The organism is Flavobacterium sp., assembly GCF_031537875.1.
In the GTDB taxonomy this organism is placed as follows: domain Bacteria; phylum Bacteroidota; class Bacteroidia; order Flavobacteriales; family Flavobacteriaceae; genus Flavobacterium.
On record NZ_JAVKNB010000016.1, the window covers coordinates 1 to 115,343 of the forward strand.

The 115,343-nt window shown below is 34.3% G+C and carries 91 protein-coding genes and 2 other RNA genes (1 of these 93 running past the window's edge); 53 read left to right on the forward strand and 40 right to left on the reverse strand.

What is annotated here, in order from left to right; genetic code table 11:
• The 4 genes from RMR09_RS10185 to RMR09_RS10200 all read left to right on the forward strand — a co-directional run.
• Window positions 1-2,536, forward strand: a 2,536-nt coding sequence (locus RMR09_RS10185; RefSeq protein WP_310595694.1) for a hypothetical protein, incomplete at its 5' end; no start/stop codon positions are given.
• Between the two features lie 35 nt (window positions 2,537-2,571).
• Window positions 2,572-7,689: a hypothetical protein gene (locus RMR09_RS10190; RefSeq protein ID WP_310595695.1), complete on the forward strand. Its 5,118-nt coding sequence runs from the start codon at window positions 2,572-2,574 to the stop codon at window positions 7,687-7,689.
• A gap of 2 nt (window positions 7,690-7,691) precedes the next feature.
• On the forward strand, window positions 7,692-8,534 hold the full coding sequence (locus RMR09_RS10195; RefSeq protein WP_310595696.1) for a glycine-rich protein: 843 nt from the start codon (window positions 7,692-7,694) through the stop codon (window positions 8,532-8,534).
• Window positions 8,535-8,581: 47 nt separating this feature from the next.
• Complete coding sequence (locus RMR09_RS10200) at window positions 8,582-9,562, forward strand: hypothetical protein (protein WP_310595697.1); 981 nt, start codon at window positions 8,582-8,584, stop codon at window positions 9,560-9,562.
• Here RMR09_RS10200 and RMR09_RS10205 read toward each other — a convergent pair.
• Window positions 9,559-11,010, reverse strand: coding sequence for a redoxin domain-containing protein (locus RMR09_RS10205; protein WP_310595698.1), 1,452 nt, complete (start codon window positions 11,008-11,010; stop codon window positions 9,559-9,561). The genes RMR09_RS10200 and RMR09_RS10205 overlap by 4 nt on opposite strands.
• Window positions 11,011-11,141: 131 nt before the next feature.
• Here RMR09_RS10205 and RMR09_RS10210 point away from each other — a divergent pair, with 131 nt between their 5' ends.
• On the forward strand, window positions 11,142-11,771 hold the full coding sequence (locus RMR09_RS10210) for a M15 family metallopeptidase (protein ID WP_310595699.1): 630 nt from the start codon (window positions 11,142-11,144) through the stop codon (window positions 11,769-11,771).
• Between the two features lie 124 nt (window positions 11,772-11,895).
• Here the strand turns inward: RMR09_RS10210 and RMR09_RS10215 are convergent, their stop codons facing one another.
• The 7 genes from RMR09_RS10215 to tsaD are packed head-to-tail and all read right to left on the reverse strand — an operon-like array spanning window position 11,896 to window position 17,688.
• Window positions 11,896-12,462, reverse strand: a complete 567-nt coding sequence (locus RMR09_RS10215) for a hypothetical protein (protein ID WP_310595700.1) — start codon at window positions 12,460-12,462, stop codon at window positions 11,896-11,898.
• Between the two features lie 2 nt (window positions 12,463-12,464).
• Complete coding sequence (locus RMR09_RS10220; protein WP_310595701.1) at window positions 12,465-13,646, reverse strand: THUMP-like domain-containing protein; 1,182 nt, start codon at window positions 13,644-13,646, stop codon at window positions 12,465-12,467.
• Between the two features lie 2 nt (window positions 13,647-13,648).
• The gene (locus RMR09_RS10225) at window positions 13,649-14,740 is read right to left on the reverse strand and encodes an AI-2E family transporter (RefSeq protein ID WP_310595702.1); all 1,092 of its coding nucleotides are present in this window, start codon (window positions 14,738-14,740) and stop codon (window positions 13,649-13,651) included.
• 58 nt (window positions 14,741-14,798) lie between these two features.
• Window positions 14,799-15,305, reverse strand: a complete 507-nt coding sequence (locus RMR09_RS10230; RefSeq protein WP_310595703.1) for a TrmH family RNA methyltransferase — start codon at window positions 15,303-15,305, stop codon at window positions 14,799-14,801.
• Window positions 15,305-15,943: a DUF4159 domain-containing protein gene (locus RMR09_RS10235; RefSeq protein ID WP_310595704.1), complete on the reverse strand. Its 639-nt coding sequence runs from the start codon at window positions 15,941-15,943 to the stop codon at window positions 15,305-15,307. Before RMR09_RS10235 ends, RMR09_RS10230 begins: the two co-directional genes overlap by 1 nt.
• A gap of 10 nt (window positions 15,944-15,953) precedes the next feature.
• Window positions 15,954-16,661, reverse strand: a complete 708-nt coding sequence (locus RMR09_RS10240) for a 16S rRNA (uracil(1498)-N(3))-methyltransferase (RefSeq protein ID WP_310595705.1) — start codon at window positions 16,659-16,661, stop codon at window positions 15,954-15,956.
• Window positions 16,662-16,665: 4 nt separating this feature from the next.
• On the reverse strand, window positions 16,666-17,688 hold the full coding sequence (tsaD, locus tag RMR09_RS10245; protein ID WP_310595706.1) for a tRNA (adenosine(37)-N6)-threonylcarbamoyltransferase complex transferase subunit TsaD: 1,023 nt from the start codon (window positions 17,686-17,688) through the stop codon (window positions 16,666-16,668).
• A 253-nt stretch (window positions 17,689-17,941) separates the two neighbouring features.
• Here tsaD and RMR09_RS10250 point away from each other — a divergent pair, with 253 nt between their 5' ends.
• The 5 genes from RMR09_RS10250 (at window position 17,942) to RMR09_RS10270 (ending at window position 25,941) form a co-directional block, all read left to right on the forward strand.
• Window positions 17,942-22,312: a translocation/assembly module TamB domain-containing protein gene (locus RMR09_RS10250; protein ID WP_310595707.1), complete on the forward strand. Its 4,371-nt coding sequence runs from the start codon at window positions 17,942-17,944 to the stop codon at window positions 22,310-22,312.
• A 200-nt stretch (window positions 22,313-22,512) separates the two neighbouring features.
• Window positions 22,513-23,499, forward strand: a complete 987-nt coding sequence (gene pfkA, locus RMR09_RS10255; RefSeq protein WP_310595708.1) for a 6-phosphofructokinase — start codon at window positions 22,513-22,515, stop codon at window positions 23,497-23,499.
• Between the two features lie 53 nt (window positions 23,500-23,552).
• The gene (gene gap, locus RMR09_RS10260; protein ID WP_310595709.1) at window positions 23,553-24,557 is read left to right on the forward strand and encodes a type I glyceraldehyde-3-phosphate dehydrogenase; all 1,005 of its coding nucleotides are present in this window, start codon (window positions 23,553-23,555) and stop codon (window positions 24,555-24,557) included.
• Between the two features lie 150 nt (window positions 24,558-24,707).
• Complete coding sequence (locus RMR09_RS10265; protein WP_310595710.1) at window positions 24,708-25,559, forward strand: N-acetylglucosamine kinase; 852 nt, start codon at window positions 24,708-24,710, stop codon at window positions 25,557-25,559.
• A 7-nt stretch (window positions 25,560-25,566) separates the two neighbouring features.
• Window positions 25,567-25,941: a methylglyoxal synthase gene (locus RMR09_RS10270; RefSeq protein WP_310595711.1), complete on the forward strand. Its 375-nt coding sequence runs from the start codon at window positions 25,567-25,569 to the stop codon at window positions 25,939-25,941.
• On the opposite strand, the gene RMR09_RS10275 is transcribed toward RMR09_RS10270, so the two are convergent.
• Together RMR09_RS10275 and RMR09_RS10280 are read right to left on the reverse strand one after the other, a co-directional pair.
• Entirely contained in the window at window positions 25,922-26,302 is a 381-nt protein-coding gene (locus RMR09_RS10275) for a RidA family protein (RefSeq protein ID WP_310595712.1), read from the reverse strand. The two genes, RMR09_RS10270 and RMR09_RS10275, sit on opposite strands and share 20 nt — an antisense overlap.
• Before the next feature lie 83 nt (window positions 26,303-26,385).
• Window positions 26,386-29,127: a putative LPS assembly protein LptD gene (locus RMR09_RS10280; protein ID WP_310595713.1), complete on the reverse strand. Its 2,742-nt coding sequence runs from the start codon at window positions 29,125-29,127 to the stop codon at window positions 26,386-26,388.
• An 83-nt stretch (window positions 29,128-29,210) separates the two neighbouring features.
• On the opposite strand from RMR09_RS10280, the gene RMR09_RS10285 reads away from it, so the two are divergent.
• The 7 genes from RMR09_RS10285 (at window position 29,211) to bshA (ending at window position 38,343) form a co-directional block, all read left to right on the forward strand.
• A complete protein-coding gene (locus RMR09_RS10285; protein WP_310595714.1) occupies window positions 29,211-30,389 on the forward strand; it encodes an N-acetylmuramoyl-L-alanine amidase in 1,179 nt (392 codons plus the stop codon).
• 45 nt (window positions 30,390-30,434) lie between these two features.
• On the forward strand, window positions 30,435-31,427 hold the full coding sequence (locus RMR09_RS10290; RefSeq protein WP_310595715.1) for an MlaD family protein: 993 nt from the start codon (window positions 30,435-30,437) through the stop codon (window positions 31,425-31,427).
• A gap of 5 nt (window positions 31,428-31,432) precedes the next feature.
• Window positions 31,433-32,758, forward strand: a complete 1,326-nt coding sequence (locus RMR09_RS10295) for a (Fe-S)-binding protein (RefSeq protein ID WP_310595716.1) — start codon at window positions 31,433-31,435, stop codon at window positions 32,756-32,758.
• A gap of 48 nt (window positions 32,759-32,806) precedes the next feature.
• Entirely contained in the window at window positions 32,807-33,598 is a 792-nt protein-coding gene (locus RMR09_RS10300; RefSeq protein WP_310595717.1) for a (Fe-S)-binding protein, read from the forward strand.
• 34 nt (window positions 33,599-33,632) lie between these two features.
• On the forward strand, window positions 33,633-34,115 hold the full coding sequence (locus RMR09_RS10305) for an ABC transporter ATPase (RefSeq protein WP_310595718.1): 483 nt from the start codon (window positions 33,633-33,635) through the stop codon (window positions 34,113-34,115).
• A gap of 13 nt (window positions 34,116-34,128) precedes the next feature.
• Entirely contained in the window at window positions 34,129-37,140 is a 3,012-nt protein-coding gene (locus RMR09_RS10310; protein ID WP_310595719.1) for a glycoside hydrolase family 3 N-terminal domain-containing protein, read from the forward strand.
• A gap of 69 nt (window positions 37,141-37,209) precedes the next feature.
• Window positions 37,210-38,343, forward strand: coding sequence for an N-acetyl-alpha-D-glucosaminyl L-malate synthase BshA (gene bshA, locus RMR09_RS10315; RefSeq protein WP_310595720.1), 1,134 nt, complete (start codon window positions 37,210-37,212; stop codon window positions 38,341-38,343).
• A gap of 44 nt (window positions 38,344-38,387) precedes the next feature.
• On the opposite strand, the gene RMR09_RS10320 is transcribed toward bshA, so the two are convergent.
• Complete coding sequence (locus RMR09_RS10320) at window positions 38,388-38,861, reverse strand: hypothetical protein (protein WP_310595721.1); 474 nt, start codon at window positions 38,859-38,861, stop codon at window positions 38,388-38,390.
• Window positions 38,862-39,050: 189 nt separating this feature from the next.
• Between RMR09_RS10320 and aroC the strand changes: the two genes are divergently transcribed.
• Complete coding sequence (aroC, locus tag RMR09_RS10325; RefSeq protein ID WP_310595722.1) at window positions 39,051-40,115, forward strand: chorismate synthase; 1,065 nt, start codon at window positions 39,051-39,053, stop codon at window positions 40,113-40,115.
• Between the two features lie 98 nt (window positions 40,116-40,213).
• The gene (locus RMR09_RS10330) at window positions 40,214-41,479 is read left to right on the forward strand and encodes a cation:dicarboxylate symporter family transporter (protein WP_310595723.1); all 1,266 of its coding nucleotides are present in this window, start codon (window positions 40,214-40,216) and stop codon (window positions 41,477-41,479) included.
• Window positions 41,480-41,542: 63 nt separating this feature from the next.
• On the opposite strand, the gene RMR09_RS10335 is transcribed toward RMR09_RS10330, so the two are convergent.
• From RMR09_RS10335 to RMR09_RS10350, 4 genes are all read right to left on the reverse strand, one after another.
• The gene (locus RMR09_RS10335; protein ID WP_310595724.1) at window positions 41,543-41,722 is read right to left on the reverse strand and encodes a hypothetical protein; all 180 of its coding nucleotides are present in this window, start codon (window positions 41,720-41,722) and stop codon (window positions 41,543-41,545) included.
• Window positions 41,723-41,830: 108 nt separating this feature from the next.
• On the reverse strand, window positions 41,831-42,289 hold the full coding sequence (locus RMR09_RS10340; RefSeq protein WP_310595725.1) for an Hsp20/alpha crystallin family protein: 459 nt from the start codon (window positions 42,287-42,289) through the stop codon (window positions 41,831-41,833).
• 134 nt (window positions 42,290-42,423) lie between these two features.
• Window positions 42,424-43,674 (reverse strand): DEAD/DEAH box helicase, encoded by a 1,251-nt coding sequence (locus RMR09_RS10345; RefSeq protein WP_310595726.1) that lies wholly within the window; start codon window positions 43,672-43,674, stop codon window positions 42,424-42,426.
• Between the two features lie 71 nt (window positions 43,675-43,745).
• Window positions 43,746-44,810 carry a formimidoylglutamase gene (locus tag RMR09_RS10350; RefSeq protein WP_310595727.1) on the reverse strand — a complete coding sequence of 355 codons (1,065 nt, stop codon included), beginning with the start codon at window positions 44,808-44,810 and terminating at the stop codon, window positions 43,746-43,748.
• A gap of 104 nt (window positions 44,811-44,914) precedes the next feature.
• Here RMR09_RS10350 and RMR09_RS10355 point away from each other — a divergent pair, with 104 nt between their 5' ends.
• The gene (locus RMR09_RS10355) at window positions 44,915-45,790 is read left to right on the forward strand and encodes a hypothetical protein (protein ID WP_310595728.1); all 876 of its coding nucleotides are present in this window, start codon (window positions 44,915-44,917) and stop codon (window positions 45,788-45,790) included.
• Between the two features lie 60 nt (window positions 45,791-45,850).
• Here RMR09_RS10355 and RMR09_RS10360 read toward each other — a convergent pair whose 3' ends face one another.
• Window positions 45,851-46,900 (reverse strand): glutaminyl-peptide cyclotransferase, encoded by a 1,050-nt coding sequence (locus RMR09_RS10360; RefSeq protein WP_310595729.1) that lies wholly within the window; start codon window positions 46,898-46,900, stop codon window positions 45,851-45,853.
• Window positions 46,901-46,988: 88 nt separating this feature from the next.
• On the opposite strand from RMR09_RS10360, the gene ffs reads away from it, so the two are divergent.
• The 3 genes from ffs (at window position 46,989) to fsa (ending at window position 48,773) form a co-directional block, all read left to right on the forward strand.
• An RNA gene (gene ffs / locus RMR09_RS10365) (signal recognition particle sRNA small type) lies at window positions 46,989-47,086 on the forward strand.
• A gap of 104 nt (window positions 47,087-47,190) precedes the next feature.
• On the forward strand, window positions 47,191-47,994 hold the full coding sequence (locus tag RMR09_RS10370; RefSeq protein WP_310595730.1) for an SDR family oxidoreductase: 804 nt from the start codon (window positions 47,191-47,193) through the stop codon (window positions 47,992-47,994).
• Between the two features lie 122 nt (window positions 47,995-48,116).
• Complete coding sequence (gene fsa, locus RMR09_RS10375) at window positions 48,117-48,773, forward strand: fructose-6-phosphate aldolase (RefSeq protein WP_229324636.1); 657 nt, start codon at window positions 48,117-48,119, stop codon at window positions 48,771-48,773.
• A gap of 207 nt (window positions 48,774-48,980) precedes the next feature.
• Here fsa and RMR09_RS10380 read toward each other — a convergent pair whose 3' ends face one another.
• Together RMR09_RS10380 and RMR09_RS10385 are read right to left on the reverse strand one after the other, a co-directional pair.
• The gene (locus RMR09_RS10380; RefSeq protein ID WP_310595731.1) at window positions 48,981-49,427 is read right to left on the reverse strand and encodes a hypothetical protein; all 447 of its coding nucleotides are present in this window, start codon (window positions 49,425-49,427) and stop codon (window positions 48,981-48,983) included.
• 474 nt (window positions 49,428-49,901) lie between these two features.
• Window positions 49,902-51,563, reverse strand: coding sequence for an MFS transporter (locus RMR09_RS10385; protein ID WP_310595732.1), 1,662 nt, complete (start codon window positions 51,561-51,563; stop codon window positions 49,902-49,904).
• Between the two features lie 241 nt (window positions 51,564-51,804).
• Here RMR09_RS10385 and RMR09_RS10390 point away from each other — a divergent pair, with 241 nt between their 5' ends.
• The 7 genes from RMR09_RS10390 to RMR09_RS10420 all read left to right on the forward strand — a co-directional run bounded on the left by RMR09_RS10390 (window position 51,805) and on the right by RMR09_RS10420 (window position 57,926).
• On the forward strand, window positions 51,805-53,421 hold the full coding sequence (locus RMR09_RS10390; protein WP_310595733.1) for an ATP-binding cassette domain-containing protein: 1,617 nt from the start codon (window positions 51,805-51,807) through the stop codon (window positions 53,419-53,421).
• 126 nt (window positions 53,422-53,547) lie between these two features.
• Window positions 53,548-54,087: a bifunctional pyr operon transcriptional regulator/uracil phosphoribosyltransferase PyrR gene (pyrR, locus tag RMR09_RS10395; protein ID WP_310595734.1), complete on the forward strand. Its 540-nt coding sequence runs from the start codon at window positions 53,548-53,550 to the stop codon at window positions 54,085-54,087.
• Window positions 54,088-54,130: 43 nt separating this feature from the next.
• A complete protein-coding gene (locus tag RMR09_RS10400; protein ID WP_310595735.1) occupies window positions 54,131-55,057 on the forward strand; it encodes an aspartate carbamoyltransferase catalytic subunit in 927 nt (308 codons plus the stop codon).
• Between the two features lie 69 nt (window positions 55,058-55,126).
• Window positions 55,127-55,459 (forward strand): ribonuclease Z, encoded by a 333-nt coding sequence (locus RMR09_RS10405; protein ID WP_310595736.1) that lies wholly within the window; start codon window positions 55,127-55,129, stop codon window positions 55,457-55,459.
• Between the two features lie 229 nt (window positions 55,460-55,688).
• On the forward strand, window positions 55,689-56,594 hold the full coding sequence (locus RMR09_RS10410; RefSeq protein WP_310595737.1) for a ribonuclease Z: 906 nt from the start codon (window positions 55,689-55,691) through the stop codon (window positions 56,592-56,594).
• Window positions 56,595-56,618: 24 nt separating this feature from the next.
• Entirely contained in the window at window positions 56,619-57,263 is a 645-nt protein-coding gene (pdxH, locus tag RMR09_RS10415) for a pyridoxamine 5'-phosphate oxidase (protein ID WP_310595738.1), read from the forward strand.
• A 159-nt stretch (window positions 57,264-57,422) separates the two neighbouring features.
• Complete coding sequence (locus RMR09_RS10420) at window positions 57,423-57,926, forward strand: CAP domain-containing protein (protein WP_310595739.1); 504 nt, start codon at window positions 57,423-57,425, stop codon at window positions 57,924-57,926.
• Between the two features lie 56 nt (window positions 57,927-57,982).
• Here the strand turns inward: RMR09_RS10420 and RMR09_RS10425 are convergent, their stop codons facing one another.
• Genes RMR09_RS10425 through RMR09_RS10440 form a run of 4 tightly spaced genes read right to left on the reverse strand, consistent with a single transcriptional unit; the run spans window position 57,983 to window position 69,825 of the window.
• Window positions 57,983-59,902, reverse strand: coding sequence for an OmpA family protein (locus tag RMR09_RS10425; RefSeq protein ID WP_310595740.1), 1,920 nt, complete (start codon window positions 59,900-59,902; stop codon window positions 57,983-57,985).
• Window positions 59,903-59,932: 30 nt separating this feature from the next.
• Window positions 59,933-60,334, reverse strand: coding sequence for a flagellar motor protein MotB (locus RMR09_RS10430; RefSeq protein ID WP_310595741.1), 402 nt, complete (start codon window positions 60,332-60,334; stop codon window positions 59,933-59,935).
• A gap of 11 nt (window positions 60,335-60,345) precedes the next feature.
• Window positions 60,346-61,254 carry a type IX secretion system membrane protein PorP/SprF gene (locus RMR09_RS10435; protein ID WP_310595742.1) on the reverse strand — a complete coding sequence of 303 codons (909 nt, stop codon included), beginning with the start codon at window positions 61,252-61,254 and terminating at the stop codon, window positions 60,346-60,348.
• A 45-nt stretch (window positions 61,255-61,299) separates the two neighbouring features.
• Entirely contained in the window at window positions 61,300-69,825 is an 8,526-nt protein-coding gene (locus tag RMR09_RS10440; protein ID WP_310595743.1) for a gliding motility-associated C-terminal domain-containing protein, read from the reverse strand.
• 361 nt (window positions 69,826-70,186) lie between these two features.
• Between RMR09_RS10440 and RMR09_RS10445 the strand changes: the two genes are divergently transcribed.
• Genes RMR09_RS10445 through RMR09_RS10455 form a run of 3 tightly spaced genes read left to right on the forward strand, consistent with a single transcriptional unit; the run spans window position 70,187 to window position 73,720 of the window.
• Window positions 70,187-70,672, forward strand: coding sequence for a histidine phosphatase family protein (locus RMR09_RS10445; RefSeq protein ID WP_310595744.1), 486 nt, complete (start codon window positions 70,187-70,189; stop codon window positions 70,670-70,672).
• 5 nt (window positions 70,673-70,677) lie between these two features.
• Window positions 70,678-72,780 (forward strand): polyphosphate kinase 1, encoded by a 2,103-nt coding sequence (gene ppk1 / locus RMR09_RS10450; RefSeq protein WP_310595745.1) that lies wholly within the window; start codon window positions 70,678-70,680, stop codon window positions 72,778-72,780.
• A gap of 49 nt (window positions 72,781-72,829) precedes the next feature.
• Window positions 72,830-73,720, forward strand: coding sequence for an exopolyphosphatase (locus tag RMR09_RS10455; RefSeq protein ID WP_310595746.1), 891 nt, complete (start codon window positions 72,830-72,832; stop codon window positions 73,718-73,720).
• Between the two features lie 197 nt (window positions 73,721-73,917).
• Here RMR09_RS10455 and RMR09_RS10460 read toward each other — a convergent pair whose 3' ends face one another.
• Complete coding sequence (locus tag RMR09_RS10460; RefSeq protein WP_310595747.1) at window positions 73,918-74,649, reverse strand: DNA polymerase III subunit gamma/tau; 732 nt, start codon at window positions 74,647-74,649, stop codon at window positions 73,918-73,920.
• A complete protein-coding gene (dnaX, locus tag RMR09_RS10465) occupies window positions 74,586-75,671 on the reverse strand; it encodes a DNA polymerase III subunit gamma/tau (protein ID WP_310595748.1) in 1,086 nt (361 codons plus the stop codon). The genes RMR09_RS10460 and dnaX overlap by 64 nt, the downstream gene beginning before the upstream one ends.
• Before the next feature lie 176 nt (window positions 75,672-75,847).
• Here dnaX and rnpB point away from each other — a divergent pair.
• Window positions 75,848-76,164, forward strand: an RNA gene (gene rnpB / locus RMR09_RS10470) — RNase P RNA component class A.
• A 27-nt stretch (window positions 76,165-76,191) separates the two neighbouring features.
• Here rnpB and RMR09_RS10475 read toward each other — a convergent pair.
• Window positions 76,192-76,743: an RsmD family RNA methyltransferase gene (locus RMR09_RS10475; protein ID WP_310595749.1), complete on the reverse strand. Its 552-nt coding sequence runs from the start codon at window positions 76,741-76,743 to the stop codon at window positions 76,192-76,194.
• A complete protein-coding gene (locus tag RMR09_RS10480) occupies window positions 76,740-77,552 on the reverse strand; it encodes a DUF3822 family protein (RefSeq protein WP_310595750.1) in 813 nt (270 codons plus the stop codon). Before RMR09_RS10480 ends, RMR09_RS10475 begins: the two co-directional genes overlap by 4 nt.
• A gap of 174 nt (window positions 77,553-77,726) precedes the next feature.
• On the opposite strand from RMR09_RS10480, the gene RMR09_RS10485 reads away from it, so the two are divergent.
• The 3 genes from RMR09_RS10485 to kdsB all read left to right on the forward strand — a co-directional run bounded on the left by RMR09_RS10485 (window position 77,727) and on the right by kdsB (window position 80,858).
• Window positions 77,727-79,148, forward strand: a complete 1,422-nt coding sequence (locus tag RMR09_RS10485; protein WP_310595751.1) for an AAA family ATPase — start codon at window positions 77,727-77,729, stop codon at window positions 79,146-79,148.
• Between the two features lie 18 nt (window positions 79,149-79,166).
• Complete coding sequence (gene ygiD / locus RMR09_RS10490) at window positions 79,167-79,997, forward strand: 4,5-DOPA dioxygenase extradiol (RefSeq protein WP_310595913.1); 831 nt, start codon at window positions 79,167-79,169, stop codon at window positions 79,995-79,997.
• 135 nt (window positions 79,998-80,132) lie between these two features.
• Window positions 80,133-80,858, forward strand: coding sequence for a 3-deoxy-manno-octulosonate cytidylyltransferase (gene kdsB, locus RMR09_RS10495; protein WP_310595752.1), 726 nt, complete (start codon window positions 80,133-80,135; stop codon window positions 80,856-80,858).
• On the opposite strand, the gene RMR09_RS10500 is transcribed toward kdsB, so the two are convergent.
• Both RMR09_RS10500 and RMR09_RS10505 read right to left on the reverse strand, forming a co-directional pair.
• Entirely contained in the window at window positions 80,859-81,569 is a 711-nt protein-coding gene (locus tag RMR09_RS10500) for an ion channel (protein WP_310595753.1), read from the reverse strand.
• A gap of 42 nt (window positions 81,570-81,611) precedes the next feature.
• Window positions 81,612-82,274, reverse strand: coding sequence for a fused MFS/spermidine synthase (locus RMR09_RS10505; RefSeq protein WP_310595754.1), 663 nt, complete (start codon window positions 82,272-82,274; stop codon window positions 81,612-81,614).
• A gap of 61 nt (window positions 82,275-82,335) precedes the next feature.
• Between RMR09_RS10505 and RMR09_RS10510 the strand changes: the two genes are divergently transcribed.
• On the forward strand, window positions 82,336-82,887 hold the full coding sequence (locus RMR09_RS10510; RefSeq protein WP_310595755.1) for a 1-acyl-sn-glycerol-3-phosphate acyltransferase: 552 nt from the start codon (window positions 82,336-82,338) through the stop codon (window positions 82,885-82,887).
• Between the two features lie 5 nt (window positions 82,888-82,892).
• On the opposite strand, the gene RMR09_RS10515 is transcribed toward RMR09_RS10510, so the two are convergent.
• Window positions 82,893-83,333 (reverse strand): helix-turn-helix transcriptional regulator, encoded by a 441-nt coding sequence (locus RMR09_RS10515; protein WP_310595756.1) that lies wholly within the window; start codon window positions 83,331-83,333, stop codon window positions 82,893-82,895.
• A gap of 314 nt (window positions 83,334-83,647) precedes the next feature.
• On the opposite strand from RMR09_RS10515, the gene RMR09_RS10520 reads away from it, so the two are divergent.
• From RMR09_RS10520 to RMR09_RS10535, 4 genes are all read left to right on the forward strand, one after another.
• A complete protein-coding gene (locus RMR09_RS10520) occupies window positions 83,648-84,802 on the forward strand; it encodes a M14 family metallopeptidase (RefSeq protein ID WP_310595757.1) in 1,155 nt (384 codons plus the stop codon).
• Window positions 84,803-84,881: 79 nt separating this feature from the next.
• Window positions 84,882-85,361: an Lrp/AsnC family transcriptional regulator gene (locus tag RMR09_RS10525; protein WP_072943262.1), complete on the forward strand. Its 480-nt coding sequence runs from the start codon at window positions 84,882-84,884 to the stop codon at window positions 85,359-85,361.
• A gap of 96 nt (window positions 85,362-85,457) precedes the next feature.
• Complete coding sequence (locus tag RMR09_RS10530; RefSeq protein ID WP_310595758.1) at window positions 85,458-88,043, forward strand: phosphoenolpyruvate carboxylase; 2,586 nt, start codon at window positions 85,458-85,460, stop codon at window positions 88,041-88,043.
• A 9-nt stretch (window positions 88,044-88,052) separates the two neighbouring features.
• Complete coding sequence (locus tag RMR09_RS10535; protein WP_310595759.1) at window positions 88,053-88,568, forward strand: DinB family protein; 516 nt, start codon at window positions 88,053-88,055, stop codon at window positions 88,566-88,568.
• Between the two features lie 76 nt (window positions 88,569-88,644).
• Here RMR09_RS10535 and RMR09_RS10540 read toward each other — a convergent pair whose 3' ends face one another.
• The 4 genes from RMR09_RS10540 to aroB form a co-directional block, all read right to left on the reverse strand.
• Entirely contained in the window at window positions 88,645-89,043 is a 399-nt protein-coding gene (locus tag RMR09_RS10540; RefSeq protein WP_310595760.1) for a DNA primase, read from the reverse strand.
• A 13-nt stretch (window positions 89,044-89,056) separates the two neighbouring features.
• Complete coding sequence (locus RMR09_RS10545) at window positions 89,057-90,028, reverse strand: deoxyhypusine synthase family protein (RefSeq protein ID WP_310595761.1); 972 nt, start codon at window positions 90,026-90,028, stop codon at window positions 89,057-89,059.
• Between the two features lie 90 nt (window positions 90,029-90,118).
• Window positions 90,119-91,519, reverse strand: a complete 1,401-nt coding sequence (locus RMR09_RS10550; RefSeq protein ID WP_310595762.1) for an arginine decarboxylase — start codon at window positions 91,517-91,519, stop codon at window positions 90,119-90,121.
• Window positions 91,520-91,811: 292 nt separating this feature from the next.
• Window positions 91,812-92,879, reverse strand: a complete 1,068-nt coding sequence (gene aroB, locus RMR09_RS10555; RefSeq protein ID WP_310595763.1) for a 3-dehydroquinate synthase — start codon at window positions 92,877-92,879, stop codon at window positions 91,812-91,814.
• Between the two features lie 92 nt (window positions 92,880-92,971).
• On the opposite strand from aroB, the gene RMR09_RS10560 reads away from it, so the two are divergent.
• A complete protein-coding gene (locus RMR09_RS10560; protein WP_310595764.1) occupies window positions 92,972-94,144 on the forward strand; it encodes a proline dehydrogenase family protein in 1,173 nt (390 codons plus the stop codon).
• A 54-nt stretch (window positions 94,145-94,198) separates the two neighbouring features.
• Here RMR09_RS10560 and RMR09_RS10565 read toward each other — a convergent pair whose 3' ends face one another.
• Window positions 94,199-95,986 (reverse strand): ABC transporter transmembrane domain-containing protein, encoded by a 1,788-nt coding sequence (locus RMR09_RS10565; protein ID WP_310595765.1) that lies wholly within the window; start codon window positions 95,984-95,986, stop codon window positions 94,199-94,201.
• A gap of 140 nt (window positions 95,987-96,126) precedes the next feature.
• Here RMR09_RS10565 and RMR09_RS10570 point away from each other — a divergent pair, with 140 nt between their 5' ends.
• The 4 genes from RMR09_RS10570 (at window position 96,127) to RMR09_RS10585 (ending at window position 102,343) form a co-directional block, all read left to right on the forward strand.
• Window positions 96,127-96,516 (forward strand): hypothetical protein, encoded by a 390-nt coding sequence (locus RMR09_RS10570; RefSeq protein ID WP_310595766.1) that lies wholly within the window; start codon window positions 96,127-96,129, stop codon window positions 96,514-96,516.
• A gap of 129 nt (window positions 96,517-96,645) precedes the next feature.
• A complete protein-coding gene (locus tag RMR09_RS10575) occupies window positions 96,646-97,728 on the forward strand; it encodes an efflux RND transporter periplasmic adaptor subunit (RefSeq protein WP_310595767.1) in 1,083 nt (360 codons plus the stop codon).
• A 24-nt stretch (window positions 97,729-97,752) separates the two neighbouring features.
• Window positions 97,753-100,917 carry an efflux RND transporter permease subunit gene (locus tag RMR09_RS10580; RefSeq protein WP_310595768.1) on the forward strand — a complete coding sequence of 1,055 codons (3,165 nt, stop codon included), beginning with the start codon at window positions 97,753-97,755 and terminating at the stop codon, window positions 100,915-100,917.
• Complete coding sequence (locus tag RMR09_RS10585) at window positions 100,910-102,343, forward strand: TolC family protein (RefSeq protein ID WP_310595769.1); 1,434 nt, start codon at window positions 100,910-100,912, stop codon at window positions 102,341-102,343. Before RMR09_RS10580 ends, RMR09_RS10585 begins: the two co-directional genes overlap by 8 nt.
• A gap of 51 nt (window positions 102,344-102,394) precedes the next feature.
• Here RMR09_RS10585 and RMR09_RS10590 read toward each other — a convergent pair whose 3' ends face one another.
• The 6 genes from RMR09_RS10590 to RMR09_RS10615 form a co-directional block, all read right to left on the reverse strand.
• Window positions 102,395-103,237 (reverse strand): substrate-binding domain-containing protein, encoded by an 843-nt coding sequence (locus RMR09_RS10590; protein ID WP_310595770.1) that lies wholly within the window; start codon window positions 103,235-103,237, stop codon window positions 102,395-102,397.
• Between the two features lie 2 nt (window positions 103,238-103,239).
• Entirely contained in the window at window positions 103,240-104,106 is an 867-nt protein-coding gene (locus tag RMR09_RS10595; protein WP_310595771.1) for a nucleoside phosphorylase, read from the reverse strand.
• A 59-nt stretch (window positions 104,107-104,165) separates the two neighbouring features.
• A complete protein-coding gene (locus RMR09_RS10600; RefSeq protein ID WP_310595772.1) occupies window positions 104,166-104,498 on the reverse strand; it encodes a translation initiation factor in 333 nt (110 codons plus the stop codon).
• Window positions 104,499-104,652: 154 nt separating this feature from the next.
• On the reverse strand, window positions 104,653-105,057 hold the full coding sequence (locus tag RMR09_RS10605; RefSeq protein ID WP_310595773.1) for a GxxExxY protein: 405 nt from the start codon (window positions 105,055-105,057) through the stop codon (window positions 104,653-104,655).
• A 174-nt stretch (window positions 105,058-105,231) separates the two neighbouring features.
• Complete coding sequence (locus RMR09_RS10610; protein WP_310595774.1) at window positions 105,232-106,185, reverse strand: 2-oxoglutarate and iron-dependent oxygenase domain-containing protein; 954 nt, start codon at window positions 106,183-106,185, stop codon at window positions 105,232-105,234.
• 80 nt (window positions 106,186-106,265) lie between these two features.
• Entirely contained in the window at window positions 106,266-107,810 is a 1,545-nt protein-coding gene (locus RMR09_RS10615) for a hypothetical protein (protein ID WP_310595775.1), read from the reverse strand.
• A gap of 153 nt (window positions 107,811-107,963) precedes the next feature.
• Between RMR09_RS10615 and RMR09_RS10620 the strand changes: the two genes are divergently transcribed.
• The 6 genes in view from RMR09_RS10620 to ilvC are tightly spaced (at most 59 nt apart) and all read left to right on the forward strand, a layout consistent with a single transcriptional unit that may run on beyond the window.
• Window positions 107,964-109,127 (forward strand): 2-isopropylmalate synthase, encoded by a 1,164-nt coding sequence (locus RMR09_RS10620; RefSeq protein WP_310595776.1) that lies wholly within the window; start codon window positions 107,964-107,966, stop codon window positions 109,125-109,127.
• 18 nt (window positions 109,128-109,145) lie between these two features.
• Entirely contained in the window at window positions 109,146-110,261 is a 1,116-nt protein-coding gene (gene leuB / locus RMR09_RS10625) for a 3-isopropylmalate dehydrogenase (protein WP_310595777.1), read from the forward strand.
• A 59-nt stretch (window positions 110,262-110,320) separates the two neighbouring features.
• On the forward strand, window positions 110,321-111,994 hold the full coding sequence (gene ilvD / locus RMR09_RS10630; RefSeq protein WP_310595778.1) for a dihydroxy-acid dehydratase: 1,674 nt from the start codon (window positions 110,321-110,323) through the stop codon (window positions 111,992-111,994).
• Between the two features lie 43 nt (window positions 111,995-112,037).
• Window positions 112,038-113,723, forward strand: a complete 1,686-nt coding sequence (gene ilvB / locus RMR09_RS10635) for a biosynthetic-type acetolactate synthase large subunit (protein WP_310595779.1) — start codon at window positions 112,038-112,040, stop codon at window positions 113,721-113,723.
• Window positions 113,724-113,727: 4 nt separating this feature from the next.
• Window positions 113,728-114,252, forward strand: coding sequence for an acetolactate synthase small subunit (gene ilvN / locus RMR09_RS10640; RefSeq protein WP_310595780.1), 525 nt, complete (start codon window positions 113,728-113,730; stop codon window positions 114,250-114,252).
• Window positions 114,253-114,267: 15 nt separating this feature from the next.
• On the forward strand, window positions 114,268-115,343 hold the 5' portion of the coding sequence (ilvC, locus tag RMR09_RS10645; protein ID WP_310595781.1) for a ketol-acid reductoisomerase. It continues 397 nt past the right edge of the window; the window shows 1,076 of its 1,473 coding nt (coding positions 1-1,076); the start codon lies at window positions 114,268-114,270; its stop codon lies off the right edge, out of view.

The window sequence follows — 115,343 nt, forward strand, 5'->3', positions numbered from 1 at the left end:
AGGAGGAAATGGTAAAGTATTAGTAACTGATAATTCAGGAGTTGTAACTTGGATAGACACTACTGCTTTTGGGGCCGTAGCAGATCAAAACTCCATTGAAGGTTTAGGAACAGATACAAATAAATTCAAAGTAAAAGATTTGGGTATCATCACAGCTAAGTTAGCTGATAATGCTGTAACCACTATTAAAATAGCGGATGCGAATGTAACGACAGCTAAGATTGCCGATTCGAATGTTACTACATCTAAAATAGCTGATTTGAATGTTACCAATGCTAAACTAGCAGCTGATGCAGTTACTACAGCTAAGATATTAGACGGAACGATTATCGTAGATGATTTAGCGAACAACGCTGTTGAGACGGCCAAAATCAAAGATTTGAACGTCACTACAACTAAACTAGCCGATGCCGCTGTAACCACTACAAAGATTGCATCAGGAGGAAATGGTAAAGTATTAGTAACTGATAATTCAGGAGTTGTAGCTTGGATAGACACTACTGCTTTTGGGGCCGTAGCAGATCAAAACTCCATTGAAGGTTTAGGAACAGATACAAATAAATTCAAAGTAAAAGATTTAGGTATTATCACAGCTAAGTTAGCAGATGGTGCTGTGACCAATGCCAAAATTGGAGAAACTATATTGGTAGCAAAAGGAGGAACAGGTGCAACTACTTTAACAGGATATGTTAAAGGAAATGGAACGAATGCAATGACTGCAGTGACTACGATTCCCGTGGCAGATGTAACGGGAGCACAAACTACAGCCAATCTATCTTCAAATATGGTTACGAATACTGGTTCAACTGCAATGTATCCAAGTGTGGCGGCAGTAGAATCCTATGTTGCTACCAATGCTACTGTAGATGCTACTACATCAGTTAAAGGGAAAATAAAATTGGCTGGAGATTTAGCAGGTACAGCTGATTTACCAACTGTTCCAGGATTGGCCAATAAAGAAAATACAATTACAGCAGGAACCACTGCTCAATATTGGAGAGGAGACAAAACTTGGCAAACGTTAGATAAAGCAAAAGTAGGTTTAAGCGATGTAGATAATACCTCTGATGTCAATAAACCCATCTCAACCGCTACTCAAGCAGCGTTAGATGATAAAGCACCTAAAGCGTCTCCGGCATTGACAGGAACACCTACGGCACCTACTGCAACAGCTGGGGATAATACTTCTCAAATAGCCACTACAGAATTTGTAACTACCGCTGTGGCGGCTGCTACAATTGCTGATGCTACAGCCAGTACGAAAGGAAAAATTCAATTAGCAGGAGATATAACTGGAACTGCTGCTGCGCCAGTGGTTGCTGTGGGAGCTATTACCACTGCTAAAATATTAGACGGAACTATTGCTACTATAGATGTAGCAGATGCCGCAATTACTTCGGCTAAAATTGCTAACGGAACCATTGTAAATGCGGACTTAGCTGATAATTCAGTGACTAATACTAAATTAGCCGAAACGATTTTGGTACCCAAAGGAGGAACAGGAGCGACTACTTTAACAGGGTATGTTAAAGGTAATGGTACGAGTGCTATGACAGCTTCTGCTACAATACCAGTTGGAGATGTGGTTGACGCACAAACTACAACTAATTTATCTTCTAATATGGTTACTAATACTGGTTCAACCACAATGTATCCAAGTGTAGCTGCGGTCGAAACATTTGTAGCTAATAATGCAACAGTAGATGCCACTACATCAGTACTTGGTAAAATTCGATTAAATGGCGATTTAGCCGGAACAGGTTCAACTGCTAATGCTCCAATTATTACTGATGCAGCAATTAATACCAGTAAATTAGCTAATAATGCAGTTACGAGTGCAAAAATTACTGATGCTACTATTGTTACTGCAGATTTAGCAGATGGGGTAATTACCAATGCCAAACTTGCAGAAACGATTACTGTTGCTAATGGAGGAACAGGAACAACAACCTTATCAGGATATGTAAAAGGAAATGGAACAAGTGCTATGACTGCTGCAACGACTATACCAGTAGCAGATGTAACAGGCGCTCAGACGGTTGCAAATGTATCGTCTAGTATTACCACAGATACTGGTTCTAGTACTAAGTATCCTAGTGTAGCTGCTGTAGAGTCTTATGTGGCAAACAAAACTACCCCTGATGCAACCACCACCTCATTTGGAAAAATTCAGTTGGCAGGTGATTTGGGTGGAGTTGCAGGTTTACCATTAGTGTTGAAATTAAGAACGGTTCCTGTGAGCCCAACAGTGCCAACAACAGGGCAATTATTACAATTTGACGGAACCGCATGGACACCAATAACAATAGGTTCAGTTGTTCGAATGGAAACAGAGGAAATAACCCCAACAGCAGGACAAACAACTTTCAGTATGTCAAATACCCCTATAGGTAAAGTAGCCTTTTTTATAAATGGGGTACGTGTTCCTAAAGCGGCGATTGCAGTTTCTGGGACTACAATTACTTATACTCCATCTAATAATGGGGGGTATACCATTTTAAGTACGGATAGAATAGCTTTCGATTACATATATTAAAACTCTTTTTTATAGATAGCAAAACTCATTTTAATATGAAAAAAATTATATACACTACGGGATTGTTTTTAGTAGGTTTAGCAGCTCAAGCTCAAGAAACCGTTGTCACTAGATCGGGTAAAGAGACTACCGTTAACAAAGACGCATCAAGTACAGAAAAAGGAAGAATCAAATTGGCTGGTGACCTTGGCGGAACCGCTGATATTCCGGTAATTTCAGCAGGAGCAATTACCCCTTCCAAAGTGGCGCCAGGTGCTAATAATACCGTTTTTGTTACGGATAATACCGGAACAGTAGTTTGGATAAGTAAAACTGCTTTTGGTGCAGTGGCTGATATGATTACAATAGAAGGAGACGGTACAGCTTCAAGTCCTTTTAAGGTAAAAGATCTTAGCATTATTACGGCCAAATTAGCCAACAATTCAGTTACAAGCCCTAAGATTGAGGATGGAACTATTGTGACAGCAGATTTAGCAGATGGAAGTATTACCAATGCTAAACTTGGCGAAACGATATCAGTAACCAAAGGAGGTACAGGAGCCAATATGAGTAGTTCAATAGGATATGTGAAACAAGCGTCTTCTGGAGCTAATTTTACAACAGTAGCTTTAATTCCTGTTACAGAAGTTTCAGGAGCTGTACAAAAAGTAAATGGAAGCACTCCTGATACATACGGGAATGTTACAGTTGCTTTTGGGACAGTTTATACGGGTACTTTAGCAAATAGAAGTACAGTGGTTGCAACCCCTGATAATGGAGATATTTATGTAGTTTCTGGAGACGCCACTACTGCCAATAATGGGAATACCTATATTTACGATGGTACAACATGGCAAGAGGTTACAGTAAACCAATCCTCTTTAGATGCTCGTTATTTAAAATTGGCTGGGGGTACAATGGCAGGGAATATTGATGTTCCAACAGGTAAAAAGATAAGTATAGCAGACCAAGCAGTAAATGCTACTGATGCGGCTAACAAGGCGTATGTTGATGCACAAGTTACTTCTGCAACACCTGATGCCACATCGACTGTTAAAGGGAAAATAAAATTGGCTGGAGATTTAGCAGGTACAGCTGATTTACCAACTGTTCCAGGATTAGCCAATAAAGAAAATACAATTACAGCAGGAACCACTGCTCAATATTGGAGAGGAGACAAAACTTGGCAAACCTTAGATAAATCAGCAGTAGGGTTAGGTAATGTTGATAATACGTCAGATGCTAACAAACCCATATCTTCTCTTACACAAACGGCATTAGATTTGAAAGCGCCTTTGGCTTCTCCAATATTAACAGGAACACCTGCTGCACCTACAGCTACTGCAGGAACTAATACCACTCAAATTGCAACTACGGCATTTGTAACTACGGCTGTTACTGCCGCTTCAACCCTAGATGCTACTACATCGAGCAAGGGAAAAGTAAGATTAGCAGGTGATTTAGCAGGAACGGCTGATACACCAACAGTGCCAGGGCTAGCCAATAAAGAAAATACGATTACAACAGGGACAACAGCTCAATATTGGAGAGGTGACAAAACTTGGCAAACGTTAGATAAGACTGCTGTAGGTTTAGGAAACGTCGATAATACTTCGGATTTGAATAAACCAATATCTTCGGCTACACAAGCTGCATTGGATTTGAAAGCATCTTTGGCTTCCCCAATATTAACAGGAACACCAGCGGCACCTACAGCTGCTGCCGGAACTAATACTACTCAAATTGCAACTACGGCATTTGTAACATCAGCAATTTCTACAGCTGCAGTGGGGGATGCCACTACTTTAGTAAAAGGAAAAATACAGTTAGGAGGCGATTTAGGAGGTACAGGAACTACTGCTGCTGCACCAATTATTAAAGATGCAGTTATTAGTACAAACAAGTTAGCCGATGATGCAGTAACCAGTGCCAAAATTGTAAATGGAACTGTGGCTACTATAGATTTGGCGGATGCCAGTATTACTAATGCAAAATTAGGAGAAACTGTATCAGTAGCCAAAGGAGGAACAGGAACGACTTCTTTGACAGGATATGTTAAAGGTAATGGTACTTCTGCTTTTACATCAGTAACTTTAATTCCTGTTGCAGAAGTCAGCGGTGCAGTTGCTAAAGTAAATGGCAGTACACCAAATGCACTTGGCGAAGTAACCATTGCTTTTGGAACTGTTTTCACAGGAACTTTTGCCAATAGAGCTATTGTAGTTAGTAGTCCACATAACGGAGATATTTATGTGGTTTCGGGAGATTCGAATACAGCCAATAATGGGAACACCTATATCTTTGATGGAACTAACTGGCAAGAAGTTACAGCCAATCAAGCGTCATTAGATGCTCGTTATTTAAAATTAGCGGGTGGGACTATGACTGGAAATATTACAGTACCAACAGGTAAAAAAATAATTATAGCAGACCAAGCAGTAAATGCGACTGATGCGGCTAACAAAGCTTATGTAGATGCTCAAATTACCGCTGCTACACCAGATGCAAGTAGTACCGTTAAAGGGAAAATACAATTGGCAGGCGATTTAGGAGGAACTGCAGCAGCACCAACAGTTCCTGGTTTAGCTAATAAAGAAAATACCATCACAGCAGGTACCGCCGCTCAATATTGGCGTGGAGATAAAACTTGGCAAACCTTAGATAAATCAGCGGTAGGCTTAGGTAATATAGATAATACATCGGATGCCAATAAGCCTATATCTACAGCTACACTAACAGCTTTAAATTTAAAAGCCCCATTAGCATCACCTGCCTTAACAGGTACGCCTACAGCTCCTACAGCAGCTTCAGGTACTAATACTACCCAAGTTGCTACGACTGAGTTTGTAACTGCAGCAGTTGCAACAGCTACTCCTGATGCTACAACTACTGTTAAAGGTAAAATTAAGTTGGCGGGTGATTTAGGAGGTACAGCAGATTTACCAACTGTACCTGGTTTAGCTTCCAAACAAAATACACTAACATTAACTACTACTGGCTCAGGTGCTGCTACCTTAACAGGAGCAACTTTAAATATTCCTACACCAGCCGCTGGCTCTCCTTTTACCTTGCAAGGAACATCAACCGATGCAGGTACTGACAAAACCAGTGTGATAGATAGAACTGGAAGTATTGAAGTGAAAAGCGGCTATTTAAAAGCGATTGCAAATGGGAATACCTTTGTTTTAGATCCAACAGAAGCTTCAGGCCCTAGGCTAAAATTAGGACCAATTGCCACTCCAAATGGTTATTTTGAAATGGGTGCGTACAATTCGATGAATAATTTAGATACCAAAACAAGAGATTTTAACTTGATGAGTACTGCTAAAAACAATGCTTTTTTTCTAAAAAATGATACTGGATTTATTGGTATTGGAGTGGGGAATCCACTTTCGCTCTTTTCTAATGCAGCAAGTACTACTAATTTTGTTTCTTCCAATAATTCTACACAAAGTACTAACGGTATTTCTTGGCTGAATAGTGCCACAGGTTATACAGCCTCTTTATATAATTCGAATATAGGGGCAGGTGCAAATGGACTTCAAGTCAAAGTAGCCAATACATCTAATCAAACCATTGCCTTAGAAGTAGGACAAAACGCAACTTTAAGCGGAACTTCGACCCCCTTATTCAATGTATTAGGTAATGGAAATGTAGGTATTGGTACCAATGCTCCAAGTACTAAATTAGAAATTACATCTGGAACAGCTGGAACAGCAGGTTTAAAATTCACCAATTTAACTAATACTGCTTCTACCGTTGCAAGTACTAAATTTCTATCTGTAGATGCCACTGGTAACGTAATTTATGCTACAACGGGTTTGACTTTACCTTTAATTTCTGCAAATGGAACCAATTCGGCTACAACAGAGGTCAGAGATTATAATGTATGGGCCAATAGAGGGAATGGTTTTTACATGACAGATTTAGGAGGAGCTATTGGTAACGGGATTCCTAATAGTGGAGCTTGGTTTACCTTATCGCAAGTTGCGAATGGTTCCAATTATTTTGGGCAAACATCCTTGAACGATGGTGGATTTTGGTTTCGAGGAGGACCAACATCTACTATTGCTTCAAACACATGGTTACGTACTCTTTCTGTAAATGCTAATTCACGTTTTGCATCACAATGGGAAAATGCAACGACTAATAAGGTAACCTTGAATAATATAGATAATGGTCCTTTGGCTTTAGCAACGAATGATGTAGAAAGAATGCGAATTGCTGCAAATGGCAACGTAGGTATAGGAACTCAAAGCCCAACCACAAATTTAGATGTAGTAGGTGGAATTAGCTTACGAAATACAACTGGTGTAGCTGGGTCAAATTATGGAATAGAGATTAATACTAGTTCAAATTCTCCAAGGATTGATTGGGTTTATAATAGTGCTTACATAGGTCAATTTTCTAGTGATGCGAATGACTTTTTGTTAAAAAATTCCAAAGCAACCACAGGTGGATTTAGATTTTTAACCAGTCCAAGCGGTAATGGTGTGGAACGTTTAGCAATATTAAGTAATGGGAATGTTGGAATTGCCACTCCAACACCTCAAACTGTATTAGATATCTCTCCAAGTGCTGGTGCAAGTTCTATGACAATAGGAACTGCAGGAACGGTTAGTACAGAACAAGTCAATATCAATTTTGCTACTAAGTATGATCGTGCGGGAGGAATGGGTACTGCAAATAATAGAGGTTGGCAATTAGGAGCTAGAGGAAATGCTTGGGCTAGTCCACAAACCAATGTTTTTTATGCATCCTATTGGGATGGTACTACTTGGACGCAACCATTAACTCTTACTCCTGGTGGACTTGTGGGTATTGGGACTACAACACCTACTTCAAGATTCGAAGTCAATGGATCGGCTACCAATACTGCAGCATTTAACGCAGCAGCTACAACTACTATTAATTTTGCATCAAGTAATTTAGCTTATACTACTGCCAGTGCAGGGGCATTTACCTTAACTAATATGAAAGATGGAGGAACCTATACGCTAGCGGTTCAAGGCGCTACCTCTGGGACAGCGAGTTTCACTATAACAAATCCATCAGGAGCTACATTAACGCCTAAATTAGTAAATAACGGACCAACAACTGCAAATAAACACACGCTGTACACCTTTTTAGTAATTGGTACTAACGTGTATGTGTATATGGCAACAGGATTTTAGAAATGAAGAAAATAGTTTGTTTTTTAGTGCTATTTATGAGTACAACAGTTTTGGGTCAATTTGTGGGCACACCCTATATTGTTCCTATTGGACCTTCTTTTCAAAACACTATTATTTTTAGCTATACTGGCGTACAGCAATCGTGGACTGTACCAACAGGAGTAACTTCAATAGCAATAGAATTAGTAGGTGCTCAAGGTGGTGGAACAGGATCAGGTAAAGGTGGTAAAGTAACGGCGCAGCTAGCGGTAACCCCTGGAGCTACATTACAAGTAGTAGTAGGAGGACAACCATCAAGTGATATTGCTGTATATGGTGGTGGAGCTATTGGAGGTGTTAATACAGCAGCTACTTCAAGGAATGGATATGCTGGTGGAGGTTTAGCGGGTGTTTACTTAACCTCTGTCTCTCAAGCGAATGTACTTGCAATAGCAGGAGGAGGAGGAGGAAATGAAGGACTAAATACTCACCTAGGTGGAGATGCGGGTGCTCCTAATGGGACTAATGGAGGTCAAGGAAATTACAGTAGTAAACAAGAAGGAGGTCGAGGAGCCACCCAAAGCGCAGGAGGAGCAGCGGGGCAAGGATATGACCCACAAGTGATTGCTCCTCTTGCCGGTACTGCGCTTTCGGGAGGTCGAGGAGCAACCATTGGTACAGCTACATGGCAAGCAGGCGGCGGCGGGGGGGCAGGTTATTTTGGCGGCGGTGGAGGAGCCGGAGGCGGCGGTTCTGCGGGAGCCGGAGGCGGTGGTGCTTCTTTTGTGAGTGCTACTTATGGTACTAATATCGTTTATACTAGTGGTTTTAATACTGGTAATGGAAAAATTACGATATCCTATTAACCATGAAGCGTTTTGTCAATATTATAAAATACGGCTTTTTACTTCTTTTGACAGGGAGTATACATGCTCAATTTGTGGGGACACCCTATATTGTACCTATTGATAACGGGTTACTTTTAGATAAAGTTGGAATAAATCCCTCCTTTGCATTTAGTACACGAAAACTAAGAACAGCATATACAGGTCCTGCTATTCGTTTACGTCGATCAACTGACAATTCAGAAGTAGATGTTGCTTTTGATAGCGATGGAGTAGTTAGTGGTAATAGTATAGTTACATTAGTTGCTGTTGGTAGTAGTGGCGCTGTATTAGGACAAACCAGTACCTTGTCTATTTATAAAGGAGCTAATCCTTTATATGTTACTGTTTGGTATGATCAAGGAGCAAATGGCTATAATGGAATACAGACAACGACTGCCAGGCAACCTGTGTTTGCATTGACTTCAGCGGGTGCGACTAATCAATATGCAACTTTACAGTTTACAGGTACATCTAAACATAGTGTTGTTGTAGATAAGTCTATGAATACATTATTAACAAGTGGAATAAGAGGAAGTGTTTTAACTATAGCAAAAGTATCAAATGGTACTTCGACTAACAACTCCTTAGGACATTCAGATGCAAACGACAATAATATTCGTTGGTCAGCGCACATAAACTGGCCAGACGGTGCAAATCAAATGTACACTGATTTAGGATCTATGGAAGGGGTAAGAAGTTTTTTAAATGATGGAACAGTAGGGCTCAATAAATATAAGCAATATTCTATAGTTAGACTTATAAACAGTAAAATCGTTAGGGTAAGTGGAATTGATAAAAATAACACTTCACTTAGCTTAACATCAAGAACTTGGCAGGCAAATTCAACTTTTGGTGTAGGATTAACTACTGGTTCGCTTGATACCTCGTTTGGTCAAAATGGGTTTACAGGAAATATTCCTGAGTTTATATTATATAACATTGATCTTTCATCTTCTCAATTTCAATTGTTGGAAAACAATCAAATTTCTTTTTGGGGAGCTAATTAATTTTTCTTCTCTAATTGCTCTATAATTTTAGAGTAATTTTCGGGTCCTACTTTTTTAGCAATGATTTTTTTGTCTTGGTCTAGTAGGTAGATTACAGGGGTTTGTCTCACGTTGTAAAGCGTTTGGAAATCGACATCTTCTTTGGTATAATTTCCAGTCACTACAGGTGCAGGGTACACATTCGTCCAGTCGGATAGTTTTTCTTTTTCAATAAACTCTTTCCATTTTACCATTTCATTGGTATTATTGTTCACTGCAAAAACGACAACTCCTTTTTGTTTCCATTCGGTTTCATACAATTGATGCATTTTAGGAATCTCAGTAGCACAATGTCCACAAGTAGGATCCCAAAAGGCAATAACGGTATATTTGGCTTTGACATCATATAAGTCAATTCGCTTTTGATCTTGGTTCAGCATGAATAGATTACGCCCTTTGTCGCCCACTAAATTGTCTTTGATACTAGATACTTTGAATTTAAAAAATTCTTTTTGTTTGAGTTGTAACCAAGCGTACTCTTTGTTTTTAAAATAAGTATTGTAGATGTTGATAAACACGCGATCCATACCCATAATCTTAGGTTCTGAATACAAATCAACAAAGTGTAAACTCAAGTATTTAAAAACGTCTCCGTTGGGTTGGTCGGTTTGATTTAAGATTTGACTAATTTCTGAAGTAACCGCCTCGGGTGTTACAGGAACAAATGTGTTGAAATAGGTACTAATGCGATTTTCTAAAAAGGGATTGCGCAGCAAACGGTTGTCTTTAAAGTCAATTCCGTCAAAGAAATGTTTCTTTAAATACGCAATAGAATCGGTTTTGGTTGCTAGTTTTTCTTCGGTAGGTTTGTTTAAAAAATTATCAACGGGCTGACTCATTTTAAATAGCAAAGCCAACGTGTTGGACGGATTAGCTTGGATGTAACCGTTTTTATATACATTAATTTCGTTTTGAATTTTCTTCAGATCTTTGATCACTACCGCACTATCTTGTTTTGTTTTTTTATCGGCTAAATTTTTTTCTAAAGATTTGATTCCTTCCATTTTAGTTTTGAAAAAGGAATTGAACGTGTTGAAATCTTGATTTAAAACAGAATTGGTTACAGCCAATGTTTTATCAGATGGATTAGTAACTTGGATATTGAATTTTTGGTTAGTATCCATCATGAATTCCAACTCTATTTTTTTGTCAGTAGTGACAAGCATATAAAGTCCTTCCACGTATTTCTGGTCTTTTTTGAATACCAATTTTCCTTCAGCAGTTCCTTTGACAGAGTCCAATAAGGTTTGGTATTTACCATAGTGACTCGCTAAATAATACATTTTGTTGCTGTATTCAGGAGATTGAAATTCAATTTGGCTTTGAGGCACTATTTTTTTGGTTTGTGCTAATACAGAAAAACTTGTTATAAATACTAAGAAGCTATAAAAAATAGATTGAATGTTCATGAAATTAATTTTATTCAAAAATAAGAATTTCAATTGGTATACAATTTAACGAAATCAAATTTAATAGAAGTGTTACTAAAGAGTCAAAAAAAAGAAATACTTTTAACAGATAATTATAAGAAATTAATACGATGCGATTGGTTTTCCCTTTTTTACTACTGGTTTTCTTTTCAGCGACTAATTTGCTTCAAGCTCAGAATGCAACAGCGATTTCGGACACTACTTTTGTGAATTTAAAAGACTATAGCGCCAATTTTGTATATGACATGAAATACGCCACAACGGATAATTTCTTGAAAGCTAAGGTATATGATTGTGCGGAATGCTTTTTACGTTTGAAAACGGTGAAAGCATTGGTAAAAGCCAATACAAAATTCATTCAAAAAGGCTACCGAATCCAACTATTTGATTGTTACCGCCCTTTGGATATCCAAAAAAAAATGTGGCAAATTGTTTCCAATCCGGAATATGTAGCCGATCCCGCCAAAGGTTCTATTCATAATAGAGGTGGAGCGGTGGATATTACTTTAGTAGACAATAATAGTAAGGCATTAGATATGGGAACTCCGTTTGATTTTTTTGGTCCTGAAGCCAGTCATAATTACCAACTTCTTTCTGATGAGGTGAAGCAAAATAGAATATTCCTTAAACAAATCATGCAAGAAAACGGCTTTGTCTCCTTTGATTCGGAATGGTGGCATTATAATCTACAAAATGCGTCAAAAGAGAAAGTTTCCAATACTAAATGGAAATGCGAATGAAAGGAAATTATTTAACAGCAAAGGAGCTCAAAGAAGGTACTTAGTTGTGAATTAAACGATTTTCCACCACATCCCGAAGCGTCGGGAGTTTGAAGTAATTCAACTGAAAAGAATCCCTTTGGTTTTATTTCGCACAATCAATGTTTTGAACAAAATAAGTTTCAGGTTCGTAGACTTCGTTATTTAATTCTGATGTGAATTGTTTTTTCAGTACATAATCTTCAGTATCAGTCAAGTATTTAATACGCATCATCGATACAGGAGATTTTTTCAATTCTTCAAAACTATCTTTCATAAACATGAAAGTTCCTGGAGTAATTCGATTATCAAAGCCTTTGTCATCACGAAGCATACTTCCGCAATTTTCTTGGTCCATGTGAATCAACGTAACCACTTTTCCATTATTCAATTGTAAAAATAATTTGGAATTTTTATCGAAACAATTGGCTTTCATAAAACCTTTACTTTTTTGAATCAATTGAACGTTCAATAAAGGCATTCCATCGGCTACAGCCAAAGAAAAGAAAATATAGCTAGATGTTCCAGCAAAGTTTTTCTCAGCAATCATATATTCTTTGGTGGACTTATAAGTGCCAATTGAATCAGTTACATTGGTAGTGTATTCGCAAGGTTTTTGTGCAAATGATTGTAAACTGAATATAAATAGTGCAATAGCAAGTACGTGTTTCATGGTTATTTTATTTTGGTGCAAATTAAAACTATTTTATCATTATTCATATCGGTTGTGAAAAAACAATACAAATTACCACCCTCTTTAATTTTCCATTTTTTTCGAATAGCGTCTACGGTTTCTGGAAAGTTACGAGTCGTAATATTGCCTTTGGAATTTTCTAAATGAGTTTTGAGTTCTTTTTTAGCGTAAGGAAGACTTTGTTGAATTTCAAAAATACGACCTGGAAAGTCAATCAAATCGTTAGAAGTATAGAGATGGGAATGTTTATGTAGTTTTTCTAACGAATAAGTGGAAGCCACTTCATTGAAACCTCCAGATTTCATAACAGCACTATTAGGTTCGTAGATATAGCGTTTCGGGAGCGAATAATTTGCTTCATGAGCATCTACATTCAGTACAAATTCAAAAGTATCTGTTTTGTCTTTAGTAAGATTCGCCGTTTTGATAGTGATCTCACCTTGATAGTCTTTGTGTAATTCCCAAAGCAATTCTTTTACTTCGTTATCCAAAGCAACAATATGAATTGTTGTTACATTTTTCAGTTCAGATAATCCAGCTGCAATATCTAATAAGGGCGCTGTTTTTATTAAAATAGCATTTGATTTTTCAAAATAGAAATCCAAGTTTTCAGGAACATTAGGCAAACAATCCTTGAGCATAAAGACTTTGCCTTTGGCGTCGTTTCGGCGAGAAGGATCAATATACATCCAATCCCATTTTTGAGGTGATTTTTGTAAAATGGCTGCACTATCTCCTGGATGACAATCGATGTTGGTAATCCCTAATTGATCATAATTGTGTTTGACAATCTTTGATAAATCGGTATTGATTTCGCAATGCGTAACGCTTTTAAAATTTTTAGCAAAGTAAAAATCATCTACTCCAAAACCACCTGTTAAATCAATTAGACTATTTCCTTCGATAAGCCCCGATTTGTATTCGGCTGTTCTTTCTGAAGAAGTTTGCTCCACCGATATTTTAGAAGGATAAATGATATTAGTGGTGTTGTACCAAGTGGGTAATTTATCTTTTGCCTTTGTCTTTGCTTCAATTTGGTTCAAAATAGTAATCCATTCTACTTCATGAAACGGATTTTTTTGAAGTGCTAATTTGGCAACAGAGATCCCAATTTGATCTTGGATAAATTGCTGAATTTCAGGATTTAAAAAAGGTAAATCCAAGACTAAATGTTTTTAGTTAATAATTGAATCACAATGTTGTTAGGAAAAAATTCCTTTCCAACAACTTTCAGAATCGTGTATAATGGTACAGCGATTATCATTCCTAAAATCCCTGAAAGGAATCCTGCAATTAGTATGACTAAGAAAATTTCTAACGGATGTGAGCTGACACTCTTCGAAAAAATAATAGGTTGCGACACATTATTATCGATAAGTTGAACAATCCAAAAACCAATTAAAATAGAAATAGTAGTAGGTAAAGTTACAGTTTGAAAATCACTACCCAAATGACTAATCATAGTTAAAATAGCAGCTAGCACAGTAGCTATTAGTGGTCCGATATAAGGAATGATGTTTAATACCGCACATAAAAAAGCAATGATTATAGCATCTGGAATATTGAAAATAGATAAAACAATTAGATATAAAACAAATACGATACCGAGTTGTAGTAATAGTCCAATAAAATATCGAGATAACAAGTGATTGATTTTCTCTAATGAATTTAAAATTTGTGTTTCGTGACTGTCTGGAATTAATTTTTTTGCGCCAATTACAAATAGTTCGCGGTCTTTGAAAAAGAAAAAAGTTATGAAAAGAACAGAGGCTAAACCTATTCCGAAGCTACTGATTGTTCCTAGAATTGTATTCAATAAATTCGGGATAAAACTGAAATTTATTTTAGAACTAATATTAGCTTCTTTAATTATTCTGGATGCATCGATATGATGGCTTTCTAGAAAAGTAATTAATTGGTTGGTTAAGAAAGTGGCATTTTTTTCTATTGATTCGGTGTCTAGCAATGATAAATTTTGACTTTGTGAAAGCACCAAAGGAATAAAAAGAGCAATAAATCCAACAATAATAAGCACGAAAAAAAGTAGTGTAGTAACAGTAGCAAGAGTATGTTTAAACTTCAATCGTTTTTTTAAGAAGTCTAAAATAGGATTCCCAATTAATGTTAGAATCAAGGCTACAACTAGGTAAATAAGAACAGATTGAATTTGATACAACAAATAAAGGCCAATAGCTATCACGACCAAAGTTCCTATAGCTTTCAAGATTCCGTTAGCAATTGTTTTTGATGTAATCATTTCAATTAGTTTTTTATTGATGTTATAAAGATAGGGAATTTTAAAATCTAATTAGTTCTTATTCCTTTAGCCTGTTAGTAATTTCATACAAAGCAATACTAGCGGCTTGAACTACATTCATACTACTATTGGAACCATACATATTGATATGGGTAATTTGGTTTGCTGTTGCTAGAAGTGATTCGCTAACACCCGCGATTTCGCTTCCAATTAACAAGGCTATTTTATGATTTTTTAATACTTTAACTTCGTTAATAGGTTTACTTGTATTCGCTATTTCTAAAGCTATAATTTCGTAATTATTACTAGATAAATACTCTATAGCGGCAGTAGTCTCTTCAATAACAGTGTAGGGAACTTGCAGATGCGTACTCCGAGAAGTTTTATTGATTTTTCTTGGAGTTAAAGGAATATCTTTACCAATAAAAATAATTTTCTCAATACCAAAAGCTTCTCCAATTCGGAACAACGAACCAATGTTTTGTTGAAAATAAATATGATCACAAACCAAGGTTACTGGAAATGATTGTTTTTGAAAGTTGGTATTTTCGTGAGTAAGTTGCATTAATTATTAAAAATATAATAGATAATATTAGCTCCCATTTTCAATGCTTTTTGACGAACTTCTACAGGATCATTGTGAACTTCAGCATCTTCCCAACCATCTCCTAAGTCACACTCAAAAGTATAGAGTAAGACCAAGCGATTTTTTACAAAAATTCCAAAGGCTTGCGGACGTTTGTTGTCGTGTTCGTGGATTTTAGGTAAACCATTAGGAAAATTAAAAGGCTTTTGAAAAATAGCGTGATTGGCAGGGATTTCAACTAGTTCGTTAGATGGAAATAGTTTTTTAATGGTTTTTCTAATGTATTCATTCATGCCATAATTGTCATCAATATGTAAAAAACCTCCTGAGTTTAAATAGTTTCTAAGATTGGTTTCTTCTTCAGTATTGAAAATCACATTGCCGTGACCTGTCATATGAATGTAAGGATAGCTAAAAATATCGGGGCTATTGGGTTCTACAGTAGCTGGTTTTGATTTGATTTTGGTGTTAATACTGGAATTACAAAACCGAATTAAATTAGGCAAAGAGGTAGGATTAGCGTACCAATCGCCACCGCCATGGTATTTGACCAAAGCAATTTCTTGTGAAAAGCATTGAAATGATAGGAATAACAATAAGAAATGGATTTTTCTCATAGTCTATAATTTATTTCTCATTAAAAAACACCACGCTATGGCAAGCTACTACAGCTGCTGTTTCTGTTCGCAAACGTGTATTTCCTAAAGATACAGGAATGTATTTTTGTTCCAATGCCAAAGCAATTTCTTTCTCAGAAAAATCGCCTTCAGGACCAATTAATACAGTGATATTTGTATTGGGTCGTACAACAGATTTCAATGTTTTTTTATCCGTTTCTTCACAATGAGCGATGAGTTGCAGCCCCTCGTTTTGTTGTTTTATAAACTCTTTGAACGAAATCGCTGGATTCAGTTTGGGTAAATACAATTCGTTAGATTGCTTCATGGCCGAAAGAATAATTTTCTCAAAACGATCAGTGTTGATTACTTTTCGTTCAGAGCGATCACAAATTATAGGGGTAATTTCTTGAATACCAATTTCAGTTGCTTTTTCCAAAAACCATTCGTAACGATCGTTCATTTTGGTTGGAGCAACAGCTAAATGCAATTTAAAATTGGAAGGTGCTGATTTTTCAAAAGAAACCATTTGAACGGTGCATTTAGAATCCGATGCTAAGGTAATTTCAGTTTTAAATAAATATCCTAAACCATTCGTTACAAATAAAATATCGCCATCTTTCTTACGTAATACTTTAATGATGTGTTTACTCTCTTCTCTGTCAAAAGTAAAGCTTTCTGTAGTTTCGTTTATGGTAGAATTATAAAATAATTGCATAGTATTAGAATTGAATTCGTGCTTTAGAAACTACTGATGAAGTTTCAAAATGTTCGGATAAAAACTTTTGATAACCTACAATTCCAATCATTGCAGCATTATCGGTGGTGTATTCAAATTTAGGAATGAAAGTTTTCCATCCGTATTTTTTTTCGGCTTCTTTTAATGTGTTGCGTATGCCAGAATTAGCTGAAACGCCTCCGCCAATAGCGATTTGTTTGATTCCAGTTTCTTTTACTGCTAACTTCAATTTATCCATCAAAATTTCAATAATGGTGTGTTGAATAGAAGCGCAAATATCATTGGTGTTTTCGTCTATAAAATTCGGGTTTTCTAGTTTTTTCTTTTGGATAAAATACAAAATAGCCGTTTTCAATCCCGAAAAACTAAAATCCAATCCAGGAACTCTAGGTTTGGTAAACGGAAAGGCTTTTGGGTTTCCTAGTTGAGCATATTTGTCTACCAATGGTCCGCCGGGATAGGGTAGGCCAAGTATTTTAGCGCTTTTGTCAAAAGCTTCGCCAACGGCATCATCTGTCGTTTCTCCGATAATGGTCATGTCAAAAAAACCATCCACACGAACAATTTGTGTGTGACCACCGCTAATTGTCAAAGCCAGAAAAGGGAATTTGGGTTTTTCAAATCCTTCTTCGTCAATGAAATGGGCTAAAATATGCGCATGCATGTGGTTGACTGCAATCAAAGGAATTTGTAAGGCTAACGACATTGATTTTGCAAAAGAGCTTCCCACGAGCAAGGAACCCATCAATCCAGGGCCTTGAGTGAAAGCAATTGCCGAGAGCTGTTCTTTTTGTATATTTGCTTTTCGCAAAGCAGCGTCAATTACGGGAACTATATTTTGCTGATGTGCTCGTGAGGCTAATTCAGGAACTACACCGCCATATTGATTGTGAATGAGCTGATTAGCAACAACATTAGAGAGTACTTTATCGTTGTGTAAAACGGCAGCTGCGGTATCGTCGCAAGAACTTTCGATGGCAAGAATAAAAACCTCGGAATTTTGCATAAAAAAGCGCGAATTTTAAATTATATTTGGCATTCTGTTTCTATTTTACAGAGCAGCCAAAATTAAAGAATTTTATTTAAAGCGGCTCTCTTTGTGAAGCCAAATTAGAATTTCAAAGAATTAAATTATAAACCGTATCGAAAACGTCAAAAAAATAGTATCTCGTTCGTTAATTGGATTTGTACTCCTTTTACTGATTCTTGGCATTGCACTCAGTTTACCTGTCGTGCAAACAAAGATTGCGCAGCATTTTATGACTACAATTAATGAAGATTTTGGTACCAATATTTCGATAGATCAAGTCGCGATTTCTCCTTTTGGTGGAGTTAAATTTAAAAAGGTATTGATTCGGGATCATCACCAAGATACGTTGATTTATGCCGACAGAATTAAAACCACAATTTTAGATGGTAAAAAATTATTAGATGGAGATCTCATTTTTAGTGATTTACATTTGGATGGTCTAGTATTCAATCTAAAAACCTATAAAAAGGAAAAACTAACTAATATTGATGTTTTTATTAATGCTTTTGGAGAGGGAAAACCTTCTAAAAAACATTTTTTATTAACTGCGAAAGAAGCTCAAATTACCAAAGGTCGTTTTATTTTAACCGATGAAAACAGAGTTGTTCCTAAAGATGTTGATTTTGCCAAATTGAATATTCAGTTGTCAGACTTTAAATTGTATGGTCCAGATGTGAATACCAATATCCTCAAAATGTCTTTTTTGGATCATCGCGGCGTCTATATTAAAAAATTAAGCGGCGTATTTAGTTACACTAAAAAACAAATCAAGTTAACCAAGTTAGAAGCGGTTACCAAAGAAAAATCAGAAATAAAGGCGAATGTCGTCTTAAATTATACAATTGCAGATTTTGCAGATTTCAATAATAAAGTACAATTTGATGTTCAATTGGCATCATCCACTTTAGCTTCTAATGATATCCGTTGTTTTTATAATGAACTAGGGAAGAATCAGTTCTTTTACACTAAAGCCAATTTGCAGGGTACACTGAATAATTTAAAAGTAAGTCAACTGCATTTAGTAGATTCTAAGAAAAGCAAGATGGTTGGCGCAATTCGATTTAAGAATTTGTTTCCCAAAAAAGGACAACAATTTTACATGAAAGGAAAGTTTAGCACTCTTTTATCTAGCTATGATAATCTAGTGGCTCTGCTGCCTAATGTTTTAGGAAAAACCTTGCCTTCGAATTTGAAAAAATTAGGAACCTTTAATCTTGTGGGCAAGACGGAATTAACAAGAACATTTATTGATGCTGATTTTACGATGGCTACTGCTTTAGGGAAAGTGAAATCTAATTTTGTAATGCATTCCATTGATTTTATTGATAAGGCATCTTATGTTGGGAATGTAGTTTTAGATAATTTTGATTTAGGCACTTTTGTGGCAGAGAAGGACTTAGGTAAAATTAGTTTGAATTTGGATATTGATGGAATCGGTTTTACTGAGAAATATTTGAATACACAAATTAAGGGAGCCATCTCTCAATTAGATTATAATAATTATTCTTACCACAATCTAGAAGTGAATGGTAATTTCAAAATGCCTATTTATCAAGGAAAAGTTACCGTAAATGATCCTAATTTGAACTTGAATTTTGATGGACTTGTTGATTGGACAAAAAAAGACAGTCGATTCGATTTTCATATTGGGATTGTGAATGCTAATTTGTATCAGCTAAAACTAAGCAATGATGCTAAATCACTAGTAAAAGGAGATATTGCGGTTCAGGTTTCAGGAAATACCATTGATAATTTGCAAGGAAATGTATTTGTAAATCAAGCGACTTACGAAAATTCGAAGTCGACTTATTTCTTTAATGATTTCACTATTAATTCTAGTTTTGATACAAATAAAATAAGAACGATTACAGTCAATTCTCCTGATATTGTAGATGGGAAAATAGAAGGGAAATACAAATTCAACCAATTACAAAAATTAGTTGAGAATTCATTAGGAAGTTTATATACTAATTACAAGCCTAACAAAGTTGAAAAAGGGCAGTTTTTGAATTTTAATTTCGCCATTAACAACAAGATTGTAGAAGTACTTTTTCCTGAGGTTTCGATACAAACTAATACCATTGTAAAAGGGAATATTAATTCGGATAAGAATGAATTTAAGCTTAATTTCAATTCGCCTCAGATTATTGCCGCCAAGAATACCTTTGATAATGTAAGAATTAATGTGGATAATAAAAACCCATTGTATAATGCTTACATCGAATTAGATTCTATCAAATCAAAGTATTATAAAATTCGTGACTTTAGTTTGATTAATGTTACCATGAAAGATTCATTGTTTTTTCGAACAGAATTTAAGGGCGGAGCTAAAGGAGAAGATTATTTTAATTTGAACTTATACCACACCATTAATAAAGACAAAAATAATGTGGTTGGTATCAGTAAGTCCGAAGTCAAGTTCAAGGATTATTTGTGGTTTTTAAACGAAAATGACACACAGGATAATCGTATTGTATTTGATAAAGCGTTAAAAGAATTTGCTATTGAAGACATTGTCTTGTCACACGAAAATCAAAGAATTGAGTTGTCGGGACTGCTTAGAGGAAATTCGTATAAGGACCTGAAATTGAATTTCAAGGAGGTAAATCTGAATAAAATTACTCCAGAAAACGAACATTTTGTGTTCAATGGGAATATTAATGGAGAAGTAAATTTTAAGCAAAACAAAGCTATTTATCAGCCTACAGCTTCTTTAGTTATTGACCATCTGAATCTTAATAAGACCGATTTAGGAACCCTTGACTTTGATATTCAAGGAGATGAGAGTTTGTCTAAATTCACTATCAATTCATCAATTCAAAACGAAGATTTTGAATCGTTTAACGCGGGTGGAAATCTTGAGGTGAAAAATAATGAAACCTTATTGGATTTGCGAGTTAAATTTGATCAATTCAAGTTGGCTACCTTAGGTTCTTTAGGTGGTGAAGTATTATCTAATATTAGGGGATTTGCTTCTGGGAATGCTACGATTCAAGGAAATGTAAATAAACCAGAGATTAATGGCCGTTTGTATATTGATAAAGCGGGAATGGGTATTCCTTATTTAGGCGTTGATTATGAGTTGGCTGAGCGAACGATTGTCGACTTAACTGACGAGAAGTTTTTGTTTAGAAATAATTCATTAACCGATTCAAAATTTGGCACCAAAGGAATATTGAATGGGAGTATAGAACATAAGAATTTTTCTAATTGGAAATTGGATTTGGCTATTGCTTCAAAACGATTGTTAGCATTGAATTCAAAAGACAGCGAAGATGCAGCTTACTTTGGAACAGCCTTTATCAATGGAAGTGCAACCATTAAAGGGCCAACAAATAATTTAGAAATTAAGGTAGATGCAAAGTCAGAAAAAGGGACAGATGTGAAAATTCCTATTAACAATGCCGAAAGTGTTGGAGAGAATAGTTTTCTTCATTTTGTCACACCTAAAGAAAAGTTTAATCTAAAGAAAGGAATTGTAGAAAAACCGAGTAATTACAAAGGACTAGATTTAGAGTTTGATTTTGATATTACTCCAGATGCTGAAGTAGAGGTTATTTTAGATCGAAATTCAGGACACGGGATGAAGGGAAGAGGAAATGGTTCTCTTTTGTTTAAAATAAATACGTTAGGCAAATTCAATATGTGGGGAGATTTCCAAGCGTATGAAGGTACCTATAATTTTAAAACTACAGGAATTAATAAAAAATTCACCGTTAAAAAAGGGGGGTCAATTTCTTGGGAAGGGAATCCTTTGAAAGCCCAATTGAATTTAGAAGCGGTATATAAAACTACAGCAAATCCATCCTTGCTAATTGAGAATTCTTCATTTAACAAAAAAGTTCCTGTTGAAGTAGTGATAGGTATACGAGGTGATTTAATGAGTCCGGAGCCTGATTTTAATATTGATTTTCCAACGGTGAGTAATGTGTTAAAGTCAGAAATTCAAACAAAACTATACGATAAAGAAGTCCGTCAAACTCAGGCTTTGTATTTGCTTTCTTCAGGAAGTTTCTTGAGTACAGAAGGGATGAGTAAAGCAGATTTGTCAGGAAGCTTATTTGAGACAGCTACAGGATTATTAGGGAATGTGATTAAATCGAATGACGAAAAATTCAATATAGGAATAAATGTAGTAGGTGCTGATAAACGCTTAGGAAAAGAGACCGATGGTCGATTTGAAGCTTCTATTTCGTCCAAAATTAATGAACGAATTACGTTTAATGGAAAACTAGGAGTCCCTTTTGGCGGAATAAATCAAACGGCATTTATTGGCAATGTAGAATTACTTTGGCGATTGAACGAAGACGGTACACTGAATGGTCGAATTTTTAATAAAGAAAATGACATCAATTATATAGGTCAGGGAATAGGTTATACCCAAGGTTTAGGAATATCGTACGAAGTTGATTTTGATACTTTTAGAGAATTGGTAAACAAAATGTTTGCAAAACGACAAGTACAACAGGCAATTCCTTCGGAGTATCTAGATCAGGATTCGGACATAGCCCCTGATTTCATTCGGTTTTCCGGCTCTAAAAAATCCACCAAAGAAACGCCTAAAGTAAATCAAGAAGCACGTATTCCAGAAGAAGATTAAATACGGTTTTTTGAGTATAATTCATTAATTCTCAAATTATAACTAAATAATTATATTTTTTTAAAAAAAGTTTATTTTTATTGCTTTTTTGAAAACTTATTAACGAAAACGTTTGAATTTAAGACGTTTTTTTAATTTATTAAAAACATAGCTTTGAAACTAATTCGCGTTTATTAATTTTACGCCAAATACTATAAATAATGCCAAATAAAATAAGAAAAATAGGTGTTTTAACTTCTGGTGGTGATTCACCAGGAATGAATGCTGCAATACGCTCAGTAGTTAGAACTTGTGCATTTCATAATATTGGATGTATAGGGATTTACAGAGGATACCAAGGAATGATTGAAGGTGACTTCAAAGAAATGGGACCTCGTAGCGTTAATAATATTATTAATAAAGGAGGGACGATTTTAAAATCAGCTCGTTCTATGGAATTTAAAACTCCAGAAGGAAGAAAAAAAGCGTATGATAATTTGGTGAAAGCCGAAATTGATGCTTTTGTTGTTATTGGTGGTGACGGAAGTTTTACTGGGGCTTTATTGTTCAATTCTGAATATGATTTTCCTGTAATTGGAATTCCTGGTACTATTGATAATGATATTTTTGGAACTAGTCATACGTTAGGATACGATACTGCTTTGAATACAGTGGTAGAAGTAATTGATAAAATTCGTGATACAGCAAGTTCTCATAACCGATTATTCTTAGTTGAAGTAATGGGTCGTGATGCGGGACACATTGCATTAAATGCAGGTATTGGAGCAGGAGCAGAAGAAATTTTGATTCCCGAAGAAGATATGGGATTAGAACGATTGTTAGATTCACTTAAAAAGAGTAAAGCAACAGGAAAATCATCTAGTATAGTCGTGATTGCTGAGGGAGATAAAATTGGAAAAAGCGTTTTCGAATTAAAAGATTATGTTGAGTCTAATTTACCTGAGTATGATGTTAGAGTTTCTGTTCTTGGTCACATGCAAAGAGGAGGTTCTCCATCTTGTTTCGATAGAGTATTGGCGAGTAGACTTGGAGTAAAGGCTGTAGAATCTTTATTGGAAGGAAAATCAAATTTAATGGCAGGAATCAATCAAGATAAAATCACATTGACTCCTTTGGAACAAGCTATAAAAGGACATTCAGAAATTGATAGAGAATTAATCCGTGTTTCGGATATCGTATCGATTTAATAAATCAAAAATCACACTAAATAAACTAAATCTAAAATTAAAACTAAATTAAAATGTCAAAAGTAAAATTAGGAATAAACGGTTTCGGAAGAATTGGAAGAATTGTTTTTAGAGAATCTTTCAATAGAGACAATGTTGAGGTAGTAGCTATCAATGACTTATTAGATGTTGATCACTTAGCTTACTTATTAAAGTATGATTCCGTTCACGGTCGTTTCAATGGAACTGTAGAAGTAAAAGAAGGTAAATTATATGTAAACGGAAGACACATTCGTATCACTGCTGAAAGAAATCCAGCTGATTTGAAATGGAATGAAGTTGATGTTGATGTAGTTGCTGAATGTACTGGTTTCTTTACAACTGTTGAAACTGCTAGCGAGCATATTAAAGGTGGTGCTAAAAAAGTAATCATTTCTGCTCCTTCTGCTGATGCTCCAATGTTTGTTATGGGAGTAAATCATGAAACTGCAAAAGCTTCTGACTTAGTTGTTTCTAACGCTTCTTGTACTACTAACTGTTTAGCTCCAATGGCTAAAGTTATTCATGACAACTTCGAAATTGTTGAAGGTTTAATGACAACTGTTCACGCTACAACTTCAACTCAAATGACTAATGACGGTCCTTCTAGAAAAGATTTTAGAGGAGGTCGTTCTGCATTAGTGAATATGATTCCTTCTTCTACAGGTGCTGCTAAAGCGGTAGGAGTAGTAATTCCTTCATTAAACGGAAAATTAACTGGTATGTCAATGCGTGTTCCTACTGTTGACGTTTCTGCAGTAGATTTAACTGTAAAATTAGCTAAAGAAACTTCGTATGCTGAGATTATGGCTGTATTGAAAAAAGCATCTGAAACTACCATGAAAGGTATCTTAGGATATACAGAAGATGACGTAGTATCTAATGACTTCGTATCTGATTCAAGAACTTCTATTATTGATGCAAAAGCTGGAATTGGTTTGAATTCTACTTTCTTCAAAATTATTTCTTGGTACGATAACGAATATGGTTATTCAAGTAAATTAATTGATTTATCTGTTCATATTGCAGGTTTAAAATAATCTAAACCTTTTCAATAAAATCCCGTTATTGTTATTGTAACGGGATTTTATTTTTTTACTATTTTCATCTATTCAAAACGGTATAAAATGCTTAATTTTATAAACTTTTAAATAGATTTCCAAAACTCAAAAAACCAAAAAAACCAAAAGATGAAATTAATAGTTGATAGTGGTTCTACCAAAGCCGATTGGATTGCGATAGACGATAGTGGAAAAGTATTGTTCACAACGCAAACCTTAGGTTTGAATCCAGAAATTCTTGACGAAGAAGAAGTTGTTGATCGTTTGAATGATCGCTTTGATATTCTACAAAATAAAAATGAGGCAACTCACTTGTTCTTTTACGGAGCAGGTTGTGGTACTGAAAGAATGAAATTATTTCTTTCTCAGGTTTTTCAAGCGTATTTTCCTAATGCTATAGTTGTAGTAGAAGAAGATACTTATGCAGCGGTATATGCAACTACACCAAAAGGAGAAAGTGCTATAGTTAGTATTTTGGGTACAGGTTCAAACTGTAGTTATTTTGATGGAAAAGAATTGCATCAAAAAGTACAATCATTAGGTTATATCGTAATGGATGATTGTAGTGGAAATGTTTTTGGAAAAGAATTGATTAGAAAGTATTATTTCAATAAAATGCCTCAGCATTTAGCTGTCGAATTTGAAAAAGAATACGATATGACTCCAGATTATATCAAGAGTAAATTGTATAAAGAAGCGAATCCAAATGCATATTTAGCGACTTTTGCCAAATTTTTGATTCAGCACAAAGAAGATCCTTTCTGTAAAAAAATCATTTACAAAGGGATGAAATCGTTTGTTAAAAATTACATCAGACAATACGATAATTATCAAGAAGTACCTGTTCATTTTGTAGGATCTATTGCTTTCTATTTAAAAGAAGAACTAGAGGTTACTTTTGATAAATACCAAATTAAATTAGGTAATGTGTTACGAAGACCAATCGATGGATTGATTGCGTATCACGTTGCTAATAAATAAAAAATAAATGGAAATAGCTGTTATTGCACACGATGGGAAAAAAGCTGATTTAGTTCAGTTTTTGATAAAAAACAAAGCAATTTTACAGCGAGAAAACATCAATTTGATTGCAACAGGAACTACTGGAGGTCAAGCAGAACAAGCTGGATTTAGAGTAACAAGAATGTTGTCAGGTCCTCTAGGAGGTGATGCTCAAATTGCGGGTAGAGTAGCTGAAGGGAAAACACAAATGGTTTTCTTCTTTAAAGATCCTTTGTCTAGTCATCCGCATGAAGCTGATATTAATATGCTAATTCGCGTATGCGATGTACATAATGTGCCATTGGCAACTAACGAAGCAACGGCACAATTATTATTAAATGCTATAGCACTGCAATCATAGAGATTTCTACATTTACGTTTTTTGGCAAACAAGCCACTTGAACCGTTTCACGAGCTGGAGCGGTTTTTTCGTTAAAATAAGCTCCGTAAATGGAATTGATTGTTCCAAAATCATTCATGTTTGAAATGAATATTGTAGACTTTACTACATTTTCAAATGTCATCCCAGCAGCTTCTAAAACAGCCTTCATGTTTTCCATTACCTGTTTAGTTTCTATTTCTATAGTATCTAGAACTAATTCTCCAGTAGCCGGATTAATTGCTATTTGCCCTGAAGTGTATAAAGTATTACCTGATACTACGGCTTGATTGTAAGGGCCAATTGGTGCAGGTGCTTTTTCTGTAAAAATTATTTTTTTCATATGTTTAAATTTTATTTTTTAGTGGTAACATATAATGTTGCTTTTGTCTTTACTTGTACAAACTTGCCGTTAAGGGATTATATTTATCTACTTAATGTACTTCGTTTATCCCATTTAATATCACTTAATACCCCTGATTTGATTCCGATGAAGAACCCCCAATTGGCATACGTTCCAAAAGGAGACCAATTGAAATCCATTCTCCAACTTAATAAATCTCTTTCAAATCGGAGTTGTGTATACGTAACCCCTTTTTGTACAAAATCATAACCAGTAGAAACTCCTGTTTTCCATTTTTTACTTAAATCCGCATTGACTGAAATCATAAGTGAATTTCCAATGATTTTATTCTCACGATTGTTATTTCCATAAGTCAATGAATAAGCAAAAGTCATGTCCCAAGGTAGTTTTGATTGAAAGAATTCAGAAAGCGCATCGTCTCCTTTGCTCTTGTCTTCGTCTTCATCAAATAAACTCTTTTTAGTGTTACCTAAATTGGCTCTACCAAATAAGTCATCTTCACGACCTCCGTTTCGTTGCGTTTGGCTAGTATCTTCTTTCTTTTTACCTTTTTCTCTAGAAATAGAATAATTCAAAGTCATATTGGCACTTGTCATTCTGAACAAACTTCCACCGTTATCAATATTGTAAACATTAATTCTTTTTCCTGAATTGTCGATAGCATAAGGATCTAAAGTAGCCCCAAAATTGACATTCATTTTTTTGTCGAAGAACTGTGTTCCACCACTAACTCTCACAGGAGACCAAGCCAAATTTTTAACTCCATCAGCATTCAAATCATAGCTAGTAGAAAGATTTAAGTTGTTAAGCAGCATTACTTTTTTAGGGTCGGTTTTAGTACTGTCTTTATCCCTTACTTTAGCTTCAAATGTATTACTCAAATCAAATCCTAAAGTATTAGAATTAGCGCTTCCTGGTGCGCCATAAATTCCCGCTTCAAATCGAGAGTATTGTTTTAACATTGTACCACTTCCATCTGCTGCATAGGTATCGTAGTATTTTTCAAAGCTAGGAGTATAACCATAAGAGATAGAAGGTCGCATCACATGTCGAATGGCTTGGATCTTTTTATCGGAGCCAAAATTAAAAGTTCCATAGATAGTAGTTCCAACACTTGAAGAGAAAGAGTAAGTTCTATAAGCATCAAATCCTTTCACTTTGGTATCAACAACTTTTCCTTGATTGGAATCATAATTTCGATTGATGGTTTCGGTATACCAAACTTCTTTGTAATTCATAGAAGAAGAGGCACTGAAATATTTGAATAATTTGAAATTGGTACTTAGCGGAATGCTATGTTGAAAACCAATTTTAGCATCGTCAAACATTTTTTTCTTGAAAAATAGTGAGTCGGTAGTAGTAATACTGTTTTTACCACTTAAGTCGTATTGTAGATTTATATTTTTGAAAAAACCTTTTTTAACACCATTTTTCCCTACAAAAGGATAAATACGATCTACACTAAATTGTAAGGTAGGTAGCGTCATATCAATTCGTTCGGTTTGGGTATTTTGGGAATGGGTTGCTGTTAATGATAATCTAGATTGTGGCCCTAATCCATTAAAAGTTCTGCTGTAAGAAACAGAAGAACTCATGGTGTTATTTAAGTTGGAACCAATATTGATTTGATTGATGGATTGTTTGAAATATTTACTGCTTCCAAGATTAACAGAGGCAGAAAAACTAGAGTTGGGATTGGCTTTACTATCCCTTGAATGCGACCATTGAATGTTGAAAATTCGTTGTTTAGAATAGTCAGGATAACCACGTTCACTTGTGACTAAGTTTTCAAAACGAATATTCATATTGCCTCGAAAATTATATCTTTTGGCATAATTCGATTCAAAGCGCATTCCGTAACTACCATTGGTGTAGTAATCACCTAAAACAGTTAAGTCGTAATGATCACTAAGGGCAAAATAATATCCTCCATTTTGAAGTGCAAATCCGCGAGTATTGGAATCATTGTAACTTGGTAACAAAATCCCTGAAACACTTGTTTCTTTACTCATTGGGAAAAAAGCAAATGGTAAGGCAATTGGAGTAGGAACGTTAGCTATAACCAGATTGGTTACACCTGTCACCACTTTTTTTCCTGGAACAAATTTTATTTTGTTAGTTTGAAAATAATATTCGGGATTATCAACTTCTTTTGAAGTACTGAAACGGGCTCCTCTAAGAAAATAAACAGAGTCGTTTTCTTTTTTAGTTATTGCTGCTTTTACTTTAAATTCGCCTTGGTCTGTTCTCGAATTCCAAATAATGGCTTTCTTGGTTTTGAAATTAAATCGGATTGAATCAGGTTCAATAACATTAGCTCCTTGTTTGAAATTGGGGAATTGAGTGTATTTTCCTGTAGAGTCTTTTATTCTTCCAGCATACACTTCATTTTTTTCATAATCTAAAAGTATAACTCCGGATTTTAGTTCGACATCCTGATAGTATAGTTCTGCTTTATCGTATAAAGTAATGTGTTTTTTCTTTTGATCTATTTTAGTATAGTTATTTGCTTTATAACGTACTTTACCTTCAAGAAACGCTTTTTTAGGCTTGATACTGTCTTTTTTTATAGTATCTGATTTGCTTTCTTCTATTTTTTCTTTGCTCGAATTAAGGTTGTTTTTTCCTTTTTTTACTTCGGTTTTAGATGGAATAGAAGGGGTTTTCTTAGTAATATCTTGAGAGTACAATTTGCTAGACCCAATTGTTAGGAAAATTGATAATAAAACGATATTAAATAAGTTTGTACGCAAAGGTTTAAATGCTATTTTTGTAAAAATATGGTTTGTTTTTTGATGTGCCAAACTTACATATTATTTTTCGGCAAAAATAGTCAAATAAATAATTTATAACCGTAGAGTTTTAATTAAAATTAACATACAGATTTATGTCTTTTACCAATAAAATTAAAGTTTTCTTTTCTTTTTTTCTGTTAGTTTCATCGCTAACTTCTTTTAGTCAAAATTCACGTTTTAAAGTAACCTTAGACGCAGGTCACGGAGATCATGATTACGGAGCGGTCTATAGTGGGCGTATTGAAAAAAATATTGCATTAGCTGTTGTTTTAAAAGTGGGTAAACTATTAGAAAAAACGAATAAAATAGATGTGATTTATACTCGAAAAACAGATGCTTTTATTGATTTGATTGAACGAGCGAATATTGCCAATAGAGCCAAATCAGACATATTTGTATCGATACACTGTAATGCAAATCCGAATTTAGCAGCAGATGGAACAGAGACCTATGTAATGGGTTTGAATAAATTAGCATCAAATTTAGCTGTAGCCAAGAGCGAAAACAAAGTTATTGTTTATGAAAAAGATTATAAACAAAAATACCAAGGATTTGATCCTAATTCACCAGAATCATTGCTAGGAATGACATTGATGCAGGAAGAATTTTTAGACAACAGTATTTCTTTGGCAAGTAAAGTGGAGGAGCAATTTGGAACATTAGGTAAAAAACTTCGCCATGGTGGGGTTAAACAAGCTCCTTTTATGGTTTTACACAAAGCCTATATGCCAAGAGTATTGATAGAAATGGGATTTGTTTCTAATCCTGTTGAAGGAGAAAAATTAAATTCAGAAGAAGGGCAACAAGAAATAGCACAAGCCATAGCAAACGCTATCATTGGATATAGGAATGAATATTTTGGGGATGGTATAATAGCAATTGAACCTTTAAAACCATCCAAAAAAATAATAATAGAAAAATCAACTAAAGATACTACTGAACCACTTAAAGTTAAAACTGTTGTTCCAGCTCCAGAAATTAAAAAAGTGGAGCCTAAAAAAGAAACTACCTCTTTGGGGTTGATTTACAAAGTTCAAATAGGAGTTAGTGTGAAGAAAGTAGCTTTAGAAGCCAAAAACTTTAAAGGGTTAAGTCCTATAACAATGGATACTAACAATAAATCATACATTTATATGTATGGTGAAACTTCTGATTATGAAGAGGCTAAAAAACTATTGCAAGAATCTAAGAGTAAAGGCTATTCTTCATCATTCCTAATTGCCTTCAAAAATGGTGAAAAAATAAGTATTCAAGAAGCATTGAAATTATAGCTTTAGTCCATTATTTTATATTAATTTTGCACAAAAATTTACATTTTGAAAATATCAAGAGAAATTAAAACCGCTGTATTAGTTATAGCATCTATTTTGTTGTTCATTTGGGGATATAGCTTTTTAAAAAGTAAAGATCTTTTTTCTTCTTATAAAACATTTTATGTTGAATATGATAATGTAGAAGGGCTTACTCAATCAGCTCCAGTAACTTTAAATGGTTTGTCTATCGGAAAAGTGAGTTCAATTACTATTAATCCAGTTACAGGTAAATTGTTAGTAGAATTACAAATTACAACTGATTTCCCAATATCTAGCACGAGTGCAGCCACTCTATATGAACCAGGTTTGATAGGAGGAAGGCAAATTGCAATCGAACCCGACTTTAGTAATAAAACATTGGCATTAGATCGTCAAAATTTAAAGGGGAATGTGAAATTAAGTTTGACCTCTTCAATTCAGGAGAAATTGGTTCCACTTCAAGAGAAATTTGATAAAGTAATGGTTGAAGTTGATCAATTATTATTAGGAGTTAACAATATATTGGATAAAAAATCGCAAGAGAATTTAAAGAATAGTTTATCTGAGTTGAGTCAAACAATGGTTGAACTTCATGCTACTTCAGCAAGTGCTAGTTCAATTTTAAATGATAATAAAGCCGATTTGAAAGGGGTCATTACCAACTTCAAGAAAGTTTCAACCGATTTTGCTAAAATTTCAGATTCAATTAATAAAGCAGATTTAGGTAAAACAGTTAAAAGTTTGAATAAAACATTGGCCAAAGTGGATGGACTGATGACTGACTTGCAATCAGGAAAAGGATCAGCAGGGAAGTTGTTAAAAGATGAAACATTATACAACAACTTAAAAGTCACTACAAAAGAAATGGAATTGTTGTTGCAAGATGTACGATTGTATCCTACTCGTTATATTAATGTTTCTGTTTTTGGAAAGAAAAACAAACCGTATGTAGCTCCTGTTCAAGATTCAGTTTATGTAGGACCTGCAAAAGTCTCTACTTCTAAAGTTAAAAATTAGCATTTATGAGCTACTTGGATAACATATTATTTGCAATTATTCTCTTTTTGGGATTCGGTTATTTTTATTCTAACGTTAAAAAGATAATCAGAAACATCAATTTAGGTACAGATGTTAATCGTAAAGACAATGCCAAAGCACGCTGGTCGAATATGGCTATGATTGCTTTGGGTCAATCTAAAATGGTTAAACGTCCTATTGCTGGAGCTTTGCATATTATTGTCTATGTTGGATTCATTATCATCAATATTGAATTACTAGAGATTATTATTGATGGTTTATTTGGTACACATCGTATATTTTCATCATTAGGCGTAGCTTATGATGTTTTAATCGCATCTTTTGAAATTCTAGCTATTCTTGTTTTAGTAGCTGTTTTCGTTTTTTGGACTAGAAGAAACATAATCAAACTAAAACGTTTTACAAGTCCTGATTTGAATGGTACTCCTAAAAAAGACGCCAATTATATCTTGTATTTTGAGGTAGTTTTGATGACTTTGTTTTTATTGATGAATGCTTCTGATTTGCATTTGCAAAATATTCCTGGAGGTTATTCTCATTTCATTAAAGCAGGATCGTTTCCAATTAGTCAATTTATTGAGCCACTATTTAATGGAATGTCTAATGAATTGGTAATGTTGCTTTCTGAGCTATTTTGGTGGTTGCATATAGTAGGTATTTTGGTGTTTATGAATTACCTCTATTTTTCCAAACATTTGCACATTATATTAGCATTTCCCAATACGTATTTTGCCAACTTAAATCCTGAAGGACAGTTTGATAATTTAGCTTCGGTTACCAATGAAGTCAAACTAATGATGGATCCTAATGCCGATCCGTTTGCAGCTGCTCCTGAAACCACTGTTCCATCTAAATTTGGAGCAAGTGACGTGCAAGATTTGAATTGGGTTCAGTTACTAAATGCCTATACTTGTACCGAATGTGGTCGTTGTACTTCTTCTTGTCCTGCCAATCAAACAGGAAAGAAACTATCTCCTCGTAAAATTATGATGGATACTAGAGATCGATTGGAAGAAGTAGGTAAAAATATAGACACTAATAAAGGTGTTTTTGTTCCAGATAATAAGACTTTATTAAACGATTATATTACTCCCGAAGAACTTTGGGCTTGTACTTCTTGCAACGCTTGCGTAGAAGAATGTCCTGTAAATATTAATCCGTTGTCTATTATTATGGACATGAGACGTTATCTTGTGATGGAACAAAGTGCTGCACCAATGCCTTTGAATGCTATGATGACCAATATTGAAAATAATGGAGCGCCTTGGCAATATAGTCAGCAGGATCGATTGAACTGGAAAAATGAATAAATGGATTGTTCTTTTAAGAAGAGTATCTTACACTATAAAATCTAAACCATGTCAGAAAATTTAGTTGTGCCAACAATGGCCGAAATGCTAGCCCAAGGAAAACAACCTGAAGTTTTATTTTGGGTAGGTTGCGCAGGGAGTTTTGATGATAGAGCTAAGAAAATCACAAAAGCGTTGGTACGAATTCTAAATCGTGCCAATGTATCTTTTGCTGTTTTAGGTACAGAAGAAAGTTGTACAGGAGATCCAGCTAAAAGAGCGGGGAATGAGTTTTTGTTCCAAATGCAAGCCATGATGAATATTGAAGTGCTTAATGCGTATGAAGCAAAGAAAATTGTTACTGCTTGTCCGCATTGTTTCAATACTTTGAAAAACGAATACCCTGAATTGGGTGGTCAATATGAAGTAGTTCATCACACCGAATTTTTGAAATCGTTATTAGACGAAGGTCGATTAACCATTGAAGGAGGGCAATTTAAAGGTAAAAAAATTACGTTCCACGATCCTTGTTATTTAGGTCGTGCCAATAAAATTTATGAAGCGCCAAGAGACCTAATTCAGAAATTAGATGTAGAATTAGTTGAAATGAAACGCTCTAAAGCCAACGGATTATGTTGTGGAGCGGGTGGAGCACAGATGTTTAAGGATGCTGAAGCAGGTTCTAAAGAAATCAATATCGAAAGAACGGAAGATGCTTTAGAAACACAACCGGATATTATTGCAGCGGGATGTCCGTTTTGCAATACGATGTTGACGGATGGAATAAAAAATAAAGAAAAAGAAAGCGATGTAAAAGTATTAGATATCGCTGAACTTATTGCGAATGCTCAAGACTTGTAAACCATTTTACAATTAACCTTATACCATAAAAAACATGTACGTTCCTTTTGAAAGTTTACCTGAAGAATCACGAATCTGGATTTACCAATCCAATAGAAAATTTTCTGATGAAGAAATGATGGAAATAGAAACGGCATTAAAAGCTTTTCTAGAAAACTGGGCAGCACACGGAACTAGTTTGGAATCTTCGTATCAATTGAAATACAATCGTTTTATTATTTTGGCGGTTAATCAAGAAGTGCAAAATGCAACAGGTTGTTCTATCGATGCTTCGGTTGAATTTATTCAAAGTTTAGAAAGAAAATACAGTGTTGACTTGTTAGACAAAATGAATGTGACCTTTAAATTAGGGGAGCATATTGCCCATAAACCTTTGATTGATTTTAAAAAAATGGTCAAAGACAAAGCCGTTACAGAAAACACCATAGTTTTCAATAATTTGATTAATACGATTCAAGAATATAATGAATCATGGGAAGTAGCTGCTGCTGATAGTTGGCACAGCCGTTTTTTCTAAAAAGAAATAGTTAATGAAAACTTTTGTGTTAAGGATTGTACTTTGTTTGTCATTGTTGTTTTTGGTAGCCAATTGTGGGATTATCAAAAGCAAGTTCTTAACTCATCCCAATAATGTTACGCTTCAAAAACCAGAAATTTCAGATTTTGAAGAAGTGTATATCCCCCAACATAAATCAGAGCGAAAAAACTTCTTTAAAGATTCAGATACCGAAACTCGCTGGGTAGATAGTATTTATAATCAAATGACTCTCGAAGAAAAAGTAGGCCAATTATTCATGGTAGCTGCTTATTCAAATAAAGATACTACCCATACGAATGCTATTGAAAAGTTAATTCGAAACCAAAAAATCGGAGGGGTTATCTTTTTTCAAGGAGGACCTTTGCGTCAAGCAAATTTAACCAATCGGTATCAATCTAAATCCAAAATACCTTTATTTGTAGGCATAGACGCGGAATGGGGATTGAGCATGCGATTAGATTCTACCTATCGTTATCCTTGGAATATGACCTTGGGTGCTATCAAAGATTTAAAATTGATTGAGCGAGTTGGGGAAATGATGGGTAAGGAAAGCAAGCGAGTAGGGGTTCATTTTAACTTTGCACCGGTATTAGATATCAATACTAATCCTAAAAATCCTATTATTGGCAACCGTTCTTTTGGCGAAAACAAAGTCAATGTTACCGAAAAAGCGATTGCTTTAATGACAGGAGTTCAAAATCAAGGAGTTTTTTCAACGGGTAAACATTTTCCAGGACATGGCGATACTGCTATAGATTCACATTTAGGATTGCCAACTGTAACTTCTTCTAAAGAACATTTAGATGTAGTCGAATTGTATCCGTACAAACGAATGTTTGATGAAGGTCTAGTATCGGTAATGGTGGGGCATTTAGATGTTCCTAGTTTGGAATTCCGCCAAAATTATCCTTCGTCTATTTCGTACAACATTGTTACTAATTTGCTTCAAAAAGAATTGGAATTTGATGGGTTGATTTTTACTGATGCTTTGAATATGAAAGGAATTAGTAAGTACAGAAAATCCGGAGAATTGGAGTTAGACGCTCTATTAGCTGGAAATGACATTTTGCTTTTTCCAGAGAATGTGCCTTTGGCCGTAACAACAATTTCAAAAGCGTATCAAGATAATTTGTTGTCAGAAGAGCGCTTATCGCTGTCGGTCAAAAAGATTTTGAAATACAAATTTAAAGCAGGTTTAAATCGCTACCGACCAATCGCGATTCCAAACCTAATCAGCGATATCAATCCACCAGAAAATGAAGCGTTACAATACCAGTTGTACGAAAATGCAACCACAGTTCCAAAGAACGGAGGAGATATATTGCCTATCAAAGATTTAGCTAATAGTAAAATTGCGTATGTGAAATTAGGAGATGACATAAACACCTCTTTTCTTTCGACCTTAAAAAAATACACTGAGGTTACTGAGGTTACAGCTCCTACAATTGATAGTTTGAATGTAAAATTAAAAGAGTTCACTACGGTAATTGTAGGGTATCATAAAGCAGATAAACCTTGGAAAAATAATGATTTTACTTCAACTGAATTGATTTGGCTTCAAGAAATTGCACGAAACAACAAAGTGATTTTGGATGTTTTTGCTAAGCCGTATTCATTGTTGCCATTATCAAATTATAGCGAAATAGAAGGCTTGATTCTATCGTATCAAAATAATGATATTGCACAACAAGTAGGAGCAGAATTGATTTTTGGAGCAATTGAAGCCAAGGGAAAATTACCAGTTTCTATAAACGATAATTTCAAAGTAAACGATGGTCTTTCAACAGAAAAACTAAATCGGTTAGGATTTACAGCGCCAGAGAATGTGGGGATGAGTTCTGATAAATTAACTAAAATTGATGCTTTAGCACAAAAAGCAATTACGGGTAAAATGGCTCCTGGAGTTCAAGTTTTAGTTGCTCGTAAAGGAAAAGTTATTTACCAAAAAGCATTTGGTAATTACACCTATGATTCGGATGTAAAAGTAACTAATGAGACTGTATTTGATGCGGCTTCAGTAAGTAAAATTGTAGGAACATTGCCTAATGTGATGCAACAATACGACCAACAAAAAGTGAACTTAGAAACTACTTTAGGATCGATGTTGCCCATTTTTGCTATTTCAGACAAAAAAGACATTCGTTTTAAAGAATTGTTATCTCATTATGCTGGATTAGTTTCTTGGATTCCATTTTACAAAGCAACTTTAGATTCAAAAGAAAAACCTTTAGCTAAATATTACAGAAAAGTGCCTGATGCTCAATTTTCAAAACAGGTTGCAGATAGTTTATTTATTCGTAATGATTATCATGATACAATTATGAAGTTGATTGTAGATAGTAAGTTGTCGACGAAAAAAGAATACAAATACAGTGATTTTACATTCATTATTCTAGGTAATTATTTAGAAAGAGTTACTGGGAAATCATTAGATGTGTTGGCTACTGAACAATTTTTCAAGCCATTAGGAGCGAACAATACCTTTTATAATCCTTTGCAAAAAATTGATAAAAATCGAATTGTACCGACTGAAATCGATTCGTATTTCCGTCATCAAAAAATTCAAGGATATGTCCACGATATGGCTGCAGCTATGGAAGGTGGAGTTGCAGGACATGCTGGTGTTTTCTCTAACGCAATGGATATTGCTAAAATTATGCAGATGTATTTGCAAAAAGGAAATTATGGCAACCACCAATACTTTTCGACCAAGACTTTTGATGATTTTAACACCTGTTACTTTTGTTCAGAAGGCAACCGAAGAGGGTTAGGTTTTGATAAACCACAACTAGAAGGCGATGGCCCTACTTGTGGATGTGTATCGATGTCTAGCTTTGGTCATACAGGCTTTACGGGAATTATGGCTTGGGCTGATCCAGTTTCAGAGATTGTCTATGTCTTTATGTCGAATAGAACCTACCCTACAAATCCTGTAAATGTGTTATCAAAAGAACATATTCGAGAAGATATCCAAAAAGTCATTTCAGAGGCTATTATAAAATAGTTCATTTATTTACTTCTTCGTAGTATTAACAGCTTATTTTCTGTAAATTCGTATTCTTAAATTATATCAATGAGAATAGCAATAGTTTGTTATCCCACGTTTGGTGGAAGTGGAGTTGTCGCTACTGAATTAGGTCTTGAATTGGCGCGTCGTGGTCATGAAATTCATTTTATAACCTACAGCCAACCGGTTCGTTTAGCACTTTTAAATCCCAATGTCCATTATCACGAAGTAAACGTTCCTGAATATCCATTATTTCATTACCAACCCTACGAATTAGCTTTGTCAAGCAAATTAGTTGATATGGTAAAATTGTATAAGATAGAAGTTTTACACGTACATTATGCTATTCCGCATGCCTATGCAGGTTATATGGCCAAGCAGATGCTGAAAGACGAAGGAATTGATATTCCTATGGTAACTACTTTACATGGTACTGATATTACTTTGGTAGGGAATCATCCATTTTACAAACCAGCTGTAACCTTTAGTATCAATAAATCTGATTTTGTGACTTCAGTTTCCCAAAGTTTGAAAGACGATACTCTCAAATTATTCAATATTAAAAATGAAATTCAAGTGATTCCTAATTTTATTGAATTGGATCAAATTGAAAAAGAAGAAAAAACACCTTGTCAGCGTTCTGTTATGGCAAACGAGAATGAGCGAATAATTACTCATATCAGTAATTTTAGAAAAGTTAAACGAATTCCAGATATTATTAAAATATTTTATGCTATTCAGAAAGAGATTCCTGCTAAATTAATGATGGTAGGTGATGGTCCAGAAAAAGAAAAAGCAGAGTATTTATGTCAAGAATTAGGTATTTTAGACAAAGTAATTTTCTTTGGGAACAGTAACGAAATTGATAAAATTTTATGCCAAACGGATTTGTTCTTATTGCCTTCAAAAACGGAAAGTTTTGGGTTAGTTGCACTAGAAGCTATGGCCTGTGGAGTTCCGGTAATTTCAAGTAACGCAGGAGGATTGCCAGAAGTAAATAGTGATGGTTTTTCGGGTTATTTAAGCGAAGTAGGAGACATTAAAGGAATGGCTAAAAATGCCTTGAAAATACTTAAAAATGACGATGTGTTAGCTGAGTTTAAGCAAAATGCTTTGGCTACAGCCCAAAAATTTGATATTAAAAAGATTTTACCGCTGTACGAAGATTTATACCGTAGAGCAATTGCTAAATATTCTTAAATAAAAAAATGCCACTTACAAAAGTGGCATTTTAAATTTATTTCCTAGAACTTGTATTTAATTCCTAATGCAATATCAGATCCATAATTATTGTCAAAATAACCATGTCCTCCAAATTCAGGTCGGTAATCTAAAGAAAGTAAAATAGGAGCTTCCTTGAAATTGTATTCAATCCCTACATCACCTGCTATATAAGCAAAACTACCATTACTACCTGAAGCACTCCAACTTCCTAAGCCAGCACCAGCACCAGCATACCAATTGAAGTTGTTGTCAATTTCCCAAACCCATTGGTAAATTCCCGTTAATTTGAAGGCACTCACATCATGATTGTTTCGCCACCCTAAATCAGCTTCCAAACGATTGTTATCTGATAGTCCTTTTTGATATGAAATTTCAGCACCAAAACCATTGTTGTCTCCTAAACGCAGTCCTAATGCATTTTTTGAAATTTCTTGAGCTTTTGCAGTAAACCCTAATCCCATTAGCATTACCGCTGATACAATTAATTTTTTCATAGTAATTTATTTTTATGTAATTTAATCAAAAAACGCACCAAAAATGAATAAATTGTGTGATTTGTTTATTTAAAAGTATTGTTTTTTAGTTACTGAAAAGAAAATTAATTAGTTACCTCAAGAAAAACTTTAAACCTTAAATTTTTAAACTTTAAACTAAAATGGTACTTTTGTTCAAAACTAATTATAATGGCAGGAAATAGCTACGGCACACTATTTAGAATTACCACTTTTGGAGAATCACATGGAGAAGCATTAGGCGGAATTATTGATGGATGTCCTCCTGGTGTAAGCATAGATTTAGAAGCGATTCAATTTGAAATGTCTAGAAGAAAACCGGGACAATCCGCTATTGTGACGCAACGAAAAGAACCAGACGATGTTCAGTTTTTGTCAGGTATTTTTGAAGGTAAAACAACGGGTACACCTATTGGTTTTATTATTCCCAATACCAATCAAAAATCAGACGATTATTCGCATATTAAAGATAATTACAGACCAAGTCACGCCGACTATGTATACGATCAAAAATATGGCTTTAGAGATTATCGTGGTGGAGGTAGAAGTTCAGCGCGTGAAACAGCAAGTAGAGTAGTAGCGGGAGCTATTGCAAAACAAATGTTGCCAGCAATTAAAATTAATGCCTACGTATCTTCTGTAGGACATATTCACTTAGATAAAAAGTACCAAGATTTAGATTTTTCTAAAATTGAAAGTAATCCAGTTCGTTGCCCAGACGAAAAATCGGCAGCTCTAATGGAAGAATACATTCGTGAAATTCGCAAGCAAGGAGATACCGTTGGAGGTGTGGTTACTTGCGTAATTCAAAATGTACCTGTGGGATTAGGCGAACCCGTTTTTGATAAATTACATGCTGAATTAGGAAAAGCAATGCTATCTATCAATGCAGTTAAGGGATTTGAATTTGGTAGTGGTTTTTGTGGCGCCGAGATGAAAGGAAGCGACCACAATGATTTGTATTTTGCAGATGGAACAACCAAAACCAATCTTTCTGGTGGAATTCAAGGTGGAATTAGCAACGGAATGGATATTTATTTCCGAGTAGCATTCAAACCAGTTGCTACGATCATGCAAAAACAAGAGGCATTAGACAATAAAGGAAATATTGTTGAAATGACAGGCAAAGGACGTCATGATCCTTGTGTGGTTCCTCGTGCAGTTCCTATCGTAGAAGCAATGGCAGCTATTGTTTTAGCTGATTTTCATTTGATAAATAAAACATACACTAAATAATCAGGAGCTATTTCCTGCTGTACGCTATATCTGTTCCGGCGAACCCCGCCGCAACAGGATGTCGCTGCCATCAGGGCTAACCATAAACCTACTATAAAATGGAAAAGAATACCAATAAACCTTCTTTTTTTTCAGGTCTAACAGGACAAATTCTTACGGCTATGATTTTAGGAGCCGTTTTAGGAATTGTCATTCATACTAATTGTACTGATGAAATTGCGCAATCATTTAGTTCTAAGATAAAAATGTTAGCCACCGTCTTTATTCGTTTAGTACAAATGATTATTTCTCCATTAGTCTTTACAACATTAGTTGTGGGGATTGCTAAATTAGGAGATATTAAAGCTGTAGGTAGAATTGGAGGAAAAGCGTTAGGTTGGTTTTTTACAGCATCTTTCATTTCGCTATTATTAGGAATGTTTTTTGTTAATATTTTAGAACCAGGAGTTGGGTTGAACTTATCTAATATTGATTTGACAACGGCTTCAGAGGTTACGGCTAAAACACAAACCTTATCTTTTGAAAATTTCATTGAGCATATTGTTCCCAAAAGTGTTTTTGAGGCTATGGCAACTAATGAGATTTTACAAATTGTTATTTTTTCTATTTTCTTTGGCTTAGCCGCCGCAGCTATTGGCGAGACAGTAAAACCTGTAATCAATGCTTTAGATAAAACATCGCATATCGTTTTAAAAATGGTAAATTATGTGATGAAATTTGCTCCAATAGGTGTTTTTGGGGCTATTGCAGGAGTTTTTGCAGTAAGAGATTTTCAAGAGTTGGCTATTACCTATTTTAAATTCTTCGGTTCTTTTTTAATTGGAATTTCATCACTATGGACTGTTTTGATTGTAGTGGGTTATATTTTCTTGAAGTCAAGAATGTCAACTTTATTAAAAAGAATTGTGAGTCCGTTGATTGTTGCTTTTGGTACAACAAGCAGTGAAGCTGTTTTTCCAAAATTAACAGAAGAATTAGAGCGTTTTGGGGTAAAAGATAAAATAGTTTCGTTTATGCTGCCTTTAGGATATTCGTTTAATCTAGACGGTAGTATGATGTACATGACTTTTGCCAGTATATTCATTGCGCAAGCTTACGGAGTTCATTTAGATTTAGGAACACAAATGACAATGCTTTTAGTTTTGATGCTTACAAGTAAAGGAATTGCAGGAGTACCAAGAGCAAGTTTAGTTGTTGTTGCAGCTACTTGTGGAATGTTTAAAATTCCTGTTGAAGGTATTGCTTTGATTTTACCAATCGATCATTTTTGTGATATGTTTCGAACAGCAACCAATGTTTTAGGAAATGCGCTTGCAACTTCTGTAGTAGGGCAATGGGAATCTGAATCTGAAGTTACTGAATAATTTGTATAGCTTTATAAAATAAAAACAGAAGTAAAAAACTTCTGTTTTTTTACACCTTCATTTTTAGATAAACAAAGGGTCATTTTCTTGTAAATACAGTTGGGATAGCAAAGCATATGTTTCTTTCATAGGGTCACTATTATGCTTAGTAGTAGTTTTTAAAACCGATGATTTTTTAGAGTTCTTTTGTTTATCAGCATTCATCAATTTTGCTTTTTTTAAAAGGTATCGAGTAGTGTTCATAATCGTTTTTGTTAAGTTTTATTAAAGTGAATCGTTACGTCTAAGGGGTTCAAAGACGCAACGATTCTAATACAAATAAAAACTAGTAGTATTTTTACTTGCACTATTTTATTGAATTGCAATAGTTTTGGCAGTTTTCTTTTTACTACCTTCTTTTTTTGCAATTTCAACATGAAGAATACCGTCTTTATAATTGGCCTGAATTTTATTTTCGTCAATAGAATCTGGTAAAGCAAAGGATCTGAAAAACGACTGGTAATTAAATTCTTTTCGAATGTAATTGTCTTTTTTTCTAGTTTCTTCTTTTTCTTCTTCTTTTTCAGAAGAGATAAGAAGGGTGTTGTTATCGATTTCTACTTTGAAATCTTCTTTTTTCATTCCAGGAGCCGCTAGTTCGACTTGCAATTTAGTATCTGTTTCTTTTAAGTTTACAGAGGGTAAATTACTACCAATGGATGAAAAATTTCTGTCTGTCCAATCGAAAATATCTCTTGAAAATAAATCATCGATTAGATTGGTTGTTGGGATTAGCGGCAACAAACTGTTTCTTTTTACTAAAGTTTCCATACTATTAAAATTTAATTGTTTGTGATTAAGAGTAACAAACTTAATTAAGTAATTAATTCATGGAATTATATTTAACATATAAAACGTTGTAAATTAGTTTATTATCGACAAAGTGTAAACAAAAAACGTTGGTATTAATACCAACGTTTTTTGTTTTGTTTTGATGCGCTTGATTTTCTTGATTTATGAGCGCCACCACTTCGATTAGAATTTTTTGGTTGCTCAGCAATTGCATCTGGACTTCCAGCGTGCCAAGGGTAGGGATGATCTGAAATGGTTTTTACATCCACCTTAATCAACTTTTGAATGTCTTTCCAATACGGATGTTCGTCTTTACTACAAAATGAAATAGCAATTCCGCCATTACCTGCACGACCTGTTCGACCAATTCGGTGGACGTATGTTTCTGGAATATTAGGTAAGTCAAAATTGATAACAAATGGTAATTGATCGATATCAATACCTCGAGCTGCAATATCGGTCGCTACAAGTACACCAACTTCTTTATTTTTGAATGCTTCTAAAACACGTTGTCTTGCATTTTGTGATTTGTCTCCATGAATTGCTTCAGCTGCAATATTGTTTTTACGCAATGCTTTCACCACATTATCAGCCCCGTGTTTCGTTCTTGAAAAAACTAATACATCCGATAAATTTTCATTTTTGATCAAATGGTATAGTAAATTTCTTTTTTCCGTTTTTTCAACAAAATAGATGCGTTGCTCTACTTTTTCAGCAGTAGAAGAAACGGGAGATACTTCCACTTTAGCAGGGTCTTTTAAAAACATTTCGGCTAATTCTCTAATCGCTATTGGCATAGTGGCTGAGAATAATAAAGTTTGTCTGTTTTTAGGCGTAAGCTTAACAATTTTCTTGACATCATTGATGAATCCCATATCCAACATTTGATCGGCTTCGTCAAGGACTAAGGTATGTAAGTGGTCTAAATCAATAAACCCTTGTTTATGTAAATCTAATAAACGACCAGGTGTAGCAATGACTACATCAACTCCTTTTTTCAAGGTATCTACTTGTGGAATTTGAGAAACGCCACCAAAAAGAGTGATTTGAGTTAGGTTAGTATATTTAGCATAAGTGTCAAAATTTTGCCCAATTTGAACGGCTAACTCACGTGTTGGAGTAACAATCAATGCTCTAATTTGCTTGGCTTTTTTAGAAGAACCTACAATTCGGTGTAGTTGATGAATTATTGGGATGGCAAATGCTGCCGTTTTTCCGGTTCCTGTTTGTGCACATCCAATTACATCTCTTCCTGCTAAAACTAATGGAATGGATTGTTCTTGAATAGGGGTGGGTTGCGTATAGCCTTCTTCATAGACGGCTTTTTGGATACTTTTTGAAAGTGATAAATCTTCGAATAACATATTTTTGATATTAAATATGCTGTAATAGTACAGCAATACTTGGCAAAGATAGTGTTATTATTTTTGATGTATTATTTTAGCTCAACTTGGGATTGCTGATTTTCATTTTGATTATTCGATTTTATGAAATCGGTGATAAGGTGTCCAATGATTTTTCCAATCAAATGATCGTTCTTTTCTTCACCTAAATCCGGCGCGCCTTCGCAAAGATGTAAGTAGGTCGCATTTTGGAATTTTCCAAAGAAAGAAACAAAACGTCGTAGTTCTTCTACTGAAAAACCGGTAAGCGTCATGGTACTACTAGCAATATTTGGAATTGCTCCAAGATCAATTTCAACGCCAAACGATTCCTGATTGATAAAGTCTAAAGCTTGAATCATTTCTTGCTCAAATTCTTTTTCTTTTCTAATATTGATGCTATCATATGTCACATAGCGTACACGATCTTCAATCTTTTTGAGTGTACTTAATACACTTTTAGAAGTGTAGTTTTCGTGTAAGCCAAAAATGAAATATTTTTTCAAAAATCCTTCTTCGTAGGCATACGAAAAGGCGTTGCCGCTGTGACGACCTTCTAAAATTCTAAAATCAGAATGAGCATCAAAATTGATTGCATTGATTGGTTTTCCCTTGGCAAGAGCCGTTCCTTTTATATTTCCGTAGGCATTATTATGTCCACCTCCAATGATAATTGGAAATTTCCCCAACTTAACAATATTGAAAATGATATGAGAGACTTCTTTGTCAATTTGTTCAACTAATTGACTTAATTTAGAACGATCATCAATATCGTTAAAATCTAAATGTGCTACTTCTGCCATTTCATTGGTAACATCAAGTTGGCCTAAAATTACGATTTGACTTCCTTTGCAAAACTGATTGTGTTGAATGTTAGCAATACTTTTAACAGCGCTATTCCAAGCAGATGCAGCTCCGGGTCTTCCGTAATTGGCTCTAATACCAATATCTTCTGGTATACCCAATAAGACATATTTAGCTTCGCAGGTTGCAAGAAATTTTAGCGGGTCAATTCCTTTCGGTACAGTGATCATTTTTTCGCCAAATTTTATTTCCCCATTTCTATGGTTCGTAATTTTGCCAAGATCGGTTAGTGTAAAAGGAATTAGTTTATCCATGATAAAAAATATTTTTGACCAAAAATACTATAATTGTCTTAAAATTCGTTGTGTCCTATGGATATATTATTATTTTTGTAAAAACTATTAAACTATAAATTAAAATGGAAAATCAAAAAAGCAATTCAAATTTGAAAGCAGTTGTAGTTGTATTACTATTATTGCTTTTGGGAAGTTTAGGTTATATTTTTAAAATGTCTACCGATGCTGAAATTGTAAGAACAGAATTGAAAACTACATTGACTGAGAAAGAATCAGTAATGAAAGATTTGCAAGAATTAAAAGCAACTTATGATGCGGCTATTGCAGAAAACACAACCATGTCTGAAGAGTTGATTAAAGAAAGAGATAAAGTAGTGGCATTAATGGAAGATTTGAAAAAATCTAACGGAGATGTTTCTAAATTCAAAACGCAATTGACTACACTGCAAAGCAATATGAAAGTTTTGATTGCTGAGAATGACAACTTGAAAAAACAAAATGTTACTTTGACTACACAACGTGATAGTACTAGAGTTGTTTTAGTAGAATCTAAAAAAGCGAATGAAGTTTTGACTACACAAAACACAGACTTAGCTAAAACAGTAGAAAAAGGGTCGGTTTTGACAGTTTTAAATACAAAAGGAGCTGCTTTTAAAGTAAGAAGTTCAGGAAGACAAATTGAAACTGAAAAAGCGAGTAGAGCAGATGTTCTTAAAGTTAGTTTTACAATTGCAGAAAATAAAATTGCTAAATCAGGGGACAAATTATACTATGTTCAAGTTATTGATGCTAATAATAATGTTCTAGGAGATAAAAAAACCGAATCTTTTGGAGTTAAATCATTGACATATAGTTTTACAACTAATGTGAAATATGAAAACAAAACAATTGATATTTCTCAAGACTTGCCAGGAAAAGATTTTGCTAAAGGAACTTATACTGTTAATGTTTTTGACAAAGCTGAATTAGTTTCTAAAACTAGTTTTTCTTTGAGATAATAAAAAATGTTTTTACATAAAAAAAGGGAGCAATTTGCTCCCTTTTTTTATTGATTTTATTTATTCTGAAACCTTGATTTCGAATAGTTTATCCCAATTTTTTCCAGTAACGAATATCGTTTTAGTTTTAGGGTTATAAGCAATTCCGTTAAGAACTTCAGCCGTTGGGTTTTTGATGAATTTCCGTAAGCCTGACATATCCAAAACTCCTTTCACAGATCCGTTTGTAGGGTTTACAACTGCAATTGCATCTTTTTGCCAAACATTAGAATAAATTTGACCATTAATCCATTCTAATTCATTGATTGATTTTATTTTAGCATTTCCAGAATATACATTGATGTAATCAATCATTTCTAAAGTAGCAGGATCCATTTTCCAAATTTTCTCAGTTCCATCTGTTTGATAGATATATTTCCCGTCATTGGTCATTCCCCAGCCTTCAATATCTTTCTTATAGGTAAAAGTTTTTTCTAATTTTAAAGTAGTAGCATTGTAAACAAAACCCGTTTTTTCTTGCCAAGTTAGTTGGTATAATTTGTTGTTAACGAAGGTGATACCTTCACCAAAGTACTTTGCATCAAGATTAGTTTGTTTGTAGACTTTTCCTGTTTTATAATCGTATTTTCTAAAATAGGAATTTCCTTTTTGACCAGTGCTTTCAAAGAGAGTATCATTATGAAATTCTAAACCTTCGGTGAATGAGGCAGTATCATGTGCAAATGTATTCACAACAGTATACTTTAATAATTTAGGCTCTACATTGGAAACCAATTCTACTCGGTCAGTAGCTTCGGTATTTTCTCCTTCATAATATATGATAGCCTTAAGATTTTGATACCCTAATTTTTGATTTTTAAGTTCAAAAGAAATTTTCCCTAATCCCTTAGCGCTACTAATTTTAGCATCGTTGACAAAATAAACGACACTATCGACTTCTTTTGAATTTGGATTTAATAGATTCAATTCAATTGATTCTTGGGGTTGGTATTGTTCTTTAAAATGAGCGGTGTCAAAAGTAAATAGGCTGTTATTTTCTTTTTTTGCTCCGCCACAATTGGATAAAATTGTGCCTAATAAAATGATAAATAAGAAGTTATATTTTTTCATGGTTTAAAATTTGAATCCTCGAATATACAACCTTATTTTATTAGTAGCAATGCACTTGTAAAAATATAAAAAGGTTGTATATTTGCATCGGCAAGTCCTACACGACCAGCTCCTGCAGACTCCCCCAGGATGGGAACATAGCAAGGGTAAGCGGTTGAGCGGTGCGATGTAGGTCGCTTGCCATTTTTTATGAATCTTCCATTAGGAAGATTTTTTTGTTTAGGGCTATTCCTAATTTCTTTTTTGAGTATTTTTATAGCTCAAAGCAATTAAAAATAATAAATCGTAGTATGAGTAAAGTAGTTTTAATAACTGGAGGTTCTTCGGGAATAGGAAAATCTATTGGAGAGTTTTTATCTCGAAAAGGATTTACTGTGTATGGCACTAGCCGAAATCCTGACTCAATTTCAAATTCGGTTTTCCCATTAGTTGCTTTAGATGTTCGAGATGCTAATTCAATTCAAACGGCAGTTTCTCAAATTATTTTAGAAGCAGGACGATTGGATATAGTTATTAATAATGCAGGTGTTGGAATTACAGGCCCTTTAGAGGAAATCCCAATGCAAGAGATTAAGAATAATTTTGAGACTAATTTTTTTGGTCCTATCGAAGTGATGAAAGCAGTTTTACCTCAAATGCGTTCTCAACAATCAGGATTAATTATTAATATTACTTCTATTGCAGGCTATATGGGATTGCCCTATCGAAGTGTGTATTCGGCCTCTAAAGGAGCTTTGGAATTAATTACCGAATCGTTACGAATGGAAGTGAAGCCTTTTGGGATTCAAATTACGAATGTAGCTCCAGGTGATTTTACTACAAATATTGCGGCAGGTCGTTTTCATGCTCCTGTGATTCAAGGTTCGGCTTACGAAAAGGTGTATGGGACTGTTTTAAAAACAATGGATGAGCATGTTGATAGTGGTAGTAATCCGAATGAAATGGCGGAAGCAGTCTATCAAATTATTCAAAATCCAAATCCCAAAATTCATTATAAAGTCGGCGTATTTATGCAAAAGTTTTCGATTGTTTTAAAAAGAATACTCCCAGATAAAGTATATGAAAAAATGTTGATGAATCATTATAAGTTGTAATTTTGCACTGCATTTGCGTGAGGGATTGAAGTGAAAATCCTTTTTTAAAGAAAAAGATTGTAACGTAAAGCCCGACCCTTTGGGTCACGCCCAATTAATTGAACAAAATAAAATAAATAAACATGAAATTTTTTATTGACACAGCTAATTTAGCTCAGATTAAAGAAGCCCAAGCTTTAGGTGTTTTGGATGGAGTAACTACGAATCCTTCATTAATGGCCAAAGAAGGCATCACAGGAAAAAACAACATCTTAAAACATTATGTTGACATTTGTAACTTAGTGGATGGTGATGTAAGTGCCGAAGTGAATGCTTTGGACTTTGAAGGCATGGTGAAAGAAGGTGAGGAGCTAGCGGACTTACATGAGCAAATTGTGGTAAAATTACCAATGACCAAAGAAGGTGTAATGGCGGCTAAATACTTTTCGGACAAAGGGATTAGAACGAATGTTACTTTAGTATTTTCTGCAGGACAAGCGTTGTTAGCAGCTAAAGCTGGAGCTACTTATGTTTCACCGTTTATTGGTCGTTTGGACGATGTTTCTACAGATGGTTTAGCGCTTATTGAAGAAATCCGTTTGATTTATGATAACTACGGATTTGAAACTCAAATATTAGCAGCTTCTGTACGTCACACTATGCATATTATGAATTGTGCTAAAATTGGTGCTGATGTTATGACTGGACCGCTTTCAGCCATTTACGGATTGTTGAAACATCCTTTAACTGATATTGGATTAGCACAGTTTGTGGCTGATTTCGAAAAAGGAAATAAGTAAAAACCAAAAATTGGTTTAAATTAAAAAATCCCATCATTGATGGGATTTTTTTGGTTTTGGAGTTTAACGTTCCGCGGCTTCAAGAAGTGGTGATGAACCAAGACCAAGCCTTTATAAAAAAGGCTAAATTTTTAATTAAAATCTTTTTTTATTTCAAATAAATCACGTGCCACGCCATTTCTTGAAACCGCTGTTAGCATTAGTAGTTCATTCCGTATTTAACTTTTGTAATGCTACATTTGCGGACGATTCTTCAAAATCACCATAAATTGGCCACTTTATTTCTAAATTATAAAATGGATCGAACGGTAATGGTCCGTCATAAACTAAATTTGGATCAATATTACCTATGATTTTTAAGTTCATTTTATTTCTTCGATTGTAAACACCTATTGTTAATTCTTGTGTTGAGAATTCGGGTATATTTTTTAGATTATAATTTACTGTTTTATAAAATGGTTTTAAATATTTCAAATCAATGTCTTCAAATTTAATTTCTTTTTCTGATAATAATGGAGTTATAGCAATATGACATTGAGCAAGAAATTCAGAAGTTTTTTCTCGTTCTGATAAAACAACAGCAATTCCAAAATAGCCATTTGAAAGATTAGTTAAAATAACATTTCCTCTACAAAATATCTTTTGTTTGCTCATTTTTTTTTTGACTATTACTGCGAACTCTTTTATATGCTCAGTTTTTTGCTCTTTTGTTGAGCATAGCTAACCTAATTTCCATAGCTATGCTTAACTATAGTTGCGTATTTTTTTAATTTTAAACTACCAATAGAGGTTGTTAAACAAACAGTTGTCGACGTTTGCATTAAATTTATGTAATCTGTAATGTAAAACTATTTAAGGCGATTCCAGCTACAGAGACTTTCAAATGTAGTAATTCTTTTTAATTTGAAAATTATTTATTTTTAAAATGTAACGATGAATCAATTAAAAATGTAACAATGTAATGAGAGTGAGGCTAATCGTATAGTCCTTTATATTCCTTATATGGTTTGTTAATTTACGAAGTACGATATTAGATTTACGATCCTGAAGCTTCGGGATGATTCAAAAAAAAACCTCCAAATTGCGATTGCTCTTTGGAGGTAGTTGGTTTTGGTTAGTTGCGTATTTTTAGTGTCCACCACCCACTTCGATATCGTGTCCGATACCTTGTTTTTCTAAAATTCCAATCACTTTCCATCCAAAGAATGCGATGTATCCAAAGCATACAACTGGAACGATATAAGAAGGATGGATTCCGATTATATCAGAAAGTTTTCCTTGAAGCGGCGGAATAATTCCTCCACCTAAAATCATCATTACTAAGAAAGCAGATCCTTGAGAAGTATATTTGCCTAAACCAGCTATTCCTAAAGAGAAGATGCAAGGCCACATAATGCTTAAGAATAAACCGCCACTCATAAAAGCAAAAATTGCAATTGGTCCTGTTGTTGCTAAGCCGATTAACATGGCAATCATTCCCATTAAACCAAAAATCATTAAAGTTCTTGATGGTTGATCTTTTCCTAAGAAGAAACCAACAATTTGGAATACGATTACAAAAGCATAAGCATACAATGGAGTAATGTCTTGACCTGAAATGGCATTAGCAGTTAATACTATTCCAAAAGCTACATAAGGAACTACAATAAGCAATATTTTTCTCATTTGAGAAGATGGATTAAAAACCGAAATAGCTCCAGCCCAACGTCCAATCATTAAACTTCCCCAATACATAGACATAAAAGGAGCTAATGCAGGACCTGTAATAGCTCCAAAATCTTCTGTTTTCAATAATTCACCTAAGTTACTTCCAATAGTTACCTCTACACCTACATAAGTGAATAAGGCTAACATACCTAAAACTAATTGTGGGTATTTCATAGCTCCCCAACCTTCCGCATTTTTTTGAGCAGTAGCATTAGCAAATAATAGCCCAATAACCACAACCAATAAAGTAGAAAGAGATAGTCCTAATCCTAAATAATCTTTTTCTTTGTTTTCAATAAAACGAGAAATGAATTCAGGGTCTTCATAGCGCGAGAATATGTAAGCAAAAATGGCAATTAAAATAGCAGTAATAATCACTAAGGTTTTCAATGCTTTGTTAGCAGTTTCAAAAGTATCATCACTTTTTCCAGAAGGTAATTTTTTTGAGAAAAAGAATAATGCACCTGCTAATAAAAATAATGCTCCTACTGCAATGTATAAAGTAATCATTGAGTCTAATGAGTCTGGTTTTTGAGCAAATTCTTCAATACTTACACCAGAAATTACTCCAAAAAGAGCAAAAGAAACCACAATTGGTCCGATTGTAGTTCCTAAAGAGTTGATTCCTCCTGCAAGGTTCAATCGGCTTGCTGCTGTATGAGGTTCTCCCAATGATGCAGCAAAAGGTTGCGCTGAAGTTTGTTGTAAAGAAAAACCTAAAGCAACGATAAATAAAGCTCCCAAGATGAATAAATAACTTCCTTGCATAACAGCCAATATCATTAAAGCTGCACCAAAAGTACTAATCAATAGTCCGTTGATAATTCCTTTTTTAAATCCCCAACCGTTTAGAATATCTCTTTTGGCAGCGCTACTAAAAATAAATAAAAGTAAAGCTCCTATATAATAGGCTCCGTAAAATGCGAAGTCAATTAGCTGACTTTGAAATTGATCTAATCCAAATTTTGCTTTACAAAAGGGAATAAAAACACCATTAGATGCTCCAATAAATCCCCAGAAGAAAAAGACCGTAATTAAGGTCGATAGCGCCGAGTTATTCGACTTCGTTTGTTCTGAATTCATATTTTTTTTGGTTTTTAGGTTATAAAAATTAATTGCTGTAAGAGTGTAAAAGTATTTGTTACATAAATTAAAAAAAAATAAATCGGAACAAATATTGTTAAAATTATAGAATAAATAGTTTTTTGTCGGAATCGTTGATTTTCTTCTAATACATAATCGTATAAAAATTGATTTTAGCTCGCAGAATTTAAATAGAATACTATTTAGATTTTTGCTACTTTTGCAAAAAAATAATAGACACATGTTATCAGTTAATAATCTATCAGTTCAGTTTGGCAAGCGAATTTTGTTTGACGAAGTAAATACCACCTTTACTCAAGGTAATATTTATGGAGTTATTGGAGCCAACGGTGCTGGAAAATCTACCTTTTTAAAAATCATTTCAGGCGAAATGGATCCTACTTCAGGGCACATTCATTTAGAGCCAGGAAAACGTATGTCGGTTTTGAACCAAAACCACAATATGTTTGACGAATACACTGTTTTGGAGACTGTAATGATGGGAAACAAAGTATTGTATGCTGTCAAAAAGGAGATGGACGAATTGTATTTAGATTATAATGATTCCAATGCCGATAGAATAGGAGAGTTGCAAGTGCAATTTGAAGAAATGAATGGTTGGAATGCAGATTCTGATGCAGCGTCTATGTTATCCAATCTAGGAATTACTGAAGACAATCATTACACCATGATGGGCGACTTGGAAGGAAAAATCAAAGTGCGTGTACTTTTGGCACAAGCTCTTTTTGGAAATCCTGACGTACTAATTATGGATGAGCCTACCAATGATTTGGATTTTGAAACCATTGCTTGGCTAGAAAATTTCTTAGCTAATTATGAAAATACGGTAATTGTAGTATCTCACGACCGTCACTTTTTAGACGCGGTATGTACTCATATCTCAGATATTGATTTTGGAAAAATCAATCATTACTCTGGGAATTATACGTTTTGGTACGAATCAAGTCAATTAGCCGCTAAACAACGTGCTCAACAAAATAAAAAGGCTGAGGAAAAGAAACAAGAATTGGAAGAATTTATTCGTCGTTTCTCTGCGAATGTGGCCAAATCAAAACAAGCGACTTCTCGTAAAAAAATGATTTCAAAATTGAATATCTCTGAAATCAAGCCATCAAGCCGCCGTTATCCCGCAATTATTTTTGACCAAGATCGTGAAGCAGGTGATCAAATTTTAAATGTAGAAAATTTAAGTGCTTCTATAGATGGAGAAATCTTGTTTAAAGGTGTAGACTTGAATATGGCAAAAGGGGATAAAATTGTTCTTTTCTCAAAAGACTCTCGTGCTACAACTGCTTTTTACGAAATATTGAATGGCAATCAAAAAGCTGATTCAGGAACTTTTGATTGGGGAATTACGACCAATCAAGCGTATTTGCCAGCTGAAAATCATTCCTATTTTGAGAACGATTTGACTTTGGTAGACTGGTTGCGTCAATGGGCTAAAACAGAAGAAGAAAGAGATGAAGTGTATATTAGAGGTTTCTTAGGGAAAATGATTTTTTCTGGAGAAGAAGCATTAAAAACAAGCCGTGTTTTGTCAGGAGGAGAAAAAGTACGTTGTATGTTGTCTCGAATGATGATGGAGCGCGCGAATATCTTAATGTTAGATGAGCCGACTAATCACTTGGATTTGGAATCGATTACAGCTTTTAATAATTCATTGAAAAACTTTAAAGGATCTGTGATTTTTACTACTCATGATCACGAGTTTGCACAAACAGTGGGTAATAGAGTAGTGGAATTAACTCCAAATGGTGCGATTGATCGTTACATGACTTTTGACGATTATTTGGATGATGAAAAAGTTCAAGAATTGAGAACCAAAATGTATTCTTAATTTTAAATAAATTAAAAAGCCTTGAATTTTCAAGGCTTTTTTTTGAGTTCTAATTTTCTGTAATTTTTAATTATCAATCATAAAACAGAATTTGTATATTTGCCCAACCAAACATTACACTTAATCATGAGTCAAAAAGTATTACTTACTGCAAAAGAAGTTACTATCATACTACATCGTTTGGCTTGTCAATTAATTGAAAAACATCTAGATTTTTCGGATACAATACTTGTTGGAATTCAGCCTAGAGGCGTTTTCTTGGCAGAACGTTTGAAAGAAATTTTAGAAAAAGAATACCAAACTCCTTCAATTACTTTGGGATATTTAGATATTACTTTTTTTAGAGATGATTTTAGAAGAACAGAAAAACCTTTAGAGGCAAATAAAACCAACATCGATTTTATTGTAGAAAATAAAAAAGTCATTTTCATTGATGATGTGTTGTTTACTGGGCGAAGTATTCGTTCCGCTTTGACAGCTATCCAATCATTTGGAAGACCTTCTGAGATCGAATTATTAGTATTAATTGACAGACGTTTTAGTCGTAATTTACCGATTCAGCCTGATTATAGAGGTAGACAGGTAGACGCAATTAACAATGAAAAAGTAAAAGTGTGTTGGGAAGAAAATGATGGTGAAGACGGAGTTTATTTAATTACGAATTAAATAAGTAAAGTCAATCATTAAAAAATATAATAGTAAAGAAAAAATGAAAGAATTAAGCGTAAATCATTTATTAGGAATAAAATACATTAACAAAAATGATATTGACTTAATTTTTGAAACCGCTGATCATTTTAAGGAAGTTATCAATAGACCTATTAAGAAAGTTCCTTCTTTACGAGACATTACCATTGCCAATATCTTTTTTGAAAATAGTACCCGTACCAAACTTTCTTTTGAATTAGCTCAAAAACGCTTGTCAGCCGATGTAATTAGTTTTTCGGCAGCACAATCTTCTGTTAAGAAAGGGGAGACGCTAATTGATACCGTTAACAATATCCTTTCTATGAAAGTAGATATGGTAGTGATGCGTCATGCTAATCCAGGTGCGGCCTACTTTTTATCTAAAAATGTAAAAGCGAGTATTGTCAATGCGGGAGATGGCGCACACGAACATCCTACGCAAGCTTTATTAGATAGTTATTCCATTCGAGAAAAACTCGGAGATGTTGCGGGTAAAAAAGTAGTAATTGTGGGTGATATTTTACACTCTCGTGTTGCCTTATCTAATATCTATGCTTTGCAAATGCAAGGAGCTGAAGTAAAGGTTTGTGGGCCTAAAACATTGATTCCAAAACACATTGAATCACTTGGAGTAACAGTTGAACCAAATTTGCGTAAAGCGCTTGAATGGTGTGATGTAGCTAATATGTTACGTGTTCAAAATGAACGTATGGATGTGAACTATTTTCCTTCTACTCGTGAATATGCTCAACAATATGGAGTAGATAAAAATCTTTTGGATTCACTCCATAAAGAGATTGTGATTATGCATCCAGGACCAATTAATCGTGGAGTAGAAATCACGAGCGATGTAGCCGACTCGCAGCAATCAGTTATTTTGGACCAAGTAGAAAATGGAGTAGCGATTCGAATGGCTGTTATTTATCTTTTGGCTTCAAAAATCAAATAATTCAAGACTAATTGTGTAAATTAGTTCGTTCTAAATAATCTGTGCTATACAGATGTTAAAATCCATTTTATGAAAGTTGATCAAAAAGGACATACTATCACTATAAAAGATACTCAAGGAGACTTTAGCTCATTTTTAGATAAAGTATCACAATCGAATGCTTCTTTTGAATCTCATAATTTAATTATTGATTTGTCTCATAATAAATCGGTTACAAATACCGACTTAAAATTGTTGTTGCCGTTATCTAAGCAACACAAAAAAGCGAAGAAATCATTTGTTGTAGTAGCAGAAGGAATTGATTTTAACGCTGTTCCTGCTCAATTAATGGTAGTTCCTTCAGTATTAGAAGCACACGATATTATTGAGATGGAAGAAATTGAACGTGATTTAGGATTTTAATGGTATGAAGATCAACATCAAAACACTTATTTATCTCTATACAATTGCGTTGTTTTTGCTTACGTTTCTTTTAGCCAGAGATAGTATTCACGGACTTAAAACGGGAAATTTCGATTTTATAAGTCTAATTATTTACGCTATTTGCGTAGGCTTTTTTGCATTTAAAATTAATAAGTTGGGTAAAATATCCAATTCAAAAAACGATTAGTTTCGAATTAGATAGTAAACAATGAAGCTAACCATTTTAGGCTGCTATGCCGCTACACCACGTACTATTACTAATCCTACGTCTCAGTTACTTGAGATTAAAAACAGAATGTTTTTGATTGATTGTGGAGAAGGAACTCAAGTACAGCTTCGAAAAAACAAGATTAAGTTTTCTAAAATCAATCAAGTATTTATTTCTCATTTGCACGGAGATCATTTTTTTGGTTTAATTGGTTTGATTTCAACATTTAGTTTGTTAGGAAGAACTACTGATTTACATATTTATGGTCCAAAAGGAATCAAAGAGATTGTTATTTTACAACTGAGGTTGTCTAATTCGTGGACCAATTATGGTTTGTTTTTTCATGAATTAGAATCGAATGAAAGTGTGGTAGTTTTTGAAGATGATAAAGTTTTGGTTACAACCATACCCTTGAAACATCGCGTTTATACTAATGGTTTTTTATTTCAAGAAAAAGTGGGGGAACGCAAGTTGAATATGGATGCTGTGCTGAATTATGAAATTGAAAGTTGTTATTACCAAAAGATTAAAAACGGTAAAGACATCACTCTAGAAGATGGCAGAGTAATTCCAAATGCAGAATTAACGTTTGATCCTATTCAGCCTAAAAGTTATGCCTTCTGTTCAGATACCGTTTATCACGAAGCAATACTTCCAATTATTGAAAATGTAGATGTATTGTACCACGAATCCACTTTTTTGGAATCGGAACAAAGTTTAGCAGAAAGAACTTTGCATTCAACAGCAAAAGAAGCCGCACGAATTGCTTTGAAAGCTAATGCAAAACAATTAATTTTAGGGCATTATTCAACGCGATACGATAGTATTAATTTGTTTAAAGACGAAGCTCAAGCCGTATTTTCAGAAGTTCTTTTAGCAGAAGATGGCGCTACTTTTGAATTGTAATACACTACCCAAAAACAAAAAGTCATGAAAGATTTAAGTAATTACAGAAAATCCTACGAGAAGAGTGAATTGTTAGAGACTTCTATTCCAGAAGACCCAATCAATTTATTTAATAGATGGTTTCACGAAGTTGAAGATTTTGGAGGGAATGAGGAGGTCAATGCGATGACGGTGTCCACTATAGGATTAGATGGATTCCCAAAATCAAGAGTTGTTTTGCTAAAGAAGTTCAACGAAGAAGGGTTCATATTTTATACGAATTATAATTCAGAGAAAGGAAAAGCGATACTGACGAATCCTAATGTTTGTCTTTCCTTTTTTTGGTCAAGTATGGAACGTCAAGTGATTATTAAAGGGATAGCTCAAAAAACTTCTGAAATTATTTCGGACAATTATTTTGCATCAAGACCTGATGGGAGTAAGTTAGGAGCTATTGTTTCTAATCAGTCAGAAGTGGTTCCGTCTAGAGAATATTTAGAAGAAAATCTAAAACAATTAGAGGCTAATTACGAAGGAATGGTTATTCCACGACCGGAACATTGGGGTGGATTTTTAATTACTCCTTTGGAAGTAGAGTTCTGGCAAGGTCGTCCTAATCGTCTTCATGATAGGATACGCTATACTTCGCAGTCGGATTTTTCTTGGAAAATAGACCGACTTTCTCCTTAATGTAAGAATTTATTTGTAAATAATTGAAAATGAAGTATTTAAACTGTATTTGTTTGACTTTTGTCGATTGATGTTGTATCTTTGCAATGCGAATTAATACTATTTAAAAATTATTAAAGCAGTTTGCCCCACAATCTACTTTAAGCTTGCCCTACTTTTATGAAATTATTTTTATCTCGTGTAGCAGTACTCGTTTCTGTACTTTACACTTTGAATTCTTGTACAGCAGATGCCTCTGCACCTGCGACACCAACTACCGTTTCTCAAACTACTGTCCCTTATCCGTACACTACTTTTGAAAATGAAACCCTGACCTTAATCAATAACTACAGACTGAGTATTGGTTTGAATGCTTTAGCTAAGTCCGATTATATTTCATACAAAGCCGAAGAACATAACAATTATATGATTGCTAATAACGTGGTGAATCATAATGATTTTGTTGCACGATCTGAGGATATCATGAAAACTTTAGGGGCTAAATATGTGACTGAAAACGTAGCCTATAATTACAATACTCCTCAAGCAGTTTTAGATGCTTGGTTGGCCAGTGAAGGACATAAGGCTAATTTAGAAGGGAATTATACTCACTTTGGACTCTCGGTTAGAGAAAATCCAACCACTGGAAAAAAATACTATACCAATATTTTTGCTAAAATTTAAAATACTGTCCTATTACTATTGAACAGGCGAATTTCATTAGAAATTCGCCTGTTTTTTTATAAAGCAGTAATGATGAATTCACTACGTCTATTGAGTTGGTGTTCTTCTTCAGTACAATATACTCCATCGGAGCAGTGGTTTACCAATTGATTTTCTCCATACCCTTTTGCTGTTAAACGATTGGGGTGTATACCATTTTTAATCAACCACTGAATAGTACTTTTGGCTCTATTATTAGATAAAACTTCATTGTATTTGAATGTGCCTCTACTATCAGTATGGGAACGAATATCCAATTTCATTCCAGGATTATCGGTTAGCACAATTAATATTTTTTCTAAATCAATAGCAGCTTCTACTCGGATATTGTATTTGTCAAAATCAAAATAGATATTTTTTATGCCAAAACATTTTCCTAAATCATCACCAATAGTCACTTTACATTTTGTTTTTTCTAATGCAATTGGTAAATAGGTCTTCCCTTCTAAACTTGAAATACTAATTTTTTGTTCTTTGGTATTGTATTCGCTTTTTTCGGCTCTGACTTGGAAGTCTTTACCACAATCTACTTTTAAAGAGTAGTTTCCGTTACCATCGGAAATCGTGGTATTCAGTAACTCAAACAGATTGTTGTACAAACTTATTTTAACATTTGGCAACAGTTCTTTTGTAATTTCGTCAGTAATTTCGCCATACAATTCTTGGTCACAGGTCAATCTTTTGGTTTCTAAAAATTGATAGATATCATCGGATCCTTGTCCACCAGTTCTATTCGAACTAAAATAACCTCTTCGGGTTTTCGAATCTATACAATAAGCAAAATCATCTTTGGCTGAATTGACATTTTCTCCCACATTTTGAATATCCGAATAGGTTCCGTTAGAGTTGATTTTGGTTACAAATACATCAAAACCTCCCAATCCAGGATGACCATCTGAAGCAAAATACATTTCGTTTTCATCGGATATAAAAGGGAAACTTTCTCTACCCACTGTATTAATTGTATCCCCTAAGTTTATTGGTGTTCCAAAACTACCATCTGTGTTAATTTGGACTTTATAAATATCTGATTCGCCAAAAGAATCTGGTCGGTTTGAAGCAAAATATAGTGTTTTTTCATCAAGGCTTAACGCTGGATGTGCAGTGCTAAATTGGTCACTATTAAATGGTAATTCAGTAACATTAGTCCATAGATTATCTACAGAATTCGCTCGGTATATTTTTAAAAGAGTCGTCTTATCTTGACTTTTACCTTTTTTACCTTTTAAAAAATTATTACGGGTAAAATACATTGTTTTTCCATCTTTGGTAAAAATTGGAGTAGCTTCATGAAATCTTGATTTCACAGCATCGTCAAAAGGTTCAGGCTTGCTTAGTGTTCCCTCTTCGCTAACTTGTGAGGTGTATAAATTGGTAAAGAATTGGTTATTCCAGGAGTGAGTTCGGTGAGTTAGCCCACCTGTATCTCGGGCTGTAGTAAACACAATTTTATTTCCATATTTTGCAGTTCCATAATCTGAATACGGAGAATTAATCCCTGCATTTTCAATTTGATACCGACCAGAATTGGCTTTAATTTGGTCAAGATAATTCATTGATTTGCTTGTGATTCCAATTTTTTGATGGAATAGCTGAAGCATTTCATCTGCTTTTTTGTTTTCGCCAATCGATTTTAGAGATTGTGAATAACGAAAATAATATTCGGGTTCTAAATCGGTATGCATTGCAAATAATTCGCCATACCATTTTGCTGCTGATTCTAGTTCGCCATTGAAATAATAGGAATTACCTATTTTTTGATACATATCAGCAGATTTGTATCCTTTTTGAGCAACTTTTTCATAGGCTTTGATGGCATCAATATAAGCTAGATTATTGTATTTAGTATCAGCAGATTTTAGTTTGCTTTTTTGTGAAAAGCCATTGAGTGAAAATAGACTCAAAATAGCGATATAAAGGGTAAAATACTTTTTCATGATCGTTTATTTTAGACGTATTTAAAAGAATTAGGTTCTCTTTTTAGATTTTTTAACTGTAGCTACTTCCCATTTTGGATTTAATTGTAGCAGTATTTCATGGGCTAATTTATTGTTACCAATACATTGCAAACAATCCGCATACTGGTAATAATATTCAGGTTCTAATTGGGTCTTCATGGCAAATAATTCACCATACCATTTGGCTGCTTTTTCAAAGTTGGAATTGAAATAATATGAGTCGCCTAGTTTTTTAAATAAGTCCACCGATTTATAGCCCTTTGCTGCAACTCGTTCATAAGTATTAGTAACATCAACATAGGCATATTTTTCATTGACTTTGTCAGTAATGAATATAGTTGCTTTTTGGCTAAAGCCTTTTAAATAAGCTAAATTTAGGATTGCGAAGTAAAGTAGTGTACGTTTTTTCATAGTGATAGTTTTTAAAAGAATCTTGGTGTAGTCATTCTATTATTGTTTTTAAATAATTCATAGCGAAGGAAAATTTCATGTGAGCCTGAATTGTATTTGTCTAAATGTGTAGTTTCTAAATCATAACCATACCCAATATGTAGACCTTCAGAAATTTGAAACCCTACCATGCCGCTCATTGCAGCACTCCATCTGTAGGCAATACCGACAGTGAGTTTTTCCATAAACATAAAATTTCCAGAAATATCAGCTTGTAACGGAGCGCCTTGAACTATTTTTAGTAATCCTGCGGGTTTAAATTGGATATCACTTGTAATGTCAAATACATATCCACCTATGAGGTAGTAATTTATTTTTTCTTTAAAAATGGCTACTTCGTTATCATTATAACGATCGGTTTCAATGAAATTTGGCACAGAAAATCCCACATAGGCTTTGTCTGAATGTAAATAAATACCAGCACCAATATTGGGTGTAAATTTGTTATTAAAGTCATGTAAACTAGGATCGTTATCTACAGGATTCAATTTGTTTACATCCAAACTAAATAAATTAGCCGTGGCTTTCATTCCAAATGACAGTTTGAACGTCTCCGAAGTAGGAATAGAATAAGAAATATCGGCAGAGATTGTATTCTCTTGTGTTGGCCCAATTTTATCATTCACAATTGACAATCCTAAACCTAAATTACTTTCATTGAAAGGAGTATTCATAGAAATGGTAGTGGTTACAGGAGCTCCATCAAGACCTACCCATTGTGTACGATGCAAAGCCAATATACTTAATGCTCCTCTAGAGCCTGCATAAGCAGGATTGATGTTGATTGTATTGTACATGTACTGTGTAAATTGGGCATCTTGTTGAGCAAAATTGAACATCGATGTCAATACTAAGGCGAAAGAAAATAATTTAGTTTTCATAATTGCTATTTATTGTATCATTCAATAGAATGTGTTATTTGATTTTTATTTAGTTAGGAATAGATACCCTTCTTTTTTATTGGTTTGAATGACATTGTTGTTATCAAAAGAAGTATACGTCAATATATAGAAATAGGTTCCAGCAGGTAAACCTGAAGATTGACTTACTGTTGAACGTCCGTCTGAAATACCATCAAAGGCATTGGTGGTATTGTTATAACCTTTAGTTGAATATACTAATACTCCCCAACGATTGTATATCTCTACAGTATTGTCTGGATAACAGTTGGTGTCGTTGATATTATCTATTACAAATTTTTCATTGATTCCATCTCCGTTTGGAGAGAAAGCATTGTGAATAACGATGGTTCCACAAGGTAATACAATACCGCCGCAACCTGTTGTTACAGATATTGTGATTCGAATAGTTCTAGGACAATTAGTATCGTTTATCATATATTCAAATAGATAATCGCCAACGCTAAGACTAGCTGCATTAAAGGTATTGCCAACTAATTTTCCGGTATTTGAGACATCCGTCCAAGTTCCGTTAGTAGGAGTTCCAACAGGAAATAAAGAAGTTAAATCAATACTTGTAGTTTCACCATCATTACAAATAGTTCCCGAAAGGGATGTTAGGCTATTCGTAATAGTTACATTAATGGTTTGAACAAATTCTGATGCATTTCCACAGCTATCTGAAACAATCCATTTTCTATTGATTACATACGAATCAGCAGTTAAATTACTAATTGTTTCTGAAAAAGAAGCGGGTAAAACTGTTGAACAGGCGTCTACAAAAACTAATTCTGGTTTGGCAGGAATTGCATCGCAGTTACCAGTAATAGTAGTACTAAATTCAGTTGTAGTGGTAGGTCCTGTTGTATCTTCAATAGTAATTGTTTGAGATGCGGTAGAACTATTGCCACAAGTATCTGTAGCTGTCCAAGTTCTCGTAATAGAATACGATCCAGCGCAATTTCCTTCTGTTTTTACATCGTTAAAAGTTAAACTAAAATCTGACCCACATTCATCGGTTGCGGTGGCAAATGCAAATACGGGTGTGTTAGGACAACTTATTGTTGTCGGTTCAGGTAAACTTGAAAATACAGGACCAGCAGTATCTTGGACAGTAATTGTTTGGGATGCTGTAGTACTATTTCCACAGCTATCTGCAGCGGTCCAAGTTCTCGTAATGGAATACGAACCTGCACAATTTCCTTCAGTTTTTACATCTTTGAAAGTTAAACTGAAATTTAAACCACATTCGTCAGTAGCTGTTGCTTGAGCAAAAATGGGTGTATTTGGACAACTTATCGTTGAAGGTTCAGGTAATTGGGCAATTGTAGGAGCTGTGGTATCAACCACATTGATAGTTTGTGATACGGTTGAAATATTATTACATGCATCTCTAAAAGTCCAAGTACGTTTTATTGTGTATGTAGCATCACAATCTCCTAATTCAATAGTATTAATGCCTTCTACAGTTATGTTACCAGAGCAATTATCATTTGCTGTAAGCGAAATCATTTCAGGAATTTCGGCAGCACATCCAACGGTTATACTTGCTGGACTATCAGGTACTGTAGGAGGTGTATTATCTTGAACACTAAATGTTCCTGATGTAGAAGTTGAATTTCCACATGCATCGGTTGCAGTGAACACAACAGTTACGGCAGCAGAACAATCATTTGCAATTGAGTTAAAGTTATTGGTCCAAATGATTTCAGAACAATTATCAGAAGCAATTGCCCCACCATTAGTGGCTAACCAATTAGTAATAGCATTTTGATTACCCTGACCATCGCATTCTACAACTATATCAGTTGCTTTAGTTATCATTTTTGGACTTTCTGAATCTTGTATAGTAATGACTTGAGTAAAAGTTTCAGAATTATTTCCGCAGTCGTCAGTTACAGTCCATGTATTGGTGTAGGTTCCAGAATTGGCACAAGTAGATGAAGCTACAAATTCGCCTGCTGTTTTTTTGATATTGTTTAGAGTTGTATCACAATTATCAGAAGCAATTGGAAATGAGTTTTGAGCATTCGCTAAAGCTTGTGCATCATTGCATTCGATAGTTGTATTCAAACTTCCAACTTGAGTAATCCAAATAGGAGCTATTGTGTCTTGAACTATAATTTCCTGCACAAAATCAGCACTTGTGTTTCCACAACCATCAGTGAAGTTCCACGTTCTCACTCTCGAATACCCATTGGTACAATCAGTTGTGGGAGTAGTAATATCACTCACAAGATGCATCGTTGGCGTAGCCGAACAATTATCGGTTGCTGTTGGGATTTCTGCTAAAGCGGATTCTATTCCACTAGCATTATTACATTGCAGTGTATGATTCAAAGTTCCCGAAGTTGTAGTCACAACAGGCGCAATGTTATCAATTACGGTAATGGTTTGTACATAATCAGCACTTGTATTGCCACAATCATCGGTAAAATTCCAGGTTCTTACTCTCGAATAGCCATTAGCACAATCGGTAGTAGGAGTAGTAACATCGCTTACAAGATGGATTGTTGGTGTAGCCGAACAATTATCAGTTGCTGTTGGCACTTCCATCAAAGCATCTGCAATTCCACTAGCATTATTACATTGCAGTGTATGATTCAAAGTTCCCGAAGTTGTAGTCACAACAGGCGCAATATCATCAATTATGGTAATGGTTTGAACAAAATTGGCACTTGTATTACCACAACCATCGGTAAAATTCCAGATTCTCACTCTCGAATACCCATTAGCACAATTAGTTGTGGGAGTAGTAACATCACTTACAAGGTGGATTGTAGGCGTAGCCGAACAATTATCAGTTGCTGTTGGCACTTCCATTAAAGCGGAAGCAATTCCACTAGCATTATCACATTGCAGTGTATGATTCAAAGTTCCAGATATTGTTGACACAACAGGCGCAATGTTATCAATTACGGTAATGGTTTGTACATAATTGGCACTTGTATTGCCACAACTATCAGTGAAGTTCCACGTTCTCACTCTCGAATAGCCATTGGCACAATCGGTAGTTGGAGTAGTAACATCACTCACAAGATGCATTGTTGGCGTAGCCGAACAATTGTCGGTTGCTGTTGGGATTTCTGCTAAAGCGGATTCTATTCCGCTAGTGTTATTACATTGCAGTGTATGATTCAAAGTTCCCGAAGTTGTAGTTACAACAGGCGCAACGTCATCAATTACGGTAATAGTTTGCACAAAATTAGCACTTGTATTTCCACAATCATCGGTGAAATTCCACGTTCTCGCTCTTGAATATCCATTGGCACAATCGGTAGTTGGAGTAGTGACATCACTCACAAGGTGCATTGTTGGCGTAGCCGAACAATTATCAGTTGCTGTTGGCACTTCCATTAAAGCGGAAGCAATTCCACTAGCATTATTACATTGAAGTGTATGATTCAAAGTTCCTGATGTTGTACTTACAATAGGAGCTACATCATCAATCACGGTAATGGTTTGCACAAAATTGGCACTAGTATTTCCACAACCATCATTGAAGTTCCAGGTTCTTACTCTCGAATATCCATTAGCACAATCGGTAGTAGGAGTAGTAACATCACTCACAAGGTGCATTGTTGGTGTAGTCGAACAATTATCGGTTGCTGTTGGAATTTCCATTAAAGCAGAAGCAATTCCACTAGCATTATCACATTGCAGTGTATGATTCAAAGTTCCCGAAGTTGTTGTCACAACAGGCGCAATGTCATCAATTACGGTAATGGTTTGAACAAAATCAGCACTTGTATTGCCGCAACCATCAGTGAAGTTCCACGTTCTCACTCTCGAATAGCCATTGGCACAATCAGTTGTGGGAATGGTAACATCACTCACAAGATGCATTGTTGTTGTAGCCGAACAATTATCGGTTGCTGTTGGCACTTCCATCAAAGCGGATTCTATTCCGCTAGCGTCGTCGCATTGTAATGTATGATTCAAAGTTCCCGAAGTTGTAGTCACAACAGGCGCAATATTATCAATTACGGTAATGGTTTGTACATAATTGGCACTTGTATTGCCACAACTATCAGTTACTGTCCACGTATTGGTATAGGTTCCAGTAGTAGCACAAGTAGATGAAGCTACAAATTCGCCTGCTACTTTTACAATATTACTTAGGTTTTTGTCGCAATTATCTGAAGCAATAGGAAATAAGTTTTGAGCATTCCCCAAGGCTTTTTCATCGCTACATTCAATAGAGGTATTCAAGCTTCCAACTTCAGTAATCCAAGTAGGCGCTGTTGTGTCAACTATTTTAATAATTTGATTGAATGTAACTGTATTTGAACATGCATCACTAACGGACCATTTTCTAACAATTACGGTATTGCTTCCACATAAGTTGGTACTAGGAGTTAAGCAAATACTTTTAAATTCAATTCGTCCTTCTTCAGTTCCGTCTTTTCTGGCAAAAACGAACCAGTTACCATTTAAATCCCCAGTGAATTCTTCAAAACTAGATATTAATGAACTCAAACCTGTAATAGTATTAGTTGTAGATAGCACTCCATTTGGGGTAAAATTTTGAATACTATTGGTTACAATTGGATTGCTATTGTCCCATTTTGGATAGTTGGAACTATTAGGATAAAAAACGGGTAAATAAAGTTCTTTTTCACTTGAGGTTAGGTTGTCACAATCCCCACCTTTACAATAAGGGGCTACTAAAACAATCCCTTGTCCATTTGGAGCTACTAAAACAAATTCAGCTCGACCTTTTCCTTGATTGGTTTCAAAAGCTAATGCTACTTTTTTAATGTTATTAGCCGTGATTGAATCAAAACCAGAAACGGTGAAAGGAAAATAATTTCCATTTCCCGAATTTACAGAAGCGGAATTGAAATTGCCAAAGCAATCCGAATCTTCATAAGAGGTAATAGGATTAGGATCACAATTGTCTTTAATATTTGTTACGACTCCTGTTGATGTAGTACTAATATCAGCATAGCAATTTGAATCGCTAGTAAGAGTGATATCAACTGGGGCAATAAATGTAGGTGCTGTAGTATCTTTTACAGTTATTATTTGTGTGTGAGAGTTTTGGTTTCCACAACTATCTGTCGCGGTCCAAGTTCTATTTATTGTATAAGATCCAGGACAAGACCCAGGTAATTCTGATTCTGAGAATACTACTATTGCTTCACTACAATTATCTATTGCTGTTAAAGTTACAGGTATAGGAATTGTGTTGCATTCTACGGTAGTATTATTTGGAACGGTCTCTACAAATGTTGGAGCTATTGTATCTTGAACTATAATTTCCTGCACAAAATTAGCACTTGTGTTTCCACAACCATCAGTGAAGTTCCACGTTCTCACTCTCGAATATCCATTAGCACAATCAGTTGTGGGAGTAGTAACATCACTCACAAGGTGCATTGTTGGTGTAGCCGAACAATTATCAGTTGCTGTTGGTACTTCCATCAAAGCAGAAGCAATCCCACTTGTATTATTACATTGCAGTGTATGATTCAAAGTTCCAGATATTGTTGACACAATAGGAGCAACATCATCAATTACGGTAATGGTTTGCACAAAATTGGTACTTGTATTGCCACAACCATCGGTAAAATTCCAAGTTCTTACTCTCGAATAGCCATTAGCACAATCGGTAGTGGGAGTGGTAACATCACTAACAAGATGCATTGTTGGCGTAGCCGAACAATTATCATTTGCTGTTGGCACTTCCATTAAAGCGGATTCTATTCCACTAGCATTATTACATTGCAGTGTATGATTTAAAGCACCGCTAATTGTAGTTACAACAGGCGCAACATCATCAATTACGGTAATGGTTTGCACAAAATTAGCACTTGTGTTGCCACAACCATCAGTGAAGTTCCACGTTCTCACTCTCGAATACCCATTGGCACAATCGGTAGTAGGAGTAGTAACATCGCTTACAAGATGAATCGTTGGCGTAGCCGAACAATTATCAGTTGCTGTTGGTACTTCCATTAAAGCAGAAGCAATTCCACTAGCATTATTACATTGTAATGTATGGTTCAAAGTTCCAGATATTGTTGACACAACAGGCGCAATGTCGTCAATCACGTTAATGGTTTGCATAAAATTGGCACTTGTATTTCCACAATCATCGGTGAAATTCCAAGTTCTCACTCTTGAATAGCCATTAGCACAATCGGTAGTAGGAGTGGTAACATCACTCACAAGATGCATTGTTGGCGTAGCCGAACAATTATCATTTGCTGTTGGCACTTCCATTAAAGCGGATTCTATTCCACTAGCATTATTACATTGTAATGTATGGTTCAAAGTTCCAGAGATTGTTGACACAACAGGCACAACGTCATCAATTACGGTAATGGTTTGAACAAAATTGTCACTTGTATTACCACAACCATCAGTGAAGTTCCATGTTCTCACTCTTGAATATCCATTAGCACAATCAGTTGTAGGAGTAGTAACATCGCTTACAAGATGGATTGTTGGTGTAGCCGAACAATTATCAGTTGCTGTTGGCACTTCCATCAAAGCGGATTCTATTCCACTAGCATTATTACATTGCAGTGTATGATTCAAACTTCCCGAAGTTGTAGTTACAACAGGCGCAACATCATCAATTACGGTAATGGTTTGCACAAAATTGGCACTCGTATTGCCACAACCATCAGTGAAGTTCCATGTTCTTACTCTCGAATAGCCATTAGCACAATTGGCATCGGGTGTTGTTACGTCACTCACTAAATGCATGGTTGGAGTAGTTGAACAATTGTCGGTTGCTGTTGGCACTTCCATTAAAGCAGAAGCAATTCCACTAGCGTTATTACATTGTAATGTATGATTCAAAGTTCCCGAAGTTGTTGTCACAACAGGCGCAACGTCATCAATCACGGTAATAGTTTGTACAAAATTGGCACTTGTATTACCACAATCATCAGTGAAGTTCCAAGTTCTTACTCTTGAATATCCATTAGCACAATCGGTAGTAGGAGTAGTAACATCACTCACAAGATGGATTGTTGGTGTAGCCGAACAATTGTCGGTTGCTGTTGGCACTTCCTCTAAAGCAGCTGTAATTCCACTAGTATTATTACATTGCAGTGTATGATTCAAAGTACCTGATGTTGTTGTTATTATAGGTGAAGTAGTATTATTTACAGCAACGGTTTTTGTACATTCTGAAGTACATCCATTAGTATCAGTAGTATTTAAGGTTAAAGTAAATGATGCATTACAATTCTGTCCAGCAGTAACACTTACAGTCTGAGAAGTAGTGCTGCCACTTAGGGTTCCATTGCCGGAAATACTCCATGAATAGCTGGAGCTAACAGGAGCAGCATAATTATTAGCTATTGTAGAAGGACATAATGGTCCATTAGATCCTGTAATTGAACAACTTGGAGATGGAGTTGTAGTAATAGTAACATCGTCATAAACAATACAGTGAGTCCCAATACCATTAGAAGGATGGGTTTCTACAGTAAGTCGGAGTGTAGCAGAACTTCCATTGATTGTTACATAAGAATCCAGAGTGGTTGGACTGGCAATTGTAACACTTCCACTTAGTACAGACCAGGTTGTAGAGACAACTGCATAATTTGAACTTGGCACTGCAACCCCTTGTAGTTTGTAATTTCCTCCTGAACAAATGGTATCATCATCGCCAGCGTCTGCACTTCCTAAAGTAAGATTGGTAACGGCCAGTGGCTCAAAAAAATCTTTAATTGATGCTGATGGAGCTGTTGAGGTTTTTGATTTTACAAAAATTGTTTTTATTTTGAGATTGGCACACGGATCAATAGCTCCTAATACTTCGGTTAAGTTAACCACTGATTCTATAAAAGTATTTTGAGGATAACTATTGGTTCCAAAAGCAGAATAAGGAACTGGAACAGTAGTCGAATTTCCTGCCGCATAAACCGAATTAAGTGGAAGAGATGAAAAATAGGTTTTATACTGCCAAGTTCCACTAACATTTTCCCAATGCTGAATATCAAAATTAGCTGCGCCATTTTCGAAATAGACAGTTAATAAAAAATCACCTTGTGTTCTTCCTCCTGTTACGCTAGAACCTGTTGAAGCAAAACCTGTAGCTGTTTTAGTTAATTCATCTTGAAGAAATTCAAAATCGATATACGCATTACCACTATTACTCAAACGGTCAGCCGCAAAAACAAACCACACATTGCCATTAGCATCCGTAGTAAAATGGATTAAAGCATTGTTCATGTCGGTTTTATTATTTGCCGTTCCCAATGTCCAAGACATACTGTTAGGATTATCGCTTACTTTGTCACCTCCACCAAAAATATTGTCGGTTGAACTATTGTATTCATCATACAAATGGTAAGTGGTTTTTATGTTTAAAGGAGTTCCTGAATTGGCCAAAACAAAGCCTCCTGATCCAGTACCAAATACCCAATCTCCAATAGCTGAATTAGATGAAAGTGTACCATTAATATTAAATCCTCCGCTTGGAGAACTAACAGGAGCTATTCCTGGTCCAATTTGAGCAGAAAGTACTAGTGAACAATGGAAAAATACGAAGACAAAAAGTCTTCCCAAACGAGTAAATGTTGGTTTCATATTGATTTTATTTTTAAATCGTTAGAAAGAAATAATTGGACTATTGTAGAATTGATTTCTTTAAAATTAGTTACCTATTATATATAGTTAAATATTTAACTATTTGATATAGTGATATTTATATCTAAGTTACTTTGTGAGAATATAAAAAACAGTGCAGTCCTTATAAAAGACTAAAAAACTCGTTAAACAGTTCGTTTTGATTATTTTGGTGATTGTTTTCTTTCTTTTTAGGTAGCAAAAAAGATGTTGAATAATAAAAAGCATTAAAATCAATATTCGTTTGTATTTCTTTTGTAAATTGTATTTTATAAGAGCAAATCATTTTCTAAAGCATCAACCCCTAATCCCCCCATACGATATGAAAAATTTGATTTTAATTAGACACGCAAAATCGAGTTGGGAAACTCCAATTCAAGATATTGACAGACCCTTACTTCAAAGAGGAATTATGGATGCTCATTTAGTTTCTTCCTCCATTTTAAAGTACATTCCAAAGACATTTTTACTCTGGAGTAGTGTGGCTAAACGAGCTGCAGATACGGCTTTGATTTTTGCTCAGAACATTTCTTTTCCAATTGAAAATATTGTTTATAAAGACGATTTGTACACTTTTGATGAGAATCAATTAGAGAAAGTAATTAAATCGTGTGATAATCTTTATGAAAGTGTTATTCTTTTCGGACATAATGAGGCTATTACAAATTTTGTTAATAAATTTGGAGATAGTTTTATTCCTAATGTTCCTACTTCAGGATTTGTTTCAATACAATTTGGAGTTAATCATTGGGATAAAATAGATAAGGGTAGGACCCAAAAAATTGTTTTTCCAAAAGATTTAAAATAAATAAAGTGCCGCATCATAAATATATAGACAGAGAGAAAAGTTGGTTAGCATTTAATGCCAGAGTACTTCAAGAAGCAGGAGATGAAACAGTACCACTTTTAGACAGAATGCGTTTTTTAGGGATTTTCTCTAATAATTTAGATGAGTTTTTTAGAGTTCGTTTTGCGGCTATTCGAAGGTTGACTTTAACTGGAATTTCTGGAGAAAAGTATTTTAATGGCATTCCAGCCCAACAATTGCTAAATGATATTACCGATATTGTAATCGATCAACAAGCAGAAAGTTTAGACATCCTAAATGATATTGAGGCTAGGCTGGAAAAAGAAAACATTTTTACCATTGATGAAAATGATGTGACTGAAGAGCAAGAAAATTTTCTAAAAGAATTTTTTGTTCAAAAGGTGAGCCCAGAATTAGTCACGATTATTTTGAATGACCTCGATCATTTTCCTGTTTTAAAAGACACTGCGGGCTATTTAGCAGTAAAGTTGGTGACAAAAAATCAAACTCAAGATAATGATGTTGAGGATACAGATGAAAATTCAGAAATAAGATATGCAGTAATTGAGCTTCCAAAAACAATTAACCGATTTGTTGTTTTACCTCCCGAAGGTGAAAAGCAATTCGTGATTATGCTGGACGATGTGATTCGTCTGAATTTGAATAAAATTTTTGATATTTTTGATTACGAAAGTGTTTCGGCTCACATGATAAAAATTACTAGAGATGCCCAATTGGATATTGATAGCGATATGAGTAAGAGTATGCTAGAGAAAATATCTGCGGGTGTCAAAGACCGAAGAATAGGAGAGCCAGTTCGATTTATTTATGATCAAACAATTGAAAAAGATACGCTTAATTTCTTTTTGACCAATATGAAAATTGATGCTACGGATAGTATTATTCCGGGGGGGAAATATCATAACAGAAGAGATTATATGGATTTTCCAAACCTAGGTCGATTTGATTTGTTGTATAAAAATAATCCGCCTTTACCAATTCCAGGCTTGAGTTTGGATGAAAATATCATGAAGAAAATTGCGGTAAAAGATTATTTGGTCAATGCTCCATACCAATCGTATTCCTATGTAATTAAGTTCTTGCGAGAGGCTGCCTTGGATCCAAAAGTTACCACAATTAAAATCACGTTGTACCGATTAGCCAAGAATTCCCAAATTATCAGTTCGTTAATTAATGCTGCTAAAAATGGTAAAAAAGTAACAGTTCAAATTGAATTGCAAGCTCGTTTTGATGAAGCAAGTAACATCTCGTATGCTGAGCAAATGCAAACCGAAGGAATTGAACTGATTTTTGGAATTAAAGGACTGAAAGTACATAGTAAAATTTGTGTTATTGAACGATTAGAGGGTAAGAAAATCAAACGTTATGGAATTATATCTACAGGGAACTTCAATGAGGCAACAGCCAAAGTATATACTGATGTAACACTTTTTACGGCACATCAAAAAATCCTGAAAGACGTATCTAAAATCTTTGATTTCTTCGATACTAATTATAGAGTACATCGTTACAAACACTTAATCGTTTCTCCTCATTATACTAGAGGTCGTTTTCATAAATTGATAGATAGAGAGATTTCGCATGCATTAGCAGGAAGAAAAACCTATATGAAATTGAAAATGAATAGCCTTTCAGATACTGAAATGATTGATAAATTGTATGAAGCAAGCAAAGCGGGAGTTAAAATACAATTAGAAGTTAGAGGAATTTGCTCTTTAATTCCAGGTGTTCCAGGAATGAGTGAGAATATAGAAGCCATTAGTATTGTAGACAATTATTTAGAACATTCTCGAATTTATATTTTTGGGAATGCAAGACAAACCGAAGTGTATATCTCATCGGCTGATATTATGACAAGAAACTTAGATGGTAGAGTCGAGGTTACTTGCCCAATTTTAGACGAAGAAATCAAGCAAGAGTTAATTGATAATTTCGATTTAGGTTGGAAAGGAAATGTAAAGGCGAGATTTCATTCAGAAAAATTAGACAATAAATACAGACAAAGAGGGAATAATCCTGTTTTTAGAGCGCAGTTAGAAACGTATAATTACTATAAGAACAAAGTAGATCAAGAAGAAATAGTCTAATTACAGATTAAACTCCTAAAAATTTATTTACCCACAGAATTAATTTTTGATGTTAAAAATAAAAAAATACGCCGCTATCGATATTGGATCTAATGCCATGCGATTGCTTATTGCAAATATTGTTGAACAAGACGGCAAAGAAACTCAATTTAGTAAAAGCTCTTTAGTTCGTGTACCAATTCGTTTGGGTCAAGACGCCTTTACTGTTGGCGCCATCTCAGAAGAAAACATTGACAGAATGTGCGATGCCATGAAAGCATTCAGTCTATTAATGAAAGTTCATAAAGTAGAGCAATACAAAGCTTTTGCTACTTCAGCCATGCGTGAAGCGTACAATGGGAAAGAAGTGGTTGAAATTATTAAGAAAAAAGCGGGTGTTAAAATAGAAATTATTGATGGTAAACAAGAGGCGGTTATTATTGCGTCGACAGATTTACACCATTTATTAAAAACGGATCAAACGTATCTTTTTGTTGATGTGGGTGGTGGAAGTACTGAATTCACTTTGTTTTCTAATGGAAAAATGATTGCTTCCCGATCTTTCAAAGCGGGAACAGTTCGTTTGTTGAATGATATGGTTCACGAGGTGGTTTGGGAAGAAATTGAAAAATGGATTCGCACCAATACTGAAGAATACGATGAAGTCACATTAATTGGATCTGGAGGAAATATCAATAAGTTGTTCAAGATGTCTGGAAAACTTCAAGAAAAGCCGTTGTCTTATATTTATATAAATTCTCAATATGCATTTTTGAATTCGTTAACTTATGAACAACGTATTTCTGAATTAGGATTGAATTCGGATCGTGCCGACGTAATTCTTCCTGCAACTAGAATTTACTTGAATGCAATGAAATGGAGTGGAGCGAGAAATATTTATGTTCCAAAGATTGGTTTAGCAGATGGAATTGTTAAAGCGATGTACTACGGTAAAATTTAAAAAAATAGTAAGTAATACCCGTTGAGTGTAATTAGTTTTTGATGATAATTTTTACGTCAGTTCGAGTAATTTTCGACAGAAAATTGTATCGAGAACAAGTGAAATTTCATTAAAAACGATTCTCGATACATTTTTTGTTTCATTTCATTACACAAAAAACACTCGAATAGACGTTTTTAATAATAATATGCAAAGAATTAAGTAATATCCAATCCGAATGTTGTTTTTAATAGTTCAATATTCGGATTGATTTGATGCAAACGATTGTAACGATCTTGATCATTAAAACTGCGTTTGCTTTCAAAACTTTCATTGACAATGACTTCAATCGTAATGTCATGATTGTGCAAATGACCTTTTAAATAGCCTAATAATCCTAATTTTTCGCTTTCAAAATCTAATTTAGAACCCTCATTGGGTAATTCAATGGTAATATGTGTACCATTCAAAACAGGGTCGTTAATTAACAATAACGATTCCATAATTTTGTACCCTTTATCTCCCAAACGCTGTGCATACTTATTCCACTGCAATAACATTTCAGTCTCTGTAAAAGGCTCTGTTGGTAAATGAAGAATATCTTTTACAATAGTTTTAGAATTTTCCTCTAATGCTTTTTTCGCACGAATACTTGATAAAGACAGCGCAGAAACTTTAGGCTCTGATTCGTTTGGAATCATTGGTTTAGGAATTTCAAGAACAGTCTCAGTCACTGGTTTAGAGACTTCGACGATTTCTAAAGGAAGTTCTTCTTTAATTTCTGGCGAGGGAATAGTAATAGTTTCTTCTGCTACTTTCAGAGTTTCGGTACTTTTAACTACCTCAACTATTGAATAGCCTGAATTTTTAAAATAAGTAGGAGGAATTATAAATTGTTCAACTTTTTTTTTTCTCCATCGAAAGTGATGGAGGCCAATTGCATTAAGCAAAGTTCAACAAGCAGTCGTTGATTTTGACTGACTTTGTATTTCAAATCACAATCATTGGCAATTTCAATTCCTTTCAACAAGAAATTCGCATCACATTTTTGTGCTTGGATTCTGTATAATTGTTGTGCTTGTTCTCCCACTTCTAATAAAGATAAAGTAGCAGGGTTTTTAGAAACCAATACATCTCTGAAGTGCGAAGCCAATCCAGAAACAAAATGATGGGCATCAAATCCTTTGGCTAATATTTCATTAAAAGCCACTAATAATTCTGGAATTTTGTTTTCCAAAATTAATTCAGTCACATTGATATACGTTTCGTAATCTAAAACATTCAAATTTTCTGTAACAGCCTGACGAGTCAAATTAGTACCACAAAAAGAAACTACTCGGTCAAAAATAGACAAAGCATCACGCATAGCACCGTCTGCTTTTTGAGCAATGATATGTAAAGCGTCATCTTCAAACTGAACACCTTGACTAGTGGCTACATCTGCTAAATGCTCTTTAGCATCTTTAACGGTAATTCTTTTAAAATCAAATATTTGGCAACGAGACAAAATGGTAGGTATGATTTTGTGTTTTTCGGTGGTAGCCAAAATGAAAATAGCATGTTTAGGCGGTTCTTCTAACGTTTTCAAGAAAGCATTAAAAGCAGCTGAAGACAGCATGTGTACCTCATCAATGATATATACTTTATATTGTCCTGTTTGTGGTGGTATACGTACTTGGTCTATCAAGTTTCGGATATCATCTACCGAGTTGTTAGAAGCAGCATCCAATTCAAAAACATTGAAAGCAAAATCTTCGTTCGGGTCGTCATAACCAGGTTGATTGATTTTTCGTGCCAAAATTCTAGCACAAGTAGTTTTACCCACTCCACGAGGCCCTGTGAATAAAAGGGCAGAAGCTAAGTGGTTATTTTCAATGGCGTTTAGCAAAGTATTCGTAATGGCTTTCTGCCCCACAACATCTTTAAATGTTTGCGGACGGTATTTTCTAGCCGATACTATAAATTGTTCCATTGAAAACGTATTAGGAAGCAAATATAGGATTTGAAATTTCAAAAAGCAATAGCTCTAGCTTCAAAAGAGGAGGACTTATCCCCAATTTACTAACAAAATGAAGCCGCGGTTTTTAATATTAATTAGTGGACTTCTAAATCAATTATGAATTACCATAAATTATGTCGTAAATTTGCACCGCAGACCGCCTTATCGCCGTCCTGATTTATTAGGAGGGAGGAAAGTCCGGACACCACAGAGAAGCATAGCGGGTAACGCCCGTCTCCCGATAGCTATCGGGAAGGACAAGTGCAACAGAAAGTATGTACAGGTAATGCTGTAGTGAAACCAGGTAAACTCTATGCGGTGAAATATCAAGTATATCAGCATTTAAGGGCTTCTCGTCCGTTGTTGAAGGGTAGATAGCTTGAGTCTTACAGTAATGTAAGATCTAGATAAATGATAAGGCTCCGTTTATCGGAGACAGAATCCGGCTTATAGGTCTGCTTTTTTTTATAATTTGTAAAGAAAACTATTCTTCTTACTCTTCAGAAGTAGCCATCTCAAAAAAACTAAAAAATGAACCTCCGTAACTTTTCTGAAAAGAAAAATTCGGCAAATGTTCCATTTTAGTATACTTAGAATGTTCAATGATCAACATACCTTCTTCTTCAAGAAGTTCTCTTTCAAAAACTAAAGTAGCAACCTTTTCGAAGGTTTTTTGGTCTAGACCATAAGGCGGGTCAGCAAAAATGATATCATAAGTCGTTTTATTCTTTTCTAAGAAAGCAAAAACATCACTTTTAGTTGCTGCAATATTGAAATCATATTCGGCTGCAATTTGTTTGATGAATTTTACACAGCCAAAATCGCCATCCACAGAAGTAATAGGTGAACTCCCTCTGGAAGCAAATTCAAAGCTGATATTTCCTGTCCCCGAGAATAAGTCCAACACTTTCAATCCCTCAAAACTAAAATGATTATTCAAGACATTGAACAAAGCTTCTTTACTCATGTCGGTGGTTGGGCGTACAGGAAGGTTTTTGGGAGGGAATATGCGTCGGCCTTTGTATTTACCTGAAATAATTCTCATGAATTAAAAAGTATAAAATGGGTTCTGTTATCCGCTTCTGAAAAATTATTTTTGGCTTGTAAATCGCTTACATCCAATAACGATACATTGCGAATGTATTTGTAGGCTAATTGGTAATACTCACTTTCAGCATCAATTTTTCCAATCAATTCTAAAGGGAACTCTTCTGGATTTAAACCCAGTTGTTCTGCTGTAAACAAAATGTAATACAAGAAATCTTCGGGAGTGGTGTAGTCAAAAGAGTTGAATAATAATAATTTTTGGTTTTGGACTACAATAATTTCAAAATGTCCGGAATTAATATGAACGAATACTTTTTTCTCTGGATTGTTTTTAGAGCCAATTAATAATTTGGATACTAAAATAGTATTGGCATGTTTGTAATCGAAAGTACCAAATTGATCAATAAAAAAATTATTGATGTTCACATACGGAATGTAAACAGTGTTCATCTGGCAATTGGCAATTTCGTCAAAAGCAAAAAAATCAGTTTCAAAAACTTTGGTATTGTATTGTAAATAGCTTCCTAAAAAGTTTTCATCAAACAAAGGTTCTGGTACAAACGTAGAAAGATTGTTGTTGTGAATGACCAAAATTTCATCATACGAATCCTTTAATTCAGGGAAATCACTAAATGCATCTGCAAACAAATCTTCGGTTTTAGTAGCTTTATGAAACGTATCAAAACGAACTTCGTTAAAAGAAGTAATCGTGTTGTTGAGTGTGTCGAAACAACAAAAAGAAAGACCGTTCAAGGCAACCTGAATGGATAGTTTTTTATATTTCTTTTCGGTGATGTTTGTGTTCATAGCATTTAGTTCAACAATGCAAACATACGAATAACAATAGCAAAAATCAAGTTCAATGACAATGGCATAAATGAATCTCAAAACTTCTGTTCAAAAAGGAATTACAATTTGAAATTGAATTTTGAACTTGCCATTGTAACTGCAATTGCGTACTTTGCAGTCAAATTAATCCTAATGAATTCCTCTCTGTTTTACAGTCTTTTAAAGAAAAAATTTCCGTTTGAACCGACTTACAAGCAGGATATTTTTTTTCAAAAGATTGCTATTTTCTTGACCGAAACGGAAAACAACACCATTTTTGTTTTAAAAGGATATGCAGGTTCGGGGAAAACAACCGTTATTTCTACCATTGTCAATAATCTGATTGAGATTAATAAAAAATATGTTTTGCTTGCGCCAACAGGTCGTGCGGCTAAGGTAATTGCCAATTATTCGAATAAGCCTGCTTTTACCATTCATAAAAAAATCTATTTTCCAAAGAAATCTTCTGGAGGTGGTGTGTCTTTTACGTTACAACCAAACAAGCATAAGAATACTATTTTTATTGTTGATGAGGCTTCGATGATTTCTGATGCTAATTCGGATTCAAAATTATACGAAAATGGCTCGTTGTTAGATGATTTGATTTCGTATGTGTATTCGGGAACCAATTGTAAAATGATTCTTTTGGGAGATACAGCTCAGCTACCACCAGTGAATTTAGATATCAGTCCCGCTTTAGACACCCATACTTTGGCAGTGCATTATGACAAAGAAATAGAATCTATTGAATTAGACGAGGTGATGCGTCAGGAGGAAAGTTCGGGTATTTTATTCAATGCAACAGAACTTAGGGAGTTGTTGAAAGATTCGTTTATAAACGAATTTCAATTTGATGTGAGAAAATTTAAAGATATTGTCCGATTAGTTGATGGTTACGATATCCAAGATGCCATTCATTCGGCATATAGTAATTATAGTATTGAAGATACCGCTTTTATTGTTCGTTCTAATAAACGTGCGAATCAGTATAATGAACAAATTCGAACCCGAATTTTAGATCGTGAAAGCGAATTGTCAACGGGAGATTTTTTGATGGTAGTAAAGAACAATTACTTTTGGCTAAAAGATTCTGACGAAGCGGGATTTATTGCCAATGGTGATATTATTGAAATATTAGAAATATTTGCTATTCAAGAGTTGTACAGCTTCAAGTTTGCGAAAGTAAAAATCCGGATGGTGGATTATCCCAATCAAAAACCATTGGAAACTGTTTTGTTATTGGATACTATAAAAAGCGAATCTCCTTCATTAACGTATGAAGAATCCAATCGTTTGTACCAAGAAGTGATGAAAGATTATGAAGGGGAAACCAAATTCAAGCAATTCCAGAAAGTAAAAAACAATGATTATTTTAATGCCTTGCAAGTGAAATTCTCGTATGCAATAACTTGTCACAAATCGCAAGGAGGGCAGTGGAATACCGTTTTTATCGAGCAACCCTATTTGCCTGACGGAATCAACAGTGACTACATTCGTTGGTTATATACAGCTATGACGCGAGCAAAAAATAAATTATATTTGATTGGTTTTAAAGACGAAAGTTTTGTGGACTAAATTTAAACAGTAATTATGATGAATAATTTAAACGATTTACATGCTATTTCAGGGAGTTTCCCTACAACAGATAAAATGCCTGTTTTATTTTTGGGACATGGAAGCCCAATGAATGCTATTGAAGAAAATCAGTTTGTAACAGGTTTTAGAGATCTTGCAAGAACACTACCGCAGCCTAATGCTATATTGTGTATTTCAGCCCATTGGTACACCAAAGGAACTAAAGTTACGGCTATGGAAATGCCTAAAACGATTCACGATTTTGGAGGTTTTCCACCCGAATTGTTTGCAGTTCAATATCCTGCCAAAGGTAGTCCAGAATTAGCTTTGGAAACTAAAGAACTATTACAGCCTGTAGCAGTTGAACTAGACGATACTTGGGGATTAGATCACGGAGCTTGGAGTGTTATTAAACATTTATATCCTGAGGCTAATGTTCCTGTTATTCAGTTGAGTATTGATTATTCAAAACCGCCAGAGTATCATTTTGAGTTGGCTAAACAATTAAGTGATTTGCGTTACAAAGGCATTTTAATTGTGGGTAGCGGGAATATTGTCCATAACCTGAGATTAGTTGATTACCCGAATTTTGATAAAGATAATTACGGCTATGATTGGGCTATCGAAGCTAGAGAAATAGTGAACAATTATCTATTAGATGGTAATTTCAAACCTTTGTTTGATTACGAAAGGCAAAGTAAAGCCTTGCAATTAGCCATTCCAACGCCAGAACATTTTTTACCGTTACTTTATACATTGGGATTAAAAGAAAAGAAGGAAGAACTTAGTTTATTCAATGATAAATTAGTAGCGGGTTCTTTGAGTATGACTTCGGTGAAGATTATGTAGATAGGTTTTTAGTAAAATGGTATATTTGGAGAATGATTAATAAAAAATAATAATCAGTTTTTTAAAATTAGTAACAAAATAGTTGCAATAATAAAACCTTTGTGACTTACTGCCTTTGGGGCAATTTATATACAAATGAAAATAATAGCTGTCATCCCTGCACGTTACGCTTCCACGCGATTCCCTGCTAAATTAATGCAAGATTTAGGAGGAAAAACAGTCATTTTAAGAACCTACGAAGCGGCACTTTCTACGAAGTTGTTTGATGATGTTTTTGTGGTCACGGATTCGGATATTATTTTTGAAGAGATTGTTTCTAATGGTGGCAAAGCTATTAAAAGTATCAAAGAACACGAGTCAGGTAGTGATCGGATTGCTGAAGCCGTTCAGAATTTAGATGTAGATATTGTGGTCAATGTGCAAGGTGATGAGCCTTTTATTGATATCGATCCTTTGGAAAAAGTAATCGAAGTATTTAAAAATGATTCGGCTAGACAAGTCGATTTAGCTTCTGTAATGCGCGAAATCAAAGACGAAGCCGAAATTAATAATCCCAATAACGTAAAAGTAGTGGTAGCGCAAAACGGATTTGCCTTGTATTTTTCCCGTTCGGTAATTCCGTATCCAAGAGAGAAAAATGTAGGAGTACGCTATTTTCAACACATTGGAATTTATGCTTTTAGAAAACAGGCTTTACTTGATTTTTATAGTTTACCAATGCAATCGTTGGAAGCTTCCGAAAAACTCGAACAATTGCGTTATTTGGAATTTGGCAAACGCATTAAAATGGTAGAAACTACTCATGTAGGTATCGGAATTGATACTCCTGAAGATCTAGAAAAAGCCAGAAAAATGCTTTAATTAATCCTGATTTTCGTGATCAAAATAGCCTTTAGTTTTTACTTTGGTTGAAAAAAAGTTCAGGAAAAGAATAATAAAAAACAAGAATAGTAAGGCCTGTGTACTTACTAAAAACTTTCCTATTGTAGCTATAGGATGAAAATCGCCATACCCAATTGATGACGAAGTAATAATACTAAAATATACTGCGTCAAACCAATTTAGAAAAGGTTTGTTTAGATAATTTCCACACGAATAAAAAACGGCATAAGCAAAGACAATTTCTAAATAATTGAAGAATAGTAATAGCATCGACCTTCTGTAGGAGCGCGGTCTTGAAAAGAGATCAGAGGCAAAAATTAGGGTAGGAATGTAAAATATAGTTTCTAAAAACACATACGTCATTAGTACAATGACCCATTGGTACTGTTGCCATTGGTTTACTAAAATAAGAATCGGAAAAGTAACTTTGAGTAAAATGTAAAAATCAGTCGCTAAGTCTTGGTATTCAATTCCCTTTTTCCTAGAAAAATATTTAATATAAATTCCAGGAAATAGTAATTGAGAAGAAGATAGTAACAAACGAAAAATCTTTTCTAATCCGTTATCGTCTTGATGATCGTTATTCCAAATGGATTTTATGTTTTGAATTCGCTTTTCAATAGGATCGAATTCAGCTTGCTTTCCATTGGATGATTTGCCTAAAAATAGTTTTCGGATTGTTTTTCTCATTTGTGATAGAATAAGTACCTACAAGTTAGTAAAAAAATAGCATTATATCTTTTCAATTACAATTAATTCATTGTGAATTTCAACCCTAGGAATTGTTTTTATTTTGAAATTGGGTTGGTAAAATTCAGTACAATATTTCTTATTTCTCTGATTGTCTTTTTCACTTAATACCATTGTATTAAATAGAATACAGCCTTTTTCTTGAAGTAACGCACAAAGTCTTTGCGTAAAGAAGTTTTCGAATAAAAAACTAGGCATTTTTGTGTCTTGAAAAATATCAACGATAATTAAATCGTATTTATCATTGGCTTGTAAAACAAATTCAAAAGCATCGGTATTTAATAAGCTAAGATTCGGAATTTGATTCAATTGAAAGTAAGAATTGGCTATTTTAATAATTTCAGGATCAATTTCAACCCCTATAATTTTACCTTTAAATTGAATTTCGTCATTTAAAGTTTTGATTACACTTCCGCCAGCAACACCTAAAACCAATATGGTATTCATTTTTCTAATTTGGCGAAAGCCAATGGTTTTTAATCCGAGACGTAAAATGCGTTGTAAACTTCCGTACGAGTAGTTGGTGTTTTCAGAATCTAGTACTAATTCGCCATTTGCCCAAGTGATTTCAATTGATTTACTCCAATTGGATTTGGTCTTAAATACCGTTATAGGCAGGAGATAACTCAATAGTTTGCGAATCATAGTGTGGGGTTTGTTCAAAAATAAGATTTTAATTGTTTTATTTGTAAAAAATTAAAAGAGAATGAAAAGACAATTCTATAAGTGGCTATTTTTCAAAATCATGGGTTGGAAAATTGTCGGCACCATTAATCCCGAAATAAAGAAATGTGTAATGATGGTAATGCCTCATACAAGCGCACACGATTTTTACTTAGGTATTTTTACACGAGGAATTATGGGTTTAGAAATGAATTTTGTTGCCAAGAAAGAATTGTTTCGTTTTCCTTTTGGATATTATTTTCGTTATATGGGAGGAGCGCCTTTGGACCGATCAGGAGGTTTGAACAAAGTAGATTCTATAGCCGCAATATTTGATACAAAAGAAACTTTCCGTTTAGCAATAGCTCCTGAGGGAACACGTAAATATGTAGCTGAACTTAAAACAGGCTTTTATTACATTGCTTTGAAAGCGAATGTACCCGTTATTCCTGTAGCTTTTGATTTCGGTAAAAAAGAAGTTCGTTTTGGAGAACCATTACTTCCAACAGGAAACTTAGAGGAGGATATAACAATTCTTAAACATCATTTTGTTGGTGTTTTTGGTAAAATTCCGGATTGTGGTTACAAAGTGTAAATGCCTTACTGCGGCGTAAATTCTTTAAAAGAACCGTCTTTATAGAAGAAAACGATTTTTTCTATTTCGCTTGAAATAGATTCTGGCTTCTTTTCTACTTTTTTAATTTCTACAGGAGTAGTCTTTTTTGTTTCTTGAACTTCAGAGAACAAATTGGAACTAATTGCATTATCATTCAAAGGAGTAGGAGGAGTCTCAATTTGTTGTTCGGTGTTGATTGTTTTCGGGAAACTTCCTTTTCCATTTAGTATCCAATACAAATCTACTTCTGGGAAAACCTCTAAAATTTTAAGAATAAAATCTAAACTAGGTTTGTTTCGTCCCGACAAAAGATGAGACAAACTAGAACGCTGTACACCAATTTTATCCGCAAAAGAAGATGCATTCAAATTGTAATAATCTAATAGAGTTTCAAGTCTTTTTACAAAATCATCGATGTTTACCATTGTGTAAAATATTAAAATAATAAATTGTTTACAAATGTAATTAAATTAATTACACCTCAATGTTAAATAGTTCTAAATCGGTTTAAATGCGTATGTTTTAATTGAAATTTTAGTAGAATTAAAATATTTTAAATATATGATTTTTAACACTTTAATTAAAAAACATGAAATTGTTTACAAATTACAATTAGTAATATATTCAGGATAAGCTAAACACTACGATATCTGTTTACATTGTTGAAATTTTATAATCATAATTAGTTTACATTTGTAAATATAAAGATGTTTACTTTTGTAAAATCAAATTAAAAGCTATGAATTTAGAAGAATTATTTGTTCAGAATAAAGAACAAACTATCCAAGGTAGGTACCTAACATTAGATCATATTGACCCTGTTTTAAACCGTTTAAATACCAACAATCAATTACAAGTAATTGGGAAATCGGTTTTAAATAAACCTATATATGAATATCAAATCGGTCAAGGAGCCACTCGAATTTTTCTTTGGTCACAAATGCATGGAAATGAAAGTACCACAACAAAAGGAGTGTTTGATTTTTTAAATCTATTGCATAGTGGTTCTGATTTGGCAAAACAATTTTTGAGCAACTATACTTTTTGTTGGATTCCGATGTTAAATCCAGATGGAGCTACTCTTTATACTCGTGCTAATGCTAATGAAGTTGATTTGAACCGTGATTCTCAAGACTTAACCCAGCCTGAAAGCAAGGTGTTGAGAGCTACTTTTGAACGATTCAAGCCAGATTATTGTTTTAACCTACACGATCAGCGAACTATTTTTGGCGTTGCCAATACGGGTAAACCAGCAACTATGTCATTCTTGGCGCCTTCTTATAACGAAGAAAGAGAAATTAATGAGTCACGATTAAAAGCAATTAATGTGATTTCGGGCATCAATCAGGTTTTACAGCAATTTATTCCCGGACAAGTTGGACGTTTTGATGATTCATTCAATATTAATTGTATTGGAGATACATTTCAATATTTAGGTGTACCTACTATTTTATTTGAAGCGGGTCATTATCCAAATGATTATGAAAGAGAGCAAACTCGAAAATATGTATTTATTTCTTTGGTTGCTGCTTTCAATCTAATTAGCGAAAACGATATAGTTAGCAATAGAATCGAAGAATATTTGAATATTTCACAAAATAATCCAGTTTTTTGTGATTTTTTGTATAAAAATGTCAAAATAAATTATGATGGTAAGGAAAAAATCATCAATTTTGCCTCACAATACAAAGAAGAATTGATTGACGGTGCAATTTGCTTTAATGCTTACATTAATCAAATTGAAGATTTAGAAAATCGTTTTGGTCATTTCGTATATGATGCTCAAGGAGCTTCTTATTCAGATGATTATGATAGTATTCCTAGATTAGATCAGAAAGCCAATTTTTATTTAAATAAAAACATAGAATTTGTTAACGGATTGATAAAAAAATAATTTTATTACTCATTGTTTGATTTTTATGTATATTTTTATACTTTGTTTTAGATAATTAATAATATTAATTGAAAAAATTATGAGTAAGTTTCGTTTAGATGAAGTAGATCACCAGATTTTAGATATGTTGATTGACAACACTAGAGTTCCTTTTACGGATATTGCAAAAAAATTATTAATATCTGCTGGTACAGTCCATGTTAGGGTTAAAAAGATGGAAGATGCTGGAATTATTATGGGTTCTTCTCTTGTGCTAGATTATGATAAGTTAGGATACTCTTTCATTGCTTATGTAGGTGTATTTCTTAATAATACTTCTCAAACTAAATTTGTTTTAGAGAGAATTAACGAGATTCCTTTTGTAACGGTTGCTTCTGTAACTACAGGGAAGTTCAATATTTTTTGTAAAATTAGAGCAAAGGATACTAAGCATGCAAAAGATGTTATTTTTATGATTGATGACATTGACGGAGTGTACAGAACAGAAACAATGATTTCATTAGAAGAAAGCATCAACGACAAAAAGCGTTTGATGCATACGATCTTCAAAAACATGTAATACTTGTTGCTATATATTATATATAACCTCAAGTTTACGCTTGGGGTTTTTTTATGCCAAATTGATTAATAACTACTACAACCAACTTATAAAATTATGTATACGCTTCCCAAAATAGAACGTTTTAATCAGGATGTTCTTTCTAAGTATCACATTTATAATAGTGTGTTTATAACCTTACCATTTGATTCTATAGATAATACGGGGGTTTTACTTCCTTTGTTTACAGAAGTTTGTGAAACGGGTTTTAAAAAACAAGAAACTCCCGGAGAGATTGTAGAGTTTTTTGCTAAAAAATATTTGCACACAGATTCGGAATCAGATAAAATAGATTTAATGTTTCGTTTTATTCAATACATTGAAAGACAAATTGTACTTTTTGATGCTATTGAAGATGCTGCTTTCCCTGCTGTGAATAATATGGAAGGAAGAGGTTCGCTTCGTGATATTAAAGAAAAAGCGGATGATAAAAACAGTCAAGAAGAATTGATAGAGTTCTTAGAAAACTTTAATGTTCGAACGGTATTGACGGCGCACCCAACACAGTTTTATCCAGGAGCTGTATTAGGAATTATCAATGATTTAACGGATGCTATTCGTAAAAACAATCTATTAGGTATTAAACAATTGTTAGCCCAATTAGGAAAAACGCCTTTTATACAAAATGAAAAACCCAATCCGTATGACGAAGCGGTGAGTTTGATCTGGTATCTTGAAAATGTTTTTTACGAAACAGCAGGAGAGATGGTTCATTATTTAGAGAAAAATTTATTTAACGGGAATTCAATCAATAATCCTTTAATTAAATTAGGATTCTGGCCAGGAGGTGATCGTGATGGAAATCCTTTTGTAACAACTGATATTACTCTAAAAGTAGCAGATCGTTTGCGTACGTCTATTTTGAAATGTTATTATATCGAAATGAGAAACTTAAAACGTAAGTTAACATTTCCCGGTGTTGATACGTTAGTTTCGGAATTAGAACAAAAATTATATCGCTCTGTTTTTTATTCAAAAGGCGAAATTTTTATTACCCTTGAGGAATTTAGAACTCAATTGAAAAAAATCAGATCGATTATTGTAGAACAACATCAGTCGTTGTATGTTGATCAATTAGACGCTTTGTTAATTAAGGTAAATCTTTTTGGATTTCATTTTGCGACTTTAGACATTCGTCAAAACAGTAAAATCCATGATGCGGTTTTTAAAGATGTAGTTAGCTATTATCAAAAATCTGATTCGAAAGTTTTTCCTGCGAATTATTTTGAACTTTCTGAGCAGGAAAAAATGGAAGTTTTATCAAATGTATCAGGTGATCTAGATCCAGCTGCTTTTGATAACGAAATGACTAATTCTACTTTAGGGTCTATTCAAGCGATAAAAACGATTCAACATAATAATGGTGAATTTGGTTCTAATCGTTATATTATTAGTAATAATGAAAGTGCGCTAAATGTAATGGAAACTTTTGCTCTTTTTAAATTGAGTAATTGGAATGCTCCTTCGGTTGATATTATTCCGTTATTTGAATCGGTTGATGATTTGCAAAATGCGCATGAAATTATGGAGAAGTTGTATACTAATCCAGCCTATGCAAAACATCTAGAATCAAGAAATAATAAACAAACCATCATGTTAGGTTTCTCTGACGGAACTAAAGATGGAGGTTATTTGATGGCAAACTGGAGTATTTATAAAGCAAAAGAGTCATTGACCGAAATTTCCAGAAAGTATGGAATAAAGGCTATTTTCTTTGACGGTAGAGGTGGTCCTCCTGCTCGTGGTGGTGGTAAAACACATAAATTTTACGCTTCTTTAGGGCCTAAAATTGAGAATAACGAAATTCAAGTTACTGTACAAGGTCAAACGATTAGTTCTAATTTTGGTACTTTAGATTCGTGTCGTCATAATTTAGAGAATCTGTTAAGTGCAGGTGTGACAAATCAAGTATTTGCCAAAGGAAGAAATGAATTGACAATTGATGAAAAAGCCATTTTAGATCAATTAGCTGAATTAGGGTATGAAAAGTATTTGAACTTTAAAAACCACCCAAAATTTATTCCGTATTTAGAGCAAATGAGTACGCTGAAATACTATGCTAAAACAAATATCGGTAGCCGACCTTCTAAAAGAAGTAAGTCTGAAAATTTAGATTTTGCTGATTTGAGAGCTATTCCATTTGTAGGTTCTTGGAGTCAATTAAAACAAAACGTGCCAGGATTCTTTGGGGTTGGAACTGCTTTGAAACATTTTGAAGATACGAATCAATGGGATAAAGTTCAAAATTTATATGATGGTTCTTTGTTCTTTAAAACCTTATTAGAAAACAGTATGATGTCATTGGCTAAATCGTTTTTCCCATTGACAGCTTATATGAGTAAAGATCCAGAGTTTGGTGAGTTTTGGCAAATCATATACAATGAATTTTTGGAAACTAAACGTTTGTTGTTGAAAATTGCAGGGCATCAAGAATTGATGGAAAACTATCCTGACGGTAAAGCTTCGATTGACATTAGAGAGCGTATTGTGTTGCCTTTGTTGACAATACAACAATATGGATTGACAAGGATTAATGAGTTATTGAAACAAAAAAATCCAGACGAAAAGTTAATTAAGGTATATGAAAAAATTGTAACCCGTTCACTTTTTGGTAATACCAATGCGAGTAGAAACTCAGCTTAATTAGTATTTATGAAAACAAGTCAGTTATCCGATAATGAGTATTCAACTTTTAATGCTACTTATATTAAGGCGGCAGGCGAAGTAGATTTGATTGAAGAATTGGAAATTTGTTTGCATGACTTTATTCGTTTTGTACAAAACATTCCGATGGATAAGTTTGATTATCGTTATGCCGAAGGCAAATGGACAATCAAAGAAATTCTTCAACACATTATTGATACAGAACGAATTTTTGCGTATCGTGCATTGCGAATTTCAAGAAATGACACCACACCTTTGCCAGGTTTTGACGAAACTATTTTCGCAAATAATACTGAAGGGAATAAAAGAAGTCTTCAAGATTTATTAACCGAATTATCAGCGGTTAGACATTCTAATTTGTTGCTTTTTAAAAGTTTTTCTGAAGATCAATTGAAAAGAGTAGGTGTAGCTTCTGAACATTCAATTTCTGTTAGAGCTATTGGTTTCATGATTATTGGACACCAAAAACAACATCAAAAAGTTTTTGAAGAACGCTATTTGTAAGAATAACAGTTTATATAAATTAAAAAAGGCTATCTATTTTCATAGGTAGCCTTTTGTTTTTTTTTCGAATTAATAATTATTCTTCGTCCTCATCTTCTTCGTCAGCGATGTCATCAAAATTATCATCATCGTCGTCTCCATCTTCACCATCAGTGTCTGGTTTATCTAGATTTTCGTCTTCTGTATCATCGTCATTTTCATCTTCGTCTAGTTCAAGTCCTTTGATTGGTTCAACGACTACATCGATGATTTCATCATCTTCATCGTAGTTTTCAATTCTGTCAGAAAGTTTAGTACTCACTTTTACTAAATAAATAGTGTCTTCAGTTCTAACTTCTACTGCTTCAACTAATTCATTCTTAGCGTTTCTAAAACGGATAATGTCTGAATCATCATAACCATCAGGAAATTTTTCTACTAATAAGTTTAAAATTTCGTTTGTAAGTTTTGCGTAATCAACAATTACTCTTTTCATAAAGTTGTGTATTCTATAAGTCTAATAAATAAGCAAAAATTAAAGGTGCTACAATGGTAGCATCAGATTCAATAATGAACTTTGGAGTGTTGATGTCCAATTTACCCCAAGTTATTTTTTCATTCGGAACAGCTCCAGAGTACGAACCGTAACTGGTTGTAGAATCTGAAATCTGACAGAAATAGCTCCAGAATGGAATGTTGTGCATTTCCATATCTTGGTACAACATAGGTACCACACAAATTGGGAAATCTCCTGCAATACCACCACCAATTTGGAAGAATCCAATTCCGTTAGCGCTATTTTTTGGATACCAGTCTGCTAGAAAAGTCATGTATTCAATACCTGACTTCATAGTGGAGGCTTTTAAATCTCCTTTGATTACATAGGAAGCAAAAATATTACCCATAGTGCTGTCTTCCCAACCTGGAACAATAATAGGTAAGTTTTTTTCTGCTGCCGCATACATCCAACTATCTTTTAAGTCAATTTCGTAATATTCTTCAAGAACACCTGAAAGTAACATTTTGTACATAAATTCATGTGGAAAATAACGTTCTCCTTTATCATCAGCGTCTTTCCAAATTTTATAAATGTGTTTTTGCAAACGACGGAAAGCTTCATGCTCTGGAATACAAGTATCTGTTACACGATTCAATCCTCTTTCTAACAAATCCCATTCGTCTTGAGGAGTTAAATCACGATAGTTAGGTACTCTTTCATAGTGAGAGTGCGCAACTAAATTCATGATATCTTCTTCAAGGTTAGCTCCTGTACAAGAAATAATTTGCACTTTGTCTTGACGAATAATTTCTGCGAAAATCTTTCCGATTTCAGCGGTACTCATGGCTCCAGCCATACTCACCATCATTTTGGCTCCATTAGCTAATTGCTGTTCGTAAGCCTTTGCGGCGTCAACTAAAGATGCAGAATTAAAATGCAAGTAGTGCTTTTCGATAAACTGACTGATTGGTCCTTTGCTCATTTTTTAAAATTTAATATTTAAAAATGGAATGTCATAGTTGATGGTACAATCAAATATAACAAATTTTTAAATGCTCTATTGTGTGTATAATTATTTTTTATTGTAACCTAATATTTTTAAAACGTCATCTGAAGTTTGTTGTTCTGAATAGACTTCAGTTGCTAAGATGCCATTCTCATCTCGATCAATTAAGATATGTTTGGGTTGTGGAATCAAACAGTGATGTAATCCACCATAACCACCAATGGTTTCCTGGTATGCACCGGTATTGAAAAAACCAATATATAACGGTTTTTCTTTATTGTACTTTGGTAAATAGATGGCATTCATGTTTTGCTCTGAATTGTAATAATCATCGCTGTCACAAGTCAATCCACCCAATAAAACCCTTTCGTAAGTATCATTCCATCTATTGACAGCCAACATGATAAAACGTTTGTTAATTGCCCAAGTGTCTGGTAGAGTAGTAATGAATGAAGAATCAATCATATTCCATTTCTCTCTATCGTTCTGTTGTTTTTGATACAAGATCTGATAAATTGCTCCACCGCTTTCACCTACAGTAAAAGATCCAAATTCAGTAAAAATATTAGGAACCGCTACTTCGGCTTCGTCACAAGCTATTTTAATTTGATTGATAATTTCGTCAATCATGTATTGGTAATCGTATTCAAATGTCAATGAATTTTTGATAGGGAAACCACCACCAATATTCAAACCGTCAAGCGAAGGACATTCTTTTTTCAACGCTACATATACTTTGATACATTTTACTAATTCGTTCCAATAGTAAGCGTTGTCATTGATTCCTGTATTGATAAAAAAGTGCAACATTTTAAGTTCCAATTTTTTATTCTCCTTAATTTCCTTTTTATAGAAAGGAACGATGTTTTTATAACCAATACCCAAACGCGAAGTGTAAAACTCAAATTTAGGTTCTTCCTCTGCGGCAATACGAATACCTATTTTAAATTTTCCTTTTATCTGAGCTTGAAGTAAATCTAATTCTTCGTAGTTGTCAATTATAGGAATAGTATTCTTATGACCTGTATTAATTAAACGAGCAATATTTTCAACATATAAATCTCTTTTAAAACCATTACAGATTACATAAGTACTTTTATTGATTTTCCCATTCTCCAAAAGATTCTCTACAATATTAATATCAAATGCCGATGACGTTTCGATATGAATATTGTTTTTGAAAGCCTCGTTCATAATATATTCAAAATGAGAACTTTTGGTACAATAGCAATAATAGTATTTTGCCTCGTACTTGTTCTTCTCCATTGATTTACGAAACCAAGCTTTGGCTTTGTTAATGTTATTGGAAATTTGAGGAAGGTATGTGAATTTTAAAGGCGTTCCGTATTGTTCCACCAATTTCATCAAATCAATATTGTGAAACTGAAGATTGTCTTTATTTAAAGTAAACTCTTCTTGTGGGAAGTAATACGTTTGATTGATTAAGTCGAAATATTTTGTATTCATTTAGTTGTCAGAATTTTAGATTAAATATAGTTTAAATAATAATTAAACTAAAATTCAAACTCGAATATTAGCATACACAATTTGAAGTTTTTCATTTTCAGCTTTTAGAAACTGAAAAATATCAAAACTAAAACTTCCTTTGAATGCACTAAAACGTTTCCACATCCTTAAAAAGGAGCTCTCGCTTAAGCGGTTATTCAGTGTAAAGTAAATTGTGTTTTGATTCGTTTTCATCGAGGCAAATGTAAAAAAATATATATACGAAATGCAATCCTTTTAATTAAAAATAAGATTATGAATTATAGTCTTGAAATGCGCTAAGAATCAATTCATTTTCAACCAATTGGTTGATTTTTATAGCCCCAATTCCTTCAATTAATGCAAATTGAATGGTACCAAATTCATTTTTCTTATCGTGAATTAACAAATCAAGTATCGGTTGGATGTCATTTTCCTCAAAAGTGATATTATCATAGATCGTTTTAATCACTGATTTTATTTGAATGTACTCAGCTTCTGAGATTAAATTTTTATGTAATGATATATAGCTTTCAAGAATCATCCCGATAGCAATTGCTTCGCCATGCAGCAAAGTTGTTTTGTTGTCGTTTTCTAAAAAGTAACTTTCAATAGCATGACCTAAAGTATGTCCAAAATTCAAAGCCTTACGAATGTTTTTCTCAGTAGGATCTTGCATTACAATTTCATTCTTAATAGCAACTGAGCGATGGATTAATTGGTCTAAATCAGAAAAATCAATAGTACTTATATCTAAAAATTGCTCCCAATAATGTTTGTCAAAAATCAATCCGTGTTTTAACATTTCAGCTAAACCAGAACGCATTTCGTTTTGAGGAACTGTTTCAAGATATTGGGTGTCAATTAAAACCATTAATGGGACGTTGATAACTCCGATTTGGTTTTTTAAGTTTCCTAAATCCACTCCTGTTTTTCCTCCAACTGAAGCATCTACCATGGATAATAGAGTAGTAGGGATATGAATAAAATCAACCCCTCTTTTAAATGTGGAAGCGACAAAACCACCTAAGTCGGTTACAACACCACCTCCTAAATTGATGACTAAACTTTTTCTGTCGGCACCTAGTTCAGTTAAGACTTTCCAAATTTCGATACACGTATCAATATTTTTATTGATTTCCCCTGCTTCAAATTCGATGATTTCAATAGTCAAATCCGTTTCTAAATACGGCAAAAATTTATGCAAACAATAGTCGTTTGTATTGCTATCAGTAATAATAAACAGATTAGAATACTTTGTTTCTTTCAAATGTAAGTTTAAGGCTTCATAGCCTTTTTCATTGAAATGAACAGGATAATTGTTGGCTTGAATTGTTTGCATTGTCTTGATTTAATTGAGAACGCAAAATAAGGGATTTTTTGATTAATAGTATTGAAAACTCTCTCTATATTTGTAAAAAAATATAACAATTAATGGAAAATATTTTCAATAATACACAAATTGCATTTGCATTAAAAAGCGATACAGAGTTAGATAGAGCCTATTTTTTGTTTAAAATGATTGACAATGAACCACTTGTTCGCATTGGAACGGCGGTAACTAATTTTGCAATCAAAGCGCATTTACCAGTTGAAGGTTTGATTAGAGCAACGGTTTTCGATCATTTTTGTGGCGGTGTAAATGAGAACGATTGTCTTTCTGTAGTGGATAAAATGTATACCAAAGGCGTTTCTTCAGTCTTGGATTATTCAGTGGAAGGTAAAGAAGAGGAATCGCAATTTGATGCTGCATTAGCAATGACTTTAAAGACGATTGAATTTGCCAAAGAACGTCAAGCCATTCCTTTTGCGGTTTTCAAACCAACAGGTTTAGGAAGATTGGATTTATATGAAAAAGTGGGTTCGAAAGCAATCTTGACAACTTCAGAACAAGCAGAGTGGGACAGAGTAGTAGATCGATTTGATTTGGTTTGTAAAACGGCTCACTATAAAGATGTTGCTTTATTGATTGATGCAGAAGAAAGTTGGATGCAAGATGCTGCAGATGATTTGGTCGCTCAAATGATGCAGAAATACAATAAAGAAAAAGCAATTGTTTTCAATACATTACAAATGTACCGTTGGGATCGTTTGGACTATTTGAAACAATTACATGAAAGAGCTAAACAAGAAGGATTTTATATCGGAATGAAATTGGTGCGTGGCGCGTATATGGAAAAAGAAAATGCGAGAGCAGAAGAAAAAGGATATCCTACACCAATTTGTCCTTCCAAAGAAGCTACAGATGTAAACTATGACGCAGCTGTTTTGTATATGTTAGACCATATTGATTCGATGGCTATTTTTGCGGGTACTCACAATGAATTGAGTTCGTATACTTTGATGAATTTAATGCAGGAAAGAGGAATAAAAAATAATGACGAACGCATTTGGTTTGGGCAATTGTACGGAATGAGTGATAATATCAGTTATAATTTGGCAGCCAATAGGTATAATGTAGCTAAATATTTGCCTTTTGGACCAGTGAAAGACGTAATGCCCTATTTAATTCGTCGTGCCGAAGAAAATACGTCGGTTGCAGGACAAACCAGTCGAGAATTATCAATGATAAAAGCAGAACGGACTCGTAGAAAAAGTTTGCAATAATACATAAAAACGCCATTCGAAAGAATGGCGTTTTTTATATAGAAATTACATGAGTTAGGAATTGCTAAACTGTAAATTACTCAAGTTTTTATAAATACCTTTTTCTAAGGCTATTAATTCTTGATGGGTTCCTTGCTCTGCTATTATTCCTTGGTCTAAAACTAAAATTTGATCAGCAGAACGAATTGTAGACAAACGGTGTGCAATAATTATACTTGTTCTTCCTTCCATTAAGATTTCGAGTGCTTCTTGTACTAGTTTTTCGCTTTCACTATCCAATGACGAAGTAGCTTCGTCTAAAATTAAAATACTTGGATTTTTCAACAATGCCCTTGCAATAGCGATACGCTGTCTTTGACCTCCGGATAATTTCACCCCACGTTCACCCACTAAAGTATCTAATTTTTCAGGAAAGCTTTCTATGAAATTATAGGCATTGGCTTGTTTGGCTGCAGCCAAAATTTCTTCTTCAGAAGCATTAGGCTTTCCATAAGCAATGTTTTCACGAATGGTTCCTCCAAAAAGAATGACATCCTGAGGCACAATACTCATATTGCCACGAAGTTGCTCTAAATCGTAGTCGTAAATGTTTTTATTGTCAATTTCAATGCTTCCCTCTGCAATTGAATAAAATCGTAATAGGAGTGAAGCAATAGTTGATTTTCCAGCACCACTTGGTCCTACTATGGCAATCTTTTGTCCAAATTGAGCAGTAAAACTGACATCCTTTAATACCTTCATTTCTTTTCTTGAAGGGTATTGAAAAGCAACGTTTTTGAAACTTACATTTCCACTAATTTTTTCTATTGTTTCATGAGTAGATGTTCCTTCAATTTTTTCAGGAGTTTCATCTAATAATTCAAAAACACGTTCAGTAGCTCCAATTGCTTTTTGAATTTGCGCATACAATTCGGCAACACCTCCAAAAGAAGCCCCTACAAACGTAGAATATAAAACAAAAGAGATTAATTGACCTACGCTCATTTCTCCAGCGATACTCAATTGTACACCGTACCAAACTACCGCGACAATAGCACCAAAAAGGCAAAAGATAATGAAAGAAGCAAAGTATCCACGGTATTTCCCTCCTTTGATAGCAATTTGAATCACTTCTTTTATCTGGGTTTTATATCGGGCAATTTCGTACCATTCATTGGCAAAAGCCTTAACAATGCTAATTCCTTGCATCGTTTCTTCTACAATCACTTGGCTTTCGGCCACTTTATCTTGTACACGTTTAGAATAGCCTCTGATGAATCGTCCAAAGATTACAGCGGCAACAGCAACCAAAGGAACTACAGAAAGCATTAACAGTGTGAGTTTGAAACTTTCGGTTGCCAATAAAGCAATACCTCCAATAATAAGGATGAATTGTCTTAAAAATTCGGCAATAGTAGAGGTTAATGTATCTTGTATTTGTGTGATATCAGAACTGATGCGACTGTTTAACTCACCCACACGCTTTTGAGAAAAGAACGACATAGGAAGTTTAACCAAATTACTGTATAATGCTAGACGAAGATTAGCCAACGTATTTTCAGTAAAGTTGACAAACAAAGACAATCTAAAAAATGAAAAAATAGATTGCATGAATAGAATTCCTACTAAACTGAGAGCAATGAAATTAGCTTGCGCATTGTCTTTGTTTTTGACACAATCTACTAACAATCCCATCAATTTAGGAAACGCTAAGGCAGTTCCACCAGTTAATAGCAAGAATACTAAGCCAACATAAAATTTCCAGCGGTGCTTTCCTGAATATTGAAATATGAGTGTTGCTTTTTGAAGGGCGCTTAGGGTAATTTTTGATTTTGGTAAATCGTTTTCTTTGAATCGTGCCATGTTATTTTAATAAGTTTCAAATGTACTACTATCCCTCTTTACTACAAAAAAAACTATTTACTTAATTAGGAAGTTTCTTAATGTTATAAAAAACACAAAAATAGAATTAGCATACTTTTTTTACTTATTTTTGGATCCCAATGAGAGTAGTAGTATTTTTCATATCGTTTTGTTTTTTTCTGCTTGGCTATAGTCAAGGTTTTTCTGTTAATCTGAAAAATTTGCACTCAGCTGAAACAAATTCTTTTGTTTTACAAGAAAATAATCACGAATACTTTAGAAATTTAGAACAAAAAGTTACTGTTGTTACTGATTGTGCTGATCTTGAATTAGAAGAAGACTATCATAATAATGATGAAAGTGGTGCGACTAATCAAAAAAATTTTCTACTCAAAAGCAACGTTTTAGATAATTGGTATTTGGATTTTTCATATCCATTATTGTTAAATTGTACTACAATTCATTTTGACACTTCCTTTTGTTTAGCCTCATCACCTATATACATTAAAAACAGAGTTTTAAGAATCTGATTTCCTCAAAACTAGATTCCTAAATTTGATTAGTTTACAAAAGCATTATCTCTTATAAATGTTGTAAACCTAATTTTTAGGCGTTCTTTATTTCCGATTTTCAATACATTTAATTTATTATTTATTACCATGAAGAGAATACTATTATTCGCTGGCTTTGTAGCCCTATTATGCAACTTAAGTTGTAATCAAAAAAAAGAAACTAAAGAAGAGGAAGGTAAATATGCCGTTACCAATCCTGTACGAATCGATACTTCATTCACAAAAGAGTATGTTTCTCAGATACGTTCTGTTCGAAATATCGAGATTAGAGCTCAAGAAAAAGGTTTTTTGCAAAATATCTATGTCGATGAAGGTCAGTTTGTACAAGCGGGTCAGTTGTTGTTTCGAATTATGCCTAAAATGTACGAGGCTGAATTACTAAAAGCACAATCAGAGGCAAAAGCAGCAGAAATCGAATTGCAAAATGCAATAACATTAGCCGACAAAAATATTGTGTCTAAAAATGAACAAGCAATGGCTCAGGCTAAATTAGACCAAGCTAGAGCTGAAGTGGCATTGGCAAAATTACATTTGTCTTTCACTGATATTAAAGCGCCATTTTCAGGGACAATTGACAGAATTCCTAAAAAATTAGGAAGTCTAATTGAAGAAGGAGAGTTAATGACAAGCCTTTCAGATAATAGTAAAATGTATGCTTATTTTAATGTTTCTGAGCCAGAATATTTAGAATATCAATCTAATAAAAGTGGACGTGGTAGCAATACAATTAGTTTACGTTTAGCAAATAGTCAAAACTATAAATACAAAGGTAAGGTTGAAGTGATTGAAAGTGAATTTGATAGTGAAACAGGTAATATTGCTTTTAGAGCTAGTTTCCCCAATTCAGATAAACTCTTGAAAAATGGAGAAACAGGTAAAGTGTTAATGACTGTGCCAGTTAAAAATGCTTTAATTATTCCTCAAAAAGCGACTTACGAAATTCAAGACAAGAAATATGTGTTTGTAGTAGATAAAAATAATGTTGTAAAATCAAGGGAAATTAAAATTACAGGAGAATTACCAGATGTATATGTAGTTCAAAGTGGTATTGATGAGACAGACAAAATTTTACTAGAAGGTGTTCAGAAAGTAAATGATGATGATAAGATTAATTATGTGTATCAAAAACCATTGTATGTGCTTTCTCATTTGAGATTGAAAGCAGAGTAATTTAATCCTTAAAATCATAAATCAATGTTTAATAAATTTATACAAAGGCCGGTATTATCAATAGTAATATCCCTTGTTATTATATTTTTGGGAGTATTAGCAATGACTGGCTTACCGGTAACACAATTCCCATCCATATCACCTCCAAAAGTTAATATTACTGCTGCCTATCCTGGAGCTAATGGTGAATTAATGATTAAAGCGGTTGTTATTCCGATTGAAAGAGCCATTAATGGAGTTCCTGGTATGAAATACATCACTTCTGATGCAGGAAATGATGGTGAAGCTTCCATACAAGTGATATTCAATTTAGGAACCGATCCTAATCAAGCAGCGATTAACATTCAAAATAGGGTAGCCTCTGTAATTAATAAACTACCACCATTGGTGGTTAGAGAGGGTTTGAAGATAACCCGTGAAGAGCCTAACATGCTTTTATATGTTAATTTATTTAGTAAAGATAAAAGCGCTGATCAAAAATTCTTATACAACTATGCCGATATCAATATTCTTTCGGATTTAAAACGTGTTAATGGAGTTGGATTTGCAGATATCCTAGGAAACCGTGATTATGCCATGCGTATCTGGTTGAAACCAGATAGAATGTTGGCCTATAAGATATCGGCTGATGAAATTATGGAATCATTGAGTAATCAGAGCTTAGAAGCCTCACCAGGAAAAACAGGTGAGAGTTCTGGTAAAAGATCTCAAGCCTTTGAATATGTTTTAAAATACAAAGGAAGATATACTACCAAAGAAGGATATGGTAATATCGTAGTTAGAGCAAATCCTAATGGAGAATTACTTCGACTAAAAGATGTAGCTGATGTTGAGTTTGGAAGTTCTATGTATGATATTTATTCGAGTTTAGATGGAAAACCATCAGCAGCAATCTCTATTAAACAATCCTATGGTAGTAATGCTAGTCAAGTTATCAAAGATGTTAAATCAAAATTAGATGAATTAAAAAAATCGTTCCCTAAAGGGATGGATTATGAAATAAGTTATGATGTTTCTAAATTTTTGGATGCTTCTATCGAAAAAGTAATTCATACACTAGTAGAAGCTTTTATTTTAGTAGGGTTAGTGGTTTTCTTATTCCTTGGCGATTGGCGTTCAACACTTATTCCTGCCATTGCCGTTCCCGTATCTTTAATAGGTACATTTGCTTTTATGCAATTATTTGGTATCACCATTAACTTAATTACATTATTTGCATTGGTATTAGCCATTGGTGTGGTTGTAGATGATGCCATTGTGGTTATTGAAGCGGTGCATGCTAAGATGGAAGAAGAACATCTTTCTGCTAGAAAAGCTACTAAAAAAGCAATGTCCGAAATCGGAGGAGCCATTATAGCAATTACCTTCTTAATGGCTGCAGTATTTATTCCGGTAGCATTTATGTCTGGTCCTGTTGGTATTTTTTACCGTCAATTCTCAATAACAATGGCTACAGCCATTATCCTATCAGGAATTGTAGCATTGACTTTGACACCAGCATTGTGTGCTATAATGTTAAAAAATAACCATGGAGTTGCCCGACCAAAAAATTTAGTGAACCGATTTTTAGATGCCTTCAATCATCGATTCAATAATTTAACGGATACCTATCAAAAAATACTAGCGCTATTTATTAATAGACGAACCATATCAATAGGGATTCTATTGGTTTTTTGTACAGGAATATTTTTTATTAATAATAGTTTACCATCAGGATTTATTCCTGGGGAAGACCAAGGTATGTTCTATGCTATTATTCAAACCCCTCCAGGGTCTTCATTAGAGAGAACTAATGAGGTAGCCGAGAAATTGCAAAAAGTTGCTGAAAAAATAGATGGAGTACAATCTGTTTCTGCACTTGCGGGATATGAAATCTTAACCGAAGGGACAGGAGCCAACACAGGAACTTGTTTAATTAATTTAAAAGATTGGCACGAGAGAGGTAAAAATGTTGAGGAAATCATCAAAGAATTAGAAGAACAAGCCAAAAACATTCCAGGTGCCACAATTGAATTTTTCCAACCTCCAGCGGTTCCAGGTTATGGTGCTGCAGGTGGATTTGAATTACGTTTATTGGATAAATCGGGTTCTGGAGATTATAAAAAAATGGAAACCGTAAGTAAGGAATTTGTTGCGGCATTAAAAAAACGTCCCGAATTGACCTCAGTTTTTACTTTTTATAGTGCTAGTTTTCCTCAATATATTCTTGATATTGATAATGATCTTGCACAGCAAAAAGGCGTAAGTATTGAAAATGCAATGAATACTTTATCAACTTTAGTAGGTAGTAACTATGAGACTAATTTCATTAAATACGATCGACAATATAAAGTTATCGTTCAAGCAGCTCCTGAATACAGAGAACTTCCTGAAGACATCTTAAAATTATATGTAAAGAATGATCGAGATGAAATGGTCCCTTTTTCTGCGTTTATGACAATGAAAAAAGTATATGGATTGTCAGAAATCACAAGACACAATATGTATAATGCTGCTGAAATTAGTGGAGCTCCTGCAATAGGTTATAGTAGTGGAACAGCAATTGAGGTAGTGAAAGAAGTGGCAGAAAAGACATTACCTCGAGGTTTTGGAATAGACTGGGCTGGTATTTCGGCAGATGAAGTAGCTCGAGGAAATGAAGCATTGTATATATTCTTAATCTGTCTTGGATTTGTCTATTTAGTTCTTGCCGCTCAATATGAAAGCTTTATTTTGCCACTGGTAATCATTTTATCATTACCTGCCGGTATATTTGGTGCTTTCTTATTTTTAAAATTATTTGGTCTAGCCAATAATATCTATGCGCAAGTAGCCTTTGTCATGCTTATAGGACTCTTAGGTAAAAATGCCGTTTTGATTGTTGAATTTGCGGCTCAGAAACATAGTCAAGGTGCAACAATTATCAATGCAGCCATGGAAGGAGCAAAAGTTCGATTCCGTCCTATTTTGATGACTTCTTTTGCGTTTATTGCAGGATTAATTCCATTGGCTTTAGCCTCTGATCCAGGTAAAATAGGAAACAGAACATTAGGTTCTGCAGCTGCTGGTGGAATGCTTATAGGGACTATTTGTGGGGTTTTGATTATTCCAGGTTTGTATTACATCTTTGGAACAATGTCAGAAAAAGTTAAATTCATTAAAAACGAAGACGAAAATCCTTTAACTGAAGAAATTAATAACAATGATTAAATTTAAGATACATAAATTAGCTATTCCGTTAGGCTTATGCCTAGCGGTAATAAGCTGTAAAACACCGGACATAAAGCCATTAACAGCAACTAACCCGCTTCCTGAGGCTTTTGTAAATACTAAGGATACAGCTAATACTTCGACCATTTTGTGGCATAATTTTTTCAAGGATAAAAACTTGGTTGATTTAATTGACGTAGCCTTAAAAAACAATCAAGAATTAGCAATAACCTTGCAAGAAATTGAAATTGCTAAAAATGATATTCGAGTTAGAAAAGGTGCTTTGTTGCCTACAGTTGGTTTAGGAGCGGGTGCAGGAGTAGAAAAAGTGGGACGTTATACTAGTCAAGGTGCTGGTGATGCTTCTACTGAAATTACTCCTGGCAATGAATTTCCTGAAGCCTTGCAAGACTATAAATTAGCCGCTTATGCGCATTGGGAAGTCGATATTTGGAAAAAACTGCGCAATAGTAAAAAAGCGGCAATTAGTCGCTATCTAGCTACAGTTGAAGGAAAGAATTTTGTGATTACTAATTTAATTGCTGAAGTAGCTAGTTCGTATTACGAATTAGTTGCTTACGATAGCCAATTAGAAATTGTGAGACAAAGTATTGAAATCCAAAAAAATGCTTTAGAAATTGTAAAGATCCAAAAAGAAGCTGCACGCGCTACTGAATTAGCGGTTCAGAAATTTGAAGCAGAAGTATTTGCTTCTCGAAGTATGGAGTTTGATATTCTTCAGAAAATTAAAGAAACGGAGAATAAAATTAATTTCTTATTAGCACGCTATCCTCAGGAAATCAAGAGAGATAAAACAAGTTTAGTTAGCGCATTGCCTTCGCAACTGAAATCAGGAATACCATCACAATTGTTAGCCAATCGTCCGGATATAAAACAAGCCGAGTTGCAATTAGAAGCTTCTAAATTAGATGTAAAAGTGGCTAAAGCTGAGTTCTATCCTTCGTTAGATATTTCTGCTTCAGTAGGATTCAATGCGTTCAAATCGTCGTATTTATTTAAAACACCTGAATCATTATTGTATTCTCTAGTAGGCGATGTGGCAGCCCCTTTGATCAATAGAAATGCAATTAAAGCCGAATTCAAAAGTGCGAATTCTCGTCAGTTACAAGCCTTGTACAATTATGAAAAAACAATTCTAAATGCGTACGTAGAAGTTTCAAACCAATTGTCAAAAATTGATAATTTACAAAAAAGCTTCAGTTTGAAAACCCAACAAGTGGGTGCTTTGGATCGTTCTATCTCGGTTTCCAATGATTTGTTTAAATCAGCGAGAGTCGATTATTTTGAAGTATTGATGACACAACGAGATGCTTTGGAATCCAAATTAGAATTGGTGGAAACCCAAAAAGACTTAATTAACGCCTCAGTCTATGTATACAGAGATTTAGGAGGTGGTTGGAAATAAGAAAATTGTTTCAAAACAAAAAACTCCTTCAATACTGAAGGAGTTTTTTAGTTATACAAAAGTTGTTACAGGAATTGTCTTGTCAATAATATGCAATTCCAACAATTGTTTTTGAATACGATCTACCATAGCACTGTCCATTTTTTCTTGAGACCATTCGGTTAAGGATAGCCATTCTTTGATGTCATCAATTTTTTGATGGTAGGTAGTGGCTAAACGGTCTGTAATGTTGGGAATGGTTTTAAAATCCCGAGTTTTGGCATTGATGATTTTGAGCAGACTAGCAATAGCTTCGGGTTGTGTAGCCAATACGTCTTCGCGCACCGCAATCACAAAACAAGGCCATGGAGTAGGGCAATCTGCAATTCGTCTAAAAATGCCCTGGTCCACTAGCGGCTGCGTCATAAAACGCTCCCACATAAAATAATCAGCTGTTCCATAAGTCAAAGCGGTTACTGCACCCTCAATAGTATTGACAATTTCAAATTGCAATTTTTCGGCTTCCCAATGTTGATTTTTAGCATTAACATATGCCATTAATTGGGAGCCTGAACCGAGTCGTGAAATGGCTACTTTGGTGTTTTCTAGATCATCTAGCGTTTTGTATTTGCTTTGAGCAGCAACGTGAATTCCCCAAATTAATGGTGATTCAACATAGATTTGTATAATCTTAGATGGATTCCCATTCACAATATCTTTGATGATGCCTTCGGTTAAAATAACGGCAATATCAGTACTTCCATCGCGAAGCATCTGACACATTTTACCCGTTCCTTCAGGAACATCGGTCCATTGCAAATCGATATTTTCTTTCTCAAATTCGCCATTTTCAAGGCATAGGTGCCAAGGCAAATTGAAATGTTCTGGAACGCCAACAATCTTTAAAGAAGTCATATTTATTGGGCTAATTTATCCAAAGTATAGGCTATCAATTCATCGACAGCTTTGGTAGGATCTTCTCTAAAGGTTCCCTTAGCTCGATTAGCAATAATCGCATTTAAGGATAAGGCATTATGTCCTAATAAAGCCGAAAGCCCATAAATAGCGGTAGTTTCCATTTCAAGATTAGTAATTCGGTTACCGTTAAATTGAAAATGATCCATTTTAGCATTCAACTGACTATCTTGTATAGGCAAACGCAAAACACGCCCTTGGGGACCGTAAAAACCGCCTACAGTACAGGTAATTCCTTTGTGCATTCGGTCACTTGCAATTCTTTTTTCTAAGGTTTCAGAACAAGCGATAGCATAAGGTCTTCCTTTGCGCGCATCCCAATTGGTTTGTTCAATGAATGCGTCTTCGATTTCGTTATGAGTTACCGCATCCACAATATAAGAACGCAACATATTGTCTAAACCTATTCCGAATTTTGACATTACAAAACTATCTACAGGAATATCCGCTTGTATAGAACCTGAGGTTCCAATTCGGATTATATTTAAAGAAGTTAAGTTTTCTTTTGGCTGCCGCGTATTCAAATCAATATTAACTAAGGCATCCAATTCGTTCAAGACAATATCAATATTATCAGGGCCAATTCCGGTCGAAAGTACTGTTAGTCGCTTGCCTTTATAGAATCCAGTTTGGGTTTTGAATTCTCTTTTTTGTGTGGAGAATTCGATACTATCAAAAAACTGTGTAATTTTTTCGACACGATCTTGGTCACCCACAAAAATTATATCGTGGGCAATATTTTCGGGCTTTAGACTTAAGTGATACACACTTCCGTCAGGGTTTAATATCAATTCTGATGATGCAATCATTTTGTTTTATGTGTAAAATTTAAATTCGTAAATCGAATATCGTACTTAGTACATCGAATTTATCCGCCTACGCGTTTGGTTTTAAAACCTTTATCTTGAAGCATTTTCATGATACGATCGCGATAATCTCCTTGAATGATAATTTCTCCATCTTTAAATGTTCCACCCACTGCAAGTTTGCTTTTAATTTCTTTGGCTAAAACTTTGAAATCTTCGTCAGCACCTTCGTAACCGGCAATGATGGTAGTAGGTTTTCCTTTGCGCTTTTCAAATTTACAAATCATAGGTTCGGCTTGAACGAATAATTCATGCTCATTTTCTTCGACAACATCTTGTTCTTCAGAAATTTGATGATCGGGAAAAAGGTTTTTTAATTGTTCTTGTAAGTCCATTGTTTGTTTATTTTTTAACGCAGATTAGAGAAATTCGAGAAATCTGAAAATTAATATTTTAGCTACATTTTTTTTAGAACACTGATTATAGAAATTAGAGAAATCTTTAAAATTTATAATTTGGTTGTTTTTTTGAATGCAGATTAGAGAAATCTTAGTTCTTGTATTTATTGCGTTTTTTTAAGTCATTTGTGAAAATCTTTCTTCTAAATTGAGGGTCTTTACCAAAATTTAATACTAAGCCCACTTCACAATCTGTTGCTTTTAAATAGTTGATTAACTGATTTTCGTGAGCTTCAATAAGGTATTCAACACATTTCAATTCAAGAATTACTGCTTTGTTGATTATTAAATCCGGGATATAAATACCAACTACTTCATTTTTATAAAAAACTTCTATTTTCTTTTCGTGTTCAACTTCATATCCATTTTTATTTAGTTCTATAATCATACCTCTATGGTATACTTTTTCAAGAAAGCCATAGCCTAATTCATTATACACGTCATAATATATACCAATTATCGATTTGGTTAATTCTTGGTGGGGGTAGTTTTTCATTTTGATTTGGGAAGTTATTTTTGGGTATAAATATATTATTTTGGTTCACGGATTAAGAAACTAGAGAAATCTAAAAAAAATCTATGATTAGGTTATTTTTAGAACACAGATTTTAAAAATTTTTAAAATTTTAATAATCTGTGTTCTAATAAACTATAAAAGATTGAGTTGAGTTTATTTCTTAATCAATCCTAATTCAACTAAACGTTCATTTAAGTATTCACCAGCGGTTATGTCGTCAAACTGTTTAGGATGTGTCGCATCAATACATTGTTCCAGGCAATTTAGGGGCATATCGCTTACAGGATGCATGAAAAAAGGAATCGAATAACGAGACGTTCCCCATAATTCTCTAGGAGGGTTTACCACTTGATGGATAGTAGATTTTAACTTGTTATTCGTGTGTCTTGACAACATATCGCCCACATTAATCATCAATTCGTCAGGTTGTGCCATGGCATCAATCCAATCTCCGTTATGATTTTGAACTTGCAAGCCTTTACCTTGAGCACCCATCAACAAAGTAATTAAATTAATGTCGCCATGCGCTGCGGCTCTAACCGCACCATCTTTAGGTTCATCTGTAATAGGAGGGTAGTGGATTGGTCGTAAAATACTATTACCATCTTTGATAAAATTATCGAAATAGAATTCATCTAAACCGATATGTAAAGCTAATGCTCTTAAAACATAAATACCTGTTTTTTCAAGCATTTGGTAGGCTTCTTTTCCGGTCGAATTGAAATTAGCTAACTCATTTACGGTAACGTTTTTGGGATATTCGCTAGCGTATTTGGAATCATCACTTACGTATTGTCCAAAATGCCAAAACTCTTTTAAATCTCCAGCGGAGCGTCCTTTAGCATGTTCTTTTCCAAAAGAAACATAACCTCTTTGACCACCAATACCTGGGATTTCATACTTTGATTTGGTTTCTAGTGGTAACGAAAAGAAATTTCGTACTTCACTGTATAGATTTTCAACCAATTGATCATTTAAAAAATGACCTTTTAATGCTACGAAGCCAATATCTTCGTAGGCTCTTCCGATTTCATTTACAAATTTTTGTTTACGTGCCGGGTCATCCGACAGGAAATCACGCAAGTCAACACTAGGAATGTTTTGCATATTGTATGTATTTAATATCTAAAAAGCGTAAACGCTTCTCACAAATGTAAGTAATATTTTTAATTAAGGGAAATGTAGTTTTATCGATTGCTTAATTGGGCTTTTTCACGAATGATATCGCCAATTTTTCGATTTTCAATTTTGCTTTCTAACCACGAAATAATATCAAGGTATAAGAAAGCGCGTTTTTCGTAGGTGTTTTTTTCTAATTCAACGAAGCGTTCCTTCATCTTGATAAATTCTTTTTTGATGTCTCCAGGATAAATCGTATTTAAGTTTTTTAAGAAGCGAATAATTTCTTTTTGAACTTCATGTAAGTCATTCATTTTCAATAGAAATTTATACGTACTCTTCAATTGATTCTCTAAGTAATAATCGTTACCTAATTCATAGTGTAGAATCAAATACAATAGTCGTGCAAAACACATTAAATCTTCGCGCATCGTAAGATTTTTATTGTTGATGATTTTTTCTAAATAGAATAGCGATTCATTGTATTTTTCGTTTCCAAAATAAATACAAGCGATTTTATAATAAAACAACATTTCGTGGTGTTCGTCTAAATGCTCGCTATGAATATTCATTTTATACAAAACCTCAGGAATTAAATATTCACTTTCAGCGAAACTACCTTCCAGAATGTGATAATTTAATTTATTGTTGTACAAATAGAGGAATGACAAAGACGCAATATTATCATTGACCGGAAATTTAGGGTCGTTAATGGTTTCTTCTAGTTGAATTAAGTATTTCTTGAAATTAGTTTTGTATTTCAACATGAATAAAGATTCCAATAAATAATGGTTTCCTTTTAGGAAAAATACGGGATTCAAATAAATCATATTGGGATTATCATAGAAAAGAGTCACCCATTTATTGGCAAATTTATAGCAAGATAAAAAGTCTTGAACTAAGAAACTTCGCCAAAGATTAGCGTTGAAATACCAGTATTTCTCTCGGAATCCGAATTTATCTTCGTCAAATTTAGCAATGTGTTTGTTGAAATAATCGTCAATTTGATGGTATTCTTCATCGCTTTTTACATAGCCTGTTTTCAGCATGATGCCGTACAATTGAAGCGATAAATTAGATAATTTACTTGAAATAGTATTGCGGTAATTCAATTCTTTGGCTTGAACAGCTAATTCATCTGCGCGCCCTTGAATACTTCGGGTAATGTATTGCGACTCGATAAGTTTCTCGAATTCTACAATTTCATACGCCATGTGTTTTTCATCGTTTTCTAAGGCTTGTTGTTTGGTTTTGTCTAAGATTTTCAAACTCTGTTTGTATAAACCTTTGTTGTATAAAATAGTAGCAAAATCAATCTGTTCTCGCAATTGGTAGCGAATATTCTGACTTGGAATATTCAGCCTTATACTCACTAAAATTTGTTTGTACAAATAGGATTTTAAATTCGATAATTGTACTTTTTTGATACTACCACTTTTCAAAATAAGCTTCTCATCATACAACTCGGACTTGTCCAAAATATTGAACAGTTCGATGAATTTTGTATTCGAACTAGTCTCTAATCGGCTGGCAAAAATCTTGAATTGGCGTTTCTCTGATTTTGAAAGCGATTTAATTAATACAAATAAGAAATCTTTTTGATGGTTAGCCATTGTAAAATATAAAGATTTAAAATATTGAATATCAGTTGCTTATATAGTAATTATTGGCTTTATAAGCAGTATATTTTAGTAAAATGATTTTTGTAATAAACTATTAAAATCTAATTTTGTTTCAAGATGTGAAATTACATTAAATAAACGAAAATGAATAAAGATAAAGTTCAAATTTTTGATACCACTTTAAGAGACGGCGAACAGGTCCCTGGATGCAAGTTAGATACTGCACAAAAGCTTATAATTGCCAGTCGATTAGACGAAATGGGTGTTGATATTATCGAAGCGGGATTTCCCGTCTCAAGCCCTGGAGATTTTTTATCTGTTTCAGAAATCAGTAAGATTGTAAAAAATGCTACTGTTTGTGGTTTGACCAGAGCGGTAAAAAATGATATAGACGTGGCGGCTCAAGCACTTCAATATGCTAAAAAACCTCGTATTCATACTGGAATTGGAACTTCTGAATCGCACATTGTTCACAAATTAAACACTACAAAAGAAGATATTATTGCTAGAGCCAAAGCTGCTGTAGCGCATGCTAAATCGTATGTGGAAGATGTAGAGTTTTATGCAGAAGATGCTGGTAGAACTGATAATGCTTTTTTAGCACAAGTTTGCGAAGAAGTAATTAAATCAGGGGCAACTGTACTTAATATTCCAGATACTACAGGGTATTGTTTGCCTGATGAGTATGGAGCCAAAATAAAATACCTTAAGGAAAACGTAAAAGGAATTGAAAATGTGACTATTTCTTGTCACTGTCATAATGACTTAGGAATGGCAACTGCTAATTCTATCGCAGGAGCTATTAATGGAGCGCGTCAAATTGAGTGTACTATTAATGGTATTGGCGAAAGAGCTGGAAATACAGCTTTAGAAGAAGTAGTAATGGTGTTCAAACAACATCCTTATTTGAATTTATATACTGATGTAAATTCAAAACAGTTGAATGAAATGAGCCGATTGGTTTCAGATAGTATGGGAATGATGGTGCAACCTAACAAAGCTATTGTTGGCGCCAATGCTTTTGCTCACAGTTCTGGAATTCACCAAGACGGTGTGATCAAAAACAGAGCGACATACGAAATTATTGATCCTTTGGATGTAGGTGTTAATGAATCGTCAATTATTCTTACTGCAAGAAGTGGTAGAGCTGCTTTGGCTTACCGAGCTAAAAAAGTAGGCTATGAGTTGACTAAAGTACAATTGGATATCGTTTATGTCGAATTCTTGAAATTTGCCGATATTAAGAAAGAAGTGATGGACGAGGATATTCATCAAATCGTTGAAGCAAGTAAATGTTTACAAGCTTAATACATAAATAGTAAAAAAATGAATTTAAAAATAGCAGTACTTTCAGGAGATGGAATAGGTCCAGAGGTAACTTTGCAAGCTAAGAAAGCGTTGCATGCTATTGGTGTGGTATACAATCACGAGTTTGTTTTTGAAGATGCGTACATTGGCGCCATTGCTATTGAAAAAACTGGAAAACCACTTCCGGAACAAACATTGAATTTGTGTAAAAATACCGATTCGATTTTGTTTGGTGCTATTGGAGATCCAAAATATGATAATGATCCCGCAGCTAAGGTACGTCCAGAACAAGGCTTACTTAAATTGCGTAAAGAATTAGGTTTGTTTGCTAATATTAGACCAATCAAAGCCTATCCAAAATTAATGAATTCCTCTCCTATAAAAAAAGAAGTACTTCAGGGTACTGATTTTGTAGTGTATAGAGAGTTGAATGGTGGAATGTATTTTGGCGAAAAAACCACCAATGAAGAAGGTACTTATGCTTCTGATTTGTGCGAATATAACGAAGAAGAAATTGAAAAAATTTCACATTTAGCTTTCAAAGCGGCTCAGTCTAGACGCAAGAAAGTGACTTTGGTAGATAAAGCTAATGTATTAGAGACCTCTCGATTATGGCGTAAAGTGGTAACTAAAATCGCTAAAGACTATCCAGACGTTACTTTAGACTATATGTATGTGGATAATGCTTCAATGCAAATTATTGTCAATCCAAGACAATTCGATGTTGTATTAACCGATAATTTGTTTGGTGATATTTTATCCGATGAAGCCAGTGTAATCTCAGGATCTATCGGACTAATGTCTTCCGCTTCTTTGGGAGAAAAACATTCTTTATTTGAACCAATACACGGTTGCTATACCGAAGCTAAAGGAAAAAATATAGCGAATCCAATCGCCTCAATTCTTTCTGTGGCTTTGTTATTAGAGCATTTTGGTTTAGAAACCGAATCGAAAAAAGTAATCGCTGCGATAGAAAAAGCAATTGTGAGTAATGTCGTCACCGTGGATTTGAAAGTAGATTCTCAGTTTGGAACTAATGAAGTAGGTGATTTTGTATCCAACTACATTCTAAATGAAGGGGATTTGTATTTCAAAAAAGATTTTGTCCAATTAGGTCAATCAACAATAGTATAATTAGAAATTAAAATTTAGGTTGTTATCTAAAACACCTCAAAAAAATAAGAAACAATACAATGGAATTAAATAAATACAGTAAGATAATCACTCAAGACGAAACACAACCTGCTTCTCAAGCCATGTTGTACGGAATTGGATTAACTGAAGAAGATCTTAAAAAAGCGCAAGTAGGAATTGTGAGCATGGGGTATGATGGAAATACTTGCAACATGCACTTGAACGATTTAGCAAAAGAAATTAAAAATGGAGTTTGGGATGCTGATTTAGTAGGATTGATTTTTAATACTATTGGAGTAAGTGATGGTATTTCGAATGGAAATGACGGAATGCGTTTTTCATTAGTATCTAGAGATATCATTGCTGATTCGATTGAAGCTGTTATGGGAGCGCAATGGTACGATGCTATGATTGCTGTTCCAGGTTGTGATAAAAATATGCCAGGTTCTTTAATGGCTATGGGTAGAGTAAATCGTCCGTCAATTATGGTGTATGGTGGATCTATTCATCCAGGGAAATGGAAAGGGGAGTCGTTAAATATTGTTTCGGCTTTTGAAGCTTTAGGAAAAAAATTCAACAACACAATTACACCTGAAGATTTTAAAGGAGTAATCCAAAATGCTTGTCCAGGAGCTGGTGCTTGTGGCGGAATGTACACAGCTAATACCATGTCTTCAGCAATTGAAGCCTTAGGAATGAGTTTACCATACAGTTCGTCAAATCCAGCATTAAGTCCTGAAAAGAAACAAGAATGTGTAGATGCGGGTAAAGCCATTAAAATTCTATTAGAAAAAGACATTAAGCCAAGAGACATCATGACCCGTAAAGCATTTGAAAATGCAATTACTATGGTGGCAGTTTTGGGAGGTTCTACCAATGCGGTGATGCACTTAATTGCAATTGCCCATTCGGTTGGTATCGAAATTACATTAAAAGATTTCCAAGATATCAGTGATAAAACACCTCTATTGGCAGATTTAAAACCAAGTGGAAAATACTTGATGGAAGACTTACACGATGTAGGTGGTGTTCCAGCAGTAATGAAATATTTGTTAAAAGAAGGATTCTTACACGGAGATTGTTTGACTGTAACAGGAAAAACATTAGCTGAAAATTTAGCTTCTGTTCCTGATTTAAATGATGGTCAAGAAGTGGTTTATGAAATTCAAAAAGCGTTGAAACCAACAGGAAATATCCAAATTCTTTACGGAAACATTGCAACTGAAGGTTGTGTGGCTAAAATTAGCGGTAAAGAAGGAGAATTCTTTGAAGGTACAGCTATTGTTTATGAAAATGAACACGACGTAATCAAAGGAGTAAGAGGAGGAGAAGTGAAGCCTGGAAATGTGGTAATCATTCGTTATTGTGGTCCAAAAGGAGGCCCTGGTATGCCAGAAATGTTGAAACCAACATCGGCTATAATGGGAGCTGGTTTAGGAAGTACAGTAGCATTAATTACTGACGGACGTTTTTCTGGAGGTTCTCACGGTTTTGTGGTAGGACACGTTACTCCTGAAGCGTATGAAGGTGGAGCTATTGCTTTAATTCAAAATGGCGATGTGATTACAATTGACGCTGTTAAAAACACCATCGATTTGAAAATTTCTGCCGAAGAATTGGCTAAAAGAAGAGCTAATTGGGTCCAACCACCATTAAAAGTAACACAAGGAGTATTATTAAAATACGCAAGAGCAGTTTCAAGCGCCTCAACAGGTTGCGTAACTGATAAATAAGAATTGTCCTGAGCTATTTAACTAATCAAATAGAGTAAAAAAAATGAGAATATCAGGTGCAGAAGCCGTTATTAGATGCTTATTAGAAGAAGGAGTAAACTTGGTTTATGGTTATCCAGGTGGAGCCATTATGCCAGTTTATGACGAATTATATAAATTTAGAGAAGAATTACACCATGTTTTAGTTCGTCACGAGCAAGGGGCAACTCATGCTGCTCAAGGATTTGCAAGAGCTACTGGAAAAGTAGGGGTAGCCATTGCAACTTCAGGTCCAGGAGCAACTAACTTAGTGACTGGAATTGCTGATGCACAAATTGATTCTACACCTTTAGTATGTATTACAGGGCAAGTAGGAAAACATTTGTTGGGTTCGGATGCGTTTCAAGAAACGGATATTATCAGTATTTCTACTCCTGTAACCAAATGGAACTACCAAATTACAGAAGCAAGTGAAATTCCAGAAATTATTGCCAAGGCATTTTATATTGCAAAATCAGGTCGTCCAGGTCCTGTATTGATTGATATTACGAAAAATGCACAATTTGACGAATTGGATTTTAGTTATAAAAAGTGTACTAGTATTAGAAGTTATGTTCCTAAACCTACCTTAAAACTAGATCAAGTTAAAGCCGCTGCGAATATCATTAATAATGCGAAAAAACCAATGATTGTTTTTGGTCAAGGAATTATTCTTGGCGAAGCAGAAGCTGAATTAAAAGCTTTCGTAGAAAAAACAGGAATTCCTGCAGCTTGGACCGTATTGGGACTTTCAGCATTACCAACAGATCATCCATTAAATGTAGGAATGGTTGGGATGCACGGAAATTATGGGCCAAATGTTTTAACCAATGAATGTGATGTATTGATTGCATTAGGAATGCGTTTTGATGATCGTGTTACAGGTAATTTGGAAACCTATGCCAAGCAAGCCAAAGTAATTCACTTTGAAATTGATCCTGCCGAAGTCGATAAAAATGTAAAAACAGAAGTTGCTGTTTTAGGAGATGTAAAAGAAGCTTTAGCAGCAATTCTACCTATTGTGGAAACTAAGATACACGAATCTTGGCATAACGAATTTAAAGAAAAATATAAAGTTGAATTAGAAGCGGTTATTGACGATGAATTGAAACCAAAGAAAGAAGGAATTTCTATGGGAGAAACTATCGAAATGATTAACAAACACTCGAAAGGGGATGCGATAATGGTTTCGGATGTGGGACAACATCAAATGTTTACTTGTCGTTATTCAAAATTCAATTCGACTAAAAGTAATATTACTTCTGGCGGATTAGGGACAATGGGATTTGCTTTACCAGCAGCCATTGGAGCTAAAATGGGACGACCAGATCGTGAGGTAGTCGCTATTATTGGTGATGGTGGTTTCCAAATGACCATTCAGGAATTGGGAACAATTTTTCAAACTCAAGTTCCAGTTAAAATTGTAGTACTGAATAACGAATTCTTAGGAATGGTGCGCCAATGGCAACAACTGTTTTTTGACAAACGTTATGCTTCTACAGAAATGATCAATCCAAACTTTATTGCAATTGCCGAAGGGTATTACATTAAAGCGAAGAAAGTAACCAAACGAGAAGATTTAGATGCAGCAGTTGCCGAAATGATGGCTTCAAAAGAATCCTATTTCTTAGAAGTTTTGGTAGAAAAAGAGAACAACGTATTTCCAATGATTCCAACAGGAGCTTCGGTTTCTGATATCCGATTAAGTTAATAATATGGAAAATAAAACATTCACCATTTCTGTATATTCAGAAAACAATGTGGGCTTGCTAAATAGAATATCAGTGATATTCTTGAAACGTCATATCAATATTTTAAGTTTAAATGTATCTGAATCTGAAATCGAAAATGTATCTCGATTTGTGATTGTAGTAGATACAACTGAAAAATGGGTTAAAAATATTGTAGGTCAAATTGAAAAACAAATTGAGGTAATCAAGGCATTCTATCATATTGATGAAGAAACCATTTTCTTAGAAAGTGCGATTTTCAAAATCAATTCAAGTTTGTTATTTGACGAAAGACAAATTCAAAACATTATCAAAGAGAGTCATTCTGAAATTGTAACAGTTTCAAGAGACTTTTTTGTAATATCAAAATCAGGACGCCGCTCTGAAATTGATGAATTATATGCAAAATTAAAACCTTTCGGAATCATGCAATTTGTGCGTTCAGGAAGAATTTCGGTTTCCAAAGAAAAAATGGAAATCACCAGTTTATTAGAGGAATTAAAATCATAAATTAAATAGTAAAAAATGGCAAATTATTTCAATTCATTACCACTAAGATTACAATTAGAACAATTAGGAGTTTGTGAATTCATGGATCAATCAGAATTCGCAGAAGGTATTCAAGCCTTAGCTGGTAAAAAAGTAGTAATCGTAGGATGCGGTGCTCAAGGTTTGAACCAAGGTTTAAACATGAGAGATTCTGGTTTAGATATTTCTTACGCTTTACGTGCTGAAGCTATCGCAGAAAAAAGAGCTTCTTTCAAAAATGCTTCTGATAATGGTTTCAAAGTGGGAACGTATGAGGAATTAATTCCAACAGCTGACTTGGTATGTAATCTTACACCGGATAAACAACATACTGCTGTTGTAAACGCAATCATGCCTTTGATGAAAAAAGGGTCAACTTTGGCGTATTCTCACGGTTTTAATATTGTTGAGGAAGGAATGCAAATTCGTAAAGACTTAACAGTTATTATGTGTGCTCCAAAATGCCCAGGTTCTGAAGTACGTGAAGAGTACAAAAGAGGATTTGGTGTACCAACATTAATTGCAGTTCACCCAGAAAATGATCCAAATGGAGTAGGTTTGGCTCAAGCCAAAGCATACGCAGTAGCAACAGGTGGCCATAGAGCAGGAGTTTTACGTTCTTCTTTCGTAGCGGAAGTAAAATCAGATTTAATGGGAGAACAAACTATTCTTTGCGGTTTGTTGCAAACAGGTTCTATCTTGTGTTTTGACAAAATGGTTGCAGAAGGTGTTGATGCTGGATATGCTTCTAAATTAATCCAATATGGTTGGGAAACAATTACCGAAGGGTTAAAACATGGTGGTATTACAAACATGATGGATCGTTTGTCAAACCCAGCTAAAATTGCTGCGTTTAATGTTGCTGAAGAATTGAAAGACATTATGCGTCCGTTGTTCCAAAAACACATGGACGATATTATTTCAGGTCATTTCTCTAAAACGATGATGGAAGACTGGTCTAATGATGATAAAAATTTATTAGCATGGAGAGCTGCAACCGGAGAAACTAATTTTGAAAAAACACCCGCAGGTGATTTTGAAATTTCTGAGCAAGAATATTATGATAATGGAGT

Excerpts from the sequence above, each read along its gene's own strand:
- RMR09_RS10585 (WP_310595769.1), top strand. The coding sequence starts at position 100,910 with ATGATTAAATTTAAGATACATAAATTAGCTATTCCGTTAGGCTTATGC.
- RMR09_RS10190 (WP_310595695.1), top strand. The coding sequence starts at position 2,572 with ATGAAAAAAATTATATACACTACGGGATTGTTTTTAGTAGGTTTAGCA.
- RMR09_RS10210 (WP_310595699.1), top strand. The coding sequence starts at position 11,142 with ATGCGATTGGTTTTCCCTTTTTTACTACTGGTTTTCTTTTCAGCGACT.
- RMR09_RS10520 (WP_310595757.1), top strand. The coding sequence starts at position 83,648 with ATGAATTTAGAAGAATTATTTGTTCAGAATAAAGAACAAACTATCCAA.
- RMR09_RS10240 (WP_310595705.1), bottom strand. The coding sequence starts at position 16,661 with ATGCAATTATTTTATAATTCTACCATAAACGAAACTACAGAAAGCTTT.
- dnaX (WP_310595748.1), bottom strand. The coding sequence starts at position 75,671 with ATGGAACAATTTATAGTATCGGCTAGAAAATACCGTCCGCAAACATTT.
- RMR09_RS10525 (WP_072943262.1), top strand. The coding sequence starts at position 84,882 with ATGAGTAAGTTTCGTTTAGATGAAGTAGATCACCAGATTTTAGATATG.
- pyrR (WP_310595734.1), top strand. The coding sequence starts at position 53,548 with ATGAGTCAAAAAGTATTACTTACTGCAAAAGAAGTTACTATCATACTA.
- RMR09_RS10300 (WP_310595717.1), top strand. The coding sequence starts at position 32,807 with ATGTCAGAAAATTTAGTTGTGCCAACAATGGCCGAAATGCTAGCCCAA.
- RMR09_RS10275 (WP_310595712.1), bottom strand. The coding sequence starts at position 26,302 with ATGAAAAAAATAATTTTTACAGAAAAAGCACCTGCACCAATTGGCCCT.
- gap (WP_310595709.1), top strand. The coding sequence starts at position 23,553 with ATGTCAAAAGTAAAATTAGGAATAAACGGTTTCGGAAGAATTGGAAGA.
- RMR09_RS10390 (WP_310595733.1), top strand. The coding sequence starts at position 51,805 with ATGTTATCAGTTAATAATCTATCAGTTCAGTTTGGCAAGCGAATTTTG.
- ilvB (WP_310595779.1), top strand. The coding sequence starts at position 112,038 with ATGAGAATATCAGGTGCAGAAGCCGTTATTAGATGCTTATTAGAAGAA.
- RMR09_RS10605 (WP_310595773.1), bottom strand. The coding sequence starts at position 105,057 with ATGAAAAACTACCCCCACCAAGAATTAACCAAATCGATAATTGGTATA.
- RMR09_RS10580 (WP_310595768.1), top strand. The coding sequence starts at position 97,753 with ATGTTTAATAAATTTATACAAAGGCCGGTATTATCAATAGTAATATCC.
- RMR09_RS10535 (WP_310595759.1), top strand. The coding sequence starts at position 88,053 with ATGAAAACAAGTCAGTTATCCGATAATGAGTATTCAACTTTTAATGCT.
- RMR09_RS10550 (WP_310595762.1), bottom strand. The coding sequence starts at position 91,519 with ATGAATACAAAATATTTCGACTTAATCAATCAAACGTATTACTTCCCA.
- RMR09_RS10565 (WP_310595765.1), bottom strand. The coding sequence starts at position 95,986 with ATGGCACGATTCAAAGAAAACGATTTACCAAAATCAAAAATTACCCTA.
- RMR09_RS10545 (WP_310595761.1), bottom strand. The coding sequence starts at position 90,028 with ATGAGCAAAGGACCAATCAGTCAGTTTATCGAAAAGCACTACTTGCAT.
- ilvN (WP_310595780.1), top strand. The coding sequence starts at position 113,728 with ATGGAAAATAAAACATTCACCATTTCTGTATATTCAGAAAACAATGTG.
- RMR09_RS10345 (WP_310595726.1), bottom strand. The coding sequence starts at position 43,674 with ATGTTATTCGAAGATTTATCACTTTCAAAAAGTATCCAAAAAGCCGTC.
- RMR09_RS10370 (WP_310595730.1), top strand. The coding sequence starts at position 47,191 with ATGAGTAAAGTAGTTTTAATAACTGGAGGTTCTTCGGGAATAGGAAAA.
- RMR09_RS10530 (WP_310595758.1), top strand. The coding sequence starts at position 85,458 with ATGTATACGCTTCCCAAAATAGAACGTTTTAATCAGGATGTTCTTTCT.
- RMR09_RS10340 (WP_310595725.1), bottom strand. The coding sequence starts at position 42,289 with ATGGAAACTTTAGTAAAAAGAAACAGTTTGTTGCCGCTAATCCCAACA.
- ilvD (WP_310595778.1), top strand. The coding sequence starts at position 110,321 with ATGGAATTAAATAAATACAGTAAGATAATCACTCAAGACGAAACACAA.
- RMR09_RS10320 (WP_310595721.1), bottom strand. The coding sequence starts at position 38,861 with ATGAAAAAATTAATTGTATCAGCGGTAATGCTAATGGGATTAGGGTTT.
- RMR09_RS10480 (WP_310595750.1), bottom strand. The coding sequence starts at position 77,552 with ATGAACACAAACATCACCGAAAAGAAATATAAAAAACTATCCATTCAG.
- RMR09_RS10230 (WP_310595703.1), bottom strand. The coding sequence starts at position 15,305 with ATGCAACTTACTCACGAAAATACCAACTTTCAAAAACAATCATTTCCA.
- RMR09_RS10285 (WP_310595714.1), top strand. The coding sequence starts at position 29,211 with ATGTCTTTTACCAATAAAATTAAAGTTTTCTTTTCTTTTTTTCTGTTA.
- fsa (WP_229324636.1), top strand. The coding sequence starts at position 48,117 with ATGAAATTTTTTATTGACACAGCTAATTTAGCTCAGATTAAAGAAGCC.
- RMR09_RS10500 (WP_310595753.1), bottom strand. The coding sequence starts at position 81,569 with ATGAGAAAAACAATCCGAAAACTATTTTTAGGCAAATCATCCAATGGA.
- RMR09_RS10410 (WP_310595737.1), top strand. The coding sequence starts at position 55,689 with ATGAAGCTAACCATTTTAGGCTGCTATGCCGCTACACCACGTACTATT.
- RMR09_RS10510 (WP_310595755.1), top strand. The coding sequence starts at position 82,336 with ATGAAAAGACAATTCTATAAGTGGCTATTTTTCAAAATCATGGGTTGG.
- RMR09_RS10265 (WP_310595710.1), top strand. The coding sequence starts at position 24,708 with ATGAAATTAATAGTTGATAGTGGTTCTACCAAAGCCGATTGGATTGCG.
- RMR09_RS10355 (WP_310595728.1), top strand. The coding sequence starts at position 44,915 with ATGGAAAATCAAAAAAGCAATTCAAATTTGAAAGCAGTTGTAGTTGTA.
- RMR09_RS10615 (WP_310595775.1), bottom strand. The coding sequence starts at position 107,810 with ATGGCTAACCATCAAAAAGATTTCTTATTTGTATTAATTAAATCGCTT.
- RMR09_RS10400 (WP_310595735.1), top strand. The coding sequence starts at position 54,131 with ATGAAAGAATTAAGCGTAAATCATTTATTAGGAATAAAATACATTAAC.
- RMR09_RS10455 (WP_310595746.1), top strand. The coding sequence starts at position 72,830 with ATGTTAAAAATAAAAAAATACGCCGCTATCGATATTGGATCTAATGCC.
- RMR09_RS10440 (WP_310595743.1), bottom strand. The coding sequence starts at position 69,825 with ATGAAACCAACATTTACTCGTTTGGGAAGACTTTTTGTCTTCGTATTT.
- RMR09_RS10360 (WP_310595729.1), bottom strand. The coding sequence starts at position 46,900 with ATGAAAAAATATAACTTCTTATTTATCATTTTATTAGGCACAATTTTA.
- RMR09_RS10250 (WP_310595707.1), top strand. The coding sequence starts at position 17,942 with ATGACTACAATTAATGAAGATTTTGGTACCAATATTTCGATAGATCAA.
- RMR09_RS10445 (WP_310595744.1), top strand. The coding sequence starts at position 70,187 with ATGAAAAATTTGATTTTAATTAGACACGCAAAATCGAGTTGGGAAACT.
- pdxH (WP_310595738.1), top strand. The coding sequence starts at position 56,619 with ATGAAAGATTTAAGTAATTACAGAAAATCCTACGAGAAGAGTGAATTG.
- kdsB (WP_310595752.1), top strand. The coding sequence starts at position 80,133 with ATGAAAATAATAGCTGTCATCCCTGCACGTTACGCTTCCACGCGATTC.
- RMR09_RS10570 (WP_310595766.1), top strand. The coding sequence starts at position 96,127 with ATGAGAGTAGTAGTATTTTTCATATCGTTTTGTTTTTTTCTGCTTGGC.
- leuB (WP_310595777.1), top strand. The coding sequence starts at position 109,146 with ATGAATTTAAAAATAGCAGTACTTTCAGGAGATGGAATAGGTCCAGAG.
- RMR09_RS10405 (WP_310595736.1), top strand. The coding sequence starts at position 55,127 with ATGAAAGTTGATCAAAAAGGACATACTATCACTATAAAAGATACTCAA.
- RMR09_RS10560 (WP_310595764.1), top strand. The coding sequence starts at position 92,972 with ATGGAAAATATTTTCAATAATACACAAATTGCATTTGCATTAAAAAGC.
- RMR09_RS10600 (WP_310595772.1), bottom strand. The coding sequence starts at position 104,498 with ATGGACTTACAAGAACAATTAAAAAACCTTTTTCCCGATCATCAAATT.
- RMR09_RS10540 (WP_310595760.1), bottom strand. The coding sequence starts at position 89,043 with ATGAAAAGAGTAATTGTTGATTACGCAAAACTTACAAACGAAATTTTA.
- ygiD (WP_310595913.1), top strand. The coding sequence starts at position 79,167 with ATGAATAATTTAAACGATTTACATGCTATTTCAGGGAGTTTCCCTACA.
- RMR09_RS10515 (WP_310595756.1), bottom strand. The coding sequence starts at position 83,333 with ATGGTAAACATCGATGATTTTGTAAAAAGACTTGAAACTCTATTAGAT.
- RMR09_RS10475 (WP_310595749.1), bottom strand. The coding sequence starts at position 76,743 with ATGAGAATTATTTCAGGTAAATACAAAGGCCGACGCATATTCCCTCCC.
- RMR09_RS10420 (WP_310595739.1), top strand. The coding sequence starts at position 57,423 with ATGAAATTATTTTTATCTCGTGTAGCAGTACTCGTTTCTGTACTTTAC.
- RMR09_RS10295 (WP_310595716.1), top strand. The coding sequence starts at position 31,433 with ATGAGCTACTTGGATAACATATTATTTGCAATTATTCTCTTTTTGGGA.
- RMR09_RS10195 (WP_310595696.1), top strand. The coding sequence starts at position 7,692 with ATGAAGAAAATAGTTTGTTTTTTAGTGCTATTTATGAGTACAACAGTT.
- RMR09_RS10380 (WP_310595731.1), bottom strand. The coding sequence starts at position 49,427 with ATGAGCAAACAAAAGATATTTTGTAGAGGAAATGTTATTTTAACTAAT.
- RMR09_RS10330 (WP_310595723.1), top strand. The coding sequence starts at position 40,214 with ATGGAAAAGAATACCAATAAACCTTCTTTTTTTTCAGGTCTAACAGGA.
- RMR09_RS10350 (WP_310595727.1), bottom strand. The coding sequence starts at position 44,810 with ATGGATAAACTAATTCCTTTTACACTAACCGATCTTGGCAAAATTACG.
- RMR09_RS10505 (WP_310595754.1), bottom strand. The coding sequence starts at position 82,274 with ATGATTCGCAAACTATTGAGTTATCTCCTGCCTATAACGGTATTTAAG.
- RMR09_RS10235 (WP_310595704.1), bottom strand. The coding sequence starts at position 15,943 with ATGAGAAAAATCCATTTCTTATTGTTATTCCTATCATTTCAATGCTTT.
- RMR09_RS10590 (WP_310595770.1), bottom strand. The coding sequence starts at position 103,237 with ATGACTTCTTTAAAGATTGTTGGCGTTCCAGAACATTTCAATTTGCCT.
- RMR09_RS10225 (WP_310595702.1), bottom strand. The coding sequence starts at position 14,740 with ATGATTACATCAAAAACAATTGCTAACGGAATCTTGAAAGCTATAGGA.
- RMR09_RS10425 (WP_310595740.1), bottom strand. The coding sequence starts at position 59,902 with ATGAAAAAGTATTTTACCCTTTATATCGCTATTTTGAGTCTATTTTCA.
- RMR09_RS10310 (WP_310595719.1), top strand. The coding sequence starts at position 34,129 with ATGAAAACTTTTGTGTTAAGGATTGTACTTTGTTTGTCATTGTTGTTT.
- RMR09_RS10485 (WP_310595751.1), top strand. The coding sequence starts at position 77,727 with ATGAATTCCTCTCTGTTTTACAGTCTTTTAAAGAAAAAATTTCCGTTT.
- tsaD (WP_310595706.1), bottom strand. The coding sequence starts at position 17,688 with ATGCAAAATTCCGAGGTTTTTATTCTTGCCATCGAAAGTTCTTGCGAC.
- RMR09_RS10385 (WP_310595732.1), bottom strand. The coding sequence starts at position 51,563 with ATGAATTCAGAACAAACGAAGTCGAATAACTCGGCGCTATCGACCTTA.
- RMR09_RS10595 (WP_310595771.1), bottom strand. The coding sequence starts at position 104,106 with ATGATTGCATCATCAGAATTGATATTAAACCCTGACGGAAGTGTGTAT.
- RMR09_RS10620 (WP_310595776.1), top strand. The coding sequence starts at position 107,964 with ATGAATAAAGATAAAGTTCAAATTTTTGATACCACTTTAAGAGACGGC.
- bshA (WP_310595720.1), top strand. The coding sequence starts at position 37,210 with ATGAGAATAGCAATAGTTTGTTATCCCACGTTTGGTGGAAGTGGAGTT.
- RMR09_RS10270 (WP_310595711.1), top strand. The coding sequence starts at position 25,567 with ATGGAAATAGCTGTTATTGCACACGATGGGAAAAAAGCTGATTTAGTT.
- RMR09_RS10435 (WP_310595742.1), bottom strand. The coding sequence starts at position 61,254 with ATGAAAACTAAATTATTTTCTTTCGCCTTAGTATTGACATCGATGTTC.
- RMR09_RS10430 (WP_310595741.1), bottom strand. The coding sequence starts at position 60,334 with ATGAAAAAACGTACACTACTTTACTTCGCAATCCTAAATTTAGCTTAT.
- RMR09_RS10205 (WP_310595698.1), bottom strand. The coding sequence starts at position 11,010 with ATGAACATTCAATCTATTTTTTATAGCTTCTTAGTATTTATAACAAGT.
- aroC (WP_310595722.1), top strand. The coding sequence starts at position 39,051 with ATGGCAGGAAATAGCTACGGCACACTATTTAGAATTACCACTTTTGGA.
- RMR09_RS10305 (WP_310595718.1), top strand. The coding sequence starts at position 33,633 with ATGTACGTTCCTTTTGAAAGTTTACCTGAAGAATCACGAATCTGGATT.
- RMR09_RS10335 (WP_310595724.1), bottom strand. The coding sequence starts at position 41,722 with ATGAACACTACTCGATACCTTTTAAAAAAAGCAAAATTGATGAATGCT.
- RMR09_RS10215 (WP_310595700.1), bottom strand. The coding sequence starts at position 12,462 with ATGAAACACGTACTTGCTATTGCACTATTTATATTCAGTTTACAATCA.
- aroB (WP_310595763.1), bottom strand. The coding sequence starts at position 92,879 with ATGCAAACAATTCAAGCCAACAATTATCCTGTTCATTTCAATGAAAAA.
- pfkA (WP_310595708.1), top strand. The coding sequence starts at position 22,513 with ATGCCAAATAAAATAAGAAAAATAGGTGTTTTAACTTCTGGTGGTGAT.
- RMR09_RS10610 (WP_310595774.1), bottom strand. The coding sequence starts at position 106,185 with ATGCAAAACATTCCTAGTGTTGACTTGCGTGATTTCCTGTCGGATGAC.
- RMR09_RS10575 (WP_310595767.1), top strand. The coding sequence starts at position 96,646 with ATGAAGAGAATACTATTATTCGCTGGCTTTGTAGCCCTATTATGCAAC.